Source organism: Micromonospora sp. WMMA1363, assembly GCF_030345795.1.
In the GTDB taxonomy this organism is placed as follows: domain Bacteria; phylum Actinomycetota; class Actinomycetes; order Mycobacteriales; family Micromonosporaceae; genus Micromonospora.
Window position 1 is genome coordinate 284,824 of the sequence record NZ_JAUALB010000001.1, and the last position, 113,464, is coordinate 398,287.

The window sequence follows — 113,464 nt, forward strand, 5'->3', positions numbered from 1 at the left end:
CTGACGATTGGGGGCCCGGGTGCGCATCCTGCTGGTCGAGGACGACCGCCGGGTGGCTGCCGCGCTCTCCGCCGCGCTCACCCGGCGGGGGTACGAGGTGGAACACGCCGCGACGGTCGCTGCCGCGCTCTCCGCCGCCCCGTGCGACCTGGTTCTGCTCGATCTCACCCTGCCCGACGGCGACGGCACCGACCTCTGCCGAAAGCTGCGCCACCGCAGCAGTCAGCTCGGGATCATCGCCGTGACCGCCCGGGGCGAGGAGCGGGACCGGGTGCTCGGGCTGCGGCTCGGCGCCGACGACTACGTGGTCAAGCCGTTCTCGATGGTGGAGCTCCAGGCCCGGATCGAGGCCGTGCTGCGCCGCGCCGCGCATGCCGCGCCAAAGCGAAACCTGATCGAGGTGGGGTCGGTCCGGATCGACGTGGCGGCCCGGACGGTGCACGTCGACGACCGCGACGTGGCGCTGACCCGCAAGGAGTTCGACGTGCTGCTCTCCCTGGCCCGGCAGCCCGGCGTGGCGGTGCCCCGCGACCGGATCCTGCTCGACGCCTGGGGCACCACCTGGGCCGACCGGCACACGGTCGAGGTGCACGTGGGGTCGCTGCGCGGCAAGCTCGGCGATCCCCGCCTGGTGGAGACCGTGCGCGGGGTCGGCTACCGGCTGCGCGGCGGGTGAGCGACGGTGCGACGCCGGCTGGTCATCAGCTACCTGCTGCTCATGGTGCTGGTCCTGATCGCGTTGGAGACGCCACTGGCGGCGACCCTGGCCAGCCGGGAGACCGAGCGGGTCCGCGCCGACCGGCTCGCCGACGCCACCCGCTTCGCCTCGCTGGCCGGTCCGGCGCTGCGCGGCGGCATCCCCGGCCCGCTCGACAACGAGCTGGACAGCTACGACGAGTTGTACGGGATCGGCGCGGCCGTCGTCGACCGGGACCGCCGTACCATCGTGGCGTCGGCCAGCTGGCGGCCCGCACCGGGCACCCGGGCGGCCCTCGACGTGGCGCTTTCCGGACAACAGGCCAGCGGGCCGGATTCGGTGTGGCCGTGGGTGGACGGGCCGATCGTGGTCGCGGTGCCGATCAACGACGGCGGTGAGGTGCTCGGCGCGGTGGTCACCACCACCTCCGCCGCGTCGGTCCGGCGGGTCGTCACCGCCTGGTGGCTGCTGCTCGCCAGCACCGGCCTGCTCGCGGTGCTGGCCTGCGTGCTCACCGCGTTCGGGCTGGCCGGGTGGGTCCTGCGCCCGGTCACCGAGCTGGACGCGGTGACCCACGAGATCGCCGAGGGGGATCGGGGCGCCCGGGTGCAGCACCGGCCCGGCCCGCCGGAGCTGCGCCGGCTCGCGACGAGCTTCAACCACATGGCCGACGCGGTCTCGGACGTGATGGACCGGCAACGGGCGTTCGTCGCGCACGCCAGCCACCAACTCCGCAACCCGTTGACGGCGCTACGGCTGCGGGTGGAGGAGCTGGGACCCACCCTCACGGACGCGCAGGGGCAGGCCGAGCACCAGCTCGCGCTGGAGGAGACCGACCGGCTGGCCCTCGTCCTGGACGCGTTGCTCACCCTGGCCCGCGCCGAGCGGACGGAGAACCTGCGGGTCACCGTCGACGCGGCGGCGATCGCCGCCAGCCGGGTCGCGGCGTGGGCGCCACTTGCCCGCCGCCGGTCGGTCACCCTGCGCCTCGCCACCGGCGACGCCCCGGCGTACGCCCGGACCGTGCCGACCGCCGTCGACCAGGCACTCGACGCGCTCGTCGACAACGCGGTGAAGTTCAGTGGTGCCGGGAGCGAGGTCACGGTGGCGGTCCGGACCCATGAGGGCGGGACAACCCTGGAGGTACGCGACACCGGTCCGGGCATGACGGCCAGCCAGCTCGGCCAGGCGACCGAGCGGTTCTGGCGGGCACCAGAGGTGCAGAACGTCGACGGTGCGGGGCTCGGGCTGACCATCGTCGCGGTTCTCGTCGACGCCTCCGGCGGACGGCTCACCATGCGCCCGAACTCGCCGTGCGGCCTGACCGCCACCCTGTGGTTCCCGGCGCCCGCCGAGCTGCCCGCCGAATCCGACCAGCCTGGTCAGCCCACTGGCTCCGTCGCCACCGGCGAAGGACGGTGAGCGGGTCCTCCGCTGCCCGCAGGCGTCTGCGGGATCTCGCTCACGGCTTCGCGGCGCGGTACCAGGTGATGGCGCCCGGATGCAGGGGCAGGGGCGCGGTGGTGATGGCCGAGCGGGGGCTCATCCGGCCGGCCGCCGGGTGGGCCGCGGCCAGTTCCTTCCGCCGCTCCATGAGCAGCCGGGTCACCTCCCGGACCAGCCGCTCCGGCAGGTCCGCGCGGACGATCAGGAAGTTCGGGTTGGCCACCGTGGCGACCGGGTCCACCCCGTACACCGAGCGCGGGATGTCCCGGGAGACGTAGACCTCGGGGTGCTGCGCGCGCAGCGGCTCGGTCCAGGTGCCCAGGTCGACGACCCGGATGTGCCGGTCCCTAGCCAGCTCGGTGACCGCGCGGACCGGTAGGCCACCGGAGAAGAAGAACGCGTCGATGCGGCCCTCGCGTAGTGCGGCGACGGAGTCGTCCAGGCCCAGCCGGTTTCGGCGGACGCCGTCGCCGCCGAGTCGCGCCACGTCGAGCAGGCGGGACGCGGTGATCTCGGTCCCGGAGCCCGGGGCGCCCACCGACACCCGCTTTCCTCGCAGGTCGGCCAGGGTGTGAACCTCCCCGGCCGCGGTGCTGACGAGGTGCAGCAGGTCGTCGTAGACGCGGGCGACCGCGGCCACCGACGGGTCCACGCCCGGGGCGGCGGGCAGCACGTCGGCCTGGGTGAAGCCCAGCTCGGCCGCGCCGGCGCCGACGAGCCGTACGTTCTCCGCCGACGCGGCGGTCACCACGACGCTGGCCTGCACGTTTGGCAGCTCCCGGTTGAGGACGGCGGCCAGCGACTGCCCGAAGGCGTGGTAGACCGCGGTGGGGCTGCCGGTGGCGATGCGGATCTGTACCGGCGCGCGGATGTCCTCCCGGCACGCGGTGAGGCTCGGCAGCACCGTGAGGAGCAGGGCGACGAGTACCGCTGGTGTGGGACGCGAGCCCCACGCGGGCCGGACAGGTTTCACAGGTTGCACTCTGCGGCCCGAGGGCCGCTGGCCGCAACTGTCACCCGGCGGCGGTGGGATCCTGCCGGCGGTCAGGCCCAGCCGGCCGCGGTACGTCGTCGTTCCGGGGCGTCGCGGCGATCACGCCTCCCGTGGCGCGACCGCGGGGCCCAGCTCGGCGGCCGCCAGGATGCGCTCGCGATCCGGGCCGTACGCGACGCTGACAAGGAAGCAGCCGGTGCCGGGGCGGAGCAGCGCCGGCACGTCCAGCAGGGCGGCTCCCCGGATCAGAACCGCGGCCAGTTCCCGGTCGGTGAGCCGGACCCCGAGGATGTGCCGGCGTACGTGCCGGCCGCCGGCCAGCAGCGCGGCCCGCCAGGCCGCCGCGGCGAGGCGGGATCGCCACATCCGCCGGGCGGCCGAGGCGCCGGGCGCCGGACCACCGAGCAGCTCGCGCCGCCCCTGCCGCCAGCCGGCTGCCAGCGCGGTGGCGTACGCGTGTCGGTGTGCGGCCGGCACGGTGAGGCGGTGCAGCTCGTAGCGGCGGCGTAGCCCCCCGACGGCGCGTTCGTGAGTGACCGGGATACCGAGCCGGTCGAGCAGTTGCCGCATCCGCTGGGCGGCGTCCTCCCGGTTGAATTCGACGATTCCGGGCCGGTACGCGGGTGTGGTATGCCGGGGCCCGACCGCTGCCGGCGGGGTCACACAGCGCAGCAGGCAGGCGGACTCGAACGCGTCGGCCAGGGTCAGCCAGTCCAGTGGTGGCGGAGTCGACGGCGGTTGGGGCCGGTCGAGCAGGATGGGTTCCACCTCGGGGACTCCTTCGCGACGTCGGGTTCTCCTACCGTCGTCGCTGCACCCCGCCGGTGGAACACATCCGGCCCAGGCTTGAGGAAATCTTGCGCGTCGCCACCCCTACAACTCGGTGACAACGATATCGACCTGGCGCGGCCGACCGGCCTTGGTCGGGTGTTCCACCACCGGATACTTGAGGTCCCGTAGCGTGGTCAGCAGGCCGTCGGCGGTGCGTGGCCGGGCTCCGGCGGTCAGCAGGTCCCGGACGAGCCGTCCCTTGGTCGCCTTGTTGAAGTGGCTGACCACCGACCGGACGGGCACTCCGTCGACCTCCCGTTCGTGCAGCACCCGGACGGTGACCGTGCGGGCCGCGGTCGCGTCGCGTGGGGCCCAGGTGGCCGCGTACCCGCCGGAGCGCAGGTCCAGCACCGGCCCGTTCCCGGCCGCCGCGGCCATCGCGGGGGCCAGGGCGCGTCGCCAGTACGCGGACAGCGCCCCCACCCCGGGCAGTCGCGCGCCGATCGGGCAGCGGTAGGGCGGGATCCGGTCGGTGAGCCGGACCGCGCCCCAGAGACCGGAGCTGATCAGGATCGTGCGGCGGGCGGCGCGCAGCGCCGCCGGGGGCAGGGAGGCGAGGTCGAGGGCCTCGTACAGCACCCCCGTGTAGCGGCGCTCGGCCGGTGCGGTGGCGGCCTCCCGCAGCCGGGCGTTGCGTCGTAGCTCACCGCGTTGTCCCGGGCTCAGGCCCAGCGCGGTCAGGGCGTCCTCCTCGTCGCCGGCGGCGCAGAGCGCGACCAGCGCCGTCAGCACCTCCTCGCGGGCCGGGGTCAGGTCCGGCAGCGTGAGGCGGGCGAGGTCCAGCCGCCGGCCGCTGCCGGTGTCGGCCTTCCCCTCGGAGGGCGGCAGCAGGATGAGCATCGGCGACTCCTCGATCGGCCTCGGCGCCCGTCGCGCCGGCGGCCGCCAGCCTACGTCCCGGCGCTACCGCCAGGGCCGCACCGGCGTCTCCGGGTGGTAAACGCGATATCCGCCGACCTCGACGACGAGTGCGGCGTCGGCCCGGTCCCCCAGCAGCCGGCGCAGCCGCCGCTCCAGCGACGAGCCGGACTCCACCACGTACCCCGGGCGGTCGGCTGCCGCGACCCGGTCCCAGTACGGCGGGTAGCGGTTCTGGCCAGGGGTGAAACCCTCGTCGAGCACCCCGCAGACCACCTCCTCGCGGGTGTTGAAGATCAGGCGGTTGCAGGTCCAGTAGTGGCCGTACACCTCCCGGGGGCCGTTCGCGCGCATCGCGTCGGCCAGGTCCCGGGCGGCCCGTTCCTCGGTTCGGGTGGCCCCGGTGCCGACGGCCGCGAACAGCACCGTGACCACTAGTGCGGCCGCGGCGAGGGCGGCGAGGGCAGCCGTCGCGACGGCACCGGTGAGCCGGCGGAGCGCACCGGCGCTGCCCCGCCAGGCGGGCACCGCCGCCCGCCACACCGGCCACAGCACCGCCGGCAGGGACAGCTGCAGCACCGACAGGTAGCGGACGTTGGCCAGCGGGTCGATGGCGGCGAGCGGGCTGCGGGCGTACGCCACCAGGGTCAGTGCCGCCCCGACGACCAGCGCGAGGTGTACGACCGGCGCGATCCGCCCGGCCCGGCCGGCGGCCCGGCGGTACGCGACCACGGCGACCACGGCGGCGGCCGCCAGCAGCACCGGGTAGAGCAACCCGAACAACGCCTGCCAGCGGCCGCAGCCGGAGACCGGGCAGAGTCCCGTGGCCAGTGGTATCCCCTCCAGCACCGCCCCGGAGACTCGCTGCGACCAAGGCGGGGCCGGCTCGGGCCGGGCGCCGATCTCGCGGAACACCGACAGCGAGTTCTCGCCGGGTGGCGCGAGCAGGTTGTCCCGGATGATCGGGGCGATACCGACCGCGAACCCGGCCACCAGCAGCGTGCCCGCCCAGCCGAGCAGCTCGCGGCGCGCCGCCCAGAGCAGCGTGAGGGTGGCGGCACCGACGTAGGGCAGGATCAGCCAGTCGGACCAGACGGCGACCCCGGCCAGCAGGCCGAACAGGCCCACGGCGAACCAGCGGTGCCGGATGGTGCCCCGGGCCAACCCCACGGCGACCAGCAGCATCACCAGCACCGCCACCTTGACCTCGGGGCGGCCGCCCACCACGGTCAGCTGGTCCCGCACCACCCGTTCGGAGCCCAGCGCCAGCAGCCCCACGACCAGCGTGGCGAACCAGGGCGAGCCGATCCGGCGGGTCAGCCGGTGGATCAGCCAGAGGAACAGCCCGTACAGCACGAGCAGCGGCAGCCGCAGCACCGGCCAGCTCGGTCCGGCGAGCGCGACCAGGGGCGCCGCCAGGTAGGACTCCAACATCCCCATGTAGCGCTGCCCGTAGAGGAAGACCGGGTGTTCCCGGCCCTCGGAGATGTGCAGGGCAGCCAGGCCGAACGTCGCCTCGTCGCTGTTCGCTCCCGGTACGGTGTGCAGCGTGAGGACGAACCGGTACCCGACGCCGGCCGCCCCGAGCACGAGCGCGACGAGCGCAGGCCGATCCAGCTGCGGGCGCCACCGCCCGCCCAGTGGCTGATGTAGCGACACGACCAACGCCCCCGTCGTCGTCCCGACCCCGAGTCTGGCACGCAGTTGCGGCGCAGCGGGCCGGTTCGGCCCGGACGGGCGGTGGCACCCTGGTGCGGGCCCGGCGTCACGCGTGGCCGACGCGCGCCGGTTGTGGCAGGGTGGCAGCGTGCCACCCACTCCCGCCGGCCAGTTGGCCGTTCCCCACCTGCATCGGGCCGCGCGGATCGAGGACGCCGTTCACCACCTGGTCGAACGCCGGTTGCGGCGGACCGGCTGGCGTACCAACATCATCGCCTACGCCGGCTACGGCGCCCCCGGCTGGGTACGCGTGATGTGCCGGGTGCTGCTGGGGCGTCCGGACAACCGGCAGCGGGGCCGGCTGGAGAAGGTCCGGGGCTGGCGCAGCTTCACCACGCTGCCGGCGAAGTACGTGACGGTGGCGATCGAGTCCGGCGGGGTGCGGCACGAGACGCGGACCGACCGCAGCGGCTTCGTCGACACGGTCGTGCCGGCGGACCTGCCGCCCGGCTGGGGTGCGGTGCGGATCAGCGGGGCGGAGGCGGAGCCGGTGGAGGCGCCGGTGCGCATCGTCGACCCGCAGGTGCGCTTCGGCATCCTCTCCGACATCGACGACACGGTGATGGTCACCGCGCTGCCCCGGCCGTTGCTCGCCGCCTGGAACACGTTCGTCCTCGACGAGCACGCCCGCGCGGCCGTGCCCGGGATGGCGGTGCTCTATGAGCGGCTGGTGACCGCCCACCCTGGCGCTCCGGTGTTCTACCTGTCCACCGGGGCGTGGAACGTCGCGCCGACCCTTACCCGCTTCCTGTCCCGGCACCTCTACCCGGCCGGGCCGTTGCTGCTCACCGACTGGGGCCCGACGGCGGACCGGTGGTTCCGCAGCGGCCGTGAGCACAAGCGGGCCACCCTGGCCCGGCTGGCCCGGGAGTTTCCCCGGGTGAAGTGGCTGCTGGTCGGTGACGACGGGCAGCACGACCAGGAGATCTACCGGGAGTTCGCCGCCGCCCACCCGGAGAATGTGGCCGGGGTGGCGATCCGCCGGCTGTCACCCACCCAGGCGGTGCTCGCCGGTAGCCTGCCCCACCCGGCCGGCAACAGCTCGTCGGCCGGCCCGGTGGGGCAGAAGTGGCTCTCCGCACCGGACGGCGCCGGCCTGTGGAGACTGCTGCGGGACGCGGGCCTGGTCTGACGTCGGACCGGCCCGACGCCGGTGGTCACCGCGCGAAGCTGACCGCGTCTCGACCATGACTGACCTGACAGGGTATTCCTGGCCGTCATAATATGTCGGTCAGGAATACCGAGGAACTCCGTTAGGCGGGGCGGAGCCACAGCACGCCGAGCGGGGGCACCCGGAGCGCCGCCGACGCCGGCATCCCGTGCCAGGGCACGTCCTCGGCGCGGACCTGTCCGAGGTTGCCCACCCCCGACCCGCCGTAGTGGTGGGCGTCGGTGTTGAGCACCTCCGCCCACGTCCCGCCGGCGGGCAGCCCGATCCGGTACCCCTCCAGCGGAAGCGCCGAGAAGTTCGCCACGCAGACCAGCGTCGCGCCGTCCGGGGCGATGCGAACGAACGAGACGGTGTTGTTGGCGACGTCGTCCCCGGCAATCCAGCGGAACCCGGCGGGCTCGGTGTCCTGCGCCCACAGTGCGGGGGTGCCCCGGTACTCGGTGTTGAGGTCGCGGACCAGCCGCTGCACCCCGGCCCGGCCGGGGTCGTGCAGCAGGCACCAGTCGAGGCCGCGTTCCTCGCTCCACTCCCGGTCGTCCGCCAGTTCGCAGCCCATGAAGAGCAGCTGCTTACCCGGGTGCGCCCACATGTACGCCAGCAACGCCCGCACGTTCGCCAGCCGCTGCCATGTGTCGCCGGGCATCTTGCCCGCGAGCGAACCCTTGCCGTGCACCACCTCGTCGTGGCTGATCGGCAGCACGTAGTTCTCGCTCCAGGCGTACGCGAGGGAGAACGTGAGCTGGTGGTGGTGATGCTGCCGGTAGATCGGGTCCTTCGACGTGTACAGCAGGGTGTCGTGCATCCACCCCATGTTCCACTTGAATCCGTAGCCGAGCCCGCCGGTGTCCGTTGACCGGGTCACTCCCGGCCACGCCGTGGACTCCTCGGCGATCATCACCACTCCGGGGTGCTGCCGGTACACCGTCGCGTTCGTCTCCTGCATGAACGCGATCGCGTCCAGGTTCTCCCGGCCGCCGAACCGGTTGGGGACCCACTGGCCCTCGCCGCGGGAGTAGTCCAGATAGAGCATCGAGGCCACCGCGTCCACCCGCAGCCCGTCGACGTGGAACTCCGCGCACCAGTACAGCGCGTTGGCCACCAGGAAGTTGCGTACCTCGCGGCGGCCGAAGTCGAAGACGTACGTGCCCCAGTCGGGGTGCTCGCCGCGGCGCGGGTCGGGGTGCTCGTACAGCGGGCGGCCGTCGAACCGGGCGAGCGCCCACTCGTCGCGGGGGAAGTGCGCCGGTACCCAGTCGAGGATCACGCCGATCCCGGCGCCGTGCAGGGTGTCGACAAGGTACCGGAAGTCGTCCGGGCTGCCGAAGCGTGCGGTGGGGGCGTAGTAGCCGGTGACCTGGTATCCCCAGGAGCCGCCGAACGGGTGCTCCATCACCGGCAGGAACTCCACGTGGGTGAAGCCCAGCTCGGTCACGTACGCCGTCAGCTGTTCGGCCAGCTCCCGGTAGCCGAGGCCCGGCCGCCAGGAGCCGAGGTGCACCTCGTACACACTCATCGGGTGGCGGTGCGGCTCGCGCCTCACCCGCCGTTCCAGCCAGGCCGCGTCGCGCCACTCGTACGTCGACCGATAGACCACCGACGCGGTGGCCGGCGGCACCTCCGCGGATGCCGCGAGGGGGTCCGCCTTGTCCCGCCAGCTTCCGTCGGCACCGAGGATCCGGAACTTGTAGCGGGCGCCCACGACCGCGCCGGGCACGAAGACCTCCCACACACCGTTCGACCCGAGCGACCGCATCGGCCAGCCGTCGTCCGGCGCCCAGCCGGTGAAGTCACCGACGACGCGGACCCCGCGCGCGTTGGGTGCCCAGACACTGAAGGCGACGCCCTCGTCGAAGACCCGGGCGCCGAGCACCTCCCAGAGCCGCTCGTGCCGGCCCTCACCGATGAGGTGCAGGTCCAGCTCGCCCAGCGTCGGCGGGTGGCGGTACGGGTCGTCGTGCACCTGCCCGTCGACGTCCACCCGGTAGTCGAGCACCTCGCCCGGGACGACCGTCTCGAAGATCCCGGCGTCGTGTACCCGCTTCATCGGGTGCCGCTCTCCGTCGACGAGCACCCCGACGTCACCGGCGCCACGCCGCAGCGTCCGGATCGTGGTACGCCCGCCGGCCGGGTGCGCCCCGAGTACCGCGTGCGGGTCGTGGGTATGGCCGGCGATCAGCTGGTCCATCGGGAATCGTCCTTACGCGTGGGTGCGGTGCCGGCGGAGAGCTCGCCAGGGCGGGGGCGACGGTGAGGTCGGCGGACGCGGCGGCCGGCGGTACCGGCGCGGGCGGGGCCGAATGGCGCACGGTGAGCACGTGCGCGGGTTGCAGGTACGGGTCGAGCCGGACGGCGTTGCGCTGCCCCCAGTCGTAGCCGGCGCCGGTCAGCTCGTCGTGGACGGCGAACCGCTCGTGCCAGTCGAAGCCCAGCGCCGGCATGTCCAGCGTGGTGTTGCCCCATTGCACGCCCCGCGGATCGAAGGAGCACACCACGATCACCGTGTCGCCGGTGTCCGCGTCACGCTTGGACCAGCAGAGCAGCGCCGGGTTGTCGATCTCGTGGAAGACCAGGTTGCGTAGCTGGTGCAGGGCGGGGTTGTCGCGCCGGATCCGGTTCAGGGCGGCGATGAACGGCGCGAGGGAACGCCCCTGTGCCTGGGCGCCCGCCCAGTCCCGGGGCGCAGCTCGTACTTCTCGTTGTCCAGGTACTCCTCGGCGCCGGGGCGGGCCACGTGCTCGAACAGCTCGTAGCCCGCGTACATGCCCCAGGAGGGGGAGAGCAGCGCGGCCAGCACCGCCCGGATCTTGAACATCGGCGGGCCGCCGTGCTGTAACGACTCGTGCAGGATGTCGGGTGTGTTCGGCCAGAAGTTCGGTCGCATGTAGTCGACCGCCGCGACCAGTTCCGCGCAGTACTCCCGCATCTGCGCGGCGGACGTGCGCCAGGTGAAGTACGTGTACGACTGGGTGAAGCCGACCTTGCCGAGCCCGTGCATCATCGCCGGTCGGGTGAACGCCTCGGCGAGGAAGAGCACGTCCGGGTCGACCTGCTTCACCTCGGCGATCAGCCGATGCCAGAAGTCCACCGGCTTGGTGTGCGGGTTGTCGACCCGGAAGATCTTCACGCCCTCGCCGACCCAGTGCAGCACCACCCGTAGGATTTCCGCGCGGATGCCCTCCGGATCGTTGTCGAAGTTCAGCGGGTAGATGTCCTGGTACTTCTTCGGCGGGTTCTCCGCGTACGCGATCGTGCCGTCGGCGCGGGTGGTGAACCACTCCGGGTGTTCGGTGACCCACGGATGGTCCGGAGCGCACTGCAACGCGAGGTCCATCGCCACCTCCAGGCCCTGCTCGGCGGCGGCGGCGACGAAGTTCCGGAAGTCCTCCGGCGTGCCCAGGTCGGGGTGCACGGCGTCGTGGCCCCCTTCGGCGGCGCCGATCGCCCAGGGCGAGCCCACGTCGTCCGGCCCGGCGACGAGCGTGTTGTTGCGGCCCTTGCGGTTGACCCGGCCGATCGGGTGGATCGGCGGAAGGTAGAGCACGTCGAAGCCCATCGCCGCCACGCCGGGTAGCCGTCGCGCGGCGGTGGCGAAGGTGCCGGAGCGGGCCGGTGTGTCGAAGGTGGCGGATCTCGCCCCCTCCGAGCGGGGGAAGAACTCATACCAGGCGGAGAAGAGCGCACGTTTCCGGTCGACCCACAGGCGGTTTTCGTCACCGGTGGTGACCAACTCCCGGACCGGATGCTCCCAGAGCAGGTCGGCCAGGTCCAGGGCGGGGCTGACCCGTCGGTCCAGCGGCAACGCCGGGTCGGCCAGCGTGGCGATCGCGGCGGCCACCTGCCTTCGGTCGGCGGCGGGCACCAACTCGGCGGCGCCGGTCAGCACCCGAACCCCCTCGGCCAGGTCGTTGGCCAGATCCGCCGGGCCCTGGCCGGCGGCGATCTTCTTGGTCACCGCGTTCTGCCAGGTCCGGTACGGGTCGGCGAACGCCTCGACGGTGAACGCCCACTCGCCGACCGCGTCCGGCCGGATGGCGGCGTGCCAACGGTCGTGGCCCGGCTCGCCGGGGCGCATCCGGGTGAACGGGCGTGCCCGCCCGTCCGGGCCGAGCCAGACCACATTGCAGCCCAACGCGTCGTGCCCCTCGCGGTAGGCGCGGGCCGACACCGGGATCAGCTCGCCGACGACCGCTTTGGCCGGGTAGCGACCACAGGAGACGACGGGAGAGACGTCTTCGATCGGGAACCGTCCAGTCACCGGTTCAACCTACTGCGCGAGATCGCGGCGCGCTCGGGGGTCAGCCGGCCCCGCCCACCGACCGGTACACCTCCAGCGTCCGCTGGGCGATCCTGTCCCAGGAAAAGTGCTCCACCGCGCGCCGCCGCCCGGCCCGCCCGAACTCCGCGGCCCGCCCGGGGTCGGCCAGCACCTCGTTGATCCGGGCTGCCAGGTCGGCCACGAACCGCTCCGGGTGCAGCGGCCGACCGGTGCCGTCGCCGGCCTGCTCGATCGACACCAACAGCCCGGTCTCGCCGTCCGCCACGACCTCGGGGATACCACCGGTGGCGGTGGCCACCACCGCGGTCTCACAGGCCATCGCCTCCAGGTTGACGATGCCCATCGGCTCGTAGACCGACGGGCAGACGAAGACGGTGGCGTGGGTGAGTACCTGGATCACCTCGTGCTTGGGGAGCATCTCGGCCACCCACACCACCCCCGACCGGGTGGCCCGTAGCTCGGCGACCAACCCCGCTACCTCGGCCGCGATCTCCGGTGTGTCGGGCGCCCCGGCCAGCAGCACGAGCTGCGTGTCGGCGGGCAGCTTCCGGGCGGCCCGCAGCAGGTAGGGCAGGCCCTTCTGCCGGGTGATCCGGCCGACGTACACCACGCTGGGGCGGGCCGGGTCGATGTCGAGCCGGTCGACCACGTCGGTGCCGCGGTCCGGAGCGTACTGCTCGGTGTCGATGCCGTTGTACACCACCTGCACCCGGTCCGGGTGCACCGCCGGGTAGGCGGTGAGCACGTCCTGCCGCATCCCCGCGCTGACCGCGATCACCGCGTCGGCCGCCTCCACCGCCGTCCGCTCGCACCAGGACGACAGCGCGTACCCGCCGCCGAGCTGCTCGGCCTTCCACGGGCGCAGCGGCTCCAGGCTGTGCGCGGTAACCACGTGTGGCACCCCGTACAGCAGCTTCGCGGTGTGTCCGGCGAGGTTCGCGTACCAGGTGTGGCTGTGCACCACGTCGGTGCCGGCGCACCCGGCGGCCATCGCCAGGTCCACCCCCATCGTCCGCAGCGCGGCGTTCGCGCCGGCCAGGCCGGCCGGATCGGCGTACGCGGTGACCCCGGGCTCGTTTCGCGGCGCACCGAAACAGTGGACCCGTACGTCGGCGAGGCGGCGTAGCTCCCGGGCGAGGTACTCGACGTGCACCCCGGCGCCGCCGTACACCTCGGGCGGGTACTCGCGGGTGAGCAGGTCGACGCGGAGCCCGGCGGAGTCGGTCATGCTCGGCACCCTAGTGCAGAAATCCACGCCGCACCGGCTGCGGAATCATGCCCGTACGAGTGGTGAAGTGGCGGCAGGGTAGATAGCGTCGGGACATGGCTGCCAAGGTGCTCGCGATCGTTCTGGCGGGTGGGGAGGGCAAGCGCCTGATGCCGCTCACCACGGACCGGGCGAAGCCGGCCGTCCCGTTCGGTGGGATGTACCGCATGGTCGACTTCGTTCTCTCCAATCTGGCCAATGCCGGCTACCGTAAGATCGTCGTGCTGACCCAGTACAAGTCCCACTCGCTGGACCGGCACATCACCAAGACCTGGCGGATGTCGACTCTGCTCGGTAACTACGTGACACCGGTGCCCGCCCAGCAGCGTCGTGGCCCGTGGTGGTTCGCCGGCTCGGCCGACGCGATCTACCAGAGCTTCAACCTGATCTACGACGAGCAGCCCGACTACGTGATCGTCTTCGGCGCCGACCACATCTACCGGATGGACCCGCGGCAGATGGTGGAGGAGCACATCGACTCCGGCGCGGACGTGACCGTGGCTGGCATCCGACAGCCGCTGTCCAGCGCCGACCAGTTCGGGGTGATCGAGGTCGGCGAGGACGGCCGGCGGATCCGGGCCTTCCGGGAGAAGCCCACCGACGCGATCGGCCTGCCGGACTCGCCCGACGAGGTCTACGCCTCGATGGGTAACTACGTCTTCACCACGAAGGCGCTCTGCGACGCCGTGGAGCGTGACGCGGAGGACAAGGCCAGCAAGCACGACATGGGCGGCAGCATCATCCCGATGCTGGTCGAGCGCGGCGAGGCGAACGTCTACGACTTCCGGGACAACGAGGTGCCCGGCGACACCGATCGCGACCGCGGCTACTGGCGGGACGTCGGGACGCTCGACTCCTTCTACGTCGCCCACATGGACCTGATCAACGTCCATCCGGTGTTCAATCTCTACAATTTCGACTGGCCGATCTACACCGAGCAGCCGCCGTTCCCGCCGGCGAAGTTCGTCCACCAGTGGGGCGAGCGGGTCGGCCGGGCGGTGGCGTCGATGGTCTCGCCGGGAGCGGTGATCTCCGGTTCACTGGTGGAGAATTCCGTTATCTCGCCCAAGGTGAAGGTGCACTCCTGGGCGCACGTCGACAGCGCCGTGCTCATGGAGGGCGTCGAGATCGGCCGGCACGCGGTGGTCCGCCGGGCCATCCTGGACAAGAACGTGTGCGTACCCGAGGGCGTCGAGATCGGCGTGGACCTGGAACGGGACCGACAGCGCTACACCGTCTCCGACAACGGCATCGTCGTCATCGGCAAAGGTCAGAAGGTGGAACCGTGAGCACGAGGAGTGAGCTTGCGAGCCCCGCAGTCGTGAACGAAAGGCAGGCACCGTGAGCACCCGTCCCCGCGCGGGCCAGCCCGCCCAGGCGGCCGATCTGGTCGACGTGCCGATGCTGGTCACGGCGTACTACGCGGAACACCCCGACCCGACCGACCCGGCCCAGCAGGTCTCCTTCGGTACCTCCGGCCACCGGGGCTCGTCGCTGCGCAACGCCTTCAACTCCGACCACATCCTCGCGGTCACCCAGGCGCTCTGCGACTACCGGCGGGAGCGTGGCCCGGACGGCCCACTCTTCCTCGGCCGGGACACCCACGCGCTCTCCGCCCCGGCCGCGGTCGACGCGCTGGAGGTGCTCGCCGCCAACGAGGTGACCGTCCTGCTGGACAGCCGCGACGGGTACACGCCGACCCCGGCGGTGTCGCACGCGATCCTGGCCCACAACCGGGGCCGGACCAGCGGCCTCGCCGACGGCATCGTGATCACCCCGTCGCACAACCCGCCGGACGACGGCGGCTTCAAGTACAACCCCACGCACGGCGGCCCGGCCGACACGGACGCCACCAGGTGGATCCAGGACCGTGCGAACGCGATCCTCGCCGCCGGGCTCAAGGAGGTGCGCCGGATGCCGTACGCCCGGGCGCGGGTCGCCGACACCACCGGGTCGTACGACTTCCTCACCCGCTACGTGGACGACCTGCCGGCTGCGCTCGACCTGGACGCGGTGCGCGCCGCCGGGGTGCGGATCGGGGCGGACCCGCTCGGCGGCGCGAGCGTCGGCTACTGGAGCGAGATCGCCGAGCGGCACCGGATCGACCTGACCGTGGTGAACCCGACGGTCGACCCGACCTGGCGGTTCATGACCCTCGACGGGGACGGCAAGATCCGGATGGACTGCTCGTCGCCGAACGCGATGGCGTCGCTGATCGCCGCCCGCGCGGACTACCAGGTGTCGACCGGTAACGATGCCGACGCCGACCGGCACGGCATCGTCACCCCCGACGGCGGCCTGATGAACCCCAACCAGTACCTCGCCGTGGCGATCGCGCACCTGTTCCGCACCCGTACCGACTGGGGTCCGGCCGCCGCGGTCGGCAAGACCCTCGTCTCCTCGTCCATGATCGATCGGGTGGCCGCCGACCTCGGGCGTCCGTTGTTGGAGGTGCCGGTCGGTTTCAAGTGGTTCGTGCCCGGGCTGCTCGACGGCTCGGTCGGCTTCGGCGGTGAGGAGAGCGCCGGCGCTTCGTTCCTGCGTAGGGACGGTGGCACCTGGACCACCGACAAGGACGGCATTCTGCTGTGCCTCCTCGCCGCCGAGATCATCGCCACCACCGGCCGCACCCCCAGCGAGCACTGGGCGGAGTTGGCCGGGCGGTTCGGTGCACCCTCGTACGCGCGGATCGACGCGCCGGCGAGCCGCGCGGAGAAGACGGTGCTCGGCAAGCTCTCGCCGGAGCAGGTCACGGCAACCGAGCTGGCCGGGGAGCCGATCACGGCCACGCTCACCACGGCGCCCGGCAACGGCTCCCCGATCGGCGGCCTGAAGCTCGTCACGGCGAGTGGCTGGTTCGCCGCCCGCCCCTCCGGCACGGAGGACGTTTACAAGATCTATGCCGAGTCCTTCCAGGGGCCCGAACACCTCACCCGGATCCAGCAGGAGGCGAAGGACCTGGTGTCCTCGGTGCTCGCCAAGGGGTGAGCGGGTCGCCGCACCGACCGGAGCCACGCGTCGGCGGCCCACCCCGGTCCTGCCCCGCCGGCCGCTGCGCCGGGACGCGGCAGTGGTGACCGCGTCAAAGCCGTGCCCCGCGTCGGCCTTGCCGCTCGTGACGTCCGGGCGAGATGCCGGTGGTGCTGCGGTCAGCGGGGCGGGGGAAGCTCGCGGCGGCTCAGCTGCTCGCGCAGGCTCTCCGGGAGCAGCTCGCGGAGCTGGTCGGGCAGCAGGGGCAGGTCCAGCAGGCTCAGCTTGAGCTGGTTGCGCTGCTGGTAGCGGCGTGGATCGAGGCGGACCACCAGACCCGCGTCGCGGCGGTAGGTCACCTCCATCGCGCCCTCGGTGGCCGCGTCCCGGATCACCAGGCCGTCCATCTCCACCGCCACCGGCGCGGAATCCGGTGCCAGCTCCAGCCGGATCCGCTCGTCGGGGGAGAGGATCACCGAACGGGAGATCCCGGCCATCGGCGCGGACGGCGTCACCACCACCACGTCACTCGCCGGCGAGACCAGCGGCCCGCCCGCCGCGTAGCTGTAGGCGGTCGACCCGGTCGGCGTGCTCACCACCAGCGCATCGCAGCGGTAGTAGCCGTACCGCTGCCCGTCCACTCCGAGCGTGGCGTTGACGAAGCCCGCGCCCGGCTGCCGGACCAGCGCGACGTCGTTGAAGGCCACGATGTCGTCGCCGCACACGTCGCAGACCAGGCAGCTGTGTCGCTCCACCGTGAAGTTCTTGTTCGCCAGCCGCTCCAGCGCGGCCGGAAGGTCCGGCGGCTCCACCTCGACCAGGAAACCGAGCCGGCCCAGGTGCACGCCGAGCACCGGCTTCGGGTCGCGGACCGCGGAGCGCAGCGCGCCGAGCATCGTACCGTCCCCACCGATGCTGATCAGCGCGTCGCAGGTGGTGGGCACCTCGTCGGCGGGGAGCGGTTCCACCGTGGCGGGTACCCGGTGCCGGTCCTCGGCCCGGACCGCCAGGGTCATCCGGTGCCGGGCTACCCAGTCGACGATGATGCCGACCACCTCGGTGACGTCCCGGGTCGGGTGCAGCACCAGCCCGAGCCGGATCCGATCCATGTTCCCAGCTCACCACATCGGGGGCCGGCCCGGCGGGCGGAAACGGCAGGTGTGCCGGCGGTCCACCCGGACCGCCGGCACACCCGGTGGGGAACCGTCAGTGGCGGGCGGCCCCGGTCAGGTGGGTCAGTGCCCGCTCGACCAGGTCGTCCCGGGCCGCCGGGGCCAGCCCCTCCAGGCCGAAGCCGAGGTAGATGGTGTCCGTGGTGACCACCGCCGACCCCTCCTCGAACGCCTGTCGGCTCCGCGACCAGTCGGTGGCGTTGCCCGCCGAGCCCGGCGGTGGGCCGGCCACCGTCCAGCCGTCCAGGTCGGTCTCGAACGAGGTCTCGCCGACCGTCGCGCCGTCGGCGACCACGCGGGCGTCGTCGAGGAAGACGCCGAGGCCCTGGGTGGCCCAGTCCGACACGTACGAGATCGACACCTCGACCTGTTTGCCGCCGTATCCGGACAGGTCGACCACGAACTCCTGCCAGCCGTTGGAGGCGCTGGTCGCGGCGTGCCAGCTGCCGGTGGTGCCGGTTGGCGAGCAGTCCGCATCCTGGTACCGGGCGAGCCACGGGTGCAACTGCTCGACCCAGCCGGAGGTGCAACTGCTCCCGGTGTCCGTGCCGGTCTTGCCGTTGACGTCCGGCAACGTCGTCCACGCGTCGCTGCCCACCTCGTGTGCCTCGACGAACAGGTAGTCCCAGTTCGGTTCGATGTCGTACGAGGCGAAGAAGCGCAGTTCGGCGTTGGTGGCGCCGGTGAGGTCGACGGTGCGGGTGAGCCGCTTGTACGACTCGTCGGCCTGCCCGCTCCACAGGTACCAGGCGCCGGTGCGCGGGTCGAACGGCGCCGCGCCCGGGCGGGCCCAGCCGACCGGTGCCGAGCTGGCAAACTGCGGGAACTGATCCGGCGGCAGGAAGCTCGACGTGGTGAGGAACGACGCCGTGTGGTCCTGGTTTGCCGCCGAACCGGGCGCGTTCAGGGTGCCGGCGAAGCCGGCGAAGGGTCCGTCCTCGCCCGCCACCGGGTACGGGCCGTCGGCGCCCGAGCCCCCGTCGCTGACGTACGTGTACGCCCCCAGCCAGTACTGCTGGAAGTCGTTCAGCAACGGCAGGCAGGTGTCGTCGTCCGGGTCGGTGCACTCCGCCGGACCGTTCGGCTGGTACCCGTACGAACCGTTGGCGGCCTGCGCGAACAGCGCGTACTTGCCGCTGAGCAACAGCTTGCCGCCCTCGTTCAGATAGTCCCGGACGGCCAGTTCGGTGTCCAGTGCCGCCCGTGCGGTGGTGCCGGGCACCTGCCCCGGCGCCCGGAGGATGACGTCGTCACCGGTTTCCCAGAGCACCGTCCGGTAGTGCGACAGCACGCCCAGCGGGTGCGGGGCCTTCCGGCCCATCGCGTCGAAGTCGTACACGTCGCTGGTGCGGCCGGCCGCGGTCAGCGCGGCGGTCATCTCCTCGGCGTATTTCGCGCTGGTGCCGCCCTGGGCCGGGCTGAGGCCGGTGACGTCCTCCATCGCGAGCACCAGGACATCGCCGCCGACGTCGTCGTGCACCCGGTAGGTGAAGTGCTCGCTGGTGACCGTCCCGGCCCCCGGTTTGCGTCCGGAGAACCAGACCTCGACCGTGTCGCCCGGCCGGGTCCCGGTCACCTTGCCGCGCAGCTCGGCGTAGTAGTCGTCATGGGTGTTGCCGTACCGCTCGCCGCCGTGCCACTCCGTGACCTTGACGGTCTTCGGCCGGCCGCCGTTGACCGTCCAGTGCATCCGGACGTTCTTCAGCGCCCGTCGGACGATCGAGGCGACCTGTTGGTCCCGCCCGTACGAGGTGTCGAAGCTGTCGACCACGAAGTCCGGGGTGCGGCGACCCACCACCGACACCGGGTCGTCCGGGTCGTGCGTGGACCTGGCCACGGCGAGCGCGAACGGCAGGTTCTTCGCCACCTCGGCCGAGATCAGATCCTCGTCGTCCGGGAAGATGAAGCCGCTGACGCAGTCCTCCGGGACCCACTCGTCGTCCGGGTCGGAGGCCGCCGCCGCCTGGCAGGTCGACATCTCCGGGGTGAAGCCGAGCGTGCCGTAGCGGACCGTGGCGTGCGTGTCGGTGTCGCCGTTGGTGGTGTACAGCTCAGCGGAGATGTCCGGGTCGTAGCCGGGCACCGCCGGGTTGGCGTCGTCACCGACCATCGCCTCGTAGATCACGTCGTCCGGTGTGGGAGTGCTGACCTGCCAGCCCACGCCGTAGAGGAGCAGTTGGGCGGCGGAGTGGTAGTTGACGAAGAACTCGAAGCCGACCCGCCGGAACAGCCGGTCCAGCGCCGTGGTCTCCGGCTCCGAGTTCGGGCGGGGGCCGCGGTAGGTGTCGCTGTTCGGGTCGGGGGAGGAGCCCTCGTTGTCGTAGCCCCACTTGTAGCCGAAGTTGCGGTTGAGGTCGACGCCGTCGGCGGTGGTCACCTGCCCGTCGCCGTCGTTGTCCCGCAGGTTCTTGCGCCACAGCCGGTTTCCCGGCGTGAAGGTGTGGTCGTAGCCGTCCGGGTTGGCGACCGGCACGAACCACAGCTCCGTGGTGTCCACCAGTCGGGTGATCTCCGGGTCGGTGCCGTAGTTGTCGAGCACGTGGTGCATCAGCCGCCGGGTCATTTCCGGCGTGATCCACTCTCGGGCGTGCTGGGCGCTGGCGTAGAGTACCGCCGGCCGCTTGCCGTCGCGGACCTTCCTCGCGTTCTTGGTGACCTTGACCGCGAGAATCGGCTTGCCCTGCACCGTCCGGCCGATGGTCTCCACCTTGGTCAGCCTCGGGTACCGTGCCGCGGTGGCGGTGATCTCGTCCCGGATGCCACCGGGCTCGCTGTAGGAACGGAACGCCGACCAGCCGGTGGCCGCCTGCTCGCGCAGCGCCTGGGAGGCGTTCTTGCCGCGTACCTTCTTGACCTCCAGCTGCACGCCCTGGCTCGCCAGCCGGGCCGCCTGCCGTCTGCTGAGCACCGTCTCGATCCGGGTGTCACCGGTGCGGTCGGTCTCGGTGTGCCCGTGGTCGAGGTCGACCCCGGCGTGGCGCAGCTTCTCCAGTTGTTTGGGGCTGACCGTGCCGACGTACACCTCCAGACCATCGCGGCCGACCGGATCGGACGGTGGCCGTGCGCTTGCCGGTGCGGTCAGCGCCAGCGCGCCGACCAGAGTGAACACGCCGGCGATGGCCAGCCGTGTGCGCCTCATCGCGCCTCCTGGGGTGGAAGGACCTGTCCCGCGAGCCTGTCGAATGATTGGAATGCATGTCAATCAATGGACGGCGTCGATTGCTGCCTGAACGGGGGATGTGGGCTTGGTGCGCCGGGGTCCCGGCAGAGTGCGCCGAACGTGAATGAGGGTGATCTGAGATCAATTGCGGCATATTGCCGATATGCTGAGATTGCTGCTGGTAAAAGTGCTTTCACGGCATTTTCTCGATGCGTGACCTGCCAGGTGACCTGTCGTTGACCGTGTTGTGCGCCGCGGTGCGGGCGGCCGCACCGCAGGCGCGAGCACGGTGGACGGACCGACGACGATCGGACTCAGCAACCAATGATGTGGCTCTTCGTTCCGCTGCTCCTGCTCGCCGTCCTGCACTACGGCGTCGCGGTCCGCACCTACGGGGTGCTCACACCGGACGGGCTCTTCGTCGTCTTCCAGCTGCTGATGGCGTTCGGGACGCTCCACCTCGTCGACCCGGGCTCGTCCACCGAGTCGTTCTACGGCCAACTGGTGGTCGGTGCGGTGGCGACGTACCTGGTGGTCAGTCTGCTCACCTTCCTGTGCCTGCGTACCGGCCGGCGGTCGGCGCCCCGGCGGGTGGGCGACCGCACGCCGTACACCGTCCGACTGATCCGGCCCACCCCGACCGTCGTTTCGGTGGCCGTGGTGTCGATCCTCGCCACGGTCACGTACTTCGTCGCCGTCGGCCACAGCGCCTTCGTGGTCGGCCTCAACGGCCTGATCAACGGCCAACCCGAGGATGTGCGGACGCTGCGGCTGGAGTCGTACGCGGGGGAGAACTACGTCTATCCCGGGTACGCCAACCAGTTCCGCAACATCCTGCTGCCCTCCCTCGCCGTCGTTCTCGCCCTCTGGTTCTTCAGCCGCCCCGGCCCGTTGGGGCGCCTCTTCGCCCTGCTTCCGCTGGGCCTGGCGGTGCTGGGGCTCGTCGGCACCGGCCAACGCGGCGCGTTCTTTCTCTTCCTGCTGACCCTGGTCGTCTACTCGTTCCTCGCCGCCGGCCGCGCGATGTCCCGATGGGTGCTGTTGGTGCCTTTGCTCGGAACGCCGGTGGTGGTCCTGGCGACGCAGGTGCTGGGTCGCAGCGCCGGTGCCGAGAACGCCCTCGCCGCGACGGGGTCGGAGCTGTACCGGCGCTTCCTGGAGGACAACCAACTCACCGGGGTGGCCGCGTTCAACTACACGTCCCAGCTGCCGGTTCGCAACGGCGGTGAGTGGCTCCGATCGTTGTCCGGTGTACTCCCGGGCGACCGGGGGAGCACCCTGGCCAACGAGGTGTTCGCGACCCTCTACGGTTCGGCGGCGGGCACCGCTCCGCCGTCGCTGTGGGGCTCGGTCCACCACAACTTCGGTACGGTCGGGGTGTTCGTCGTGGCCGCGGTTCTCGCCTTCATCCTCCAGGCCATGTCCTTCCACGGGCTGCGCCGCCGCAGCTACAACTCCCTCGAACTGATCGGCTACGCCGGCATGACGGTCGTCCTCGGGACCTGGGTCGCCGGCGGCCCGGATACCCTGCTGAACACCGGGCTGGTGGCCTATTTCGCGCTCTGGTACTGGGGCGGCCGGATCAGGCAGACGGACACGGCGGTGCCGTTCCACGTCCAACCCGCGTCGACCCGTGCGGTCGGCCCGGCGGCACAGCCGAATCGACTGGTCGGTAGACATCGTCCGTCGCCAGCAAGATCAGTGGGACACGGTGTGCCGTTGACCGCCGGCCGATAGCCGCCGATGCGGAGGATGCGGCTGCGGGCGGCGCTGCGATCCCGGCTGACCGTCGGCCGGCGGGGGGTGCTGAGCATCGCCTCGGGAACGGTCGGTGGTCAGCTGCTCCTGCTGGCCGCGGCCCCGGCCCTGGCGCGCCTGTACGGTCCGGCAGACTTCGGTGTATTCACGGTGATCGCCACACTGGTGGCGACCCTGGGGACGGTCGCGGCATTCCGCTTCGAGCTCGCCGTTCCGCTCCCCGAAGAGGACCGGCACGCCTACGGGCTGGTCGCCCTCGGGCTCACCTGTGCCCTGCTGACGGCAGTCGGGGGCACGGTCGTGGTGGCCTTAGCCGGCGGCGCCGTCGCCGTCGCCTTCGGTCAGCCCGCCCTGCGTACCTGGCTGTGGTTGGTTCCGTTGGCGTCGGCGGCGATGGGCTGCCTCCTGGTGCTCAACCAGTTGGCGGTACGGCACCGCCGGTACGGCTCGATCGGCCGGCGGAACCTCCTCCAGTCCGTTTCGATGCTGCTCACGCAGCTCCTCGCGGGTGTTGCCGGATTCCGCTCCGGCGGATTGGCCCTGGGACTCGGCGTCGGTCAGGCGGCTGGGGCGCTCATGCTGCTGCCCAACGCCCACCTTCGTGGGGCGCAGGCGAGGGCGGCGTGGCGCCCTCGGGAGCTGTGGCGGACCGCACGGCGCTACCGCCGTTTCCCGCTCGTCCTGGCACCGTCGGGACTGATCAACGTGTTGGGACTCCAGCTGCCGGTGCTGCTGATCGCGTACTGGTACGGCAGCACAGCGGCGGGATGGCTCGGCCTGACCCAGCGGGTCCTCGCGGCGCCCGCCGCGCTGCTCGGCGTCGCCGTGGCCCAGGTCTACCTCGGTGAGCTCTCCCGGGCGGCACGGGAAACGCCCGAGCAAGCCCGGCTGATCTTCTTCGGGGCGAGCCGGCGGCTCGCCCTCATCGCGCTGCCGGGTGCGGTTGCCGTCGTGGTGGGCGCCCCCGCGCTCTTCCGGCTTCTCTTCGGCGACGGGTGGGCCGGCAGCGGGGCGTACGCTCAGGCGCTCGCCATCGGTACGGCGGCGCACTTCGTCGCGTCCCCGCTGTCGCAGACGCTGATCGTCTTCGGCCGGCAGGGACTACAGCTGACGTGGGACGTGGGCCGAGTCCTGGTTGTCACGGGTGCGGTCGGTCTCACCGTGCTCACCGGTGGCTCGGCGTTGACCGCGGTGTGGGCGTTCGGGCTCTCGGCCGCGGTCACCTACGGCGCATCCTGGCTCTTGGCACTTCGGACAGTCGTCGGTGCCGGCCGTGCGGCGCGATCGGCCGGTGTCGCCGAGTCACGTGAGTTGGCGCGACAGGCGTGAGCACCACCGGCCGATGTTCTCCGGCGGGCCCCGCCGGCCGGCGGACGCCCATAACTGCCTCGCAGCATGGGTCGTTTCATCAATAGCGACGACCTGGGCGCGCTGGTCGGTGTGGCGAAATCAGCCGCCCACCCGAGGCCTTCGCGTCGTCCCCGTCCAACGAGGAACGAGTCCGTCATGCGACCCCGACTGCTGATCATTGCCTACGTCTTCCCGCCTTCGGAATCGGTCGGTGCCCGGCGGCCCGGCGAGTTGGCTCGATTCGCCGTCGAGCGCCAGTGGGACGTGCGGGTGCTGACCGCGACGTCGGCGGCTCCAGACGCGCTGGGCGCCGGGATCCCGGAGGGCGGGATCTTCCGGATCGCTCCGGTGCCCCGAACGGCCCAACTCGTCTCGTCGGTGCGTCGGGCGGAGGCGCAGTCACGGGTGGGCCGGCGTCATCTGCTCACCACGCTCGGGACGATCGGGCGAGAGATCTTGATCCCGGATGCCTGCGTCAACTGGGTCGTGCCCGCTGTCCGGCAGTTCATGCGGACCCGGGACGGCTGGCGTCCGGACGTCATCGTGGTGACCGGTCCGCCCGCGTCGGCATATCTGGTGGCGGCGAGGGTGGCCCGCCGCTTGGACGTGCCGTGGGTCGCCGACTACCGGGACCTGTGGACGGTCGGCAACGACTACTGGCCATACGGGCGTTCGTGGTGGCGCCGCGGCATCGACCACGGCTTGGAACGTCGCCTGCTCCGCTCGGCGGCCTGTTGCGTCACGATCTCCGAGCCGCTGGCCGAGATCATGCGCACCACGTTCGGCATCGACACCAAGACCGTGATGAACGGCATCGACCGGCAGCCGATGCCGACTGTCGACGTGCCGGGCCCCACCTGGCCGGCGGGACCCGGATCCTCGACGCTGACGTTGGCGCACACCGGCCGGTTGAACCCGGGCAAGCGGGACCCCTCGCCGTTGCTGGACGCTGTCTCGCTGCTTGGTCCGGAGGCCCGTCGCGTCACCGTGGTCTTCGCCGGGGAGGACAACGGGGTGGCCCGGGCGGCCACGGAACGCGCCGGTGTCGCCGAGTCGGTGACGAACCTGGGCGAGGTGTCGGCCGAGAAGTCCTGGCGCGTCCAGGTCGAGGCCGACGTGCTGGTGTTGGTGATGTGGAACGATCCACGGGACGCCGGAACCGTTCCCGGGAAGTTCTTCGACTACCTGCGTGCCCGGCGTCCGATCCTGATGATCGGCCATCCGAACGGGATCGTGGCGGACATCATCCGATCCCGTGACGCGGGTGCCGTCCTCGACGACCCGCGTGAGATCGCGGATCAGTTGCGGAGGTGGCTCGCGGAGAAGGACCGTGTCGGCCGGATCCCGGACCTTCCGGCGTCCGCTCTGGACGGTCTCTACCGGGATGACCAGCTCGAGGCGTTTCTCGAGATCCTCTCCGACGCCGCCGCCGCGCACCGGTCACGTCGCCGACCCGTCCGCTGAGTGGTCTGTCGCCCTGTCGCCCGTGCGTGTCCGCACGACACGGGCGACAGGCACAGACCGTGGGGGGCGGTCGGGCGAGCGGGCTCAGGACGACCCGCGGTACCCCCCCGTGGCCGCTGGTGTACCCAGCTGCCAGCGGAGGCGCGCCTCGCGTAGCCGGGCGATCATCTCCGGCCAGCCCGGCGGGCGGTAGCCGGTGGCCGCGGCAAGAGCGTCGGCCGACAGCGACCGGTCGCAGACGAAGCCGTCGAACGGAACGATCTCGCCGGTCCAGGCGTACTCCGCCGCGATGAGGCGGAGCAGGTCGAACTTTGGTATCGGGCTCGCCGCCACGTGGTACAGGCCGGCGAGGTCCGTGCGCGGCAGTACCACGGTGCGCAGCAGCCAGGCGATCTCGACCGTCGTCACCCCGCTGTAGATCGCCTTGGTGTAGCCCCGCACCACCGCCGACTGCGTGAGGAACCAGTCGACCAGGGACCGGTTCGACGTGAGTTCGTGACCGATGATGGACGTCCTGAGCGTCAGCGCTCCGCCGTAGGTGGCCTCGCCCAGCAACTTCGACCGACCGTACAGGTCCGTTGGGTCGGCCGGGTCGGTCTCCTGGTAGTTGCCGCGGTCACCGGAGAACACACAGTCCGTGCTGACCTGGATCAGACGGGCACCGACCTGGTCGCATTCGCGGAGGAGCACGTGGGGGAACAGGGCGTTCAGCGACACCGTCTGGACGGCGTCCTGGACCTCCGGGCGCTGCTTGACGACCCCCACGCAGTTGACCACCGCGTCCGGCCGGACGCGGTGCAGCAGACGCCGGATCCCGTCCGCGTCCAGCGCGTCCACGCCGGTGGTTATCCGGCCGGCCAGGTCGGCCGGGAAGAGTGTGGCCACATTCGGTACCCGCGCCGCCCCGCGGACGTCGACCGCGAGGTCGCGGGCGAGCTCCCGGATCAGGGTGTGGCCCAGCATCCCGGTGGCACCGAGGACGAGAACGCGGATCATCCTGTCTCCTTGTCTCGGCGGGTGGGCGCGCCAGGTCGCCGTCCGGCCCTGGCCAGCAGGTCGGCGAGAACCTGTGCGTTGATCGCCTCGCTCATGTGCAGCAGGTAGTGGTGCCGGCCGGCGTCGCCCATGGTCCGCAGTCCGTCCGCCGGCGTCGCCCGTGCCCGCCGGACGACCGCCGCCAGGCCGGCGGGATCGCCCGGCGGAGCGGCGAGGCCGGCCCCGGCGCTCGTCACGATCCGGGCCGCGTCGCCGGGTGCGCAGACGAGGGCGGGTCGGCCGCAGGCGAGGATCGCCTGGACCTTGCCCGGCAGGGTGATGTGGAACAGCGGTTCGTCGGCCAGACAGACCAGTTGGAGGTCCGCCGCCGCCATGGCGGCCGCGATGCGGTCCGGGCCGATCTGGTCGACGAAGTGCACGGTCGGCAGCCGTCGAGTGAGCGCCCGCTCCCGCAGCAAGGGCCGCTGGACTCCGTCGCCGACCAGCACCAGATGCACGTCCGGCAGGTCCCGCAGGTGCTCCATGGCCTCGACGGCGACGTCCAGTCGCTGCGCGACGCCGAGGTTGCCGGCGTACATGACGACGAAGTCGTCCCGGCTGAGGCCGAGCCGCGCGCGGAACACCGGGTCCGGCTCGGTCGGCTGCATCATCTTCTCGTCGGCCCAGTTGTAGACCACCGACACCTTTTCCGCGGGTACCCCCCGCGCCACCAGCGTCTCCCGCAGCCCGGGGAGGGGACGGTGACGTGGTCGGCCCACCGGTACGCCTGGTCGGTGAACCGTCCCAGGGTCCCCTGGGCGAGGCGACGGCCCGGCCGGCCGGTGAGGAAGCCCGTGGCGAAGACCGAGTCGGGCCACAAATCCATCGCCATGAGCACGTACGGGGTGCCCCAGCGGATTCGTGCGGCCATCGCCGCGGTGGCGGCGGTGACGGGGGAGCCGTAGACCAGTGCCACGTCGGCGGCGCGCAGCAGCGGGCGGCCGAGAGCGGTGGACGAGGCGGCCCAGGTCAGGTAGTTGGCGGCGCGGCGGAGCGCTGAACGATCGTGGCTCGGGTACAACGGGGACCGCAACACCCGGAGGCCGTCCTGACTCTCCACGTACCTGCGGTGCGCCCGGTAGCCGGGGTGGACGATGCCGGTCGGGTAGTTGGGCACCCCCGTCAACACGTCCACGTCGAAGCCGTATCCCCGCAGGCAACGGGCGATGCCCAGGGGTATTCCGGTGGGCTCCGGGGGGAACCACTGGCTGACCAGTGCCACCCGTCGGCCGCTCACGGGTGCCCGGCGGCCCGGACGCGCCACGGCGCTCACGCGGGCGTGGCGACGGTCGGCGCGGCAAACCCGTCGAGGTGCGCGCGCACCTCGGGCAGGGTCCGCAGCAACTCCATGACCTCGGCGACGTCCAGGCGCCGGGCGTTGTGCGAGTGGTAGTCGACCCGGTGGTCGCGGTTGGTGTCCCCCTCCTCGAAGTAGAGGGCGTAGTTCAGGTCACGGCTGTCGACGGGTACCCGCAGGAAGTCGCCGAGGTCCTCGGCCCGGGCCAGGTCCTCCCGGCTGGCCAGGGTCTCGTAGAGCTTCTCGCCGTGTCGGATCCCCAACACGTCGAACTTCGCCGGCACCCCGAACAGGTTGCACAGCGCCGTGGCCAGGTCCCCGATCGTGCAGGCGTCCGCCTTGCGGATGAACACGTCGCCCGGCTGGCCGTGATGGAAGGCGTGCTCGACCAGTTCGACCGACTGCTCCAGGGACATCAGGAAGCGGGTCATGGTCGGCTCGGTCACGGTGAGCGGCACTCCGTGACCGATCTGTTCGATGAACAGCGGGATGACGGATCCCCGGGAGTACATGACGTTGCCGTAGCGGACGCAGCAGACCCGGGTCCGGGCACCCGGGTTGTTGCGAGCGTGCGCCTGGGCGACCTTTTCCATCAGGGCCTTGGTCATCCCCATCGCGTTCACCGGGTAGACCGCCTTGTCGGTGCTGAGTAGCACCAGGGCCTCGACACCGTTGCGCTCGCAGGCGTCCACCACGTTGGCGCTGCCCAGCACGTTGGTCCGGACCGCCTCGAGGGGAAAGAACTCGCACGAGGGTACCTGTTTGAGCGCGGCGGCGTGGAACACGTATTCGACGCCGCGGCACGCCTTCACGGTGCTGTCGTGGTCGCGGACGTCACCGACGTAGTACCGGACCCGATCGTCCCGCAGCCGGTGGCGCATCGTGTCCTGTTTGGACTCGTCCCGGCTGAGGACGCGTACCTCGGCGGCTCCGGCGTCGAGCAGGCGGGAAACCATCGTCTGGCCGAACGAGCCGGTCCCGCCGGTGATCATGAAGCGTCGGCCCGATAGCGAGGACGTCACATCTCCTCCAGTAATCCCCCGTACCGGTCACGGGAGTCGCGGTCGCGTTGTAAAGGACACTACTGCCAAAGAACGAAGCAACAGCAATAAAAGAGTCAAAGAGAACTAACCTCGTAAAACCGGAAGGTTGTCGCTTTGGGGTGGCCACGACCAGCGTGTACCCGAGGTCGTTTGGTTCAACGATCGACAGTTGCCGGCGGAAGCGGAGTCGGCTCGACGGAAGGCACACCCTCATGACCCGCGTGATGACGGTGGTGGGCACCCGGCCGGAGATCATCCGGCTCTCCCGGGTGATCGCCCGGCTGGACGAGGCGGTGGACCACGTGTTGGTTCACACAGGACAGAACTGGGACAGCTCGCTGTCCGACATCTTCTTCACGCAGCTGCGGATCCGCGAGCCAGACCGGTTCCTCCGCGTCGATACCTCGTCCCTCGGCCGGGTGCTGGGTGGCGTGCTGGTGGGAGTGGAGAACGCGATCGCCGAGCTTCGGCCGGACGCCCTGCTCGTCCTCGGCGACACCAACAGCTGCATCGCGGCGCTGATGGCCCGGCGGATGCGGGTGCCCGTCTACCACATGGAGGCGGGTAACCGCTGCTTCGACCTCAACGTCCCGGAGGAGACGAATCGTCGGCTGGTCGACCACGTCGCCGACTTCAACCTGGTCTACACCGAGCACGCCCGGCGCAACCTGCTGGCCGAGGGGCTGCACCCGCGGCGGATCCTGCACACCGGCTCGCCGATGCGCGAGGTGCTGGAACACTACCGGGCGGGCATCGCCGCCTCGACTGTCCTCCGTCAGCTGGAACTCAGGCCCGGCCACTACTTCCTGGTCAGTGCGCACCGGGAGGAGAACGTGGACCGCCCGGACCGGCTTGCGCGGCTGCTGGACTGCCTGCAGGCGGTCCGCGATCGCTGGGGGTTCCCAGTGCTCGTCTCGACGCACCCGCGGACCCGTAAGCGGCTGGAGGCGCTGGCTCCGAACACTACGGTGCTCGACGGCATCGCCTTCCACGAACCGTTCGGCCTGCTCGACTACGTGCACCTTCAGACACGGGCATACTGCACGCTCTCGGACAGCGGCACGATCAGCGAGGAGGCGGCGATCCTGGGCTTCGCCGCCGTGACGCTACGCGAGTCGATCGAGCGGCCGGAGGCGTTGGACGCGGGCGGCATCGTCATGACCGGCCTCGACCCGCAGGGTGTGGTGGAGGCGGTCCAGGTAACCGTCGACCAGGTCGCTGCCCACGGGGTGCCGTGCCCGGCCGACTACCGGGTCCCGGACACCTCCCGGCGGGTGCTCGACTTCATCCTGTCCACCGTGCGGCGACATCACGACTGGGCAGGCGTCCGCCGCTGATTCCGGTGACCGGAGCGGGCCGGCGACCCACGGAGGTCGCCGGCCCGCTCCGTGCTGACGTCACCGGGAGAGTGGCACCTGGACCACGGGTCGCACCGACGGGGCGCACAGCTGCGCGAGCTGGGCCACGATCTTGTCCGGATCGGCGTACGGGTCCAGACCACTGACCTCCAGTGGATCCAGTACCGGCACCGTGACGTGGGAGATCAGTGGATGCAGCGGGCGGTCGTCCACCTCGCCGGCGCCGAACAGGTCCTCGTGCAGCTTCTCACCGGGCCGTAGTCCGGTGTAGACGACCGGCACTGTGCTGGCCGCCTGCTCGGCCAGTTGGCGGGCCAGGTCGGCGATGCGTACCGGCTCACCCATGTCGAGCACCAGCGCCTCCCCGTCCCGGCCGATCTCAGCGGCCTGGAGCACCAGGTGCACCGCCTCCTGGACGGTCATCAGATAGCGGGTGACCTCGGGGTGCGTGACGGTCAGCGGGCGACCGGCCTCGATCTGCCGCTGGAACGCGGTGACCACCGAGCCGCGGCTGCTCAGGACGTTGCCGAACCGGACGCTGAGGAAGGTGCCGGGGAAGCGGTGCGCGGCGTGCGCGGTGAGCCGCTCGGTGATCCGCTTCGAGTAGCCGAGGACGCTGACCGGGGCAGCGGCCTTGTCGGTGGAGATGTTGACGAACTTGGCGACGTCCCGGCACGCGTCCAGCACGCTGAGAGTGCCCCACACATTCGTCAGCACGGCCTCGCCCGGATGGCGCTGCAGGAGCGTGAGGTGCTTCAGGGCCGCGGCGTGGAAGATGACGTCCGGTCGGCGCTCCCGGACGATCCGCCGGATGCGCTCGTCGTCGCGGAGGTCGGCGAGGATCAGCTCGGGCCCGTCGAGCAGGGCCCGCCCGTTCAGTGACATCTGGAGGGCGTGCAGGGCCGACTCGTCACGGTCGAGCATCATCAGCTCGCCCGGGTCGGCCTTCATGACCTGCCGGCACAGCTCCGACCCGATGGACCCGCCCGCGCCGGTGACCAGCACCCGCCGGCCGGTCAGGCCGTTGCCGCTCAGCGGTAGCTCGCCGACCACCTGGCGGCGGCCGAGCAGGTCGCTGATCTGCACGTCCCGCACGTCGGTCACGGTGATCCGGTGATCGACCAGGTCCCGGACCGGTGGCAGTATCTTGAACGCGGCGCCGGTCCGCAGGGTGGCCTCACGGATCTGCCGGATCAGCTTGGCGTCGGCGTTGGCGACCGAGAAGATCAGCGTGGTGGCGCCGGTACGGCGGACCGCCTCGGCAATGTCCCGCCGGCTGCCGAGCACGCGCACTCCGCCGACGCGCAGGTTGCGCTTGTCGGGATCGTCGTCGAGCGCGCCGACCGGCAGGTACCGGCTACGGGGGTCGCCGAGCATCGCCCGCAGCAGGCCCTGGCCGGCGTCGCCGAGGCCGAACAGCAGCACCGGCGTCGAGGAGCGGACGTCGGGACGCATCGCGAGGTCGCGACGGTGCCGGTAGGCGAACCGGGCCGCGAGCATGAACAGCAGGGCCAGCGCGCCACCGACCAGCGGGGTGCTGACCGGGACCGGCCGGTCGGGCGAGGGCAGCAGGGCGACCAGCAGGACGCCCGACGTGGTGGTGGCGGTGCCGGCCAGCCCCTGCACCTCCTGGAGAGTCCCGAGCGGGTGCCGGCCCGAGTGGAGCCGGCGGACCGCGGCCACGACCACGTACATCAGCGCGGCGATGCCACCGGCGGTGGCCGCCCGGCCCAGCTGACCCGGAGGCGGGTGGAACTCGTACCGCGCCCAGACGGCGGCGACGAAGCCGCCGATCCAGGCGGCGGTGTCGGTCGCGAGGAATCCCAGGGCGCGGCGGCGAGCCCGGGCCCGGCGGGATCTCTGGGCGACGCGTTCAGCGGTTCCGGTGTCCAGCGGCATATCTGACTCCCGTTTCCGACCGCTTCCACCCGAGGGGTAGAAGGAGTGCGACATTTGTCGTTGTTACAGCGTCGAGCGCGACGTTCGGACGTTCTGCCGTCAGACGCGCTCCGTTCAGCCGCGCAGGCCGCCGGCGGGGACCGGTCAGCGTGCGGGGACCCCCTTGACCACCACGCCGTCCGGCACGTCGCGCACCACGCAGGCGCCTGCCCCGACGGTGCTGTCCCGCCCGATTCGGCGACCCTGCAACACCGCCGCCGTGGTGCCCACCAGCACGCCCTCCGCCAGGTGGCAGTCGCCGGAGACCGCGGCCAGCGGGTTGACCGAGACGAAGTCGGCGAGCACGCAGTCGTGGCCGACGGTGGCATTCTGGTTGAGGTGAACGTGCCGACCCAGCGTGACGTTGGTGGTGACCCGGGAGCCCGGGAACGCAACGAATCCTGGTCCGTACCGGGTGTCCGGGTCGACCGTGGCGTCCGGGTGGATCAGGCTCGCGGCGGGCGTACGGTACGGCTCGACCCGCTCGGCGACCGCGCGGCGCACCCGTGGGTCCCCGATCCCGACGACGTGGTGGGTGTCCGGCGGTGCGTCGCGCAGCCAGGCGAGCCCTCCCAGATACGGCACGTCCAGACGGTGCGCCCGCTTGAGGTTCTCCTCGGTGGGGCGGTCGTCGACGAACCCGGCCAGGTGCCAGCGGGGTCCGCCGGCGGTGACCACCGCGCGGGCGATGGTCAGCACCTCCCGGCCATGGCCGCCACAGCCCACGATCACCAGCGGTGTCACGCGGAGGACGCTCCGGTCCGGATGGTCAGGAACTCGTCGATCGCACCGAGTACGGCACCGAACTGGCGCTCGGTGAGCGCGCTGCCGCTGGGCAGCGTCAGCCCCCGGGCGAACAGGTCGTCGGCGGCGCCGCTGAGCAGGCTCTCCGAGCCGGTGTACGCGGGCTGCCGGTGCATCGGCTGCCACACCGGACGCGTCTCGATGTGCCGGGCGGTGAGGTGGGCGGCCAGGTCTGCTGCCCGCCAGCCGGAGCGCTCCGGGTGGACCCGGATGACGGTGAGCCAGCAGTTCGACGTGGGGTCGTCCGCGCCGAGCAGGTCGACGCCGGGCACCGGGGCGAAGAGTTTCGCGTACCGGTCCCGTAGTTGGCGACGTCGGCTGATCATTCCGTCCAGCCGAACCAGCTGGGCCCGGCCGAGTGCGGCCAACAGGTTGCTGAGCCGGTAGTTGAAACCGGTCTCCCGGTGCTCGTAGTGCACCGTGGGCTCGCGCGCCTGGGCGGCCAGGTGCCGGGCCCGGTCCAGCAGTGCCAGGTCGTCGGAGACGAGCATCCCGCCGCCCGAGGTGGTCATGATCTTGTTGCCGTTGAAGGACAGCGCGCCGACCCGGCCGAACGAACCCGCGGCCCGACCGCGGTGTGCGGCGCCGAGCGCCTCGGCGGCGTCCTCCACCACGGGGACGTCGGCGTCCGCGCAGAGGGGCAGCAGAGCCGTGTAGTCCACACAGCTGCCGAACATGTCCACCGGGACCACCGCGCCCACCCGGTCACCCCGGCGTGCAGCCGGTGCAGCAGCTCGCCGACGAGGGCGACGTCGACGTTGCCGGTACGCGGATCGCAGTCCACGAAGACCGGGCGGGCGCCCGTGTAGCGGACCGCGTTCGCGGTCGCCACGAAGGTCAGCGTGGGGACGATCACCACGTCCTCGGGACCGACGCCCACTCCGAGCAGGGCCAGGTGCAGCGCCGCGGTGCCCGAGCTGACCGCCACCGCCCCGTCCGTGCCGACGCGGGCGGCGACCTCGCGTTCGAAGGCCTCCAGATCCGGACCGGCGGGCGCGACCCAGCCGGAGCGCAGGGCGGCGACGAGGTACGACTCCTCCAGCGGCCCGACGTCGGGCGGGGAGAGGTGCACGGTGCGCGTCATCGCCGTCCGCCCTGCCGTACCGTCACACGTGGGGTGGTCGCCCCGGCGATCCGGGTCTGCGGCAGCGGTCCCTCGCTGGGGTCGACCGGCAGCGCCACGCCGTCGACGACCAGTGCGGTCTGTGTCGCCGCTTCAGTCGGCGGCATCGGACCGGGTGGCGTACCGAGAAATGCCGGAGCGGTGGCGACACCGGCAGCCGAGATCCCCTCCCGGTGCAGCACGGTACGAACCGTCGCGGCGAGGATCGACACGTCCATCCGGAGGGTGCGGGTATCGACGTACTCCACGTCCAGGTCGAACTTCTCCTTCCAGCTCAGCTGGTTGCGACCGTGGACCTGGGCGAGACCGGTGACCCCCGGCCGTACCTCGTGCCGACGGGCCTGCCGCGTCGAGTAGCGGGGCAGGTATTCGGGCAGCAACGGCCGGGGGCCGACGAGACTCATGTCGCCGCGTAGCACGTTCCAGAGCGTGGGCAGCTCGTCCAGGCTGGTGGAGCGCAACCAGCGGCCCAGGGGTGTCAGCCGGTCGGCGTCGCTGACCAGGCCGCGGCGGAGGTCCGGCGGGCGCATGGTCCGGAACTTGACCAGCTCGAACGGCTCGCCGTGACGACCGGAGCGGCACTGGCGGAACAGCGCGGGGCGGCCCAGGCCCGCGGCGACGAGCAGCGCGACGGCCACCATCACCGGCGCCAGCAGCACGATCAGGAGAAGCGCCACGACGAGGTCGAGCACTCGCTTCCCCCGATCCGGACGTGTCGACCGGGGTGGCCTCTCCGGTGTCACCACAGCATGGACCGGCACCGTTCCAACCTCCCAGCTAAGCGGTCATACAGCCCAAAGGGGTTGTATCAGGCATGGGCGTGAGGGATGACGCAAACAGGCACACTCACCCCGTCGGAACAACCGCCCGGCTGGACGAGAGGACACGGGTGCCGATCGCATCCCCGCAGGTCGATCCCACGGAGGAGGTGGTTTGCCGGAGCGCGGCGTCCGTCCCGGCGCGTACGCCGGGCCCGGCCGGGCCGGGATCAGCGGGGCCTGTTCGGGCCCGGCGCGGTCGAACGGCCGGCGGAATCGAACAGCCGGCGGGGTTGAACAGCCCGGCGGGGTCGAACAGCCCGGCGGGGTCGAACAGGTGGCCGACCGGGGCGCTTCGGTCGGCTCAGGTCGGCGGTGCGGCGGACCCGGTGCCGGTACCCGGGGCGCCCTCGGTCAGCCGCCGGTCCAGCAGCGTCCGCAACGGCACGGACTGGCCGTCGCGCCCACCGGCGCCGACCACCAGGGGCGCAGGGCTGGGCTGCGGGGCGGCCCCGAACAGCCGGGCCCGCAGGCCGCCAGGCACGGTCAGCAGGTGAAACCGGCCGTCGGCGTCGACCGCCCGGGTCCGTGCCCGGTCCACGTACCAGCCGCGTAGCCGCGTCCGGTAGCTTGCCCGCCCGTCGTACGAGCGCGCGGTCAGGCGCTCGGTCGGCAGCCCGCGCCGCCGAGCCTCGGCGACGAACCGGACCACCAGCTCCGCCGCCTCCGCCTGCTCGGCCGCCCGCCGCCGCTCCTCGGCCGCCGCGTGCGCGGCCACCGCGTGCCGTCGTCGTTCCCGCCAGTCCAGGCCGTCCTCCGCACCCACGACAGCGACGGTACGCCCGACGCCATCCCGCCCCGGAGCCGTTCGCCCGCAGCGGCCCGAACCCGAGCCGGTGGCGAAGCCGGCCAGGGTACCCGGCGCGGATCGCTCGACCGCCTGCGCGGCCCTACCCCGCGACCAGGCCCCGGGACCAGCCGGGCGGAGATGCGGTCGACACGGTCACGATGGCTGTGGTGGCGTCCAGCGCGCCGGTCAGGCCAGGCCGGCTCGGCGCAGCGCGTCCGCCATCGCGCTGTTGGCCGGGGCCGCGCCGCCGCGCCCCTGTCGCGGCTGCCGTTCCTGTCGCGGCTGCCGTCCCTGCCGTTCCTGTCGCGGCTGCCCGCCGCGGCCACCCGGCCCGCCGCGTTCGCGGTGGCTGCCGTCCGCGCCGCCCCGGCGCGCCGCGTCGGCGTCGTCGTCCAGCCGTAGGGTCAGCGAGATTCGCTTGCGGGGCACGTCGACGTCGAGCACCTTCACCGTCACCACGTCACCGGACTTGACCACCTCGCGCGGGTCCCGGACGAAGGTGCGCGACATCGCCGACACGTGCACCAGGCCATCCTGGTGCACACCGACGTCCACGAACGCGCCGAACGCCGCCACGTTGGTGACGACGCCCTCCAGGACCATGCCGGGCGTCAGGTCGGCGATGGTCTCCACGCCCTCGACGAACGTCGCGGTGCGAAACTCCGGGCGGGGATCCCGTCCGGGCTTCTCCAACTCGGCGAGGATGTCGGTGACGGTCGGCAGGCCGAACGTGTCGTCGACGAAGTCGGTGGCCCGCAGGCCGCGTAGGATCGCGCTCCGCCCGATGACGGACTGCAGGTCCTGACCGGTGGCGGCGAGGATCCGCCGCACCACCGGGTACGCCTCCGGGTGCACGCTGGACGAGTCCAGCGGATCCTCCCCGCCGGGGATGCGCAGGAAGCCCGCGCACTGCTCGAATGCCTTCGGCCCGAGCCGGGCCACCTTCCGCAGATCGGCGCGGGTGTGGAACGGCCCGTTGGCGTCCCGGTGCAGCACGATGTTCTCCGCCAGCCCGGCGCCGATTCCGGAGACCCGGGTCAGCAATGGCGCGGAGGCGGTGTTCACGTCGACACCGACGGCGTTGACGCAGTCCTCGACGACCGCGTCGAGCGACCGGGAGAGCTTCACCTCGGACAGGTCGTGCTGGTACTGCCCGACACCGATCGACCGCGGGTCGATCTTGACCAGCTCGGCAAGTGGGTCCTGCAGACGGCGGGCGATGGAGACCGCGCCGCGCAGCGACACGTCCAGGCCGGGCAGCTCCTGCGCCGCGTACGCGGACGCGGAGTAGACGGAGGCGCCGGCCTCGGAGACGACGATCTTGGTGAGGTTCAGCTGCGGATGACGCTTGATCAGGTCACCGGCGAGTCGGTCGGTCTCCCGGCTCGCGGTGCCGTTACCGATCGCCACCAGCTCCACCCGGTGCGCGGCGGCCAGCCTCGCCAGGGTCTCGACCGACGCGTCCCACTGCCGGCGCGGCTCGTGCGGGTAGATGGTGTCGGTGGCGACCACCTTGCCGGTGGCGTCGGCGACGGCGACCTTCACCCCGGTGCGTAGGCCCGGGTCCAGACCCATGGTGGGCCGGGCACCGGCCGGGGCGGCGAGGAGCAGGTCGCGCAGGTTGGTGGCGAAGACCCGGACGGCCTCCTCCTCGGCGGTCTGCCACAGTCGCATCCGCAGGTCCGCGCCGAGGTGGATGAGGATCCGGGTGCGCCAGGCCCAGCGGACCGTGTCGGCCAGCCACCGGTCGGCCGGGCGGCCCTGGTCGGCGATCCCGAAGCGGCCGGCGACCATCGCCTCGTACCGGGTCGGCCCGGTGACTGTCGCGTCGGGATCAGCCTCCGGCTCCGGGTCCATCGCCAGGTCGAGCACACCTTCCTTCTCGCCCCGGAACATGGCGAGGATCCGGTGCGACGGCAGCTTCGGGTACGGCTCGGCGACGTCGAAGTAGTCGGCGAACTTGGCGCCGGCGGTCTCCTGACCCTCGCGTACCCGGGACACGAGCCGGCCCCGCGACCACATCTGCTCGCGCAGCGTGCCGATCAGGTCGGCGTCCTCGGCGAACCGCTCGATGAGGATGGCTCGCGCGCCGTCCAGCGCGGCAGCCGCGTCGGCGACCCCTCGGTCCGGGTCGACGAACCCGGCGGCCGTCTCGCGCGGGTCGCGCGTCGGGTCGCCGAACAGCGCGTCGGCGAGCGGTTCCAGACCGGCCTCACGGGCGATCTGTGCCCGGGTCCGCCGCTTCGGCTTGTACGGCAGGTAGATGTCCTCCAGGCGGGACTTCGAGTCCGCCGCCATGACCTGCGCTTCCAGAGCCTCGTCGAGCTTGCCCTGGCCGCGAATCGACTCCAGCACGGCCGCTCGCCGCTCGTCCAGCTCGCGCAGGTAGCGCAGCCGCTCCTCGAGCGTGCGCAGCTGGGTGTCGTCGAGCAGGCCAGTGGCCTCCTTGCGGTAGCGGGCGATGAACGGCACGGTGGCGCCACCGTCGAGCAGCTCCACGGCCGCGCGTACCTGGCGCTCGGCGACGCCGAGTTCCTCGGCGATCCGCTGATGAACAGAGAGGGTCACGATCTCGATCCGCCTTCGGGAGTGGTTTCCGTCGTGCATTCTGCCGCGCTAGCGTGGCGATCATGGAACCAGCTGCGGAGCCCCGGGCGCGGCGGCTCTTCGGCGGCAGCGCACGGGCGTTGGGTGACCTGGCGGCGAGCCCGTTCCGGGCCGACCGGGACCGCATCGTCGGCTCGCCCTTCTTCGCCCGTCTGAACGGGGTGACCCAGGTGGTCAGCCCCGGTGGCTCGGGGCTGCTGGTACACAACCGGCTCACCCACAGCCTCAAGGTAGCGCAGGTGGCCCGGGCGATCGCCGAACGGCTCACCGCCGACGATCGGCACCGCGACCTGCTGGCGGAACTGGGCGGCTGCGACCCGGACGTGGTCGAGGCCGCGGCGCTCGCCCACGACCTCGGCCATCCGCCGTTCGGGCACCTCGGGGAGCGGGTGCTGGACCGGCTGGCGCGCCAGCGGCTCGGGCTCGCCGACGGGTTCGAGGGCAACGCCCAGTCGTACCGGATCGTCACCTCCACCGAGATCCGCGGCGCGGCGACCACCGGCCTGGACCTCACCGCGGCGGTGCGGGCGGCCATGCTCAAGTACCCGTGGACCCGGCTGGACGATCCCGACCCGCACCCGCGGTTGCTCGACCCGGCCCCGCGCGGCGCCGCCCCGCCGCCGGACGACCTGGCCAGCGGGTCGACGAAGTTCGGGGCGTACCGCACGGAGGTGGACGACCTGCGCCAGGCGCGGGAGCCGTTCGCCGGGCGGATCGCCGACTGGCAGCAGACCGTCGAGGCGTCCGTGATGGACACCGCCGACGACATCGCATACGCGATCCACGACGTGGAGGACTTCTATCGGGTCGGGGTGCTCCAGCAGGGTACGGTCGCCGCCGAGCTGACCGCGTGGCAGCGGGAGAGCGGTCACCTGCGGGCGATCACCGACGCGGCCCTGGCCACGGCGGCCCGCCGGCCCGGCGCCGCGATCGAGCGACTACGCCGCCAGCTGCACCGCAAGGACGCGTGGATCGCCGCCGACGACGCGTTCGCCGCCGCCGTGGAGCACGTCCGCGAGGAACTGGTGGACGGCCTGCTCGCCGTGCCGTTCGACGGATCCATCGAGGCAGAGCAGTACGTGGCCCGGTTCTCCGCCCGCTGGACCACCCGTCTGGTCGACGCGATCACCGTGGTGGGGACGCCGTCGGTGCGCTCCGGGCACGTGCTGCTCGCCCCGGCACAGTGGCACGAGGTACAGGTACTCAAGTTCGTCCACCACCGGTTCGTGCTGGCCCGACCCGACCTGGCGCTGCACCAGCGCGGCCAGGCACGACTGCTCGGCACCCTGGTCGAGGCGCTGCTGGACTGGCTGCTCGATCCGGAGGAGGAGTCACGGCTGCCGCGTCGCCTGCATGACCTGGTCGAACTGGCCGAGGCGGAGCTGCACCCGCGGACGCCGGACCGGCTCGGCCAGGCCCGGGGCCGCGCGATCATCGACTTTGTCGCGCAGCTCACCGACGGACAGGCGGTCGCGATGCTCGACTCGCTCTCCGGCCGCTCCGGCGCGCTCTGGACCGATGCCTTCGTCCTCTGAGGTGGCCCACGCGGCGGCCCTTCCGTGACGAGGCCGTGCGGGTCGGAGCGCGTCGGGTAGCTGTTACCAGTCGGGTCAGGCGATGGCCTGCCACCAGCCGTCCACCGGTGGCGGCTCGTCGACCACCACCCGCTCGCCCGGCCGCGGGACCGCCAGCCGCACGTCCCGGGACTTCGCCTCGGCCCAGAGCCGGTCGACCGGCTCGGACCAGTCGTGCAGGGCGAGGTTGAAGGTCGCCCAGTGCACCGGGATCAGCAGGCCGCCCCGCAGGTCCAGGTGGGCGGCGACGGCCTCCTCCGGGAACATGTGGATGCTCGGCCAGGCCCGGTCGTACGCGCCGATCTGCATCAGCGTCACGTCGAACGGCCCGTACCCTGCACCGATCGCCGCATACCCGGTGAAGTAGCCGGAGTCGCCGGTGTAGAAGACGCTGCGGTGTGCGCCAGCGATCACCCAGGAACTCCAGAGCGTCCCGTCGCGGCGCAGACCACGGCCGGAGAAGTGCTGTGCCGGCGTGGCGGTGAGTGTCAGGTCACCCAGGTGGTGGCTCTCCGACCAATCCAGCTCAATGATCCGGTCGGCCGGCACGCCCCAGCGGTCCAGGTGGGCACCGACACCCAGCGGGACGACGAACGGGACGTTCTGCCGGTCAGTCAGTTCACGTACGGTTGCCAGGTCGAGGTGGTCGTAGTGGTCGTGGGAGATCAGGATCGCGTCGAGCGGCGGTAGTTCGTCGAGGCGGATCGGCGGCTCGTGTAGCCGCTTCGGGCCGACCCGGGCCGACGGGGAGCACCGCTGACTCCACACCGGGTCGAGCAGCACGCGCTGCCCCTCGATCTCGATCAGCGCGGACGCGTGGCCGTACCAGACGATGCTCAGCTCCCGGGCCGTGTCGACGGCGGGCGGGTCGGCTGGCCGTAGGAGCGGCACCGCCATCGTGGGGTGGCGCTTCTGCTTGCCGAAGAACAGCTCGCGGACGAGGTCGCGGTCCATGTTTCCGGTCGGCAAACGGCTGCTCGCCGGGTTGTGGAAGGAGCCGTCACGAAACTGTGGCGAGCGCGCGGCGCGTTCGGCCCGGGTGCTGGTCAACCGGCCGCCAAGGGCCAGCGGCACGTCCCGGACCGCCCCGGCCAGTCCCGCGAGCGCGGCCAGCCCGACCGCCGTGCCCGTCCGCCGTCCGGGGGACCGGTCCCCACGTCTTGCTGGTGCCACCGCCGCCGTCCCTCCGCCGATCTTCGACGCACAGGTTACCCCCGGGGAAGGCCGGTCCTTCCGCTCATGTCCGCCAGTTTGCCCCGCCTCGGTCAGGGAAACACGCGGTGCCAGTCATCCACGACTCGAGGGGCGCCAGATGGCGAGTAGGAAGAGCGCGCCGGTCCGCGAGCGCGCGTTCCGGCGGTCCGGTGACGGCTACGTCACGACGGCACGCGGTGACGCGATCTTGCAGACGCCGTTCCTCAACAAGGGGACGGCGTTCCCGCTCGCCGAGCGGGTGGCGCTGGGGCTCGAGGGGCTGCTGCCCGCGGCGGTTTCGAGCCTGGAGAGTCAGGCCGACCGTGAGTACCGGCACCTGTGCGAGCAGCCGACCGACCTGCACAAGAACCGCTACCTGCAATCGCTGAGCGACCGCAACGCGGTGCTGTACCACCGCGTGCTCGCCGACCATCTGACCGAGTTGCTCCCGATCGTGTACGACCCGACCGTGGGGTTGGCGATCAAGGGGTACAGCCACCAGTACCGTCGGCAACTCGGGTTGCACCTGTCGATCGACGCGCCGGAGCGGATCGAGCAGGCGGTCGACAACCTGGGGCTCGGACCGGACGACGTCGACCTGATCGTGGCCTCCGATGCCGAGCAGATCCTCGGCATCGGCGACTGGGGAGCCGGCGGCAGCGCCATCGCCGCGGGCAAGCTCTCCGTCTACACCGCGGCGGCCGGCATCGACCCGGCCCGGGTGATCCCGGTGTCGCTCGATGTCGGCACGGACAACGAATGGCTGCTGAACGATCCGGCGTATCTGGGCAACCGGCACAGCCGGGCCCGAGGAGATCGCTATGACCACTTCATCGACGCCTATGTCACCACCATGACCAGGCTCTTTCCCCACGCGGTGCTGCACTGGGAGGACTTCGGCCCCAGCAACGCCCGGCGGATCCTGGAGCGCTACCGTGACCGCGCCTGTTCCTTCAACGACGACATGCAGGGCACCGGCGCGATCGTGCTGGCGACCGTGCTCAACGCCGTGCGGGTGACCGACACGCCGATGCGGGAGCAGCGGGTGGTGATCTTCGGGGCTGGCACGGCGGGAATCGGGATCGCTGACCAGCTTCGCGAGGCAATGGTCCGCGACGGAGTCGACCGGGACGTCGCGACGCGGCGATTCTGGTGCGTGGACAAGCAGGGCCTGCTCACCGATGACATGCGCGATCTACGGGACTTCCAGGTCCCCTACGCCCGACCGACGGCGGAGGTCGCCAACTGGCGGCGGGACCCGGCCGGAATCGGCCTGGAGGAGGTTGTCGCCCAGGTCCGGCCGACCATACTGGTGGGCACCTCCACCGCGCCCGGCGCCTTCACCGAGAGGATCGTCCGGGTGATGGCCGCGCACGTGGCACGGCCGGTCATCCTGCCGTTGTCCAATCCGACCGAGCGGATCGAGGCCATGCCCGACCAGCTCGTCCGCTGGACCGACGGCCGGGCGCTGGTCGCGTCCGGGATCCCGGTACCCGCGGTGACCTACGACGGCGTCCTGCACACCATCGGAGAGGCCAACAACGCGCTGCTGTACCCCGGTCTGGGGCTCGGCGTGATCGTCGCGAGGGCCCGCCGGATCAGCGACGGGATCTTCGAGGCCGCCGCCACGGCGGTCGCCGGCATGGTCGACGTCGGCGACCGCGGCACGCCGCTGCTCCCGCCGGTGCAGAACCTGCGCGCCACGTCGGCCGCGGTCGCGGTCGCCGTGGCCAGACGCGCCGAGGAAGAGGGGCTGGCGCAGGTGGCGCTGACGGACCCCGTCCAGCAGGTGCAGGACGCCATGTGGCAGCCCACCTACCGGCCGGTCAGAGCCGCTGCCCCGTGACAGCCGGCCGGAGCCCATGGAGCATCCGACGCCGACGTCCAGGCACCCCCAGGCCGCCCGGCCCGCCGTGCCGGCGCGGCGGGCCGGGCGTCACGAACCGGGGATGGTGTCGCCGTGCCTCGTCGTGGCGGTGAGGTAGTCGCGGTTGAGGCGGCCGATGGTGTTCAGCGGGATGCCCTTCGGGCAGACCACCGTGCACTCGCCGGTGTTGGTGCAGCCGCCGAAGCCGGCCTCGTCGTGCGCGTCCACCATGCCGACCACCCGGGTGTGCCGCTCCGGCTGGCCCTGCGGCAGCAGCGAGAGCTGGGTGACCTTGGCGGCGGTGAAGAGCATGCCGGAGCCGTTCGGGCAGGCCGCTACGCAGGCGCCGCAGCCGATACAGGCGGCGGCCTCGAAGGCGGCGTCCGCGTCGGCCTTGGCGACCGGTACGGAGTGCGCCTCCGGGGCGCTGCCGGTCGGTGCGGTGATGAAGCCGCCCGCAGCGATGATCCGGTCGAACGCGTTCCGGCTGACCACCAGGTCCTTGACGACCGGGAAGGCCCGGGCCCGCCACGGCTCGATGTCGATGGTGTCACCGTCGGAGAACTGCCGCATGTGCAACTGGCAGGCGGTGGTGCCGCGCTGCGGGCCGTGCGCGTTGCCGTTGATCATCATGCCGCAGGCGCCGCAGATGCCCTCCCGGCAGTCGTGGTCGAACGCCACCGGCTCCTCGCCGGCGAGGATCAGCCGCTCGTTGAGCACGTCGAGCATCTCCAGGAACGACATGTCCGGGGAGACGTCGTCGACCTGGTAGGTCACCATGCGACCCTTGTCCTGAGGGCCCTTCTGGCGCCAGATGCGCAGGGTCAGGTTCACTTGTAGCTCCGCTGCGTGGGGTGGACGTATTCGAAGGTCAGGTCTTCCTTGTGCAGCACCGACGGCGCGCCGGTGGCGGTGAACTCCCACGCCGCGACGTACGCGAAGTTCTCGTCGTCGCGCTGGGCCTCGCCGTCCGGGGTCTGGTGCTCGGCTCGGAAGTGGCCGCCGCAGGACTCCTCGCGGTGCAGGGCGTCGATGCACATCAGCTCGGCGAGCTCGAAGAAGTCGGCCACCCGACCGGCCTTCTCCAGCGACTGGTTCAGCCCCTCACCGTCGCCCGGCACGCGCACCCGCCGCCAGAACTGCTCGCGCAGGGCCCGGATCTCCTCGATCGCCTTACGTAGACCGGCCTCGGAGCGGTCCATGCCGCAGTGGTCCCACATGATCTGGCCCAGCTCCCGGTGGAACGAGTCCACCGTCCGGTCACCGTTGACCGCGAGCAGCCGCTGGATCCGGTCCTCGACGTCGCGCCGTGCCTCGACCGCCGCCGGGTGGCTCGGGTCGACCGGCTCGAACGGGCCGGCCGCCAGGTAGTTGGCGATGGTGTTCGGCAGCACGAAGTAGCCGTCGGCCAGGCCCTGCATGAGCGCGGAGGCGCCCAGCCGGTTCGCGCCGTGGTCGGAGAAGTTCGCCTCGCCGATCACGAACAGTCCGGGGATGGTCGACTGGAGGTCGTAGTCGACCCACAGGCCGCCCATCGTGTAGTGCACGGCGGGGTAGATCCGCATCGGGGACTCGTACGGGTCCTCGCCGGTGATCCGCTCGTACATCTCGAAGAGGTTGCCGTACTTCGCCTCGATCGCCCCGCGACCGAGCCGGTTGATGGCGTCGGCGAAGTCGAGGTAGACGCCGAGCTTGGTTGGGCCGACCCCGCGTCCCTCGTCGCAGACGTTCTTGGCGGCCCGGGAGGCGATGTCCCGGGGCACCAGGTTGCCGAACGAGGGGTAGATCCGCTCCAGGTAGTAGTCCCGCTCCTCCTCGGGGATGTCCCGGGGAGCGCGGTCGTCGTCCTTGGCCTTCGGCACCCACACCCGGCCGTCGTTGCGTAGCGACTCGCTCATCAGGGTCAGCTTCGACTGGTGGTCGCCGGAGACCGGGATGCAGGTCGGGTGGATCTGCGTGTAGCAGGGGTTGGCGAAGTACGCGCCCTTGCGGTGCGCCCGCCAGGTGGCGGTCACGTTGCAGCCCTTGGCGTTGGTGGAGAGGTAGAAGACGTTGCCGTAGCCGCCGGAGGCGAGCACGACCGCGTCCGCGAACTCCGTGGTGATCTCGCCGGTGACCAGGTCCCGGACGATGATGCCCCGGGCCTTGCCGTCGACGACGACCAGCTCCAGCATCTCGTGCCGGGCGTTCATCTCCACGGTGCCCAGGCCGATCTGCCGCTCCAGCGCCTGGTACGCCCCGAGCAGCAGCTGCTGGCCTGTCTGGCCCCGGGCGTAGAAGGTGCGCTGCACCTGCGCGCCACCGAACGAGCGGGTGTCCAGCAGGCCGCCGTACTCGCGGGCGAACGGCACGCCCTGGGAAACGCACTGGTCGATGATGTTGGCCGAGACCTCGGCGAGCCGGTGCACGTTCGACTCGCGGGAGCGGAAGTCGCCGCCCTTGACGGTGTCGTAGAACAGCCGGTGCACCGAGTCGCCGTCGTTGCGGTAGTTCTTCGCGGCGTTGATGCCACCCTGCGCCGCGATCGAGTGTGCCCGGCGCGGGCTGTCCTGGTAGCAGTACGACTTGACCCGGTAGCCCTGCTCGGCCAGGGTCGCCGCGGCCGAGCCGCCGGCCAGGCCGGTACCGACCACGATCACCGTCATCTTGCGGCGGTTGGCCGGGTTGACCAGCTTGGCCTCGAACCGGCGGCGTTCCCAGCGGGTCTCGACCGGGCCGTCGGGAGCCCTGGTGTCGGCGATCGGGTCGCTCTCGGTGTAGAGATCCATGGTCAGGACACCAATCCGGTGAGTACGGCGAACGGGACCACGAGATAGCCAGCGCTGAGGACGACAGCGCAGACCAGTGCGACGTTCCGTGCCCGGCGCTCACCCCGCGGGGTCTGCTGGCCGAGGCTGCGTAGCGCGCTGAAGACGCCGTGCCGCAGGTGAAAGCCGACGGTGACGACGGCCAGGGTGTAGAAGAGCGTGACGTACCAGCGTTCGGGCGCGAAGTCGGCGACCACGTTGGCGTACGGGCGGTGCGGGTCACCGACCGGGTTCAGGGTGCCGGTGGTCAGGTCCAGGATGTGGTAGATCACGAAGAGTAGGATGATCACTCCACCCCAGCGCATCGTGCGGGCGGCGTAGCTGCCCTGGATCTTGTTGCGGTGTGCGTACCGGACGGGACGGGCCGCCCGGGCGCGCAGGGCGAGCGTGGTGGCGGCCCAGATGTGGGCGACCACGGACACCAGCAGCGCCGTGCGCATGATCCACAGGAACCAGGCGCCGGGTAGCAGCGGGTCGCCGATCTCCCGCAGCCACTCCGCGTAGTGGTTGAACGACGACGCGCCCGTGAAGACCTTGAGGTTGCCGAGCATGTGCGCGACGAGGAACAGCACCAGGGTGATGCCCGTCACCGCCATGACGACCTTGAGGCCGACGCTGGAGCGGATGGGCGACCGAGTTCTCGTGACTACCACAGGCCCGACGCTATGAGTAGTTTGATCAGTCGTCCAATGCATCAAACCCGCAGTCTTGATAGCCATAAGCTATTTAGATGCAACTCCATCAGCTCCGGTACTTCGTCGCGGTCGCGGAACTACGACATTTCACCCAAGCGGCCGATGTGGTCGGCATTTCCCAGCCCTCGTTGAGTAAGCAAATTCACGCCCTGGAGGCCGGCCTGGGGGCGCCGCTCTTCGAGCGGGTAAGGGGAAAGATCGGGCTCACCGCGGCGGGCGAGGTGCTGTTGCCGTTGGCCAAGCGGATTCTCGCCGACGTGGACACCGCCAGCCGCGAGGTGCAGGAGTTGGTGGGACTGCGGCGGGGACGGGTCCGCCTCGGTGCCACCCCCAGCCTGGCCACCTCGCTCGCCCCGCCGGTGCTGCGTCGCTTCCGCGACGCCCACCCCACCGTCGACCTGCGGGTGGAGGAGGGCGGCTCCCAGGACCTGGTACGTGACCTGCTCCGGGGCGACCTCGACCTGGCGTTGATCATCGCGCCGGGACAGGGTGTCGACCCGACGCTGCGCGTCGACGCGATCCTGACCGAGAGCCTGGTCGTCGCCAGCGTCGATCCGCTGCCCGACGCGTCCCCGACCGACCAGGTCCGCGTCACGGACCTGCGCGACCAGCCGCTGGTGATGTTCCGCGAGGGCTACGACCTGCGCGACGCCACCCTCCAGGCGTGCCGGGACGCCGGTTTCGAGCCCCGGATCTCCGTTGACGGCGGCGAGATGGACGCCGTGCTGAGCTTCGTCGAGGCCGGGCTGGGCGTCGCCCTGGTGCCTGGCAGCGTCGTCACCCGCCGGCCCGGCATCCACGTCACCCGCCTCGCCCCGCCCGGCGTCCGCCGCACGATCGCGGTCGCCCGCCGCCGCGACGTGGTCCCCACCCACGCCGGCCGCGAACTCCGCCGTATCCTCCTCGAGTTCGTCCAGGAGGCGACCATTACCGCGGACCTCCCACCCGGCGTGGAACCGCTGACCTGACAGCCCACGCGAGTCGGACGTCCGATTGGGTCGACCGGCAGGGCGGGTCGACCGGATCTCGCCGGCCTGCGACGGGCCTGACGACGACCGGCGGCGTTGGCGGTTCGCTCGCTGCCCGCCGCCGTTCCGTCCAGCACCGCTCCCGGTAGCTCGAGCGCTCGTAGGCGATCGCGCGTCGTCGTAGAGCGACGGTCAGCCCGCCTCGGCATCGTCCATCGCCCGGTAGATGCGCTGTTCGCTCACCGGGTAGGGGGTGCCGAGCGCCTGGGCGAAGACGTTCACCCGTAGCTCCTCGACCATCCAGCGAATCTGCCGGACGGCCGGCGACCGCCGCTTCGCCGGCGGCAGGGCGGCCAACAGGTCGTCGTACTCCTTGCGCACGACGGCGATCCGATCCTGCTGCTGCTTGTCCCGGGCGGGATTGCCGGGCAGCCGGTCCAGCCGACGCTCGATCGCGGTCAGGTAGCGCAGCAGGTCGGGTAGGCGGGCGTAGCCGGTCTCGGTGATGAAGCCGGCGTGCACGAGCCCGGTGAGCTGCCCCCGGACGTCGGCCAGGGCGGCCACCACCGCGAGATTCCGGGTCGCGCCCAGCCGCTGCTCGATGGCGTACGCGGCGGAGAGCACCTTTCGGACCCGGTCCATCACCTCGACGACGGTGTCCACCAGCCCGGCGCGGACGCTTTCCCGCAGTGCCGCGAAGCCCTCGGCGTCCCAGGCCGGGCCACCCGCCTCGGCGACGAGCCGGTCGATGGCGGCGCCGGCAGCGTCCTCGATCAGCGCCGGCACCCCGCCGTGCGGGTTGCGGCTGAGCGCCAGCTTCGCCTCGTTGCTCAGCCGCCCCTGCAGGAACTTCGCCGGGGACGCCCCGGTGAGCCGGAGCAGCCGGCGGGTGCCCGCCCAGTGGGCGGCCTCCTGTTCGGCGGGGGAGTCGAACACCTTCACCCCGACGGTGGCGCCCTCGTCCACCAGCGCCGGGTACGCGGTCACCGCGTACCCGGCACGCACCTGCTCGATGGTGCGGGAGAGGGCGCCGATGGTCCACTCCCGCAGCCCGGTGCGTGCCACGTCCGGGGCGGCGGCGGCCACCACCTGGCGTACCTCCGCCGTGAGGCGGTGTTGCAGGGCCGGCAGGTCCTTGCCCTCGGCGACCGGCTTGTCGTCGTCGCCGAGCACCCGGAAGGTGACCCGCAGGTGCGGCGGCAGCTTCGCGACGTCCCAGGCGTCCCGGGGTACGGTCACCCCGGTCATCCGGCGCAGCTGCCGGGTGAGCGCGTCCAGCAACGGCTCCTCGCCGGCGGGCATCGCCGCGAGCGCGGCCCGCGCGTAGTCCGGCACCGGCACGAAGTTGCGCCGGATCGCCTTGGGCAGCGAGCGGATGAGCGCGACGACGAGATCCTCCCGCAGTCCCGGCACCTGCCAGTCGAAGCTCTCCGCCGGCACCTGGTTGAGCAGTGGCAGTGGAATGTCCACCGTCACGCCGTCGGTGGGTGTCCCCGGGTCGAACGCGTAGGTCAGCGGCAGACTCACCCCGTCGGCCCGCCACTCGTCCGGGTAGTCGGTCCCGTCCACCGCTCCCCGGCCGGCGTTGACCAGCAGCTCGCGGGTGAAGGTCAGCAGGTCAGGCCGTTGCCGGCGTTCCTTCTTCCACCACGCGTCGAAGTGTCGCCCGGAGACCACGTCGGCCGGGATCCGCTCGTCGTAGAACTGGAAGATCGTCTCGTCGTCGACCAGGATGTCCCGCCGCCGTGCCCGGTTCTCCAGCTCCGCGACGTCGGCGAGCAGCCGCTGGTTGCCTGTCCAGAACTGGTGGTGGGTCTGCCAGTCGCCCTCGACCAGGGCGTGCCGGATGAACAGCTCCCGGCTCAACGCCGGATCGATCCGACCGAAGTTGACCTTGCGAGAGGTGACGATCGGGATGCCGTAGAGCGTCACCTTCTCGTATGCCATGACCGCCGCCTGCCGCTTCTCCCAGTGCGGCTCGCTGTAGCTGCGCTTCACCAGGTGCTGGGCGAGTGGCTCGACCCACTCCGGCTCGATCCGGCCGTTGACCCGCCCCCAGAGCCGGGTGGTCTCCACCAGCTCGGCGGCCATCACCCAGCGCGGCGGCTTCCTGAACAGCGCCGACCCGGGAAAGAGCCCGAACTTGGCCCCCCGCGCCCCCAGGTACTCGTGCTTCTGCGGGTCCTTCAGCCCGACGTGGGACAGCAGCCCGGCCAGCAGGGACTGGTGCACCTTCGGGACGTCGACCTCCTCCGGCAGGTCTCCGCCGGCGCCGCGCGGACCGCCGCTGTCCGGCGCGGTCTCCGCCGGCCCACGCCGGCCGTCGCCCGCCTCCCGGGTGCGTAGCACCTGGCGGAGTTGACTCACGATGTCCTGCCACTCGCGAACGCGCAGGTAGTTCAGGTACTCGGCCTTGCACATCCGCCGGAACGCGCTCGACGACAGGGTGCGCTGCTGCTCCCGCAGAAACCGCCACAGGTTGAGGTAGGCGGCGAAGTCCGACTCCTTGTCGGCGAAGCGGGCATGCGCCTGGTCGGCCTGGGCCTGCTTGTCGGCGGGCCGCTCGCGCGGATCCTGGATCGACAGCGCCGCCGCGATCACGACCACCTCGGTGGCGCACCCGTTGTGCTCGCCTTCGAGCACCATCCGGGCCAGCCGCGGGTCCACCGGTAGCTGGGCCAGCCGCCGGCCGAGCGGGGTCAGCCGCTTCGCCGGATCGGTCTCGCTCGGGTCCAGGGCACCCAACTCGTGCAACAGGTGCACGCCGTCGGTGACGGTGCGCCGGTCGGGCGGGTCGATGAACGGGAACGCGGCGATGTCCCCGAGCCCGATCGCGGTCATCTGGAGGATGACCGACGCGAGGTTGGTACGCAGGATCTCCGGGTCGGTGAACTCCGGCCGGGACAGGAAGTCCGGCTCGTCGTAGAGCCGGATACAGATGCCGTCCGAGGTGCGCCCGCAGCGTCCCGTGCGCTGGTTGGCCGACGCCTGGGAGACCGGCTCGATGGGCAGCCGCTGCACCTTGAGTCGGTTCGAGTAGCGGGAGATGCGAGCGGTGCCGGGGTCCACCACGTACGCGATCCCCGGCACGGTGAGCGAGGTCTCCGCGACGTTGGTGGCGAGCACCACCCGGCGCCCGGCGTGCGGGGCGAAGACGCGGTGCTGCTCGGCGGTGGAGAGCCGGGCGTACAGCGGGAGGATCTCGGTGCCCTGCAGGCCGCGCTTCTGCTGCACCAGCTTGCCGAGCGCCTCGGCGGTGTCCCGGATCTCCCGCTCGCCGGAGAGGAAGACCAGGACGTCGCCGGGCCCCTCGGCGGCCAGTTCCTCCACCGCGTCGCCGATCGCCTGGATCTGGTCGCGGACGTTCTCCTCGTCCGTCTCGTCCGCTGCCTCGGACTCGGTCACCTCGACCAGCGGCCGGTACCGTACCTGCACCGGGTAGGTCCGGCCGGACACCTCGACGACCGGGGCGGGGTTGCCCTCGGCGTCGGCGAAGTGCTTCGCGAACCGGTCGGTCTCGATGGTCGCCGAGGTGATGACGACCTTGAGGTCGGGGCGGCGGGGCAGGAGCTGCTTGAGGTAGCCGAGGATGAAGTCGATGTTGAGGCTGCGCTCGTGCGCCTCGTCGACGATGATCGTGTCGTACTGGCGCAGCATCCGGTCGTTCTGCAACTCGGCGAGCAGAATGCCGTCGGTCATCAGCTTGACCAGGCTCCGGTCGCTCACCTGGTCGGTGAAGCGCACCTTGTAGCCGACCACGTCGCCCAGCGCGGTGCCCAGCTCCTCGGCGATCCGGTCGGCGACGGTCCGCGCGGCCAGCCGGCGGGGCTGGGTGTGCCCGATCAGGCCGTTGACGCCGCGGCCCAGCTCCAGGCAGATCTTGGGTAGCTGGGTGGTCTTGCCGGAGCCGGTCTCGCCGGCGACGATCACCACCTGGTGGTCGCGGATGGCCGCGGCGATGTCCTCCCGACGTTCGCTGACCGGCAGGACAGCCGGGTAGGTGATCGTCGGTACGGCTGCCTTCCGGCTCGCCAGCCGCGCCTCGGCCCGGGCCACGTCCGCGGCGATCTCGGTCAGCGCCGACTCCCGGCGCTGCGGGTCGCGCAGTCTCCGGATGCCGTCCAACCGCCGCTGGAGGCGGCGCTGGTCGCGGAACATCAGCGGCCGTAGGCGGCGGTACAGCTCGCGAGTGGGATCGGGTGCGGCGGAGGCGGCTTCGTTCTGCATGTCGCCGCCAAGGATAGGCAGACGGACGGTCGTGTGCCCCCGGAGTTACCGCCCGCCTGGATGTCGACCCTAGCGCCCGCGCCGGGAGCAGGTAGGGCTCCCTGTGAGCTGTCGCACTGTCATTTTGCGTCCAGAACGTCAGTCTGTATGGTGGTCGTCGAGGCGGGCTGATGGGGCCCGCAGTGTATGGAGGTTTGGTCAATGTCCAAGGTTCTCTTCGTGGTGACCGGCGCCGAGTACTGGGAGCTGGCCGACGGCACCAAGCACCCCACCGGTGTGTGGGCCGAGGAGGTTGTGGTCCCCCACGAGACGTTCACCAGTGCGGGTCACGAGGTCGTCGTCGCCACCCCGGGCGGCGTCGTCCCGCAGGTGGACAAGCGCAGCCTGCTGCCCGAGTACACCGGCGGGCAGGAGGGGGCGGCCCGGATGGTCGAGGCTGTCGCCGGCGTCGAGGAGCTTCGCAAGCCGATCCGGCTGGAGGATGTCGACCTCGACGACTACGCGGCCGTCTACTACCCGGGTGGCCACGGGCCGATGGAGGACCTGGCGGTCGACCAGAACTCGGGCCGGCTGCTCGTGACCGCCATGCGGACGGACAAGCCGCTCGGCATCGTCTGCCACGGCCCGGCGGCGATGCTCGCCGCGGTGACCGAGGGCGGCGTCAACGTGTTCGCCGGGCGCCGGGTCACCGGTTTCACCAACGTGGAAGAGGCCCAGGCCGGCTTCGGCGACAAGGCCAGATGGTTGCTCCAGGACCGCCTGGTCGAACTCGGTGCGCAGTTCCAGGAGGGCACGGCGTGGGCGCCGAACGTGGTCGTCGACGGCAACCTGGTCACCGGGCAGAACCCGGCCTCCTCCGCGCAGGCCGCCGTGGAGTTGCTGCGTAAACTGGCCTGACATGTCCAACGACCGGCTCTCCGACGTCCTCGACGCCACCTACACCTGCCTGACCAGGTACGGCGTGCGGCGGACGACGATGGACGACATCGCCGCCGCGATGGGCGTGTCCCGGTCGGCTGTCTACCAGTACGTCCGCAGCAAGGACGACGCGTTCCGGCAACTCGCCGGGCGCCTGCACACCCGGGCGTTGGCCCGCGCCCGGGAGGCTGCCGGCCAGGACGTCCCCTATGCCGTGCGCATTCGGGGTGTCCTGGCCGCCAAGCTCGAGCTGTCACTCCAACTGATCGGCGACTCGCCGCACACCGCCGAGCTCATGGACAGCAAGGCCCGTCTGTTCGGTGAGATCTGCACCGAATTCACCAACGAACTGCGGACGCTGCTCGCAGACCTGTTCGCCGAGGCCGGTGCAGCGGATGCGGCCGAGGCGGCCGAGATCTGCATCGCCCTGGTATCCGGCCTGGAAACGGCGCCCGACAGCCGGCACCTGCTGGAACGCGCCGCTGACGCGCTCGTCCCCGGCCTGCTGCGCTGATCCCCTCCTGATCTCCGGGACCCGGGGCGGGGCTGACGCCCGGGCGGGCGGCGCCCGCAACCGCCCGGGCGGGCGGCGCCCGCAACCGCCCGGGCGGGTGGCGCCCGCACGCCGTTGCTGGACAAATCCGCCGCGCCCCCGCGCACGTTCCGACCGGCAGCACGCGTGCCAGGCCGGCCGTACCGCCGCGGGCGAAAGGAGATATGCCATGACCACGACCGTTCCACCCGCACCGGCTGCCGGCGTCGGCGTAGCCCAACCGGTGCGGCGCCGGTTCGGGTTGCCAGCGGGCGCGGCGCTCCTCTTCCTCGCCTCGATCATCGTGTCGTTCCTGGCGGCCTCCAGCGCGCCGACACCGCTGTACGACGTCTACGCGTCCAGTTGGGGCTTCTCCGCGTTGACCACGACGATCGTCTTCGGCGGGTACGCCTTGGCCGTCCTGGCGGCGCTGCTCGTCTTCGGCCGAGTCTCCGACCATCTCGGCCGGCGGCCGGTCCTCCTGGCAGCGCTGGCGGGACAGGCGGTCGCGATGTTGATATTCGCCACCGCCGGTGGCGTTGCCGCGCTGCTGACCGCCCGCATCGTTCAGGGCCTCTCGGCGGGCGCCGCGTTGGGTGCCGTCGGCGCTGGCATGGTCGACATCGATCGGGCCCGCGGAGCCACCGCCAACGCGGTCGCCCCCGCCGCCGGCACGGCCACCGGTGCCCTGGCCTCAGCCCTGACCGTCCAGTACCTGCCGGCGCCCACCCAACTGGTCTACTACCTGCTGCTGGCACTCTTCGTCCTCCAGGCGGGCGGTGTGGTCCTGCTCGCGGAAACCGCACGGCCCACGCCGGGAGCGCTGGCCAGCCTGGTTCCGCACCTGGCCCTGCCGCGCCGGCTGCGTCGCCCCGTCGCGATCGTCACACCCGCGCTGCTCGCGGTGTGGGCGTTCGCCGGATTTCACGGCTCGCTCGGCCCCGCCCTCACCAAGAGCCTGGTTCGTTCGACCTCGGCCGGCTACGGCGGACTCAGCCTGTTCCTGTTCATGGCGGTCGCGGCGGCATCGGTCTTCCTCCTGCGTGCCGTACCTGCCCGCACCGTGCTCCACGTGTCGCTGCTCGCGTTGATCGCCGCAGTCGGCGTCTCCCTCGTGTCGATCGGCACCGGCGCGGTCGCGGGTTTCCTCCTCGGCAGCGCGGTGGCCGGCGTCGGGTTCGGTGGCGGGCTGAACGGCAGCGTCCGGCTGGTCGTGCCACTCGCCGGGCCGCACGAGCGGGCCGGGATCCTCTCGCTGCTGTACGCCGTGTCGTACCTCGGCATGGGCGTACCCGTCGTGGTCGGCGGACTACTCGTCGAGCACGGCGGCGGCCTGCTCGCCACGAGCCTGGGGTACGGGATCGCCGTCATCGTCCTCGCCGCCGCAGCGCTGGCCGGACTCGTGGCCGCACCGGCCCGGCCAGCGCCGGCCCGGTGCGGCGTCGCCCCTGGCGCCACACATCGATCACGATCGATGAGCGGCTAGTCGCCGGCCGCCGCCTCGAGCATCGAGCGGGGGACTGGGACGCTCTCGAACCGGATGATCCCCTCCGGAACCATCCAGCTCATCACCTGGACGGCCAGCCGACCGGCCCGGACCGCCGGGTCGTTGGCGTACAGCTCACGGGCCTCGACCGGCGAGATGGAGAGCACCACGAAGCCGCGCAGGCGCTCGTCGTCGGCGTCCACGAACGGCCCGGCCGCGAGGACGAGGCCTTGCTCCACCAGCCCGGCCTGGTGCGCCAGGTGGGCGTCCTGCAGCCGGTCGAGCGCGTCCTGCGGCAGCTCCGGCGCGTCCGGCGGACGGACCAGAAGCACGACCGTGTGCTGGTCGAATTGCATCCTCTGAGGTTACGGCGTGCCGGCCCGCGGTTCAGCCGCTACCGTCGGCCGTCGGCCAGGCGCCCTCCGCTGGATCTGCTGCTGTTTCCCGGAAGGAACTGGATCTGTTGTGTCACAGAAGGAGTGGCCATCGAGCCTCGATGGCCACTCCTTCCGGGAACCGTGCACGCTCGCTGATGGCGGTGGGTGTTAGGCGGCGGTGGTCCAGAGGGACTGGAAGGCTGCGGCCTCGCCAGCCAGCCAGCGTTCGATCTCCTCCGGTTTCGCGCCGACCGGCATCTGGTGGGCCCGACCGCGCCGCACGTCGACCAGGACCGGCTCGGCGTGCGGCAGGACCGCCGGGCCATCAGGTGCAGGGTGGCCAGCACCGCCTCGTCGCTGGGCGGCGCCTCGTCGAAGTGCAGGCGGACCGCCTCGGCGCGGCCGTCGGAGTGGCGCACGCCGAAGTGGGGGTTGATCTTCACCGGTAGGTCGCCCAGCACAGCGAGCGCGTCGCGTGTCTGGGCCAGGTCGACCGACCGCGGCTCGCCGAGGGCGCGCAGCCAGGCCGTGGCTCCCGGCGCGAGCGCCTGGTACAGCGGGCGCCAGCGGGGCTTGACCGTGTTGACCACCTGTTCGAGGTGGGTGCCCTCGGTGTGGAAGGCGATGTCGGCCTTGAGCGCCCTGACGAACTGGCCGTGCGGGTTGAAACCGGAGCGGCTGGCCCGCTGCCGGCGCAGGCCGCCGACGAAGGTGGCCTTGGTCGGTCCGGTGCGGGCCACGTACCGGGTGAAGCCGAGAAGCGTGGCGTAGGGGGCGAGTGGGGTGGCGGAGGTGGGCGTGCTCACGGACATCCTCCCAGGTCAACTGCTCTATTAGTACATACATTCTAATCGACGGTGCTGACATTTCCAGGTGCTTGGTGCCCCCACCGCCGTCACCGGCCCAGCTGTCCGGGATGTCCCGGTGGGCTGTCGACGGTGACCGCCATGACCATGCCTCGTCCCTCGACCGGTCGATCGGCCGTTATTTGTATGGCTCTGTCTTCTTCGTGCACCATCTTCGGTTTCATGTCGTGATGGGTGGGGTACCCGCTTAACCCGCGGTGTGGCTGCTACCGCCTGCCTGGTAGCCGAGGAGCGGCCACCTGCGTCTCTGCCCGGGGTTGGTTGGTTCCTCGTCCGTGACGGGGTTGAGGACACCGAGACCACGATGACGACCCATCAGGAACACATTCACGAGCCGGACCGCCCCATCGCGGTCCGCACGAAGCCGCAGCGGCGGTGGTGGTGGGCCGCCGGGGTGGCTGGGGTGACCGGCCTGGCCCTCACCGGCGCCGGCGTCGCCTACGCCGCGCTTGGCGCCAGCCCCCGGACCGGCTGGCCCGCCCGCACCGCCGCCCTGCTCGCCGGCGACCAGCCCGGCGAACCCACCCGGGCCGACGCCCCCAGCGACCGCCGCGACGACCGCACAGGCGCCGGCAACGCGGAGACGAGCACAACAACAAGAAGGGGAAAGGGAAGAAGGAGAAGCGGAAGGGCAAGCCGGTCCCGTGCGACCCGGACAAGCTGATCGCCGCGATCACCCTCGCCAACGCCCGCGGCGGCGCCGACCTCGACCTCGCCGGGGACTGCACCTACACCCACCTCACCCCGCAGAACGGCGCCGGCCTCCCCGCGATCACCACCCCCGTCACCCTCAACGGCAAGAACACCACCATCACCCGCGCCGCCGCAGCCCCCTCTTCCGCATCATCGCCGTCGACACCGGCGGCCGACTCACCCGTGACCGTGACCGTGGCCGTGGTGGACAGCACCATCAGGAACAACACTGCCGGCGGCGTCGGCGGCGGCCTCTCGAACTCGGGCGAGACGGTGCTGCAACGCACGAAGGTCACCGGCAACCAGGCGGGGAGCCAGGGCGGCGGCATCCACAATGCCGCCGCCGGCACGCTCACCCTCTTCTCCACCGCGATCGTCAAGAACACCGCCGTCGCCGCCAACGGCGGTGGGGGCATCTTCAACGTGGCGGGCGGCACGGTGAACCTGAACACCGCCACCGGCACCACCGTCATCAAGAACCGCCCCAACAACTGCGTCAACGTCCCCGCTGCACCGGATAGCAACCCGAACGCAGCACCCACAACGACGAGGGGTTCCGCCCCGCCACCCACCGGCGACGGGGCGGAACCCCTCCACCCGTCCCCCGACATCCGCCGGGCCGGACACCAAGCTGTCGCGCGAGGACGGGCCTTGACCCCCTGATCCTGCACACGGGCTCTATGCGGCCCGGGTGCGCCGGGTATCTTGCGGATCAGTCGTCCCTGTCGACGGTGAGGCTGGCGGCGGTCAGCGACAGGTGTCGTTCGAGCAGTGCGGACGCCGTGTCCGCGTCCCGGGCCAGCGCCGCCTCCTCCAGTTGGCGGTGTTCGCCGATGAAGTCACGATCGGGAGCGCGATCAGCCGCCCAGTTCCGGGCGAGCTCGCTGGCGAGCCACAGCCGGTCGAACGTCGCCAGCAGCACCGCGTTCCCGCTGCCCTCCAGCAGTGCGCGGTGGAAGTCGCGGTGCGCGCGTGACCACTCCGGGTTGACGCGCCGGCCGTCGCCGGGTTCGTACCCGGGCGTGCGCGCGAGTCGGTGATGGGCGGCGCGTACGCGTGCCTCCCAGTCCAGGTCGCCGTGTGCGATCGCCAGCCGCAGGGTCGCCGGTTCGATTGTGCGGCGGGCCTCGGCGAGGTCCTGCCAGCGCTGGTCGGACCGGGTGGGTACGGCGAAGCCGCGGTTGGCGAGCCGGTCGGCGAGCCCGTCGCCGACCAGGCGCACCAGCGCCTCCCGCACCACCGCGAGGCTCACGCCGTGTGCTCCGGCCAGTTCCTGCGGCTTGAGCGGTTCGCCGGGTGCGTAGTCGCCGCGCAGGATCGCCTCCCGCAGGGTGGTGTAGATCCGCCCGGAGAGCATCTGTTTCGCCTCAGCCATGACCAGCATCGTAGACCATTTGACAGATAATCGATTTTCAGTGCTAAAATCGATAACGTCAGCTCGTCTGGAAGGATCACCTCTCGTGAACGACCCGTTCGCCCGCCTGCCCGAGGCGGAAACCTTCACGGTCACCAGCAGCACCGTCACGGACGGCGCCTCGTTCGGCGCCGCGCAGATGTCCGGGATCTTCGGCGTGCCCGGCGGCAAGGACATCTCGCCGCAGCTGTCCTGGGCCGGCGCCCCCGAGGGCACCAAGAGCTACGCCGTCACCGTCTACGACCCGGACGCCCCCACCGGCTCCGGCTTCTGGCACTGGGCGGTCGCCGACATCCCCGCCGCCGTCACCAGCCTCCCGGAGGGTGCGGGCGACGACACCGGCACCGGCCTCCCCGACGGAGCGTTTCAGCTGCCCAACGACGCCCGCGTCGCCCGCTTCATCGGCGCCGCCCCACCCGCCGGTCACGGCCCGCACCGGTACGTGATGGTCGTCCACGCGCTCGACGTCGAGTCCATCGGTGTGGCGGCGGACGCGACACCGGCGGTCCTCGGCTTCACCATCGCCAGCCACATCCTGGCCCGTGCGGTCCTGACCGCCATCGCCGAGAACCCGGCCTGACCCAGCGTCGCTGGGACAAACCGCGGAGTAGGTCCGGACGACCCGCCTTGGCGGCGTCCGGACCTACTCCGCGAGTCACCGGCCAGCCGCTTGGCGCCTCGCAATCCCGCTCCGGAGGTGGCAGCCGGACACCTCGGACGGTCCTGTCGGCGGATGTCAGAGCTGGCCCACGCCGGTGATCCGGACGGCTGCGGCGCCCGCCTCGTCGGAGGCGGCGAGGTCGACCTCGCCGCTGATGCCCCAGTCGTGGTCGCCTTCGGGGTCGTCCAGAATCTGCCGGACGGCCCACCGCTCCCGACCCTGGTCGATCATGAGTAGTGCGGGCCCGCGGGCGTCCGGGCCGGTGCCGATCGAGTCGTACGAGTCGAAGTACGGCTCCAACGCGTCCGCCCACGCGTCCGCGTCCCAGCCGGTCCCGGCGTCGAGTTCCCCGAGTAGATCCCAGCGGCGCAGGGCCGCCAGCTCGACCCGGCGGAACAGGGCGTTGCGCACCAGCACCCGGAACGCCCGCGTGTTGCGGGTGACCGCCGCCGGCCGGTCGTCCAGCGACGCGGCGACCTCCTCGACGTCGGACGGGTTGCGCAGCCGCTCCCATTCGTCGATGAGGCTGGAGTCGACCTGGCGGACCAGCTCACCCAGCCATTCGATGAGATCGACAAGTTCCTCGGTCTTGGCGTCCTCGGGGACGGTCTGCCGCAGCGTCTTGTACGCGTCGGCGAGATATCGCAGCACCAGCCCCTCGGACCGAGACAGCCCGTAGAACTGCACGTACTCGGTGAAGGTCATCGCCCGCTCGTACATGTCCCGGACCACGGACTTGGGGGAGAGCTGGTGGTCGGCGACCCACGGGTGGCCCTGCCGGTACATCTCGTACGCGCTCTCCAGCAGTTCGGCCAGCGGCCGGGGCCAGGTCACCTCGTCGAGCAGTTCGAGCCGGGCCTCGTACTCGATACCCTCGGCCTTCATCGCGGCGACCGCCTCGCCACGGGCCTTGAACTGCTGTGCGGAGAGCACCTGGCGGGGGTCGTCGAGGATCGACTCGATCACGCTGAGCACGTCGAGGGCGTATGCCGGCGACTCCCGGTCCAGCAGCTCGATCGCGGCCAGGGCGAGCGGTGACAGCGGCTGGTTGAGCGCGAAGTCGAGCTGGAGGTCGACGGTGAGCCGGACCCGCCGCCCGGTCTCGTCCGGCTCGGGCAGTTCCTCGACCACACCACCCGCCCGCAGCGCGCGGTAGATCGCGATGGCCCGGCGGATGTGCCGGCGCTGGGCGGCGAGGTCCTCGTGGTTGTCGGTGAGCAGGTGACGCATCGCCGCGAACGCGTCGCCGGGGCGCCCGATGACGTTGAGCAGCATCGAGTGACTGACCTGGAAGCTGGAGGTCAACGGCTCGGGCTCGGCCTCGACCAGGCGCTGGAAGGTCGGCTCGCCCCAGCCGATCGACCCCTCCGGTGGCTTCTTCTTGACCACCTTGCGGCGCTTCTTCGGGTCGTCGCCCGCCTTGGCGAGGGCCTTGGTGTTCTCGATGACGTGCTCGGGGGCCTGCACGACGACCCGGCCGAGGGTGTCGAAACCGGCCCGCCCGGCCCGCCCGGCGATCTGGTGGAACTCGCGGGCCTTGAGCAGCCGGGTCCGGGTGCCGTCGTACTTCGACAGGCCGGTGAAGAGGACGGTGCGGATCGGCACGTTGATGCCGACACCGAGGGTGTCCGTACCGCAGATGACCTTGAGGAGTCCGGCCTGGGCGAGCGTCTCCACCAGGCGGCGGTACTTGGGCAGCATCCCGGCGTGGTGCACGCCGATGCCGTGCCGGACCAGCCGGGACAGGGTCTTGCCGAAGCCGGAGGTGAACCGGAAGCTCCCGATCGCGGTCGCGATCATGTCCTTCTCCGCGCGCGTACAGACGTTCACGCTCATCAGCGCCTGGGCGCGTTCCAGCGCGGCGGCCTGGGTGAAGTGCACGACGTAGACCGGCGCCTGCTTGGTCTCCAGCAACTCCTCCAGTGTCTCGTGTAGCGGCGTCATCGCGTACGAGAAGAGCAGCGGGACGGGTCGTTCGGCCGAGCGGACGACGGCGGTCGGCCGGCCGGTACGCCGGGTCAGGTCGTCGACGAAGCGGGTGGTGTCGCCCAGCGTGGCGGACATCAGGACGAACTGGGCCTGCGGCAGCTCGATCAGTGGTACCTGCCAGGCCCAACCCCGGTCCGGCTCGGCGTAGAAGTGGAACTCGTCCATGACCACCTGGCCGACGTCGGCGCGGGCGCCCTCCCGCAGCGAGAGGTTGGCCAGGATCTCCGCGGTGCAGCAGATGATCGGGGCATCCGGGTTGACGCTGGCGTCGCCGGTGAGCATGCCGACGTTCTCGGCGCCGAAGACCTCGCACAGCGCGAAGAACTTCTCCGACACCAGGGCCTTGATCGGCGCGGTGTAGAAGGTTGTCCGGTCGTCGGCCAGGGCGGCGAAGTGGGCCGCGATCGCCACCAGGCTCTTGCCGGATCCGGTCGGCGTATTCATGATCAAATTCGCGCCGGATACGATCTCGATGACCGCCTCTTCCTGGTGGGGGTAGAGGTCGAGGTCGCGCGCGGACGCCCAGCCGGCGAACGCGTCGAAGAGGGTGTCGGGGTTGGCGCTGGCCGGCAGCGCGGCGGTGAGTGTCATGGCGCGTCCATGGTGCCTGGACCCTGGCCCGGTGCGCCAACCGGGGCGGCGCCGGCGTTGCCCGCCCCCTCACCTCGCCGGCGTCAGGGCGGAGTCTCCCGGATCGTCACCGGCCTGCGACGGGCCAGGAGACACCCTGGGCGGAACCTCTCCGCTCACCGGCGGTGGTAGATCAGGTCGGCGATCGGGCGGCCGGCTGTCAACGCGCGGCGCTCGAACTTCGTCACCGGGCGGTGCGCGGGGCGTGGCGCGAAGCCGGAGTGGGCGTTCACCAGTCCCGGATCGGCGTCCAGGGTCTGCCGCATCGCCTCGGCGTACTCGGCCCAGTCGGTCGCGCAGTGCAGTCTGCCGCCGGGCCCCAGCCGGGAGCGCAGCAGAGCCACGTGGGGCGGCTGGATGATCCGCCGCTTGTGGTGCCGTGCCTTCGGCCACGGATCGGGGAAGAACACGTGCACCGCGTCCAGCGAACCTTCGGGCAGGCCGGCGACCAGGTCCAACGCGTCCCCTCGGGCCACCCGGACGTTCTCCAACCCGTGCTGGGAGATCAGGTCGAGGAGGTTCGCGATTCCAGGCGTGTGCACCTCGACCGCCAGATAGTCTCGACCCGGGTCGGCGGCTGCCATCGCCGCGGTGGTGTCGCCCATCCCGGAACCGATCTCCAGCACCAGCGGGGCCCGGCGCGGGAACAAGACGACCGGGTCCACCGGCGTGCCGGGCACGTCCGGGACGGTCAGGCCGTGCACCGGCCAGAGCCGCTCCAGCGCCGTGGTCTGCCGCGCGGTCATCCGGCCGCGACGCGGGTGGAAGGTCCGGATGCCGCGCACGGGAACGGTGGTGGGGAAGTCGGTGGTGGTCACAACGGTCCGAGCGTACGCGAGGACCGCCGCGGATCGGATGTGATGTACGACGGGGACGGGTGGATCGACTCGACCCGTACCGCAGACCGGGCGTCGGTAGACGCCCGGCTCGACGCGCCGGGAGGGGGCAGTGGTGGCGACGATCCGCGGTGGCCTGGCACTGTCGATCGCGGCGGCGATCGCCGGCCCGCTGCTCGCCGCCGCGCCGGCGACGGCTGTGGGTCTCCCGCCCACCGCCCTGGCCCGCGCCGCGCCGCCGGCGGCCCGCCCGCTCGCGGGCTCGCCGGCCGTCCAGACGGCACCCGAGCGCGTGGTGCCGGTCGCGGCGCCTGTGCCGTCCGGCCCACCCCAACCGCAGCCACCGAGCGTCTTCGTCGAGGTGAGCCCCAGCACGGTGGAACCCGGCTTCCTGGTCGGCATCCGGGCGAGCTGCCGGGACAACTCGATCGCCGCGGTGGTCTGGTCCGACGCGTTCGGACGCGTGCAGGTGGAGCCGCAGCGCGGGTTGCTGACCGCGACTCCGCAGGTGCGGGAGCGCACCCTGCCCGGCAACTACCGGGTCAAGCTGGAGTGCCGGGATGGCGCCACCGCCTCGACGATGCTCCAGGTGGTGCGGTCGGTCCGACCCAGTCGCGGCCCGGCCACCGGGTTCGGCGGCGCCGCCGGTGAGGTCGCCGGCGGCTTGCTTCTGCCGGGCGGGGTCGCGCTGGTCGTGACCGGCCTGGTGGTGTGGACCGTGTCCGCCCGTCGCCCGCGCCGTGCCGCCCGACGCTGAGCCGCCCCCATGGCCACGTCACGCGCCTCCCGGCCGGCCGCCCGCGCGGCTCGCCGCTCACCGTGGTCGGTCCCGCTGGCCGTGGTGCTGGTGCTGGTCGGGGTGTTCGCGACCGGAGCCGGGCTCGGGCGCACCGTCGGCCCGCTGGACTGGACCCCGACGGCCACCGCCGACCGGCCGGCCCGGAGCGCGCGGGGTGGCCTGGTCGCCAGCCGCCCGGTGCGCCTCGCGGTGCCCGCCATCGAGGTGTCGGCACCGGTCGAGCCGGTGGGCCAGGCCCGGGACGGTTCGATCGCCGTACCGCCGCTGGAACGCGTCGAGGAGACCGGCTGGTACGACCACGGCCCCACCCCGGGGGAGCCGGGTTTCGCCGTCATCGTCGGTCACGTCGACACCAAGAGCGGCCCGTCGGTGTTCTACGACCTGCACAGGCTGCGTCCGGGAGACACCATCGAGGTGACCCGCGCCGACCACACGGTGGTGGTGTTCCAGGTGGACTCGGTGGAGCGCTTTCCGAAGGACCAGCTCCCCGCCGACCGGGTCTACGGTGCCGATGGGCCGCCGCGACTGCGCCTGATCACCTGCGGCGGCGACTGGGTGGGCGGGCGCACCGGTTACGCCGACAACGTGATCGCCTTCGCCACGATGACCACCTCCCATATTCCGTGAAATTGCCGCCCGAGAATGTGGGGCAGGCGGGACGGACTGGACCCGAACCCGGCAAGTCAACACCACGATTTGTTAGGCTGGGACAGCGCCAACAAGGTCACTTTGTTCGCACTGGGTGACCGGCGCCGAAGGCATATTTCCCGAGCGGTGCAAGAAGCGGTCAGATGCGACCGAGTCATGGCTCGGTCGGCCGCGATAACCGGGATGGCACAGCGAAGTCGGTGCGGTTCTCGTCGGCGAGTGTCGCCCGGCCGCGTCGCCGACGGCAAGTCAGGTCCGCACGGTTCTCGTCATGTCCGATTGGAGCCCTGCATGGTGCGCGAGCCTCCGCCGACCGCCGGCGCAACCGCCGATTGCTGGCCGGAGGTGCTCAGTGGGGATGACTACGCGGTCGCGGATCTGTCGCTTGCGGAGTTCGGGCGTAAGGAGATCCGGCTTGCCGAGCACGAGATGCCGGGGCTGATGGCGATTCGCGTCGAGCATGGGCGGGCTCGGCCGTTGGCCGGTGCGCGGATCACCGGGTCGTTGCACATGACGGTGCAGGCGGCGGTGCTCGTCGAGACGTTGGTGGCGTTGGGCGCGCGGGTCCGCTGGGCGTCTGCCAACGTGCTGTCCACGCAGGATCACGCGGCCGCGGCGGTGGTGGTGGGTCCGCGGGGCACGCCGGAGGAGCCGGCGGGTGTGCCGGTGTTCGCGTGGAAGGGCGAGTCGCTGGAAGACTACTGGTGGTGCATGGGCAGGGCCCTCTCCTCGCCGGATGGGCAGGGCCCGAACATGATCGTGGACGATGGCGGTGAGGCGACCCTGCTGGTACACAAGGGGGCTGAATTCGAAAGAGCGGGCATGGTGCCTCCGGCGGAGTCCGCTGATTCCGAGGATTATCGCGTGCTCCTCGAGCTGCTGCGACGTTCGCTCGCGGCGGACGCTACGAAGTGGACGCGGGTGGCGGCGGGAATTCGGGGTGTGACGGAGCAGACGACAATTTCCGCCCAGCGTTTGTACGAAATGCACCGCGCGGGCGAGTTGCTGTTCCCGGCGATCAACATCAGTGATTCGGTGACGATGGGGCACGTGGACCGCAGATACGGCACTCGACACTCGTTGATCGACGGCCTCAACCGGGCCACCGATACGCTTGTCGGCGGCAAGACGGCGGTGGTCCTTGGTTATGGCGATGTGGGTAAGGGCTGTGTAGCGGCGCTGCGGGGGCAGGGCGCGCGGATTGTGGTGACGGAGGTGGATCCGATCTGCGCGTTACAGGCGGCAATGGACGGATATCAGGTGACTACCCTTGACGACGTGATAGACCAGGCCGACCTCTTCATCACCGCAACCGGCAGTCGCGGTGTGATAACGGTCGACCACTTGGCGCGGATGAAGCATCAGGCCATCGTGGGCAATATCGGCGACTTCGACGTCGAGATCGATGTGGCCGGTCTGGCGAGACGTGCCGACGTACGGCGGAGAAACATCAAGCCGCAGGTGGACCTGTGGTGTTTCGACGACGGGCACGCGGTCATCGTGTTGTCGGCGGGGCGCCTGTTGAATCTCGGTAACGCCACCGGGCATCCCAGCTTCGTGATGTCGGTCGCCTTCGTCAACCAGGTGCTCGCACAGGTGGAGTTGTTCGCCAGAATCGATCGGTACCAGGTCGGCGTGTACCGGCTACCCAAGCGCCTCGACGAGAATGCGGCCCGGCTACACCTCGACGCGCTCGGCGCCGCGCTCACGACCCTTACCCGCGACCAGGCCGAATACCTCGGCGTTCCCCGGGAGGGTCCGTTCAAGCCCGACCACTACCGCTACTGACCGCTACTACGTGATCTCCGCGAGGGCGCGGGCTGCGTACCTCTCGCCGGTACCTGCAGCCGCGTCCGCCAACGGGGACCACGGGCGGGCTCGGCGCGATGGCGTCGGTCTTCACGACCGCCTCACCAGCCGGGCCGGTCGACCCTGCCGCAGGCGCTGGCACCTGCTCAGAACGATTCCACGGCCGGGACCAGATCGGCGTCGACGACGATCGGGGCGTGGTCGGAGGGTCCCTTGCCCTTGCGGGCCTCCCGGTCCACGTACGCCGAGCGGACCGTACGGGCGAACGGTGCCGAGGCGTACACCAGGTCGATCCGCATGCCCTTGTTCTGGTGGAACATCCCGGCGCGGTAGTCCCAGTAGGTGAACGGGTGGGGGCCCTTCATCGGAGTCGGCACCACGTCGGCCAGGCCCAGGTCGCGCAGCGCCGCGAGGGCGGCCCGCTCGGCCGGGGTGACGTGCGTGGATTGGGTGAACAGCGCCGGATCCCACACGTCGGCGTCGGTGGGGGCGACGTTGAAGTCGCCGCAGACCGCCACCGGCAGCCCGCCGGTCAGCTCGACCTCCAGCGCGTCCCGTAGCGCGGCGAGCCAGGCCAGCTTGTACGCGTAGTGCGGGTCGTCCGGCGTCCGACCGTTCGGCACGTACACCGACCAGACCCGCAGCCGGCCGCAGGTGGCGGCGAGAGCACGGGCCTCCGGGTCGGGGAAGCCCGGCTCGGCGGGAAAACCGACGGTGACGTCGGCCAGGCCGACGCGGGACAGGATGGCGACCCCGTTCCACCGGCCGTCGCTGTGGCTGGCCACCGTGTAGCCCAGTTCGCCGACCTCGGTGACCGGGAACGCGCCGTCCGGGCACTTGGTCTCCTGCAGGCAGACGACGTCAGGCTTCGTGCCGTCCAGCCAGTCGAGCAGCCGGGGCAGGCGGGCCTTCACGGAATTGACGTTCCACGTCGCCAGGCGCATGCCTCCAGCCTGCCTGATCCGTCGCCGGTCCGCCGCCCGGCCAGGCGCGTGTCGCACCGGGCCAGGCCGGTGCTGACGGGGTCCGTCGCCCCTACGCGAGGCGTCGACCGGGGCCGTACCTCGTGCCTCAGCTGCCGGGCGTGTCGTTGGGTCGGGTCTGTTCGGCGAGGAAGCGCTCCAACTCGGCTCCGAGTTCCTCGGCGGTGGGCAGTGCGCCGGTCTCGGGGGCGAGTAGGCTCTTCTCGCCGCGCCCACGGGCGAACGCGTCGTACTGTTCCTCGAGGGACTGGACCAGCGCGGACGCGTCGTCGGTCTGGGCGACCTGCCGGTCGATCTCGACGCGGACCACCTCGGCGGCGGACCGCAGGCTGTCGCGGGGCAGGAGTAGCCCGGTGCTGCGGCTGACCGAGGTGAGCAGCACCTCGGCCGCCGCCGGGTACTCGGTCTGTGCCACGTAGTGCGGCACGTGTGCGGCGAAGCCCAGCGCGTCCCGGCGCTGCTCGCCGAGGCGGTACTCGAGCAGGTGGCCCACGCTGCCCGGCACCTGTACACGCTGCAGCCAGGGCTCGTATCCGACGATGAGGTCGTGCCGGGTGGCGTGCGCGGTGACGCCGGTGGGTCGGGTGTGCGGCACCGCCATCGGGATGGCGTTCAGCCCGACGGTGAGCCGGACGTCCAACCGCGCGGCGAGGCCGGCCACGGCCGCCACGAAACGCTCCCACTGCAAGTCCGGCTCCGGGCCGGTGAGCAGCAGGAACGGGGTCTCATCGTCGTCGTGGAGCAGGTGCAGCTCCAGGGCCGGCGCGTCGTACGACTCCCAGTGGTCCTCGACGAAGGTCATCACCGGTCGGCGCGACCGGTAGTCGAAGAGCTGGTCGAGGTCGAACCGGGCGATTGGCCGCGCCTCGAGCGACGTGAGCAGCTGCTCCCGGGCCAGCCGGGTGGCGTTGCCGGCGTCGACGAAGCCGGACAGCGCCTGGATCAGGACAGGCTGACCGAGGTCGGGCAGATCGTCGGTGAGTTCGTAGAGCTCGTGTGGATCGAGCACCGGTGCGGACCTCCCTGGGGCGTGCCGACGGGGCGCCGTTCGAGGACGGTACCCGGTTGCTGGAACGTACCCGCCATCCCGATCCATTCCTGCGCGACCCTCCCCGGGGCCCGGCCGGCGGATTCCACCGCCCGGCGGACTGAGCGGCCAGCGGATGCGGGTGTCCGCCCAGCGGACGAGGCGGTGAGCATGGCGGACCTCGGCGGGTGCGCCGGCGGCCACGGTGGACGTTGCTCGCCGCGTCCGCTGGGCGCAGACGTTGCCGCTGCAAGGTACACATGAAGACAGGTAGCCCGACAGGAGGACGAGATGTCTCTCACGCACCGGATCGGCGCGTTTCTGCGCTCGCCCAGGGGACAGCGGTTGGTCGAGCGGGGGCGCCGGGAGCTGGCCAAGACGTCCACCCAGCGAAAGCTGAAGGGTTTGGCGACCAGGCTCCAGCATCGTCGCTAACCTTCGTCGTCGCACCTCAGGCCAGGCCACCCCGGAGGCCTTTGTGACAGATGCCACCCCCGCTGACGGCCAGCCCGTCGTCCCACCGCCGCAGTCACCGGCCCCGCCGTCCGGCGCCGCCGGAGCGCCGACCGGTGTTCCGGAGGCCCCGCCGGCCGGGCTCTGGGACCGGATGCGGGAGGACCCGCAGTACGCTCCGGAGCACCTCGCCCTGGAGGCGGTGCGCCGGCTCGGTCCGGAGGCGGCGCAGTGGGCGGAGCAGGTCCGGGCCCAACAGCCCGAGGTGTCCGCCGAGGTCCTGGCCGAGCGGGCCGTCCGCACGTTTGTCAACCACGCGCGACTCTCTGGTGCGGTCTCCGGTGCGGCGGGCCTGCCCGGCGCCGTGATCGACGTGGGCGTGCTGGCCTGGACGCAGGCCCGGATGGTGCTGCACATCGCCGCCGCCCACGGGGTGGACGCCACGCACGTCGACCGCGCGACCGACCTGCTGGTCCTGCAGAAGGTGCACAAGGCGGCCCAGAGCGCTCGGCTCGCGCTCGGCGTGGCCGCCGGTCGGGAACGCGCTGGAGCGCTCTTCGGCCACGGCGGGCAGGCCCCGCGCGGCCGCGCGATGGTGCAACTGGGCGTTCGGCTGGCTCGGATGGCCGGTGTGCGGGCCGCGAAGCGGATGTTCGCCAAGGTGATCCCCGGGGCGGCCGTCATCCTCGGCACCTGGGCAAACTCCTCGGCCACCAAGGATCTCGCGGCGCGGTCCCGGGCGCTGTACCGCCAGCACGGCGGGGGCGGGCTGCCGGCGCAGCGGCCCGGGTGAGCCGGGCCGTCAGGTAGCCCGACCCCATGCCCGCCAGGTCACCTCGGCCAGCTTGTCCTGCCCGGCGGCGTTGGGGTGGAACGAGTCGAGCGGGTTCACCAGGTCGAGCGTGAAGCGCACCCGGTGGGCGGCGCCCCCGTCGTAGCGGCAACGGGAGCCGTAGGCCCGGCACGCGGCGGCGAGCTGGCCGTTGTAGGCGTCGATTCGCTTCCGCACGGTGTCCCGGCGGGCCTGGTCCAGTGGGTCGGTCGAGGTCGGGTTGGCCAGCAGGGCGGGGCAGACGCCCCGACGCCACGCCCGCACCGCCCGCTCGTTGGTGTGCCCGACCTCCCACAGCCGGTACAAGTCCGGGATGCTGACCACGAGTACGCGGGCTTTCGGGCGCTTCGTCCGGAGGACTCGCAGCCCGCGGTCGACGTCGGTGCGGAACTGCTTCACCGGTGTCATCGCCTCCACGCCGCCCCGGCAGGCGTCGTTGGCGCCGATGAGCACGGTCACCCGCTCCGGCTTGTCGCGGACCGCCCGCTCGGCCTGCCCGGCGAGCGCCTCCGCGCGGGCCCCCGGCCGGGCGTGGTTGTACGCCCGACCGCGCACCGCGGAGTCCTGGTCGAGCAACCGCCGGTAGTGGCTGTCCACCCGCAGGCTGTTGCCGGTGGACCAGGAGTTGCGCTGGCACGAGGTGAGTACCAGGCAGGAACCGAAGCCGGTGGTGATCGAGTCGCCCAGGGCGGCGATCCCGCCCGCCCCGGCCGCCGCGGACCGGGTGGGTCGTGGTGTCGCGTCGTCCCCGCTCTCGCAGGCGAGCGCTACCAGCGCGAGCAGGCAGGCGGCGGTGGCGACCCAGCGTCGAGGCATGACTTCCCCAGTCGACCGAGCGGAGAGCGACAGCTCAGTAACTCTATGCGTGGGGCGCTAAGCTCCCCCGGTGCTGTCGAGTATGTGGCACAGTTTTGCCGCTGCCCGACTCAACGTGGTAGACGGCGGGGTGCTCGCTGGCCATGCAGCCACCAGCCGAGCGCCCGGGTGATCCGGGGCAGCACCAGGTACGTCATCAGCGGTGTCAGCGCCAGCGTCATGATCAGTACGCGGGCCGCCAGCGGAACACCCGGGATGAATCGACTGGTCAGCAGCGTCGCGGTGAGGCTGAGCGGGAAGAACGCCACCCAGATCGTCACGGCCTGCTTCCACCGTGGCGGCGACGGCGGCGGGATCGTGGGCTCCGTGCTGACCGGCTCGACGGTCTGCTCCCGCGGCGGGTCGAACCAGCCCTCGATCCCCGTCCGCCGCTCGATTCGGGTGTGCTCGACGATGCCCTGCGCGGACGCCAGCCACCAGTGCCGCTGCGGCGACTCCTCCCAGCGGCGCAGGGTCTCGTGGTCGGAGAACCGGTAGAGCATGTGCCACTCGCCGGAGTCCGGTGCGCTGCGGACCCACCCGGCCCCGAGGAACCCGGGAAAGACCTCGGCGAGTGCGGTACCGGCGCGCATCCACGCCACCATCTCGGCGGTCCGGGCGGGGTCTGCGCGCCGCGCGATCGCGACGGTCACCGGCATGGTGTTGGTCATGGTCATGCCCTCCATGCTCCCCGCCCGAGCCGGGATCGGCCGGCTCACGAGAGGTGGGTGTAACGCAACCCACCGGATGGTGACGCGACCCGTCGGATTACCCCGGGCAGGGCGGGATACCCGACGGACCGCCGCCGGGTTAACCGCTCCGTGGGGCGGGTAGGTCGGGGTAATGACGAGATCGCAGCCTAGGCGTGCCCGCGGCACCGTCGGCCACGCCTACAGCGCGCTCAATCTCCGCCTCGTACTCGCTGCCTTCGGCCTGGTCACCATGACCGTCTTCGCCGTGCTGGCGTTCCGGGCCGACGTGGTCTGGCTGGGCGTGTTCTGCACGATCTTCGTGGTGGTCGCCGTGGTCGATATCGTGATCATCCAGCGCCGTCGCGCCGCGCGTCGCCGGGAGGAGCCGGGTGCGCGGCACTCGCTGTTCGAGTGACAGGAGTACGACATGCCCATCGCCACCATCAATCCCGCCACCGGGCAGACGCTCAAGTCCTACGACGCGCTGTCGGTCGAGCAGGTCGACGCCGCGATCGAGCGGGCGGACCACGCGTACCGGCAGCTGCGCGACACCACCGTCGCGCAGCGCGGCCGCTGGCTCGTCGCGACCGCCGACCTGCTGGAGGCCGAGCGCGACGAGACCGCCCGCCTGATGACCACCGAGATGGGCAAGACGTACGCCGCCGCGCGGGCCGAGGTGACCAAGTGCGCCACCGCCTGCCGCTTCTACGCGGCGAAGGCGCCCGAGTTCCTCGCCGACGAGCCCGCCGACGCGGCAGCCGTCAAGGCCGCCCGGGCGTTCGTCCGATACCAGCCGATCGGTCCGGTGCTCGCGGTGATGCCCTGGAACTTCCCGCTCTGGCAGGTGTTCCGCTTCGCCGCGCCGGCGCTGATGGCCGGCAACACCGGCCTGCTCAAGCATGCCTCCAACGTGCCGCAAACCGCCCTGCGGCTGGCGGACCTGTTCCGTCGCGCCGGCTTCCCCGACGCAGCGTTCACCACGCTGCTGGTCGGCTCCGACGCGGTGGACGGGATCCTCAGCGACCCCCGGGTGCGGGCCGCCACGCTGACCGGCAGCGAGCGGGCCGGGCGATCGATCGCCCAGATCGCCGGCCGAGAGCTGAAGAAGACCGTGCTGGAACTCGGCGGCAGCGACCCGTTCGTGGTGATGCCCTCGGCCGACCTGGACCGGGCCGCCGCGGTGGCCACCACCGCCCGCTGCCAGAACAACGGCCAGTCCTGCATCGCCGCGAAACGCTTCATCGTGCATACCGAGGTGTTCGACGCCTTCGCCGAGCGGTTCGCGGCGCGCATGTCCGCGCTGCGACTGGGTGATCCGATGGACGAGGCCACCGACGTGGGACCGCTGGCCAGCGAGGGCGGCCGGGGCGAGATCGACGCCCAGGTCCGGGACGCGGTCGACCAGGGCGCCACGATTCTGTGTGGCGGTGAGCAGCCGGCCGGGGAGGGCTGGTACTACCCGCCCACCGTCGTCACCGACCTCACGCCGGAGATGCGGATGTGGACCGAGGAGGTCTTCGGCCCGGTCGCCGGGCTGTACCGCGTGTCGTCGTACGACGAGGCGATCGAGGTGGCCAACGGCACCGCGTTCGGGCTCGGCTCCAACGCGTGGACCCGGGAACCGCAGGAGCAGGAGCGCTTCGCCACCGACCTGGACGCGGGAAACGTCTTCGTCAACGGCATGACCACATCCTTCCCGGAGCTGCCGTTCGGCGGCGTGAAGAACTCCGGGTACGGGCGGGAGCTGTCCGCCCTGGGCATGCGGGAGTTCTGCAACACCAAGACCGTGTGGGTCGGCGGTGACGGCGGCGGCGCCGCGTCGGCCGGCGCGCACGCCGAGTGAGCTGTCCGAGGAGCGGGCCGGTCGCGCGCCGTGAGATCGCCGCGTCGCGCATGGCGTCCTGACCCGCTAGAGACAACCGCACCCTCGGCCTGGCAGGCTGCCTCCCATGACCCTGAAGCTGCGTTCGTTCGGCACGAGCGACCGTGGGCTGATCCGCAGCGGGAATCAGGACGCCCGCTACGCCGGCACCTGGCTCGTGGCTGTCGCCGACGGCATGGGCGGAATGGCCGCCGGTGACGTGGCCAGCTCCATCGCGATCGACTCCATCGCCCCGCTGGATGTGGCGACCCCGGAGGACGCGCTGGTCGCCGCGTTACAGGGCGGCATCCAGGTGACCACCACCCGGATCCGGCAGGCCGTCCGCGAGGACTCGGAGCGGCAGGGCATGGGGACGACGCTGACCGCGCTGCTCTTCGCCCGGACGGGGAGCTGCCTGGCGCTGGCTCACGTCGGCGACTCGCGGGCGTACCTGTTCCGCGAGGGCGTGCTCAAACAGATCACCCGGGACGACACCTTCGTGCAGATGCTCGTCGACCAGGGGGTCATCACGCCCGACCAGGCGAGCAGCCATCCCCGCCGCGCCGTCGTCACCCAGGCGTTGCAGGGCGCGGAGGTTTCCCCCTCCTATGCCACGATGCTGCCCTGGGCCGGTGACCGCTGGCTGCTCTGCAGCGACGGCCTGTCCAACGTGGTCCGCCCGGAAACCCTCGCCGAGGTGCTCGCCGAGTACCGCGACCGGGCCGACTGCGCCCGGAAGTTGATCGACCTGGCACTGCGCGCGGGCGGCCCGGACAACGTCACCGTGATTGTCGCCGACGTGGTGGAGGAGTAGCCGTTCAGCGGCGGCGGCGGCGCGGCGTGGCGCGTCGGGTTGGCTCGGCCGTGGTCGGGTCCTCCGGCCAGGGGTGCCGCGGGTAGCGTCCCCGCAGCTCCGCCCGGACCTGCGGGTAACCCGACCGCCAGAACGAATCCAGGTCGCCGGTGACCGCGACCGGCCGCCCAGCCGGGGAGAGCAGATGCAGAAGGACGGGCACCCGGCCGCCGGCGATCCGTGGTGTCGCCCGCCAGCCGAACGTCTCCTGGAGCTTCACCGCGAGCACCGGCGTGGTCGGATCCGCGTAGTCGACCCGAATCCGTGATCCGCTCGGCACGGCGATGCGCTCGGGCACCAACTCGTCGACGCGGGCGGCGAGCGGTCCCGGCAGAAGCCGGCGCAGCGCGGCGGCGACGTCGGTGCGGGCGAGGTCGGTGCGGCGGCGGGCGGCGGCCAGCTCCGGCCCGAGCCAGGCTGGCGCCGCGGCGAGCAGCGCCTCGTCACCCACGTCGGGCCAGTCGTCGCCGAGCGCGGCGCGGCAGAACGCCAGCCGCTCCCGCAGTGATCGCGCCGCCGGGGTCCAGGTCAGCAGGTCCAAACCGGTCCGGCGCAGCCCGTCCAGCAGAGCGGCCGCCAGCTCCGCCGGGTCGGGACGGGCCAGTGGACGCCCGACCAGATCCAGGGCGCCCAACCGGACCACCTCGCGGGCCACCACGTCCGTTCCGGACCACGCCACCTCACGCGTCGTGGCGAGTAGCGGCCCGGCCGCCTCCCGGGCGGTCGTCTCGTCCACCGGGGTGGCCAGTCGGATCCGTGCGGCGGGGGCTCCGGGGGAGCGGTCAGCCACCGCGACCGCCAGCCACGCCGACCCGGCCAGCGCCGACCCGGGCGCCAGCTCCGCGGCCGTCCCGCCGGTCATCAGATACGCCGAGCCGCCCGGCCGCCGCGCTCGGGCCAGCCGTTCCGGGTACGCGAGACCGGCCACCAGCCCGGCCGCGAGGTCATCCGGCAGGTGGTCCTCGGGGCGCCCTGCGGCCCCCGTTGCGTCGCTGTCCCGCCCGACGGGCTTGCGGACCGTGCCGGTCACCACACCGTGCGTGTGGGTGGTCGGGCCCGGGTCCCCCGGTGGCAGGGCGGTGCGCAACCGGCGTACCTCGGCCCGCCAGCGGGCGCTGGCGGCGGGATCGGTGTCGGCGCGGAGCCGCCGCCAGACAGCGCTCAGGTCGTCGTCGGGACCGGCGACGCCTTCCTCGGCGAGCAACGCCACGATCTCGGCTGCCCGGTCCCGGCCCACCCGGGCCGCGCCGTCCAGCAGGGCACGGGCCAGTCGCGGGTGGGCGCCGGCGGCGGCGATCGCCCGGCCCCGGTCGGTGACGTGGCCGTCCGCGTCGAGCGCGCCGAGCGTGGCGAGGGTGTCGCGGGCCACCGCGAGAGCGGCCGCCGGCGGGGGGTCGGGCAACGCGAGCCCCCGGCCGTCCGGTGCGCCCCAGGCGGCGAGGTCGAGGGCGAACCCGGTCAGGTCGGCCGTGGCGATCTCCGGCTCCGGCTGCGCGGCCAGCCGTTCGTGGGCCGCCGCCGACCAGCAGCGGTACACGTGGCCGGGGGCCTCCCGTCCCGCGCGTCCGGCGCGCTGGGTGGCGGCGGCCCGGGACACCGGCACGGTGACCAGCGCGCCCAGCCCGCGGGCCAGGTCCAGCCGGGCGACCCGGGCCAGCCCGGCGTCGACCACCACCCGCACGCCCGGCACGGTGAGGCTGCTCTCCGCGATCGCGGTGGCCAGCACCACCCGCCGCCGCGTGGCGGCTGCTGCGGGTCCGGGCGCGGCCACTTCGGGCCGAGACGGTCGGGGCCGCAGCACGGTGTCCTGGTCGGCCGCCCGCTGTCGGCCGTGCAGTGTCCGGATGGCCACCTCGGTGTGCAGATCGGCGAGGCGGCGCGCCACGGTGGCGATCTCACCCGCCCCGGGCAGGAAGACCAGCAGATCGCCGTCGCGCTCGCGTAACGCCCGGCGGACCGTGGCCGCGACGTGATCGAGTAGCGCCGGGTCGACCCGGCCGGCGCCGGGTGGGGCAACCGGCCGGGGCGGCGGCGCCCAGACCCGGGTCACCGGGTGCAGGGCCGAGTCGGCCCGCACGACCGGTGCGGGTGTGTCGCCACCGAGCAACGCGGCGACCCGATCCGCGTCAGGGGTCGCCGACATGCCGAGCAGCCACAGGTCGGGACGGAGCGCGGCCCGCGACTCCACCGCGAAGGCGAGTGCCAGGTCACCGTCGAGCTGCCGCTCGTGGATCTCGTCGAGGAGGACGGCACCGGTGCCGGGCAGCTCCGGGTCGCGCTGCAGCCGGCGGACCAGCAGGCCGGTCGTGACCACCTCCACCCGCGTGCGCGGACCGGCGCGCCGGTCGCCGCGGACCGCGTACCCGATCCGTTCGCCCACCCGTTCGCCCAGCAACGCTGCCATCCGGTGGGCGGCGGCGCGTGCCGCGACCCGGCGCGGCTGTGCCACCAGCACCCGCCCGGCCACGTCGTCGGCCACGGCGAGCGGCACCAGGGTGGTCTTGCCGGTGCCGGGCGGGGCCACCAGCACCCCGGTGCCGGTGGACCGCAGCGCCGCGACGAGCGCCGGCAGCGCCGACCGGACCGGCAGGTCGAGGTGAACGTCGGAGAGCACGCCGGAGAGTCTTCCACCGTCGGTGGCGGGCGATCGGGCCGGTTCCCGGCAGCCGCGCCCGATGGAACCGGTGCTAGTCGGCGCGTACCCCGTCGATCCCGGACACGAAGGTCCGCCAGGCCGGCAGCGGAAACGCCAGCACCGGCCCCCGCCGGTCCTTGCTGTCCCGGACCGCGATCCGACCGTCCACCCTGGCCACCTCGACGCAGTTGCCGTTGCCCACACTGCGGCTGCTGATGCGCCAGTTCCCCCCGTTGTGCGCGGTCATCGCGGTACCTCTCGTCTGTCCCGGCGCGCCGCGTCAGACGGTCACGCAAAGTTACGAGAAGCCTCCGTCAAGCGTGCGTGAGACGCCTCCGGACCGAGCGCCAACCGGCGCAGCTCCTCGTGCACCAGGCTATACCCGGTGACGTGTCCCGCCTCCTCCAGCGCCAGCCCTGTCGTGAGGTTTTCCAGGTAGACGACGGCGGCGTCGGCCACATCGGCGAACGTCAGAATCACGTACGGCACGTTCATCGCGGGGTGTCCGCCGGCCGGGAACGGCAGTACCTGAATCGTTACGTTCGGTAGTTGAGCTGCCTTGGCGATGTGCGCCAACTGATCGGCCATCACCGCGCGACCGCCGACCGGTCGGCAGAGCACCGCCTCGTTGAGAACCACTGACAGCTCCACCGGGCCGTCGCGGTGCAGCACCTCCTGCCGGCGCAGGCGCGCGGCGACCTTGCGTTCGATACCCTCCTCGCCGGCGGTGCGCCGGAAGACCTCCCGCGCGTACGCCTCGGTCTGGAGCAGGCCGGGTACCGCCTCCGCCTCGTACGTGCGCAGGGTCGCCGCCTCCGCCTCCAGTCCGACGTAGAACTCGAACCACTCCGGTAGCACGTCGCTGTAGTTCTGCCACCAGCCGCGCTGCTGGGCGTCGCGGGCGATGTCGATCAGCGCCTCGGCGTCCACGCCGGTCACCTGGTAGAGGGCCAGCGCGGCGCGTACGTCCCGCGGCTTGATGCCGATCTGTGCGTTCTCGATGCGGGACAGGTTGCTCTTGGACATGTCCAACTGCCGGGCGGCGACATCCAGGGTCATCCCCGCTCGCTCCCGTAGGTGGCGGAGTTCCCGGGCGATACGGCGGCGGCGGACGGTCGGGCTCGCGGTCACCCTCCGAGTCTGTCATGACGAGAATCCGCAGGTCGCATGGATACGGAGTGCAACCGCTGAAAGTGGGAGTTGCGTTGCAGATTCGCTCGGTGCATCCTTGCCCGGTCGCGATCACTGTGGACGACGTGTTCGGGAGGCCGGTTGCTCATCGCCGACGAGTTCTTCCTGATCGCCCACAACGACATCCGGGGCAAGGCGAAGCTGCATCCGGCGGCGACCGGCCTCGGGCTCGCCGGTGGCCTCCTCGGCGAACTCGTCCTGTATGGACATGTCACCGTCTCCGACGGCCTGGTCACGATCGTCGATCGTCGACCACCGGTGGATGCGCTCGCCCACACGGTGCTCGACCAACTGATCGGCGAGCCCCGGCACCAGTCGGCCCGGACCTGGCTGAGCTTCCTCGCCCAGACCGCGACGGCCGCCGTGGGGGAGCGGTTGGCCCGGGCGGGGGTCCTGCGGCGTCAGGAGGGTCGCCGCCTGCTGCGCACCACCGTGAGCTACGTCCCGATCGACCCGAACACGGCCGCCTGGCCGGCCACCCGAATGCGGGTGCTCCTGGAGCGGTCGGAACCCCCGCCGACCCTCTCCGACGCGCTGCTGCTCGGCCTCATCGCCGCGGCCGGGCTGAGCCGGGAGGTGCTCTGGACGGCCGCCCCCGGCGCCCACCACCGGCTCGCCGGTCTGGTGGCCGCCCTGCCCCCGCCGCTGAAGGAACTGGTCGTGCACACCGAGGCCGCCGTCGGGGCCGCGGTGCTGCGCGGCGCCCCGTGACCCCGGCACCCCCCCCGCATCCCCTCGCTGAACCGGAGCGCGCATGTCCTCGACAGCAACGATCGAACGACCGAGCAACGTCTCCGAAGCGCTGGCCCGTGGCCGGCTCGGCGTACCATCGGTGATCTTCTTTGTCCTCTCCGCCGCCGCTCCGCTGACCGTCGTGGCGGGCGTGGTGACCACCGGCTACGGCGTCGTCGGCGTCCTCGGCATCCCGCTGGCGTTCCTGGCGGTGGCCGCGGTGCTCGCTCTCTTCTCCGTCGGCTACGTGGCGATGGCCCGCCGGTTGGCCAACGCCGGCGCCTTCTACGCCTACGTGTCCCGCGGGCTGGGCCGGCCGGCCGGCGTCGGTGCCGCCTGGGTGGCACTGATCGCGTACAACGCCCTCCAGGTGGGGTTGTACGGTGCCATCGGCGCGGCCGCGGCGCCGGTGCTGGACCGGCTCTTCGGTGTGGCCGTGCACTGGTGGTTGGTGGCGCTGGTCGCCTGGGTGATCGTCGCCGTGCTCGGACTGCTGCGGGTCGACATCAACGGTCTGGTCCTCGCCGCGCTGCTGGTCGCCGAGATCGCGGTGATCCTCGTGTTCGACCTCGGCCAGCTCGGCAACCCCGCCGACGGGCAGGTCAGCCTCGCCGCGTTCGCGCCCGACAACCTCTTCGTCCCGGGAGTCGGCGCGGTACTGGTCCTGGCGATCCTCGGTTTCGTCGGCTTCGAGTCCAGTGTCGTATTCAGCGAGGAGAGCAAGGACCCGCGGCGGACGGTGCCGCTGGCTACCTACCTCTCCATCGCGATCATCGCCGTCGTCTACGCGCTCTCCTCCTGGACCATGACCGTGGCGGTCGGGCCGGACCGGATCGTCGAGCAGGCCGGTGAGCAGAGCGTCGGGCTGATCTTCAGCCTGGCGGGCGAGCATCTCGGCAGCACCGTTGTCGCCATCGGCGAGGCGCTGTTCCTGACCTCCGTACTGGCCGCGATGATCTCGTTCCACAACACCACCGCCCGGTACACGTTCGCCCTCGGCCGGGAGCGGGTGCTGCCGGCGGTCTTCGGGCGGACGTCGCCGCTCACCGGCGCGCCGCGGGCGGCGTCGATCGCGCAGAGCACGCTCGGCCTGGTGGTGATCCTGCTCTACGCGGTCAACGGTTGGGACCCGATCGTCCAGCTCTTCTATTGGTGCGGTACCAGTGGCGGCTTCGGCGTGCTGCTGCTGATCGCCACCACGGCGGTAGCGGTGATCGCCTATTTCGCCCGCAGCGGCACCGAGGAGACGCTGTGGCGCCGTACGGTCGCGCCGGGCCTCGCGGCGCTGGCGTTGGTCGGTATCGTCACCCTGGCGGTGGTCAACTTCGCCGATCTGCTCGGCGTGGCGCCGGACTCCACCCTGCGCTGGGCGATCCCGGTTGCCTATCCGGTGGCCGCGCTGGTGGGTGTGGTCTGGGCGCTGGTGCTGCGGGCGAGCCGGCCCGACACGTACGCCCGGATCGGCCTCGGCGCGCAGAGCGCGGCGGTGGGCGTGGTCCCCGAGTTCTCGTTGGCCGCCGAGCGGGCGGAGACGCGCCGGTGAGCGACGTCGCGGTCGAGCGCCTGGGTCCGGCGGAGACCCGGCTGGTCGCCGAGCGGATCGCCCAGGCGTTCCTGGTGCTCGACGCACCGCGCTGGCTCGTGCCGGACGAGGGTGGCCGGGAGACGGTGCTGGCGGGACAGTTCGAGATCCTGGTCGACCACGCGATGCGGCATGGCCTGGTGCTCGGCACCGCAGAGCGGGCCGGCGTCGCCGTCTGGTTTCCCTCGGTCGGTGATTCGGTGCCGTCCCCGAAGGACTACGACCGCCGGCTCGCCGCGGCGTGCGGCGAGTGGACCGAGCGGTTCGCCCACCTTGACGAGCTGTTCGCCAAGAACCATCCGCACCCGGACCACCACCATCTGGCATTTCTCGCCGTCCGGCCGGACCGGCAGGGCCAGGGGGTGGGCAGCACACTGCTGCGGCACCACCACGACTGGCTGGATGCCAACGGGATGCCGGGCTACCTGGAGGCCGCGAGCGAAACCGGCCGCGATCTGTACGCGCGGCACGGCTACCAGGTCCACGAGCCGTTCCGGCTGCCCGACGGCACCCCGTTCTGGCCGATGTGGCGCGATCCCCGCTGAGGAGCAGGGAAAGACCCTTCCGCCACCGTTCCTTGGGTGGTGGAAGGGTCTTTCCACAATCGGTGGGTCCGGACTCCACGGTGGCCAGGGCTCCCCGCCCCAGGCCGTTGTCACCGCCGACTCAGTACGTGCCGGCCAGTTGCCCGCGCAGCTTGGCCAGCGCCCGGGACAGCAGTCGGGACACGTGCATCTGGGAGACACCGATCTGCTCGGCGATCTGCGACTGGGTCAGGCTGCCAGAGAAGCGCAGCGTGAGGATTTTCTGCTCGCGCTCGTCCAGGGTGGCGAGCGCGGGGCCGAGCGCGACCCGCAGCTCCGCCAGCTCGTACTCGTCGTCCTCGCGGCCGAGCAGGTCGCCCAGTTCGGTGGCCCGGTCGCCGTCGCCGGCGGGGGTGGACAGCGACACCGCGTTGTAGGCGCGGGCACCTTCGAGCCCCTCCAGGACCTCTTCCTCGGTGATGTCGAGGTGGGCGGCGATGTCGTTGACCGTCGGCGACCGGCCGAGGGTCTGCACCAGTGAGCTGTTGGCGTCGGAGATGGCCAGCCGTAGCTCCTGGAGGCGGCGGGGGACCCGGATGTCCCAGGTGCGGTCGCGGAAGTGCCGCTTGAGCTCACCGATGATCGTGGGGATCGCGTATCGGGCGAAGTCGACGCCGCGGGACGGGTCGAACTTGTCGATTGCCTTGATCAGCCCGACGGCGGCGGTCTGGCTCAGGTCGTCGGTGGGCTCCCCGCGACCGCTGTAGCGCTGCGCGAGGTGGTTGGCGAGCGGCAGCCAGGCCTCGATGGCCCGGTCGCGCAGCGCGGCGCGGGATGGGTGGTTGGCCGGCAGGGCGGCCATCGCGTCGAGCACCTCGGCGGAGCTGTCGGTGAGTGCCCGCGGGGCGAGCGTCTCGGTGGTGGCCGGCGCGGCCTTCGTCGCGTGGTCGCTGATCGCTGGCGCGGTCATGGATGGTCCTCCCTGCACCTCGTCCGCGGATTAGTACGTGACGCCGTTGGTTTAGCTTCAGATGTCCGTTCGGAAGTCACCCTAGCCTGATCGTCTCCTCGGAATCTAGCTGAACGGCTGATGTACTTAACGGACTCTAAACGTTAAAACGCCCTACAAGTTACATGACGGGCTCCTGCTGTGGGCTTACTCGTCGTTCCGGGCATCCGGTGCTCGCCACCCATGCGTCGACGCCGGCCGGCTGATCGGGTGCCGGGAACCGTCAGGCGGTCGTCCGCAGCTCAGGCGACCGACCACCGGTGTCGACTTTCCGTCGTTGTCCCGTCGACGGGACCAGCCTTAGCGTCGCGGATGACAACAGTCGCACCGGAGGCATCGTGCTGGACCCATCCGCTCCCCAGCTCGTGGTGAACAGCCGCACGCTCTACTTCAGCTGGCTCCCGGCGGATCCCGACGCGGTGTCGGCGCTGGTCCCCGCCGGGCTGCGGCCCCGCCCGGACCGGCAGGTCTTCATGAACCAGTACGTCGTCGACGACGCGAGCCAGACCTCCGGCTTCGGGGCATACTCACTGACCTACCTCGGGGTCTCGCTGGTCGGGGTGGACGCGCCCGGTGGGGAGAGCCCGGGCGGCTGGTGGACCCACTACGTCGCCTCCAGCGACCGAGTCCGGGAGTACGCGGCGGCCCGGGGTGCGCCAGCCGGACGCGGGCGGACCACCATCGGCAGCGACGGCGGGTTCCTGGTGGCCGAGACCGAGATCGACGGCGTTCCGGTGATCCGGGCGCGCTGCGAGGTCGGCGACGCCGGCCGGACGGTCAGTAGCGGGCACCACCGCTACTTCACCGCCCGCGGCGGGCGGCTCCTCAACGCCGTCTACCCGTACGTCGCCGAGCCGGTCACCCCGTTCGTCATCGAGTCGGTGGAGTTCTTGGCGCCGGCACATCCGATCTACGCGCTGCGCCCGGAGAATCCGCTCACCATCGCGTTCGGCTTCTACGCGCCACGCGCTTCGTTCGCCTACCCCGGTGGGTTGACCGAACACCGCGCCGACGCCGAGCTGGTCGGAGCGGGCGCAGCTCACCAGGTACCGGCGCGTCGGGCCGCCAGCGGCCTGCCGTCCGGGTCGTAGGCCAGCCGGTACAACGGCAGCGCCCAGGCCCGGGTGTACCACGGCAGCAGCGGCCCGGGCCGGTACGGCCGGAGCCGCCCCGGCGGACGGGGACCGGCTTGACCCCCGTCGTACCACCGCTGTAGCGCGTCCGCGGCGGCCGTGACGGCGTTGACGGCGTCCGTGGGATCGAGCAGATCGGCGTCCTCGCCACCGTCCGGGTCCCGGTCGAGGTGCTCCCGGAGCAGCCGCAGGCGTAGTTCCCGGGCGAAGACCCGGGCCCCGTCGCCGATGCCGGCCGGGTCCACCGGGTCCCGCCGGTCGCGGGTGTCGTCGACCACCGCGCAGGACAGCTCGCTGTCGTAGGTCCAGGAGCGGAGGTTGAGGTTGTCGCTGCCGACGGTGGCCCAGACGTCGTCCACGACGCAGATCTTGGCGTGGACGTACACCGGGATCCCGGCGTGGTTCTCCACGTCGAAGACGTGGAGCCGGCCCGGCGCGGTCCGGGTCAACAGCGACAGGGCCCTTTCCTGGCCGATCAGGTTGGGCGGCAGCGACAGCCGGCTGTCGTTGCCGGGATGGCGGGGCATCACGGCGATCATGTGCAGGCGCGGGTTCGCGCGCAGGGACCGTGCGAAGACGTCCGCCACCTCGGACGACCAGAGGAACGGGTTCTCCAGGTAGATGAGCCGGCGGGCCCTTCGCAGCGCCTTCAGGTAGCCCCGGGCCACCGTACGCTCGCCGGCCGGGGCGAACGGGTAGCGGGGTCGCCTCCTGGGATAGGTCCGCAGGACCTGGATGTGATGGGGACCGCAGGCCGGCGGGGGCGGAGGCTGGTCGGGCAGCGGGTTCGGGCGTAGGTCCGCGTGGAAAAGCCGGTCGCGCAGATACGCGAGGGGTCTCGCCGAGTCCAACGGCGCCCGGTCGGCCCACCGCTCCCGGAACACGCCGTCGAGTACCCCGACCACCGGCCCGCGGAGCGCCAGCTGCGAGTCGTGCCAGGGCGGGCGCTCGCCGTACCGCCTGGACATGCGTACCGCCTGCGGATCGCCGTGATGCTCGGCGCCGTCCCGACGGCTGTGGCACAGGTCGATGCCGCCGGCGAACGCGATGTCGCGTTCCGGGCAACGGGGGTGCCGCAGCACCACGAGCTTCTGGTGGTGTGAGCCACCGCGGCGGACCCGCTGGTCGAGCAGCACCTGGCCGCCGGCGTCGTCGACCTCCTCGCTGAGGTTGCGGTTCTCCTCCTCGCTGAAGGTGAGTACGTCGAGGTGCGAGCGCCAGATCAGCCCCTTGACCACCGCGCCGCGCCGGGCGGCCCGGGCGAACAACCGGCACACCGGCGGGCCGTCGGGCCGCATCCGTTCGTCGGGATCGCCCCGCCAGTCGAAGAAGAAGAGGTGGTCACCGGGCTCCAGGGCCTCCACCTCCCGTGCCAGCCGGTCGAAGTAGGCCGCACCGTGAATCAGGGGCTCGGCGAGGTTTCCGCTGGTCCAGACGGGTAATTCTGACCTCGGATTGCCGCGTTCGGCTGCGGAGAGAAGCCACTCGTGGGGTACCACATTCCCACCCCTTCCGAGTCGAACGAGTCGGTGGACCCCGCCGAGGGCACGGCCAACCGGCACCACCGGCGGGTCGACCCACGGCATACCCAAACGATCCTGTACCGAACACCGAGGAGGCCACAGCATGCACGGCGAGACGACGAACTCCGTGACCGAGTACCGCGAGCAGGCGGTGGAGGGGGAACGGGGAGCGCTGGTGGCCGTGCTGGTGATGGTGATCCTCGGAGTGGCCGGCATCTTCGTCGTGTCCTGACGGCCGACGTGGCGGTGGGCACCGGAATCGGCCCGGCGCGCCCACCGCGGTCTCATCGGCTGGGCGGTGCGTCTCGTCGCATCCGGGGCCAGGCAGGCGTCGCTCACACCCAGGGTCGGGCGAGGCGTTGAAGCCGGCACGCCGGCAGGGCCAGCAGGAGACGACACGGCCCCGCTCTCCCGGGGCGGGAGAGCGGGGCCACGTGCTGTTACGTCGTGGGCTGGCCGGAGCCGGGGCAGGTTCCCCGGCTGCCTATCGCCTGATGCGGCGGGCAGGAACCGCCGGGGCTTACACCGACGCGGACTCCGCAGGCGGAGCACTGAGATTGAGGTGCCATGACTGGACTCCCTGCGGGATCTGGTAGTCCGGATAGGGGTCTGTCTCGGGCTCGGGCCTATCCCCGGACGCCGCCGTGCCTCGCAGGTAGATCACCGAGCCATCGCGGGCCGTGAGCCGGATCGCGGCAGCGACCGGCACCTCCACGCCAGGCTGACGGCACAGCTCCCACGAGGTGAAGACCTCGGGTTGGGCGGTGTCAAGGAGTTGCTGCGCGAGCACGAGGATTCGAGCAGCCCGCCACTTCGGGGGCAGCGGCTCGGTGGGCAGCGGCGCCGGCGTGGCGTCCCGCGGCGGCACGGCGGCCCACAGCATGGCGAATGACCCGACCTGATGGCCAACCTTGATCCCTGTGGGCGACTGGCCGCCCGGCTGGGTGTCCGAACCATACCGCGACACCGACACGATGTCGGGGTGCTCGGCCACCCGGAGGATCGCCTCCATCACGTCCAGTGCCTGGGATACCTGCACGGCGCTCTCCTGACCTGTTGAGGGATCGTGGCAGCTCACGAGCCGGGCCAGTCTACCGGCGGATCGGCGGGGCGCGGCGGTGACGCATCGTTGCTTCCTTTCGTTGGCCGGCCGTCGGGTGCGGCCGGTCGCCACCACCGGTCGACCGTCACCGGCCCCGGCCGCCCGTCCGTCACCGCACAACCCGGATCACGATGGCGGCAACAACGATCACCACCACGACCGTCGCCAGCACCTTCTGCTTGGCCGTGACGGGTAGGGGCTGCGGGGATGTGTCTGCGGGCAGTGCGGCTGGGCGCACCCGGTCACCGTCCGGCACCGGGGGTGCGCCATGCGGATCGGGGTAGGCGCGCACATCGGCGGGGTCAAGGTCATCGGCGGGACTCAGGTCATCGGCCATCACAGCGCCCGCAGTCCCGCTACCAGAGCCGCCAGGACGGCATCGTCGAGCTGCGGCGGACAGACCACGCGGGCCCGGCCGACAGCACGCCCGCCGGCCAGCAACCGCTCCAACGCCCCTTCGGACACCCGAGAGTTCGCCGCCCGGCGACAAGGATCGATCAAGGTAACCAACGCCACCCGGCGCTGTCGTTGCGGTAGCCGCACTACGGCTGTCGGCATGGCTGCACTCCCAATTGGTGGACGTGGAGGGGGCCGCCCCCGTTCGCACCCCTGGACGGGGGCGGCCCCGACAGCGCGACCGGCGGGGTTCGGGTCCCTCGGCCGACTCACGCCGTCCTATGGGGATCAGTTTGGTATGCCCTGCTGGACACTCAAACCGCGTAGAAATATGGTCGACAGACGTATAGAACGTCTAATGGAGGACTCGTGAACGATGCGCTTCGGCAGGCACTGAGCGAGACCGGCTACACGACCGAATCCCTGGCAGAGGAAGTAGGGGTCGACCCGAAGACAGTTGCCCGCTGGCTCGGTGAAGGGCGAATCCCGCACCCCCGCCACCGAGCGGCAGCGGCGGCCGCCCTCGGCCGGGACGTGGCGGACATATGGGCGGACACTTCGAGACGTCGTGATCCCGTCTGGTTCCGCCCGTGGCAGGAGATCGAGCGTGACGCCGTGTCGCTGCGGTCCTATGAGTCCGTCGTATTGCCGGGTTTGTTGCAGACCGAGGCGTACGCTCGCGCGGTGCTGTCCGGTGGCGGCCTGCGCGGAGATGCGGACGTCGACCGGCTGCTGGCTGCTCGACTCGCCCGCCAGGGCATCCTCACCAGCGATGATCCGCCTCAGCTCACCGCCGTGGTGGACGAGTCTGCGCTACGCCGACCGGTCGGCGGCCGGGAGACCATGCGGGAGCAGTTGCACGCCCTGACGGCGGCCTGCAAGGCTCCGCACGTCCGGGTGCACGTCGTGCCCTCCACGGTCGGCGCGTACGCCGGGCTGAACGGACCGTTCGTCATAGCGACCAGTGACGACCACCGGGTGGCCGGCTACCTGGACAATCAATTACAAGGGCAGGTGGTTAGCGACCCGGCCGACCTGGCGGCGATACTGGCAGCGTGGGAGAACGTGCGAGGCGAGGCGCTGTCCCACTGGCAATCAGTCGACCTCCTCACGGAAGTAGCAGAATCATGGACCTGACCGGCGCACGGTGGCGCAAGAGCACACGCAGTAGCGGCAACGGCGGCAACTGCGTCGAAGTCGCCGACAACCTCCCCGGCGTCGTGGGCCTCCGGGACTCGAAGGACCCGACCGGTCCGGCGTTGGTGTTCGGCCCGGCGGCATGGCAGGCGTTCGTCGCCCAGGTCGCCGGGCGCGGCTGACCTACCGACCCCGGAGAGCGCCCCGAACCCCTGCGGCTCGGGGCGCTCTGCTGCGAACAGCGGGGAAACCGTTCAGTAGTCGTCCGGGGACGACAGGGGTAGGACGAGCACAGTGTCGACGGTGATAGCGGGTATCGCAGGCTCCCTACCGGTCGCTGGGAGTCCGCGTCGTTCCCGCTTTCCGGCAAAGGACCGCCGGTAGTGCAGATTTAATCGGTAGGCGGTCGGCGGACGGGATGCCAGACTGGCCCGTCGTGGAGACCTTGGAACTGACCGCCCGAGGGCTGGTGCTGCGCCCGTGGTGCTCGCAGGATGCGCCCGCGGTGTTCGACGCCCTCCGGGAGCCTGAGATTGCTCGCTGGAACCCGCAGGGGGACATCCCCGACCTCGCTGCCGCCCGGGAGTGGATCCGGCGGCGGGCGGACCCGTCCACCGGTGTGTCGTACGCGGTGACCGACGGGACCGGACTGCTCGGTTCGGTGTCGCTGCGCCGGATGGGCGCCGACTATGCCACGATCGGCTACTGGACGGTGGCGGCGGCGCGGGGCCGGGGCGTGGCGACCCGCGCGGTGGCGCGGCTGGCGGAGTGGGGCTTCGCCGAGGACGGGTTGCACCGAATCGAGCTGTGTCATGCGGTGGCCAATGCCGCCTCCTGCCGGGTTGCCCAGCGTGCCGGGTTCACGCTGGAGGGCACGTTGCGGGAGTCGTACCGGTTCGGGGACGGCCACCGCCACGACGAGCACCTGCACGCCCGCCTCGCCACCGACCCGCGACCCGCCTGAGAGCGCCCGGACGCGCATCCGGCCGCCGCGGCGGCCGGATGCGCGTCCTCGTGCCGCGCGGGTCGTCAGCCGCGCTGGTGCTCGGGTGCCTGCAGGTGCAGGCGGCCCAGGAGCTGACGGGCCTGCTCGGCGTACTGCTGGTCGACGATGACCGCGTACTGGCCGGCGCGCAGGGAGCTGGCGGAGGTGAAGTCCCGCCGACCACCGGTCATCCCGTGCGCGACCGCGCCGAACACGGCGCCCCAGATGGCGCCGATCACCAGACCGGCGAGGACCACGGCGAACCAGTTGCCGGCCGTGAAGATGGCGAAGAGCAATCCGATGAACAGACCGAACCAGGCACCAGAACCGGCGCCGACCAGGGCCGCCCGCCCGGTCGTCATCCGGCCGAGGACCGTCTCGACCAGGGTGAGGTTCGTGCCGACGATAGCGGTGTGTTCCACCGGGAACCGGTTGTCGGCCAGGTAGTCGACGACGCGCTGCGCGGACGGATAGTCCGGGTACGACCCGATGGTCACGGTGGGCGGACCCATCCCCGGCGCGTTGCCGTCGCCGCTCGGTGGCGAGGGGTGACCCGCAGGGCCGGACGGAAGGGTGTCGCGGCCGGGCATCCCGGGGCGCCAGGCCGAGGTCGGACTCGACGGTGTGGTCATGAGCCTCCTCCTTCGTCAATCACACACGTTCCCGTTCGGCCCGGTCCCGTAACACAGGCGGCGTCGGGCGTTGCGAGACGCTGGGCGCCGGGGCCCGGTGCTGCCACCCGGATGTTGAGAAGGGGCGTTCCGCTACCCGCCGCGGGCCGGCTCGGCGCCGCCCGTCACCGACCGGGGAGAAGGATCTCGAACCACACCGTCGAGCCGCGGAGGGTCGGGTCGGTGCCCCACGCGTCGGTCAGCTCCTCGATCAGCCCGAGCCCTCGGCCCCGGCTGCTCAACGTGTCGGTCTGTGCCCGGGTGACGGTGCCCCGGGTGCCCGAGTCGGCGACGGACACGAGCAGCCGTTCCGCGCTGAGGTCGATCTCGATCCGGGCGGCGGTGCCGGCGTGCAGCAGCGCGTTGGTGGTCAGCTCGCTCGTGCAGAGCACCGCCGCACCGATGATCGACTCCGTCACCCGCCACTCGGTGAGCTGCGCCGTCAGCCAGTGACGTACGCGGCTCGGCGCGGTCGGTTCCGCCGGTACTTCCATGCACGCCGACCGGCTGGGCCGCAGCGCGTGCTCCACGGCCAGCACGGCGACGTCGTCCTCGGTAGCGCCGGGCACCGCGGCGGTCGCCACCGCGCAGAGTGCGCGTGGATCACCGCTGCCGGCCCCGGCCACCGCTGTGGCCAGCCTCGCCAGGCCAGCGCCCAGCCCCTGCCGGCGCCGCTCCACCACGCCGTCGCTGAACAGCAGCAGCGTTTCGCCGGGCGAGAACCGGACGGTGGTGGACGTCGGTCGGCTGCCCAGACCCAGCGGGGCGCCGGCGGTCAGGTCGGCGTACTCGGCGGATGGCTCTCCGCCGGGGCTCCGGCGGATCAGCGGCGCGGGATGGCCGGCGCTGGCGAGGGTGAGCCGATGCCGCTCGGCGTCGATCACCCCCAGGACCACGGTGACGAACAGTTCGTGCGTGTCACCTTCGGCTCCCAGACTGGTGACCAGCCCGTCGAGCCCGGCGAGCACGGCATCCGGACGTGGGTCGGCCAGGGCCAGGGCGCGCAGTGCCGCCCGCACCTGCCCCATCCGGGCAGCCGCCTGCACGTCATGCCCCGCGACATCGCCGAGGACGACGGCCAACTCGCCGGCGGGCAGCTGGAACGCGTCGTAGAAGTCCCCACCGGCGGCGTTCCCGTCCACCCCCGCGTCGTACCGGGCGGCGATCCGCAGCCGAGGCAGATCCGGCAAATGGGCTGGAAGCATGCTGCGCTGGAGAAGCTGGGCGGTGCCGTGCTGGGTCTCGAACCGGCGGGCCCGTTCGGCGGCCTGCCCGACCAGCTCCGCGACGGCGTGCAGCAACGCGTGTTCGGCGGCCGACCAGGCGTGGGCGGCCTGATGCCCGACGGTCAGGCCGCCGCGGACGACGCAGCCGCGCAGCGGTACCGCGGCCAGCGCCCGGATCTTCTGGTCGTGGCGGTCCACCGCCACCTCCCGCAGCGGCTCCCCGTCCTCGACGAAGCGCGATGCCCCGTTGCGGGCCGCCGCCACCACCGGCGTCGCCGAGTCCGCCGGGAAGCGCCGCCACAGCGGCGGTAGCCGTTCGTCGGCCTCGTCGATCAGCTCACCCCGGAGCCGGCGGACCATTCGCCACCCGCCGCCGCCCTCGTCGACAGCGAACGACACCCGGTCCGCGTCGACGGAGGCGAGCACGTGGCGCAGGGCGACCCGTGCCACGTCGTCCAGCGTGAGCGTGCCCGCGAGCGCCGCGGCGAGCTCGCTCAGGTTCTGCAACTGCCGGGTGACGTGGGTGGTCTCGGCGGCGACGGTGAGCACGCCGGCGATCCGGCCCTGGCTGTCTCGGACGGCCGAGCATCCCCGGGTGAACACGGCGTGCTCCACCGCGCCCGAGCGGCGGCGCAGCGGCAGGGTGGTCTCCTTCTCCAGGAACGGCTCACCCGTGCGGTAGGTGCGCTCGAGGGCGTCCCCGACACCAGGCATCCGCCAGATCTCCGGGAACACCTCGGCGGCCGGGCAGCCGATCGCGCCCGGATGCCGGTCACCGATGAGGTCGGCGTAGCCCTCGTTGTACAGCAGCAGGAACTCGTCACCCAGGGCGAGTGCCATCGGCACGGGCGAGGCGAGGACCAGGTCGACCGTCGCGCGGATCCCCGGGTCCCAGCCCGGCCACGGGCCCAGCGCGGTGCCCGCCCAGTCGTGGGCGCGGGCGGTGGCCGCCGCGCCCGATGGAGCGGATCCGCGTGAGACCGGCGCTGGCGGCATGGGCACCCGTCCAACCGTTCCTGGCATGCCCGCAGCCTAGCGGGACCGTCGACCGATTGACCTCGATCATGTCTCCAGCATGTTTCCCGCCACGTTGTTTAGCCTGATCAAGGCGGGTTTCGCGCGGCATGTCAAGAAAATGCAAAGGACCGGTACGGCGTGCTGTCCGAGTGACCGGGTATGCGCACCAGGCAGTCCATGCGACAGGAGGGACGTCATGCCGGAAATCCTCGCGGCCAGGCAGGTCGACATCGGCACCGCCGTGGCCGACATGTGGAGGTCGGTGCTGCTGTTCATACCGAGAGCCGTCGCTTTCATCGCGATTCTCGTGATCGGATGGTTCGTCGCCAGAGCCGTCCTGAAGGTTGTGGACACAGCGTTGGAACGGGTGAGTTTCGACCGGGCCGTGGAGCGGGGCGGCATCAAGCGGGCCTTGGAACGCACCAAGTACGACGCCAGCGACATTCTCGCGCGGCTCGCGTATTACGCGGTACTGCTGTTCACCCTGCAGTTCGCGTTCGGGGTCTGGGGGCCGAACGCGATCAGTGACCTGATCGCCGGTGTGGTGGCCTGGCTGCCACGGGCCTTCGTGGCGATCATCATCGTGGTCGTCGCCGCCGCCATCGCGAACGCGGTCCGCGACCTGGTGAGCGGTGCGCTCGGCGGTCTCGCGTACGGCCGGGTCCTGGCCGATCTGGTCGCCGTGTTCATCCTCGCGCTCGGTGTGATCGCGGCACTGAACCAGGTGGGTATCGCCACCACGGTGACCACTCCGGTGTTGATCGCGGTCCTCGCCACGGTCGCCGGAATCCTGATCGTCGGCGTCGGCGGTGGTCTGGTGCGCCCGATGCAGAGTCGGTGGGACGGCTGGCTGAACCGGATGGCCGAGGAGTCGCGGGCGGTGCAGGAACACCGTCGGGCGCAGGGCGCCGGTCGCGGTGACGTCGAGCGGCAGATGGCCGACCGGACGGGCGCCGAGCGTACCGGGGCGACGTCGCGGGAGGAGTCCCCGAGCATGGCCGGCGGGCCCGGCACGTACCAGTCGGAAAACGTGGGGGACGAGACCCAGCAGTTCCGCCGTTGAGCACGCCGGCACGCACGACGGAGGGTGCCCACGGGTATGGCGGGCACCCTCCGACGGCGGCGTGATCAGACCGGAGGCAGCGGCGCGGGCCGCGGGGCGCCCAGGGACCGTGCCAGCGCGGAGACCGCGAGCAGACGGGTGAGTGGCCAATCCGGCGTGGACCAGTCGACCGGACCGGACGGTGGCTGCCAGTCGTGCTCGAGCGCGGCGGCGCGGACCCCTTCGGCGTAGCCGGCCAGGGCGGCGACGGTCAACGGGCGGCGGTCGCCGTCGAGGCTCTCCCGGATCGCGGCGGCGTGCTGGTCGACCAGTGCGAGCAGCCCCGGCCGGGTGGTGGCCGCGGCCAGCCCGTCGGCGCCCAGGGCATCGGCCAGGGTGGCCAGCGTCGACCGGGCGGAGCCGACGGCGGAACGGGGGGTGGCCTGGTTGAACGGCACGCGCATGGGGAACGAGGCTAACCGGCCGGACCGCGGTCGACCTCGTCCACTCGGCGGGTACCGGATCCTCCACCGGGCCGAGCCTGGTCTGCGCCCGGCGTGCCCGGGGTGGACCGGGTCGGGGGAGGTCGGAAGGCCGGGTGGCTCCCGACCCGCCGACCAGGGTCACATCGTGTCGGACGACCAGGGTCACATCGTGTCGGGACCGGTCCGTCCGGTGGTCGAAGGGCGGTATGCGCGGTCCCGGTCGGTCGGCTCGCGACCCGCGCCGGCCGCCTGGCCGCCGCGGTCGACCGCCTCCGGCCCGTGCCCGAAAGCGGCCTCCTCACCGGCGTCGTTGCCGGTCACGTCGTCGGCCTGGCCGTCCAGCGTCGATCGGGCGACGGCCCGATCCAGCTCCCTGAGCGGAGTCCGGTCCTCGTCGCGCCACACTGCGTTGTCGTCGGTCATACCTCGTGCGGTACCCGACCCCACCCCCGTGAAACCCCACGCCACGGCGACGGCCGCCGGCGGAGCCGGCGGCCGTCCCAAAGCGGTGTCGGGGTCACGGCTGAGGGCGGTCGACCGTGCCCCGCCAGGCGCCGGTCTCCTGACCGCGTTCCTCGATGAACTGCTTGAACCGTTCCAGGTCGGCCTTCGCCCGCCGGTCCACCACGCCGAGCTTGTCGCCGGCCTGCTCGACCGCGCCATGTGGCTCGAACTCGAGCTGGAGAGTGACCCGGCTGGAATTCTCGTCCAGCCGGTGGAAGGTGACCACACCGGCGTGCTGGGTGCCGCCGGTCGAGCGCCAGGCGACCCGCTCGTCGGGGAGCTGCTCGGTGATCTCGGCGTCGAACTCGCGCCGTACCCCGGCGACCTCGACGGTCCAGTGGGTCAGCGTTTCGGAGAGCTGGCGGACCTCCTGCACTCCCGCCATGAAGTGCGGGAACTCCTCGAACTGGGTCCACTGGTCGTACGCGGTGCGCACCGGAACGGACACGTCCACGTGTTCCACGACGCCACCCATCAGTTGTCCTCCTCTCCGCCGGTGATCGGGTCTGGATCGTGGGGAGACCGGTCACCAGCGGATCGTCTCGTTCTTGTGGCCGAGGGCGGCCCAGACCTCCGAGATCGTCTGGTACCGGGTTTCCGCGGGCAGGCGCTCCAGCTCGGCGATGATGTCGGCCGGCGCGTCGTTGTTCCGCGCGTTGGCGACGAGGGCCTCGCGGTCGCCGGGCAGGGCCGACAGCGTGATGAACCGCCCGAGCCGGCTGCGCTCCTCGACGTCGTCGGAGCTCATCCCCTGTGGGTTGCCGCTGCGCAGCGCTCCGGCCGTCACGGTCTTGGGCTCCGGCTGGTCCTCGCCCGCCGGCTCCGGCTGCCGGGACTCCTCGACTCGCGAGCCGCCGGCCCCCGGCCCCTGAACGAGGCCGCTGACCTCCTGGTTCATCTGCTCGTCGACCCTCGGTCCGTGCTTGCTGCTGCCACGTTCCATGCCTTCTGCGCTACCCGATGGGGTTCCTGGTAAACCGGCACACGGTCACGTACGGCCTGGCGAGTCGGGTGGCAGTACCGCCTCCTTCGGGTCGCTCGCGCCGGCCTGCGATGCCGGGCCGCGCCGGCGCCCCCGTCGGTCGTGGTCCGCCCCCGGCGCCCGGTTTGCCGGCCGGTCACCGGGGAACGGTCGAGTGGAGACCACCGACGCGGAGGAGGACGAGATGCCCGGGCGCGAGGACATGCCCAGCACGCTGCGACGCTCCCCGGAGAAGGCACAGCGCACCTGGGAGAAGACGCACGACTCGGCGGTGCAGACGTACGGCGAGGGGGAGCGGTCGCACCGTACCGCGTTCGCAGCGGTCAAGCACGAGTTCGAGAAGGTGGGCGACCACTGGGAGCCGAAGGGCCGGAAGGGTCCGAGCGACCGGCAGGCCGCCGGCGGCGGCCCGCAGCGCCGGGCGGCCACCGCCGGGGGCGTGGACGCCAACGCCAGCAAGGACCACCTGATGGGGGTCGCGCGCGAGCTCGACGTCCAGGGCCGGTCAAAGATGACCAAGCCTGAGCTGGTCGAGGCGATCCAGAAGGCCAACACCCGCGCGACGGTGGCGGCCCGCTCCCGCCGAGGGTAGGCGCCGACCGGGGAGTTGTGGTGGGGGACCTGAAACGAGGTCGGAACCCCACCACAACCACATGCTCGACCGGAGCGGGCTACCAGTGGCCGCCGCCGGGTGCCTCGATGTGGACCACCTTGGTGGCGGTGAACTCGTCGAGGAGTTCCGGGCCGTAGCCGAAGCCCTTGCCGCTGCCGCGGCGGGGGTGCGCGGCACCGCCCGGCGCGCCGCCGAACACCGCGTTGACCTTGACCGTACCGACCGGAAGATCCCGCCAGGCCCGCTGGGCGCGGTTCATCGAGCCGGTCAGCACCGTCGCCGCCAGTCCGTACGGTGAATCCGCGGCGCACCGCAGCGCCTCGGAGAACGAGTCGACCACCACGACCGGGGCGACCGGGCCGAAGGTCTCCTCACGGACGAGGGTCATGTCGTGCCGGCAGTCCGTGACCACGGTCGCCGGGTAGAAGGCGCCCGGGCCGTCGGGGAGTGTACCGCCGGTACGGATCCGGGCACCCTCCGCGACCGCCGCGGTGACCTGCCCGTGCACGTGGTCCCGGTGCCGCCGGTCGACGAGCGGGCCGAGTTCGGTCGCCGGGTCGCCGCCCGGGCCGGTCGGCAACGCCCGCGCCCGCTCCACCAGGGAGTCGACGAAGTCCTCGGCCACGTCCCGGTGCACGTAGATCCGCTCCACCGCGACGCAGATCTGGCCGGCGTTGGCGAACGCGCCGACCGCAGCCTGCCCGGCCGCCCAGACCGGATCCACGTCGCCATCCACGACGAGTGGGTCGCTGCCGCCGTTCTCCAACAAAGCCTTCGCGCCGGTCCGGGCCGTCGCGGCGGCGATGGCCCGGCCGGTGGCGGTCGACCCGACGTGGGCGACCACGTCGACGTGCTGCGCGGCCAGCGCGGCGCCCACCTCGGACCCGCCGGTCAGCAGTGACAGCACCCCCGCCGGCAGTGCCTCATCGAGTGCCCTCGCCAGCAGCCAGCCGGTGGCCGGTGTCCGCTCGCTCGGCTTGTACAGCACCACGTTGCCGGTGACCAGGGCGGCGCCGAGCAGGCCGCAGGAGACGGCAACCGGGTCGTTCCACGGGGTGATCGCGGCGACCACGCCGCGGGGCTGGGGGAGCATGAAGTCCATCGCGTGGTGAGCGCCGTGCAGGGTCCGCCCGCCGCGTACCGGGGCGAGTTCCGCGTAGTGGCGCAGGGTGCCGATTCCCGCGTCGACGCCACCGCGCGCGTCTGCGACAGGCTTGCCCATCTCGGCGGTGGTGGCCCGGGCCAGCTCGTCGGCGACCGCGGCCACCGCGTCCGCCGCCCGGTGCAGCGCGGCGGCGCGCTCCGCCGGGGTGGTCGCCGCCCACTCCGCCGCAGCGCCGCGCGCCGCCTCCACCGCCTTGCCGACCTCGTCCGCCGTCGCCACCGGCACCGAGCTGACCGGAGCGCCGTCGGCCGGGTCGTGGACGACCAACTCGCCCCCCTCGCCGCCGGCACCCCATACTCCACCTATGAGCTGCGCAACCGTGTACATGCGGCGGTGGATGCCCCGGTCCGCACGGAGCAAACTCGTTTCGGCCGGTTCGACGCCGGGTAGCCGGGTCGGATGAGCCAGACCGGCGCGGGAAGCATGGACGCTGTCGTCGTCGGAGCCGGCCACAACGGTCTCGTCGCCGCCAACCTGCTGGCGGACGCGGGTTGGGACGTGCTGGTGCTGGAGGCGACCGAGGTGCCGGGCGGGGCGGTCCGCTCGGCACAGGTCACCGCCCCTGGTTACCTGAGTGACCTCTACAGCTCCTTCTACCCCCTCGGATATGCGTCCCCGGTCCTGCGTGGACTCCGTCTGAACCGGTACGGGCTGCGCTGGCGGCAGGCCCCGGACGTGCTGGCGCACCTGCTGCCGGACGGGCGGGCGGCGGTGCTCAACCGGGATCCGGAGGTCACGGCCGCCTCGCTGGAGGCGTTCGCGCCCGGCGACGGCGGGCGGTGGCTCGCCGCGTACGACGACTGGCGACAGGTTGCCGGAGCGGTGCTGGCTGCCATCACGACGCCCTTTCCACCGGTGCGTGGCAGCCTCGCGTTGCTGCGCCGGGTCCGGGTCGCCGGGTCGCTCCGGCTGGCCCGGCGGCTGGTGGTGCCGGTCCGCCGGCTCGGCGACGAACTCTTCGACGGCCCCGGCGGGCCGGCGCTGCTCGCCGGGTGCGCCCTGCACACCGACCTCTCCCCGGACGACGCCGGCTCCGGGATGTACGGGTGGCTGCTGGCGATGCTCGGCCAGCAGGTCGGCTGGCCGGTCCCGGACGGTGGTGCGCAGCGGATCACCGACGCGCTGGTGGCCCGGTTGGCCGACCGGGGCGGCCGGATCCTCTACGGCGCCCGGGTGGACCGGGTGTTGACCGCCCGGGGCCGGGCGGTGGGTGTCCGGACCGTGGGCGGGTCGCTGTGGCGGGCCCGCCGGGCGGTGCTCGCCGACGTTCCGGCGCCCGTGCTCTACCTGGATCTGGTCGGGGCCGCCGCGTTGCCGCCCCGGCTGGTCGAGGACCTAGCGCACTTCAGGTGGGACGGCTCGACGCTCAAGGTCGACTGGGCGCTCTCCGCTCCGGTGCCGTGGGCCAACCGGGCAGTGGCCACCGCCGGCACGGTCCACCTCGGGGCGGACCTCGACGGACTGACGACCTACGCGGCCGCGCTGGCGCGCGGTGAGGTTCCACGGGACCCGTTCCTGCTGGTCGGCCAGATGACCGTCGCCGACCCGGGTCACTCGCCGCCGGGCACCGAGTCGCTGTGGTCGTACACCCACCTGCCGTTCCGTCGACACTGGCGGGCCGAGGAGATCACCGCGCACGTCGAGCGGATGGAACAGGTGCTGGAGAATGCCGCCCCAGGTTTCCGCAGCCTCGTCGTGGGACGGCACGTCGCCGGCCCGGCCGAGCTGGAGGGGGCCGACCCGAGTCTCGTCGGCGGGGCGCTCGGCGGCGGCACGGCCGCGGCGTACCAGCAGCTGTTCCTCCGCCCGATTCCCGGCCTCGGTCGTGCCGACACGCCCGTGGACCGGCTCTACCTGGCCAGTTCGTCGGCGCACCCCGGCGCCGGTGTGCACGGTGCCCCCGGCGCCAACGCCGCGCGGGCCGCCCTTGCCCGTGACCGGTCGTTGAGCGGCAGCCTGTACGCGGCCACCATCGGCGCGGCCCACCGCGCGGTCTACCACTGACCGTCGGGACACCGGCACGCACCCGCCCGCCCCCGGCGGACCTGTCGGTGCCGGATGCGGCCGGGGTGGGCAGCGGCCGTCAGCGGGTGATGTTTCGGTGCTTGCTGCGCAGCCTGAACGGCATCAACGCGCTTTCGATCTTGGTCGCGGTGGTCATCTTCGAGGCGCCGTCCCGCCGCTCCTCGAACCGGATCGGCACCTCGAGGATCGTGTGCCCCAGCCTGGTGGCCAGGTAGTGCATCTCCACCTGGAAGCTGTAACCGTTGGACTGCACCCGGTCCAGGCCGATGTCGCGCAGCGCGTCCGCCCGCCAGATCTTGAAGCCGGCGGTGAGGTCTCTGATGCGTACCCGCAGCAGGGTGTGGACGTAGAGATTGGCCCAGCCGCTGAGCGCCCGGCGGTACATCGGCCAGTTCTCGTCCAACTCCCCACCGGGCACGTAACGGGAACCGATCACCACGCCCGCGTGGGTGGACAGCAGCGCGCCGAGCATGCCGGGCAGTGCCTCCGGGGGGTGCGACAGGTCCGCGTCCATCTGCGCGACGAACTCGGCACCGCTGGCGAGGGCGCGCCCCATGCCGTCGACGTACGCGCGCCCCAGACCCTCCTTACCGGCGCGGTGGACCACCACGATCCGGTCCGGGTGTTCGATGGCCAGCTTGTCCGCGACCTCGCCGGTGCCGTCCGGCGAGTTGTCGTCCGCCACGAGGATCTTGAGCCCCGGCAGCGGCAGCGCGAGGAGCCGCTCCACCAGCACCGGGAGGTTGCCCGCCTCGTTGTAGGTCGGCACCACCACGGTCAGGCGTGCGTCCCGCCAGGGTGACGGCAACTGCACGGGTTCAGTCATGTCGGACATCCTCGGTTCGCGGACAGGCTCCCTGAGAGGGTAGCCAGTCTCACCGTGCGTGTTGTCATTGCTCCCCTTTCCCGGTGGTTCCGCCGGCCGGCGGTGCGGCCCGTCGCCCGGCACCGTCCAGGCCGGCTCCGGACCACGCCCTTCCGTCAGCACCGTTCGTTGCGCGCGTGCCCTCGCCGCCATCCAGGCTGACGGATGATCTGGTTAACTTCTCGGGGACGGCGGGTAAGGCCACCGCGGGCCGACGTGTCGACACCGCCGCCCGGCGCGGCACGGGTGCCACCGCGAAGATGATGTTTACTCCCCGGGGCGCCGGGAACCCGCCGGCTGTGCGACACGTTGAGCCGGATCAGTGCAGGTCAGCCCGGATCGGTGCCGGTGCTGGCCAGGGGCGCGCCGGCCCGACCCTGTTCGATGCGGTGTTGCTGGATCGGGACGGCACGCTCATCGAGGACGTGCCGTACAACGGAGATCCGGAGAAGGTCCGGCCGGTGGCGGGGGCGCGGGCCGCGCTGGACCGGTTGCGGGCAGCCGGTCTGCGGCTGGCGGTGGTGACGAACCAGTCGGGGTTGGCCAGGGGGCTGGTCACCGAGGCGCAGCTGCGGGCGGTGCACGCCCGAATCGAGCAGTTGCTGGGGGGATTCGACGCCTGGCTGGTGTGCCCGCACGACGACGCGGACGGGTGCGGCTGTCGGAAGCCGGCGCCCGGGTTGGTGCACGCCGCCGCCCGCGTGCTGGGAACGGTGCCGCGGCGGTGCGTGGTGGTGGGCGACATCGGTCGGGATGTCACTGCCGCCCTCGCGGCGGGGGCGCAGGCGGTGCTGGTGCCGACACCGGTGACCCGCCCGGAGGAGGTCGACGCGGCCGGATGGGTGGCTGCGGACCTGCCGGGCGCAATCGAGGAGATCCTGTGCCGGCAGGCCGCGATGGAATCGGGCCGCTACCGGCCGGCGACCCCCGCCACCGTGCTGGCGGCCGGTGCGGGTGGTTCCGCTCGGCGGGCCGGCACCGTGCTGGTGGTGCGCTCCGACTCGGCCGGGGACGTGCTGGTCACCGGACCCGCCATCCGCGCGGTCGCCGCCCACGCCGAGCGGGTGGTGCTGCTGTGCGGGCCCCGCGGTCGCGCCGCCGCCCAGCTGCTTCCCGGCGTCGGTGAGATCATCGAGCACCGCCTGCCGTGGATCGATCCCGCTCCCGCACCGGTCGATCCCGACGACATCGCCGCGCTCGCCCACCGGCTCGCGGCGGTCGCCGCCGACGAGGCGGTCATCTTCACCAGCTACCACCAGAGCCCGCTGCCCCTGGCGCTGCTGCTGCGCACCGTCGGCGTCGGTCGGATCGCCGCGATCAGCGACGACTACCCCGGCAGCCTCCTCGACGTCCGGCACCGGGTTCCCGCCGGGGTACCCGAACCGGAACGCGCTCTGTCCCTGGCCGCCTCGGCCGGGTTCGCCCTACCCGAGCACGACGATCCGACCCTGCGCCTGCGCCCGGTGCGGGCGGCGCCGCCGCGGCTCGGCCCGCCGGGCTACGTGGTCGTGCACCCCGGGTCCGCGGCCCAGGCCCGGGGACTGCCGCCGGAGCTGGCGAGGGCGATCGTCCGGGCGCTGACCGACGCGGGACACCGGGTGGTGGTCACCGGAGGCGCCAACGAGGCGGAGCTGACCGGGCGCGTCGCCGGTGGCGAGGCCGTCGACCTCGGTGGCGCGACCGGACTCGCCGAGCTGGCGGCGACCGTGGCCGGCGCCGCCGCCGTGGTGGTCGGCAACACCGGCCCCGCCCACCTCGCCGCGGCGTACGGCGTCCCGGTGGTCAGCCTCTTCGCACCGACCGTCCCGTTCGGACAGTGGGGGCCGTGGCGGGTGCCGACGGTCCGGCTCGGCGACGCCGGTGCCGCCTGCCGGGACACCCGGGCGGCCCGCTGCCCGGTGCCCGGTCACCCCTGCCTCAGCCGGATCACCCCCCGGGAGGTCATGGACGCGTTGGCGTTGCTGGGCGTACTCCCGGCGCGGCGGGCGTCGGTGGTCCCGACGGTCGGCCGGAGCGGCCGATGAACGTCCTGCTCTGGCACGTGCACGGCTCGTGGACCACGTCGTTCGTGCATGGCAAGCACCGGTACCTGGTGCCGGTCACACCCGACCGTGGCCCGTACGGTCTCGGCCGGGCCCGCACCTACTCCTGGCCGGACAGCGCTGTCGAGGTGACCCCCGATCAGCTGCGCGCCGCCGAGGTCGACCTCGTCATCCTGCAACGTCCGGAGGAGCACGACCTGGCCGCCGAGTGGCTGGGCCGACGGCCGGGCCGCGACCTGCCGGCGATCTTCGTCGAGCACAACACGCCGAAGGACGGCGACGTCCCCACCAGCCGACACCCGATGGCCGACCGCGGCGACCTGCTGATTGTCCACGTGACGGCGTTCAACCAGCTCTTCTGGGACACCGGGTCCACCCGGACCACCGTGGTCGACCACGGCGTCGTGCCGCCGACGGTCGAGTACACCGGCGAACTGGACCGGCTCGCCGTGGTGATCAACGAGCCGGTACGCCGCTGGCGGGTCACCGGCACGGACCTGCTGCCGCGGTTCGCCGAGGTCGCTCCGCTGGACGTCTTCGGCATGAAGGTGGCCGGGCTCGCCGACCACCTGGGCCTGCCGGCCGACCGGCTGACCAGCCACGACGACCTGCCGCAGGCTCGGATGCACGCCGAGTTGGGGCGGCGGCGGGCGTACCTGCACCTGTGCCGGTGGACCTCGCTCGGGCTGAGCCTGATCGAGGCGATGACGATCGGGATGCCGGTCGTCGCGCTGGCCACCACGGAGGCGGTGATGGCGGTGCCACCCGGGGCCGGAACCCTCTCCACCCGGGTCGAGGACCTGCTGGACGCGGCCCGACGGCTGATGGCGGACCCGGCGCAGGCACGCCGGGCCGGCGTCGCCGCCCGCGCCGTCGCGCGGGACCGGTACGGGCTCGATCGTTTCCTCGCCGACTGGGACCGGCTGCTGGAGGAGGAAGTATGCGCATCGCGATGATCTCGGAGCATGCCAGCCCGCTCGCCGTCCTCGGCGGCGAGGACGCCGGTGGCCAGAACACGCATGTCGCCGAGCTCTCCGCCGCCCTCGTGGCAGCCGGGCACGATGTGCGGGTCTACACCCGCCAGGACGCCGTCGACCTGCCGGCGACGGTGCACAGCCCGGACGGTTACGAGGTGGTGCATGTCCCGGCGGGCCCGGCCGAGCCGGTCGCGAAGGACGCGCTACTGCCGCACATGCGGCAGTTCAGCCGATGGCTGGCCGACCGCTGGCGCGGCGGGGAGTGGCTGCCGGAGGTGATCCACGCGCACTTCTGGATGAGCGGTCTCGCCGCGCTCGCGGCGGGCCGGCGGACCGGAGTGCCCGTGGTGCAGACCTACCACGCGCTCGGGGTGGTGAAGCGGCGGCACCAGGGCGTGCAGGACACCAGCCCGGCCCGCCGGATCGGCTACGAGCGGGAACTCGGCCGGTCGGTGGACCGGGTCATCGCCCAGTGCCAGGACGAGGTGGGGGAGCTGGTTCGGATGGGGGTGCCCCGGTCCCGGATGACGGTCGTCCCGTCCGGGGTCAACCTCGGTACCTTCGCCCCGCTCGGCCCGGCCGCCGATCGGGAGGACGGACGTCCCCGCATCCTCACCGTCGGCCGCCTGGTCGAACGGAAGGGCTTCCAGACCGTCATCCGGGCGATGGCCCACGTGCCGACAGCCGAGTGTGTCGTGGTCGGCGGGCCACCGGCTGGCCTGCTGGAGAGCGACCCGTACGCGCGCCGGCTGCGCGCGCTGGCGCACTCCTGCGGGGTGGCCGACCGGGTGAAGCTGGTCGGCGCGGTGCCCAAGGAGGAGATGGGGCGCTGGTACCGGTCGGCCGACCTGCTGGTGGCCGCCCCCTGGTACGAGCCGTTCGGGCTGACCCCGCTGGAGGCGATGGCCTGCGGCGTGCCGGTGATCGGGACGGCGGTGGGCGGGATCAAGGACACCGTGGTCGACGGGGTCACCGGGGACCTGGTGCCGGCACGCGACCCCCGCGCCCTGGGCACCGCGATCCAGCGGCTGCTGGACGACCGGATCCGCCGGTTCGCGTACGCGGCGACCGCCCGCGAGCGGGCTCGGGAGCGGTACTCGTGGGCGGCCACGGCCGAGCGACTGGCCGAGGTCTACGGCGAGGTGGCTGCCATCGGGCGCGCCACGCGGGTGGTGGCCGGATGACGGGTCGCTCCCTGCTCGACGTCCATCTGGCGAACCTGGCCGCGGCCCTGCTGCCGTACCGGCGGTGCGAGGAACTGCTGGCCCGGTGGGGGGAAACCCTCGCGCGCCGGCTCGTCGCGGGCGGCCGGCTGCTGGTGGCCGGCAACGGCGGCAGCGCGGCCGAGGCCCAGCACCTCACGGCCGAGCTCGTCGGCAAACTCCGCGACGACCGCCGACCCCTGTCCGCCATCGCCCTGCACGCCGAAACCTCCGCCGTCACCGCCATCGGCAACGACTACGGCTACGACGAGGTGTTCGCCCGCCAGGTCCGGGCCCACGGCCGACCCGGCGACATTCTTCTGCTCCTGTCCACCAGCGGTGCCAGCACCAACCTGCGCCACGCCGCCCACGCCGCCCGGCGGAGCGGACTGCGTTGCTGGGCCTTCACCGGGCCCACCCCCAACCCGCTCGCCGAGCTGTGCGACGAGACGCTCGCCGTCGACTCCCCGGACAGCCAGGTGGTCCAGGAGCTGCACCTGGTCTCCAGCCACCTGCTGTGCGAGTACGTCGAGCGGGCGCTTCCGGCAGCCCCCGGCGCGCCGCCCGACCCACCGGTCGCCGAGCCAGCGGAAGGCGGGGCCGTCGCGCCGGCGGCCGGTTCCGTGCAGGCCGGGGTCGAGGTCGTGCTGGACCGCGGGCGGCAGGTCGAGGCGCGATGAGGAGGGAAGCGTGACGGGACCCGTGGTGGTGGTCGGCGACACCCTGCTCGACCGCGACGTGGAAGGGGCGGTCAACCGGCTCTGCCCGGACTCGCCGGTGCCGGTTTTGGACGAGACCTCGAACGCCGATCGGCCCGGCGGTGCCGGTCTGGCCGCGACGTTCGCGGCGGCGGCGCCGGACATCGAGGTGGTCCTGGTGACCGCCCTGGCCGACGACGCCGGCGGGGCCCGGCTCAGCTCGCTGCTCACCGCCGCCGGGGTTCAGGTCTATGCGCTCGGACTGCCCGGCGCCACGCCGGAGAAGATTCGGCTGCGAGCCCGGGGCCGGGTGCTGCTGCGCCACGACCGGGGCGGTGTCGCCGGTGAGCCGGGTGCGCCGTCCGAGGCCGTGCTGCGGTTACTCGCCAAGGCGTCGGCGGTGTTGGTCAGTGACTACGGCCGAGGGGTGGCCCGGCAACCCTCCCTGCGGGCGGCGTTGGCCGCGACGCGGGCGCCGGTGGTCTGGGATCCGCACCCGCGGGGACCGGCGGCCGTGCCCGGAGTGCACCTGGTCACGCCGAACGAGTCCGAGGTGCGCGAGTTGGCGAGCGTCCCGCCGGGTGGAACACGGCTGGCCGCCGCCTCTCGGGGGGCCCAGGGCCTGCGTCGCCGCTGGCGGGCGGGGGCGGTCGCGGTGACCCTGGGCGCGGACGGGGCGGTGCTCTGCCACGCCGGGTCGACTCCGCTGGTGGTGGCGGCGCCGGCGACGGCGGACGGGGACACCTGCGGCGCCGGGGACCGGTTCGCGGCCGAGGCCAGCGTCGCCCTGGCCCGCGGCGCGCTGGTCTCCGAGGCGGTGCAGGAGGCGGTGGCCGAGGCGTCGGCGTACGTGGCCGGTGGGGGAGTGGCGACCGCGCTCCCGCCGCCGATCCGGCCCCCGGGACCGGCGGTGTCGGGCGTCGCGGGGGAGCGGATCGGCGTGGCGGCGGCCTCGGCGGTGGTGTCCGAGATACGCGCGGGAGGCGGCACCGTGGTGGCCACCGGCGGCTGCTTCGATCTCCTGCACGCGGGACACGTGGCGACGTTGCAGGCTGCCCGGCAGCTCGGCGACTGTCTGGTGGTCTGCCTGAACTCCGACGCGAGTGTGTCCGCGTTGAAGGGCCCGGACCGGCCGGTGCTGTCGGAGGAAGACCGCGCGCGGCTGCTCGCGGCGCTGAGCTGTGTGGACGCAGTCGTGATCTTCGACGAGTCGACCCCGCTCGCGGCGCTGACCTGGCTCCGGCCGGACGTCTGGGTCAAGGGTGGTGACTACACCACCGGCGGTGGCGAGCCGGCGTTGCCGGAGGCGGATCTGCTGCGCCGCTGGGGCGGGCACACCGTTGTGGTGCCGTACCTGGATGGGCGATCCACGACCGCGATGATCGCCGCCGCGCGCGAGCGGGGCGCCCGGTACGGCGGATCGCGGCTCGCCGACACGGTGCCGGCGACCAACACGCTGGGGAGCGCGCCGGCCGGGTCCCGCCGCCCGGCGGAGGGAACGCGATGAGGGCCGGGTCGACGGTGCTGGTCACGGGCGGGGCGAGCGGGCTCGGGGCCGCCGTCGTCGCCGCCGTCGCCCGGGCCGGCGGACGCCCCCTGGTGCTGGACCGGCGGTCCCCGGCGGACGGGGTGCCGTGGATGGAGTGCGACCTGGCCGACACCCGGGCCGCCGAGACGGCCACCCGGCGGCTCGCCGAGCGCGCCGGTGGGCTGGACGCGGTGGTCACCGCGGCCGGTATCGACGTGCCGGGCCGGCTGGCCGAGGTGCCGGGGGAGACGTGGGACCGGATCGTGGCGGTGGACCTGCTCGCCACCGCTGCCGTCATCCGGGCGGCCCTGCCCCTTCTCGAGGCGTCCCGAGGGCGGGTCGTCACGGTCGCCTCGACGCTGGGGGTGAAGGCGGTCGGTGACGCCACGGCGTACTGCGCCGCGAAGTTCGGCGTGGTCGGGTTCACCCGCGCCCTGGCCGCCGAACTCGCCGGCCGGGTCGGGGTGACCCTGCTGGTGCCCGGCGGGATGCGCACCGCCTTCTTCGACGACCGCGACGAACGGTACAAGCCGGGTCCCGACGCCAACCTCAACGATCCCGCCGACACCGCCGCGGCGATCATGTTCGTCCTCAGTCAACCCGCCGGCTGCGCCGTCCGTGAACTGGTCGTCTGCGCCGAACAGGAGTCCTCGTACCCGTGATCCTCGTCCTGCGGGCCCTCGGCGTCGGCGACCTGGCAACCGCCGTGCCGGCGCTACGCGCCCTGCGCGGCGCCTACCCCCACCGGGAGCTCGTCCTCGCCGCGCCGGCCTGGCTGGCTCCCCTGGTCGACCTGGTGGGGGTGGTCGACCGGCTGGTGCCCGCCGACGGGCTCGGGCAACTCGACCGGTCGGTCGGGCGGCCGCGGGTCGCGGTGAACCTGCACGGGCGCGGCCCGCAGTCGCACCGTGTGCTCGCCGCCACCCGTCCCGGCCGGCTGCTCGCCTTCGCCAACGCCGACGCCGGCCACCACGATGGCCCGGACTGGGCGCAGGACGCGCACGAGGTGCGCCGCTGGTGCGGATTGCTCGAGGCGTACGGGGTGTCCGCCGATCCGGGGGACCTGGCCCTACGGCGGCCGGCCGCGGGATCGACGCCGACCGGGGTGAGCGTGGTACACCCCGGCTCGAAGGTCCCCGCGAAGCGCTGGCCGCCCGTGCGGTTCGCCGCCGTCGCCCGCCACCTCACCGCCACCGGCCATCGGGTCGTCGTCACCGGTAGCGCCGCCGAAGCCCCCCTGGCCCGGCAGGTCACCCGCTTCGCCGGGCTCCCCGACCACGCCAACCTCGCCGGCCGCACCGATCTGCACGACCTCGCCGCCCTGGTCGCCCACGCCCGACTACTGGTCAGCGGCGACACCGGCATCGCCCACCTCGCCACCGCCTACCACACCCCGTCGGTCCTGCTCTTCGGCCCGGTCGCCCCCGCCCGCTGGGGGCCGCCAGCCGACCGGCCGTACCACCGGGCGCTGTGCGTCGACGGGCGGGACTGGCCGGGCTGGACGGGGGTGGGACCGCATCCGTCGCTGGCCTCCGTGGCGGTCGACGAGGTGCTGGCCGCCTTGGACGAGGTGGAACAGTCGGCGCGGACGATCCGTGCGGTTGCGGCGTAGCGACCCGGGCCGGCCGGGGTACCGGCGTCGCCAGCGCGGCGCGGGCTGGATGTTCCTCGACCCGGCTGGCGGGCTGGTCCGCGAGCCGGACCAGCTGGTGCGGCTGCGGGAACTGGTGATCCCGCCGGCCTGGCAGGACGTGTGGATCTCGCCGTACCCGAACGGGCACATCCAGGCCACCGGCATCGATGCCGCCGGCCGCAAGCAGTACCTGTACCACCCGGAGTGGCGGCGCCGGCGCGACGCGGCGAAGTTCGACCACGTGTTGGAGGTCGCCCACCGGCTGCCCCGGCTGCGCGAGCGCATCGCGCAGGACCTCGACGGCCGGGGCCTGAACCGGGACCGGGTTCTCGCCACCGTGGCCCGGCTGCTCGACATGGGCATGTTCCGGGTCGGCAGCGACCAGTATGCCGCCGGGGACGATCCCACCTTCGGGGTGTCCACCCTGCGCCCGGAGCACGCCCGCTCCCGCCGCGGCTGCGTGGTTTTCGAGTTCCCGGCCAAGGGCGGTGTCGATTTCGTCCGCCGGATCGAGGATCCGGAGCTCTGCCAGGTGCTGGTCAACCTGCGGCGTCGGCGCCGTGCCGCCGACCGTCTCTTCGGATACTGGGACGGTCGGGACTGGCGCGACGTGCGTAGCGACGAGGTGAACGAGTACCTGCGCGCCGCCAGCGGTGGCGAGATGACGGCGAAGGACTTCCGTACCTGGCACGCCACGGTGCTGGCGGCCATCGAACTGGCCACCGTCGGTCGGCAGCGGTCGGTCACCGCGCGCCGGAGAGCGGTCGCCGCGGTCATGCGGGCGGTGGCGGAGCTGCTCGGCAACACCCCGACCGTGGCCCGGACGTCCTACGTTGATCCTCGGGTGGTGGATCTCTACCACGACGGCGTGGTGGTGCCGCTCGGCGGCGACCGGACCCGGCGCGAGGACGCCGAGCGGGCCGTTCTGGAGCTGCTGGAGAAGGACTGACCGGCGCCGGCGCCCGGTAACCGGTTCTGTCGGCAGCCCTGGTGAGGCAGCGGCGGAGCCGGGATCGCGAGGCGACCGGGACCACCGCCGCCGGTCGTGCCCGGTCAGTCGTCGAGTATCTGGGCCAGCCGGTCCCGGAACCGCCGCTCCGAATCGCTGACCACGCCGCCGAGGCCGAGGATGCCGCCGCTCGACACGGCGCTCACCACGTGTTCGGCGATCTCGACCAACCAGTGTCGGTACGCCCCGGCCTCGCCCTCGTCCACCTTGGCGGCGAGTAGCGTCACCGCAGCCTTGGCCCGGCCCAGCACGTCCTCCAGCAGCGCCCGCGGGTCCGCCGGAGCGATCACCGGCAGCTCCGCGCCGGTCTCGGGATCCCCAACCCGGGTGACAACCTCGCCGGCCACCGCGGCCACCAGCGGGCTGGCTGACTCACGCCCGGCGGAGATGGTGTCCAGGCCGGCCGCGTTCTCGGCCATCGTGCGCCGGGTCCCGTCGGACTCCGCGGCGCTCGCCGCCGTCAGCACCGCCTGCGGCAGGCCGACCAGCAATCCCCACTCCTCGTCGGTGAAACCGAACCCGGTGTACGCCGGCTGCTCGACCACGGCACCGCTCCCTCTCTCGCTCCTGCGCCGCCGCGACCGCTCTCGCCGCGGCGTTCCCAACCGCCCGCCGGGACGGCCGCCTCAGGCTAGTCCAGCGTCAGCAGGCCCTGTTCGGACGCCACGCTGACCGACCAACCCTCGCAGCTGGTCGCGGCCGGCCCGGGCCGCGAGTTCCGGGGCGGGTCGGCGCCGGGCTGCACCTCGTCGTCGGCGGCGGCGCACCGACCGTTGCTGCTGGCGCCGGCCGGCGCTGGTGCGCCGACCACCCGGTTCCGGGCGCGCGGCTACCGGCACGCGCGACGGGCACCGCGGGTGACCGCCCGGCCGTCACCGGCGGAAGACCGCCCGGATCGCGGCCAGCAGCAGCAGGCCGCCCACCACCACGCCGAGCAGGCGTACGCCGGGGACGTCAGCGGGGCTCGTCGCCTCGGCGAGCAGTACGGAGTTCATCTCCGCACTGTCCCGGCCGCCGGCCGTCCCAGCAACTGTAAAGTTTATTGACTATTCGCTCGCGCGGTGTGAGCATGGCAGCACCGCCGCTGGTGGCGGTGCTGCCATGGTGCGGGAGGGACGGGGGCGGCGACTGCATGAGTGACCGAATCGAGGAGCAGGCCGGGGTGGAGGCGTGACCATTCCCGAGCGGAGTCTCACCTCGCTGGCCGCCGCCGTGTTGCAACCCGGCTTCGTCGGCACCACCCCACCACCCTGGATCTGCCGCTGGCTCGGCGACGGGCTCGGCTCGGTGGTCCTCTTCGCCCGCAACGTGGTCGACCCGGGGCAGGTCACCGCGCTCACCGCGGCCCTGCGCGCGGAGCGCCCCGACGTCCTCGTCGCCATCGACGAGGAGGCCGGCGACGTGACCCGGATCGAATCCGGCCGAGGGAGCTCCCGACCCGGCAATCTCGCGCTGGGTGCCGTGGACGACCCGGCGCTGACCGAGGAGGTGGCCCGGGACCTCGGCGCGGATCTCGCCGCCCTCGGTGTCACCCTCGACTATGCGCCGGACGCCGACGTCAACTCAGACCCGAACAACCCGGTGATCGGCGTGCGCTCGTTCGGTGCCGAACCGGCCCTGGTCGCCCGGCACACTGCCGCCTGGGTGCGCGGGCTCCAGTCCGGCGGCGTCGCGGCCTGCGCCAAACACTTTCCCGGGCACGGCGACACCCGGATCGACTCGCACCACGACCTGCCCCGGATCGTCGGCGACCGGCCCCGGCTGGACGCCGTGGAGCTGGCCCCGTTCCGCGCGGCCGTGGCCGCCGGGGTGCAGGCGGTGATGACCGGCCACCTGCTGGTACCCGCCCTGGACCCGGAGCTGCCGGCTACCCTGAGCGGCCGGATCCTCACCGGTCTTCTCCGAGACGAGCTGGGGTTCTCCGGCGTGATCGTCACCGACGCGATGGAGATGCGGGCGGTCACCGACCGGTACGGCTTCGCGGGCGCGGCGGTGCGGGCCCTGGCCGCCGGCGCCGACGCGATCTGCGTCGGCGGCGAGCGGGCCGACGAGGACGCGGCCCAGCAACTGCGGGACGCGATCGTGGCCGCGGTCGTCGCCGGGACGCTGCCGGAGGAACGGCTCACCGAGGCGGCGAAGCGGGTCGGCCAGCTCGCCGCCTGGGCCGTCGCCGCGCGGACCGACCGCCCGCCCCGGGCGAGCTCCGGCGTCGGGCTCGCCGCCGCCCGCCGTGCCGTGCGTGTCACCACGACCCGGGCAGGTCAGGGCGCGTTGCCGTTGGTCGGGCCCGCGCACGTGGTCGAGTTCGAGCCGCCGCGAAACATCGCGATCGGCCCGGAGACGCCGTGGGGTCTCGCCGGCCCGTTGACCGACCTGCTGCCGGGGACCACCGCGGTCCGGTACGCCGAGGTCGACGTGCCCGGTGACCCGACCGCCGGCGCTGTCGGTCGCCGCGTCGTGCTGGTGGTGCGCGACCTGCACCGGCACCCGTGGATGCGGGCCGCCGTCGACCGTGCGCTGGCAGTCCGCCCGGACGCGGTCGTCGTCGAGCTGGGCGTGCCCGAGCTGGTCGCCGGCCGGGTGCACATCGCCACCCACGGCGCCACCCGGGCTGCCGGCGTCGCCGCCGCCGAGATGCTCACCGGCGCGCCGTGACCTTCGCCACGCGGCTCCGGTTCGGGCAGCAGCCGGTCGGTGAACCGAGAACCCCCCTCCGCGCCAATGATCACCTCGGGCGGATGTCGTCGCCGCCGTCTCGTACCCTTGGGCCGTGACGAGCCGACGCGTTGACCTTCCGCCGAACTTCATCCGTCGGGCCGCCGGCCTGCTCGCCGGCCTTGCGCTCGGTGTGCTCGTGCTGGCCGGTTGCAGCTCCGAGGGCGCCTCGACCGACTGTGGCCTGAACGGCTGCGCGGTCACCTTCGACCGGGGCGTCGACGCCCGGACCAGCGTCCTCGGTGTTGACGTCAAGCTGGTCGGCGCGCAGGACGATCAGGTGACCGTCGAGGTCGCCGGCGAGCAGCTGACGCTGACCACCGGTCAGCAGGCGGTCGAGGTGGGTGGCGTCTCGGTCACCCTGGACACCGTGACCGACCGGCAGGTCACCGTCCGGATCTCGGCGAATCCGGGCGGTTGAGCCGGCCGTCGGCAGTGAGCGGGATCGGTCCCACGGACCGATCCCGCTCGTGCTCGTCGCTCGGCATCGCCGCCTTCGGCGGGTACTTGCTTCCTTCGGTCCGCTACCGCAAGGTCTGAAACTGGTCGATTCCACCGATCGCCGGCACCATTGGGCCTTTGCCTGAACCGCCGCGTCCGGTTGAAGAGGAGAGTGCCTTGCAGAGCTACCTCGGGACGGTCATCGCCGCGCTCGCCGCGGCGGTGACCGCCGTGTTCGTGGTGGAGGTCGTGCACCGGGTGATCCGGCGGCTCGGCCGCCGATCGTCGCTGATGATCGAGCTGGCCGAGCACGCGCACCGCGCGTTCCAGGTGGCGACCACCGTCCTCGCCGTCCAGTTCGCCGTCCGGTTCACCACCGAGTACGCGATCGGCACCGGCTGGCGGAAGGCTCTGCTGCACCTGCTGGTGCTCGCGGTGATAGCGACCACGGCCTGGCTGGTCGCGGCGCTGCTGCTGGTGGCCGAGGACACCGCGCTGGTGCGGTTCCGACTGGACGTGCCCGACAACCGGCACGCCCGGCGGGTACGCACCCAGGTGGTCATGCTCCGCCGGCTGACGGTCGCGGTGATCGTGATCCTCGCCCTCGGCGTGATGCTGATGACCTTCCCCGCCGTCCGCAGCATCGGCGCCGGTGTGCTGACCAGCGCCGGTGTGGTCGGTGTCGTGGCCGCGTTGGCCGCCCAGAGCCTGCTCGGCAACGTCTTCGCCGGACTCCAGCTCGCGTTCAGCGACGCCGTCCGACTCGGCGACGTCGTGGTGGTCGAGGGGGAGTGGGGCCGGATCGAGGAGCTGACCCTCAGCTACGTGGTGGTGCACATCTGGGACGACCGACGGCTGATCCTGCCCACGTCGTACTTCACCAGCCAGCCCTTCCAGAACTGGACCCGCAGCGACTCGGCGGTGCTGGGCACCGCCGAGTTCGACGTCGACTGGTCGATTCCCGTGCAGGCGATGCGGGAGGAGCTGCGCCGCCTGGTGAACGGCAGCGAGTTGTGGGACGGCCGGGTGTGTGTGCTCCAGGTCACCGATGCCACCGGCGGGATGATCAAGGTCCGCGCGTTGGTCAGCGCGGCGAACGCCGGGAGCCTGTGGGACCTGCGCTGCCTGGTTCGCGAGCAGTTGGTCGCCTGGGTGCGGGACCAGCTGCCGACCGCCATGCCCCGGACGCGTGCCGAGGTGGGTGACGCCGGCAGCAACCTGTCCTGGCAGTGGGTGCAGTCCGGGCGCCCGGTGCGCCGCCCGCGGGCCGACGGCGGGATGCACGATGACGCGCGGCTCTTCGGGGGCAGCGACGACGGTGCCGCCCGCAGCGGGGCGTTCCTCGGTCCCGACGACGGCGCCACCCGCGACGAGGTCCTCGGCGACGCCGACGAACCCGTCGAGGCCCGACGCTGACCCGTCCCACTCTCCCGTGAGCCCGCGTCGTCCTCCGGTGCCCGTGCTCGCCGCCTTCGCGGGCAAGCACGCGGTCCACGCTGCCCGCGGCCCGGGCTCCGGTACGGTGCGGCCCACCGCGCTGGCATGGTCGGCGGAAGGTTGCCGTGACCTCCTACCGTGGACGCCGTTGGGCGGCATGGGGCCGGACAGGTTTGGCCCGGCGAATTGGGGGGACTGCTGCCCGACACCCCGCGGCTTCCGGTTGGTCGCGGGGACACGGCGGTCGGACGGCCGGCGCAGGATTGACGGGCGCCGGCTCCGGGCATACAGCGCGGTGATGATGAAAGGAGGGCAGTATGGCTGACGTGGCGAATGCCCGCACGACCCGGGCCGGGAGCGACCCGTCCACCGCCGAGCTTGTGCAGCGGGCCACGGAGCAGGTCTCCCGCCTGGTCCGTGACGAGCTTGCCCTGGCCCGGGCGGAGCTGACCCAGAAGGGCAGGCACGCCGGGATCGGCATCGGCCTCTTCGGTGGCGGTGGTGCGCTGGCGCTCTACGGCCTCGGTGCCCTGGTCGCGACCGCGATCCTGCTGCTGGACCTGGTGCTGCCCGCGTGGGCGGCTGCCCTGCTCGTCGCGGTGGCGCTGTTCGCGGGCGCGGGCATCCTTGCCCTGGTCGGCAAGAGGCAGGTCAGCCAGGCGGTCCCGCCGGTGCCCGCGGCCACGGTACGCAGCGTTCGCGCGGACGTCGACACCGTCACCGCCGCGGTCAAGGACGGGAGGCGGGCATGACCGGCAACGGGCGGGGCAGCGGAGACACCGAGGCACTGCGGGAGGAGATCCGGCGGACCCGGGTCGAGCTCGGCGAGACGATGGAGGCGTTGGCCGCCAAAGCCGACGTGAAGAAGCGCCTGAGGTCCTCCACCGAGCAGGCGAGGGAACGGATGCGGGAGCAGGCAACGATGACGGTGGCCCGGATGCGTGGGCAGGCCCGGGACCGGGGCGAGCGGGTGCGGGGCAACGCGGCGCCGTTCGTCGCGCTGGCGGCGGGCGCGCTGGCCGCGGCCGTCGTGCTGATGATCGTCCGAGGGAGGCGGCGGTGAGCCGGGGGATCGGAAAGGCGGCGTACAAGCCGGTCGGCGTGTTGATGGGCATCGCCGCCGGGGTGGTCGCGGGGGCCGTCTTCCGCCAAGTGTGGAGAGTGACGGCGGGCGACGGTGAGGCGCCGAACGCGACCGATGAGGACCGTGGCTGGGGCGAGATCCTCGCGGCGGCGGCGTTGCAGGGGGCCATCTTCGCGGTGGTCCGGGCGGCCGTGGATCGCGGCGGCGCGGTTGGCGTCCGCCGGCTGACTGGCCGCTGGCCGGACTGAGACCACCTGACCTGGGCCCCCTCGCCGACGCTCGAACGGTGCGGGGGCCTTTCGCGTGGCGCGGGGGACGCCGCCGAGCGGATCTTCGGCGTCCGGCAGGTCACATGTCGGAGAATTTCGTCCGGTAGGCTGTGCAGAGTTTTTGCGTACGTGGTTTGCTGTTCCACGCTGTTGTCGAGATGGCGTGGGTTGAGAGAAGTCTCCTTCACCGGGGGCCGCCTCAGGCGCCGCTGCTCGAAAACGGCCAACCGGCCGCACGGCGTGCTCGGCCGCCAGTTTTAGAAGGAGATACACATGGCGCAGGGAACCGTGAAGTGGTTCAACGCTGACAAGGGCTTCGGCTTCATCACCGTCGACGGCGGGGGTGCTGACGTGTTCGTCCACTTCTCGGCCATCCAGACCAGCGGCTACCGCACGCTGGAGGAGAACCAGCGGGTGGAGTTCGAGATCGCCCAAGGCCAGAAGGGCCCGCAGGCCGAGCAGGTCCGCCCCCTCTGAGTGCTGCTGGCCGGCAACGTCGGCCAGTGGGTGATCCGGCCTCGGATCCGATGCGAAACCCCGTGTCCCACCCCCGGGACGCGGGGTTTCCCTCTGCCGGGCGGTCGACGAGCCAGCCGGGTGCGCGCCCGGTCAGCGCCGGTTGCGGGCGCGCAGCCCGAGCCAGAGCACGACCAGCCCGGCGAGCGCGACGACCGGGCCGACGAAGGCCCAGAGCCGTACGCCGCTCATCACGCTACTTTCGACGTACCCGAGCCCCTGAACCGTCCAGAGTGCACCGAACACCACGGCCAGCAGACCGAGGGTGAGTGGCAGCCAGCCCTTCATCGTGTTGCCCTCCTCGTTTCTCCCCGCCCGCCTCACCATCGGTCGTGCACCTGCAGCCGGACCAGTTCGTCGTACACCTCGGCGATGACGGTCCGGTCCTGGTCGGACAGTGGCGGCTGGCCGGCTACGGCGGTGTTGGCCCGGGCCTGGGCCGCGTCGCGGGCACCAGGGATCACCACGGTGACGCCCGGCTGATCGACGACCCAGCGCAGCGCGAACTGTGCCATCGTGCGGCCCGGGCCGACCAGCGGCGCGAGCCGCCGGACGGCCGCCAGGCCGAGGGCGAAGTCGACACCGGAGAAGGTCTCGCCCACGTCGAACGCCTCGCCGTGCCGGTTGTAGCTGCGATGGTCGTCGGGGGCGAAGGTGGTGCGCTCGTCGTACCGGCCGGAGAGCAGCCCGCTGGCGAGCGGCACCCGGGCGATGATTCCGACCCCGGCGGCGGTGGCCGCCGGCAGCACCCGCTCCAGCGGCTTGTGTCGCAGCGCGTTGAGGATGATCTGTACGCTCGCCACGCCGGGGCGCGCGATCGCGGTGAGCGCCTCGTCGCAGGTCTCCACGCTCACCCCGTAACCGGTGATCCGTTCCT

Annotated in this window: 101 protein-coding genes and 5 pseudogenes (1 of these 106 cut by a window edge); 51 read left to right on the top strand and 55 right to left on the bottom strand. The window is 72.2% G+C overall.

Going from position 1 to position 113,464, the window contains the following annotated elements; translation table 11 throughout:
• The first annotated feature begins 19 nt into the window (after positions 1-19).
• Both QTQ03_RS01360 and QTQ03_RS01365 read left to right on the top strand, forming a co-directional pair.
• Complete coding sequence (locus QTQ03_RS01360; RefSeq protein ID WP_289276329.1) at positions 20-676, top strand: response regulator transcription factor; 657 nt, start codon at positions 20-22, stop codon at positions 674-676.
• Between the two features lie 6 nt (positions 677-682).
• On the top strand, positions 683-2,119 hold the full coding sequence (locus QTQ03_RS01365; protein WP_289276330.1) for a sensor histidine kinase: 1,437 nt from the start codon (positions 683-685) through the stop codon (positions 2,117-2,119).
• A gap of 40 nt (positions 2,120-2,159) precedes the next feature.
• On the opposite strand, the gene QTQ03_RS01370 is transcribed toward QTQ03_RS01365, so the two are convergent.
• From QTQ03_RS01370 to QTQ03_RS01385, 4 genes are all read right to left on the bottom strand, one after another.
• The gene (locus QTQ03_RS01370; protein ID WP_289276331.1) at positions 2,160-3,116 is read right to left on the bottom strand and encodes a TAXI family TRAP transporter solute-binding subunit; all 957 of its coding nucleotides are present in this window, start codon (positions 3,114-3,116) and stop codon (positions 2,160-2,162) included.
• 120 nt (positions 3,117-3,236) lie between these two features.
• Positions 3,237-3,905 (bottom strand): hypothetical protein, encoded by a 669-nt coding sequence (locus tag QTQ03_RS01375; RefSeq protein WP_289276332.1) that lies wholly within the window; start codon positions 3,903-3,905, stop codon positions 3,237-3,239.
• Positions 3,906-4,010: 105 nt separating this feature from the next.
• Entirely contained in the window at positions 4,011-4,808 is a 798-nt protein-coding gene (gene yaaA, locus QTQ03_RS01380; protein WP_289276333.1) for a peroxide stress protein YaaA, read from the bottom strand.
• Positions 4,809-4,871: 63 nt separating this feature from the next.
• Entirely contained in the window at positions 4,872-6,485 is a 1,614-nt protein-coding gene (locus QTQ03_RS01385; RefSeq protein WP_289276334.1) for a hypothetical protein, read from the bottom strand.
• Between the two features lie 148 nt (positions 6,486-6,633).
• Here QTQ03_RS01385 and QTQ03_RS01390 point away from each other — a divergent pair, with 148 nt between their 5' ends.
• Positions 6,634-7,677 (top strand): App1 family protein phosphatidate phosphatase, encoded by a 1,044-nt coding sequence (locus QTQ03_RS01390; protein ID WP_289276335.1) that lies wholly within the window; start codon positions 6,634-6,636, stop codon positions 7,675-7,677.
• Between the two features lie 121 nt (positions 7,678-7,798).
• Here QTQ03_RS01390 and glgB read toward each other — a convergent pair whose 3' ends face one another.
• From glgB to glgA, 3 genes and pseudogenes are all read right to left on the bottom strand, one after another.
• Positions 7,799-9,901: a 1,4-alpha-glucan branching protein GlgB gene (gene glgB / locus QTQ03_RS01395; protein ID WP_289276336.1), complete on the bottom strand. Its 2,103-nt coding sequence runs from the start codon at positions 9,899-9,901 to the stop codon at positions 7,799-7,801.
• A pseudogene (locus tag QTQ03_RS01405) lies at positions 9,889-11,971 on the bottom strand (alpha-1,4-glucan--maltose-1-phosphate maltosyltransferase). Before QTQ03_RS01405 ends, glgB begins: the two are co-directional and overlap by 13 nt.
• Positions 11,972-12,011: 40 nt before the next feature.
• Positions 12,012-13,247 carry a glycogen synthase gene (gene glgA, locus QTQ03_RS01410; protein WP_353890551.1) on the bottom strand — a complete coding sequence of 412 codons (1,236 nt, stop codon included), beginning with the start codon at positions 13,245-13,247 and terminating at the stop codon, positions 12,012-12,014.
• A gap of 68 nt (positions 13,248-13,315) precedes the next feature.
• Here glgA and glgC point away from each other — a divergent pair, with 68 nt between their 5' ends.
• Positions 13,316-14,548, top strand: coding sequence for a glucose-1-phosphate adenylyltransferase (gene glgC / locus QTQ03_RS01415; protein WP_289276339.1), 1,233 nt, complete (start codon positions 13,316-13,318; stop codon positions 14,546-14,548).
• Positions 14,549-14,600: 52 nt separating this feature from the next.
• Positions 14,601-16,247 (top strand): phosphoglucomutase (alpha-D-glucose-1,6-bisphosphate-dependent), encoded by a 1,647-nt coding sequence (gene pgm / locus QTQ03_RS01420; protein WP_289276340.1) that lies wholly within the window; start codon positions 14,601-14,603, stop codon positions 16,245-16,247.
• 161 nt (positions 16,248-16,408) lie between these two features.
• Here the strand turns inward: pgm and QTQ03_RS01425 are convergent, their stop codons facing one another.
• Together QTQ03_RS01425 and QTQ03_RS01430 are read right to left on the bottom strand one after the other, a co-directional pair.
• The gene (locus QTQ03_RS01425) at positions 16,409-17,338 is read right to left on the bottom strand and encodes an NAD(+)/NADH kinase (RefSeq protein ID WP_289276341.1); all 930 of its coding nucleotides are present in this window, start codon (positions 17,336-17,338) and stop codon (positions 16,409-16,411) included.
• A gap of 97 nt (positions 17,339-17,435) precedes the next feature.
• Positions 17,436-20,540, bottom strand: coding sequence for a M14 family metallopeptidase (locus QTQ03_RS01430; RefSeq protein ID WP_289276342.1), 3,105 nt, complete (start codon positions 20,538-20,540; stop codon positions 17,436-17,438).
• A 348-nt stretch (positions 20,541-20,888) separates the two neighbouring features.
• Between QTQ03_RS01430 and QTQ03_RS01435 the strand changes: the two genes are divergently transcribed.
• The 3 genes from QTQ03_RS01435 to QTQ03_RS01445 all read left to right on the top strand — a co-directional run bounded on the left by QTQ03_RS01435 (position 20,889) and on the right by QTQ03_RS01445 (position 25,133).
• Positions 20,889-22,298, top strand: coding sequence for an O-antigen polymerase (locus tag QTQ03_RS01435; RefSeq protein WP_289276343.1), 1,410 nt, complete (start codon positions 20,889-20,891; stop codon positions 22,296-22,298).
• 6 nt (positions 22,299-22,304) lie between these two features.
• On the top strand, positions 22,305-23,648 hold the full coding sequence (locus tag QTQ03_RS01440) for a lipopolysaccharide biosynthesis protein (protein WP_289276344.1): 1,344 nt from the start codon (positions 22,305-22,307) through the stop codon (positions 23,646-23,648).
• 177 nt (positions 23,649-23,825) lie between these two features.
• Positions 23,826-25,133, top strand: a complete 1,308-nt coding sequence (locus QTQ03_RS01445) for a glycosyltransferase (protein ID WP_289276345.1) — start codon at positions 23,826-23,828, stop codon at positions 25,131-25,133.
• Positions 25,134-25,217: 84 nt separating this feature from the next.
• Here the strand turns inward: QTQ03_RS01445 and QTQ03_RS01450 are convergent, their stop codons facing one another.
• Genes QTQ03_RS01450 through QTQ03_RS01465 form a run of 4 tightly spaced genes read right to left on the bottom strand, consistent with a single transcriptional unit; the run spans position 25,218 to position 28,487 of the window.
• Positions 25,218-26,129: a dTDP-4-dehydrorhamnose reductase family protein gene (locus tag QTQ03_RS01450; RefSeq protein ID WP_289276346.1), complete on the bottom strand. Its 912-nt coding sequence runs from the start codon at positions 26,127-26,129 to the stop codon at positions 25,218-25,220.
• Positions 26,126-26,839, bottom strand: a complete 714-nt coding sequence (locus QTQ03_RS01455) for a glycosyltransferase family 4 protein (RefSeq protein ID WP_289276347.1) — start codon at positions 26,837-26,839, stop codon at positions 26,126-26,128. The genes QTQ03_RS01450 and QTQ03_RS01455 overlap by 4 nt, the downstream gene beginning before the upstream one ends.
• Positions 26,776-27,405 carry a glycosyltransferase gene (locus QTQ03_RS01460; protein WP_289276348.1) on the bottom strand — a complete coding sequence of 210 codons (630 nt, stop codon included), beginning with the start codon at positions 27,403-27,405 and terminating at the stop codon, positions 26,776-26,778. The genes QTQ03_RS01455 and QTQ03_RS01460 overlap by 64 nt, the downstream gene beginning before the upstream one ends.
• 32 nt (positions 27,406-27,437) lie before the next feature.
• A complete protein-coding gene (locus QTQ03_RS01465) occupies positions 27,438-28,487 on the bottom strand; it encodes a polysaccharide biosynthesis protein (protein WP_289276349.1) in 1,050 nt (349 codons plus the stop codon).
• Positions 28,488-28,720: 233 nt separating this feature from the next.
• Here QTQ03_RS01465 and wecB point away from each other — a divergent pair, with 233 nt between their 5' ends.
• Positions 28,721-29,845, top strand: coding sequence for a non-hydrolyzing UDP-N-acetylglucosamine 2-epimerase (wecB, locus tag QTQ03_RS01470; protein WP_289276350.1), 1,125 nt, complete (start codon positions 28,721-28,723; stop codon positions 29,843-29,845).
• 60 nt (positions 29,846-29,905) lie between these two features.
• Here the strand turns inward: wecB and QTQ03_RS01475 are convergent, their stop codons facing one another.
• The 7 genes and pseudogenes from QTQ03_RS01475 to QTQ03_RS01505 form a co-directional block, all read right to left on the bottom strand.
• Positions 29,906-31,765, bottom strand: a complete 1,860-nt coding sequence (locus QTQ03_RS01475) for a nucleoside-diphosphate sugar epimerase/dehydratase (RefSeq protein ID WP_289276351.1) — start codon at positions 31,763-31,765, stop codon at positions 29,906-29,908.
• A 144-nt stretch (positions 31,766-31,909) separates the two neighbouring features.
• Positions 31,910-32,548, bottom strand: a complete 639-nt coding sequence (locus QTQ03_RS01480) for an acetyltransferase (protein ID WP_289276352.1) — start codon at positions 32,546-32,548, stop codon at positions 31,910-31,912.
• On the bottom strand, positions 32,545-33,285 hold the full coding sequence (locus tag QTQ03_RS01485; protein ID WP_289280627.1) for a DegT/DnrJ/EryC1/StrS family aminotransferase: 741 nt from the start codon (positions 33,283-33,285) through the stop codon (positions 32,545-32,547). The genes QTQ03_RS01480 and QTQ03_RS01485 overlap by 4 nt, the downstream gene beginning before the upstream one ends.
• Before the next feature lie 98 nt (positions 33,286-33,383).
• Positions 33,384-33,692, bottom strand: a pseudogene (locus QTQ03_RS01490) (aminotransferase class I/II-fold pyridoxal phosphate-dependent enzyme); the annotation flags it as partial.
• Positions 33,689-34,423, bottom strand: coding sequence for a sugar transferase (locus QTQ03_RS01495; protein WP_289276353.1), 735 nt, complete (start codon positions 34,421-34,423; stop codon positions 33,689-33,691). The pseudogene QTQ03_RS01490 and the gene QTQ03_RS01495, both read right to left, overlap by 4 nt.
• A gap of 430 nt (positions 34,424-34,853) precedes the next feature.
• Positions 34,854-35,315 (bottom strand): hypothetical protein, encoded by a 462-nt coding sequence (locus QTQ03_RS01500; protein WP_289276354.1) that lies wholly within the window; start codon positions 35,313-35,315, stop codon positions 34,854-34,856.
• A 210-nt stretch (positions 35,316-35,525) separates the two neighbouring features.
• Positions 35,526-37,971: pseudogene (locus QTQ03_RS01505) on the bottom strand (Tex family protein).
• On the opposite strand from QTQ03_RS01505, the gene QTQ03_RS01510 reads away from it, so the two are divergent.
• Positions 37,970-39,481, top strand: coding sequence for a deoxyguanosinetriphosphate triphosphohydrolase family protein (locus QTQ03_RS01510; RefSeq protein WP_289276356.1), 1,512 nt, complete (start codon positions 37,970-37,972; stop codon positions 39,479-39,481). The pseudogene QTQ03_RS01505 and the gene QTQ03_RS01510 sit on opposite strands and share 2 nt — an antisense overlap.
• Positions 39,482-39,556: 75 nt before the next feature.
• On the opposite strand, the gene QTQ03_RS01515 is transcribed toward QTQ03_RS01510, so the two are convergent.
• Positions 39,557-40,693, bottom strand: a complete 1,137-nt coding sequence (locus QTQ03_RS01515; RefSeq protein ID WP_289276357.1) for an MBL fold metallo-hydrolase — start codon at positions 40,691-40,693, stop codon at positions 39,557-39,559.
• A gap of 139 nt (positions 40,694-40,832) precedes the next feature.
• On the opposite strand from QTQ03_RS01515, the gene QTQ03_RS01520 reads away from it, so the two are divergent.
• A complete protein-coding gene (locus QTQ03_RS01520) occupies positions 40,833-42,560 on the top strand; it encodes an NAD-dependent malic enzyme (RefSeq protein ID WP_289276358.1) in 1,728 nt (575 codons plus the stop codon).
• Between the two features lie 90 nt (positions 42,561-42,650).
• Here QTQ03_RS01520 and QTQ03_RS01525 read toward each other — a convergent pair whose 3' ends face one another.
• Genes QTQ03_RS01525 through QTQ03_RS01535 form a run of 3 tightly spaced genes read right to left on the bottom strand, consistent with a single transcriptional unit; the run spans position 42,651 to position 46,083 of the window.
• Complete coding sequence (locus QTQ03_RS01525) at positions 42,651-43,415, bottom strand: succinate dehydrogenase/fumarate reductase iron-sulfur subunit (protein WP_289276359.1); 765 nt, start codon at positions 43,413-43,415, stop codon at positions 42,651-42,653.
• On the bottom strand, positions 43,412-45,349 hold the full coding sequence (locus QTQ03_RS01530; protein ID WP_289276360.1) for a fumarate reductase/succinate dehydrogenase flavoprotein subunit: 1,938 nt from the start codon (positions 45,347-45,349) through the stop codon (positions 43,412-43,414). The genes QTQ03_RS01525 and QTQ03_RS01530 overlap by 4 nt, the downstream gene beginning before the upstream one ends.
• Positions 45,350-45,351: 2 nt before the next feature.
• Positions 45,352-46,083 carry a succinate dehydrogenase cytochrome b subunit gene (locus QTQ03_RS01535; protein WP_289276361.1) on the bottom strand — a complete coding sequence of 244 codons (732 nt, stop codon included), beginning with the start codon at positions 46,081-46,083 and terminating at the stop codon, positions 45,352-45,354.
• Between the two features lie 35 nt (positions 46,084-46,118).
• Here QTQ03_RS01535 and QTQ03_RS01540 point away from each other — a divergent pair, with 35 nt between their 5' ends.
• Positions 46,119-47,051: a LysR family transcriptional regulator gene (locus tag QTQ03_RS01540; RefSeq protein WP_289276362.1), complete on the top strand. Its 933-nt coding sequence runs from the start codon at positions 46,119-46,121 to the stop codon at positions 47,049-47,051.
• A 192-nt stretch (positions 47,052-47,243) separates the two neighbouring features.
• Here QTQ03_RS01540 and hrpA read toward each other — a convergent pair whose 3' ends face one another.
• Positions 47,244-51,278 carry an ATP-dependent RNA helicase HrpA gene (gene hrpA, locus QTQ03_RS01545; protein WP_289276363.1) on the bottom strand — a complete coding sequence of 1,345 codons (4,035 nt, stop codon included), beginning with the start codon at positions 51,276-51,278 and terminating at the stop codon, positions 47,244-47,246.
• Positions 51,279-51,479: 201 nt separating this feature from the next.
• Between hrpA and QTQ03_RS01550 the strand changes: the two genes are divergently transcribed.
• The 3 genes from QTQ03_RS01550 (at position 51,480) to QTQ03_RS01560 (ending at position 54,214) form a co-directional block, all read left to right on the top strand.
• Positions 51,480-52,175, top strand: a complete 696-nt coding sequence (locus QTQ03_RS01550; protein ID WP_289276364.1) for a type 1 glutamine amidotransferase domain-containing protein — start codon at positions 51,480-51,482, stop codon at positions 52,173-52,175.
• A gap of 1 nt (position 52,176) precedes the next feature.
• Positions 52,177-52,710, top strand: a complete 534-nt coding sequence (locus QTQ03_RS01555; RefSeq protein ID WP_289276365.1) for a TetR/AcrR family transcriptional regulator — start codon at positions 52,177-52,179, stop codon at positions 52,708-52,710.
• Positions 52,711-52,918: 208 nt separating this feature from the next.
• Complete coding sequence (locus tag QTQ03_RS01560; protein ID WP_353890552.1) at positions 52,919-54,214, top strand: MFS transporter; 1,296 nt, start codon at positions 52,919-52,921, stop codon at positions 54,212-54,214.
• Here QTQ03_RS01560 and QTQ03_RS01565 read toward each other — a convergent pair.
• Complete coding sequence (locus QTQ03_RS01565) at positions 54,211-54,570, bottom strand: YciI family protein (protein ID WP_289276366.1); 360 nt, start codon at positions 54,568-54,570, stop codon at positions 54,211-54,213. The two genes, QTQ03_RS01560 and QTQ03_RS01565, sit on opposite strands and share 4 nt — an antisense overlap.
• Before the next feature lie 189 nt (positions 54,571-54,759).
• Positions 54,760-55,397 (bottom strand): annotated as a pseudogene (locus tag QTQ03_RS01570) (hypothetical protein).
• Between the two features lie 364 nt (positions 55,398-55,761).
• Here QTQ03_RS01570 and QTQ03_RS01575 point away from each other — a divergent pair.
• Positions 55,762-56,669: pseudogene (locus QTQ03_RS01575) on the top strand (hypothetical protein); the annotation flags it as partial.
• 193 nt (positions 56,670-56,862) lie between these two features.
• Here QTQ03_RS01575 and QTQ03_RS01580 read toward each other — a convergent pair.
• On the bottom strand, positions 56,863-57,525 hold the full coding sequence (locus QTQ03_RS01580) for a GntR family transcriptional regulator (RefSeq protein WP_289276367.1): 663 nt from the start codon (positions 57,523-57,525) through the stop codon (positions 56,863-56,865).
• An 85-nt stretch (positions 57,526-57,610) separates the two neighbouring features.
• On the opposite strand from QTQ03_RS01580, the gene QTQ03_RS01585 reads away from it, so the two are divergent.
• Positions 57,611-58,144, top strand: coding sequence for a YbhB/YbcL family Raf kinase inhibitor-like protein (locus tag QTQ03_RS01585; RefSeq protein WP_289276368.1), 534 nt, complete (start codon positions 57,611-57,613; stop codon positions 58,142-58,144).
• Between the two features lie 156 nt (positions 58,145-58,300).
• On the opposite strand, the gene QTQ03_RS01590 is transcribed toward QTQ03_RS01585, so the two are convergent.
• Positions 58,301-60,805 (bottom strand): DEAD/DEAH box helicase, encoded by a 2,505-nt coding sequence (locus QTQ03_RS01590; protein WP_289276369.1) that lies wholly within the window; start codon positions 60,803-60,805, stop codon positions 58,301-58,303.
• Between the two features lie 155 nt (positions 60,806-60,960).
• The gene (gene trmB / locus QTQ03_RS01595) at positions 60,961-61,662 is read right to left on the bottom strand and encodes a tRNA (guanosine(46)-N7)-methyltransferase TrmB (protein ID WP_289276370.1); all 702 of its coding nucleotides are present in this window, start codon (positions 61,660-61,662) and stop codon (positions 60,961-60,963) included.
• A gap of 130 nt (positions 61,663-61,792) precedes the next feature.
• Between trmB and QTQ03_RS01600 the strand changes: the two genes are divergently transcribed.
• The 3 genes from QTQ03_RS01600 (at position 61,793) to ahcY (ending at position 64,915) form a co-directional block, all read left to right on the top strand.
• Entirely contained in the window at positions 61,793-62,437 is a 645-nt protein-coding gene (locus tag QTQ03_RS01600; protein WP_289276371.1) for a hypothetical protein, read from the top strand.
• 9 nt (positions 62,438-62,446) lie between these two features.
• The gene (locus tag QTQ03_RS01605; protein WP_289276372.1) at positions 62,447-63,106 is read left to right on the top strand and encodes a class F sortase; all 660 of its coding nucleotides are present in this window, start codon (positions 62,447-62,449) and stop codon (positions 63,104-63,106) included.
• Between the two features lie 312 nt (positions 63,107-63,418).
• Positions 63,419-64,915 (top strand): adenosylhomocysteinase, encoded by a 1,497-nt coding sequence (ahcY, locus tag QTQ03_RS01610; protein ID WP_289276373.1) that lies wholly within the window; start codon positions 63,419-63,421, stop codon positions 64,913-64,915.
• Between the two features lie 167 nt (positions 64,916-65,082).
• Here the strand turns inward: ahcY and QTQ03_RS01615 are convergent, their stop codons facing one another.
• Positions 65,083-65,880 (bottom strand): exodeoxyribonuclease III, encoded by a 798-nt coding sequence (locus tag QTQ03_RS01615; protein ID WP_289276374.1) that lies wholly within the window; start codon positions 65,878-65,880, stop codon positions 65,083-65,085.
• 127 nt (positions 65,881-66,007) lie between these two features.
• A complete protein-coding gene (locus QTQ03_RS01620) occupies positions 66,008-66,928 on the bottom strand; it encodes a proteasome assembly chaperone family protein (RefSeq protein ID WP_289276375.1) in 921 nt (306 codons plus the stop codon).
• A gap of 309 nt (positions 66,929-67,237) precedes the next feature.
• On the opposite strand from QTQ03_RS01620, the gene QTQ03_RS01625 reads away from it, so the two are divergent.
• The gene (locus tag QTQ03_RS01625) at positions 67,238-67,381 is read left to right on the top strand and encodes a hypothetical protein (RefSeq protein ID WP_289276376.1); all 144 of its coding nucleotides are present in this window, start codon (positions 67,238-67,240) and stop codon (positions 67,379-67,381) included.
• Between the two features lie 43 nt (positions 67,382-67,424).
• Positions 67,425-68,192 carry an EcsC family protein gene (locus tag QTQ03_RS01630; RefSeq protein ID WP_289276377.1) on the top strand — a complete coding sequence of 256 codons (768 nt, stop codon included), beginning with the start codon at positions 67,425-67,427 and terminating at the stop codon, positions 68,190-68,192.
• Positions 68,193-68,201: 9 nt separating this feature from the next.
• Here the strand turns inward: QTQ03_RS01630 and QTQ03_RS01635 are convergent, their stop codons facing one another.
• Positions 68,202-69,047, bottom strand: a complete 846-nt coding sequence (locus QTQ03_RS01635) for a GDSL-type esterase/lipase family protein (protein WP_289276378.1) — start codon at positions 69,045-69,047, stop codon at positions 68,202-68,204.
• Positions 69,048-69,157: 110 nt separating this feature from the next.
• Complete coding sequence (locus QTQ03_RS01640; protein ID WP_289276379.1) at positions 69,158-69,763, bottom strand: antibiotic biosynthesis monooxygenase; 606 nt, start codon at positions 69,761-69,763, stop codon at positions 69,158-69,160.
• 166 nt (positions 69,764-69,929) lie between these two features.
• On the opposite strand from QTQ03_RS01640, the gene QTQ03_RS01645 reads away from it, so the two are divergent.
• From QTQ03_RS01645 to QTQ03_RS01655, 3 genes are all read left to right on the top strand, one after another.
• A complete protein-coding gene (locus QTQ03_RS01645) occupies positions 69,930-70,193 on the top strand; it encodes a DUF6343 family protein (RefSeq protein WP_289276380.1) in 264 nt (87 codons plus the stop codon).
• A gap of 12 nt (positions 70,194-70,205) precedes the next feature.
• Entirely contained in the window at positions 70,206-71,621 is a 1,416-nt protein-coding gene (locus QTQ03_RS01650; protein ID WP_289276381.1) for an NADP-dependent succinic semialdehyde dehydrogenase, read from the top strand.
• Positions 71,622-71,727: 106 nt separating this feature from the next.
• Positions 71,728-72,453 (top strand): PP2C family protein-serine/threonine phosphatase, encoded by a 726-nt coding sequence (locus QTQ03_RS01655; RefSeq protein ID WP_289276382.1) that lies wholly within the window; start codon positions 71,728-71,730, stop codon positions 72,451-72,453.
• A 4-nt stretch (positions 72,454-72,457) separates the two neighbouring features.
• Here QTQ03_RS01655 and hrpB read toward each other — a convergent pair whose 3' ends face one another.
• The 3 genes from hrpB to QTQ03_RS01670 form a co-directional block, all read right to left on the bottom strand.
• On the bottom strand, positions 72,458-75,106 hold the full coding sequence (gene hrpB / locus QTQ03_RS01660) for an ATP-dependent helicase HrpB (protein ID WP_289276383.1): 2,649 nt from the start codon (positions 75,104-75,106) through the stop codon (positions 72,458-72,460).
• Positions 75,107-75,179: 73 nt separating this feature from the next.
• Positions 75,180-75,374: a DUF397 domain-containing protein gene (locus QTQ03_RS01665; RefSeq protein WP_289276384.1), complete on the bottom strand. Its 195-nt coding sequence runs from the start codon at positions 75,372-75,374 to the stop codon at positions 75,180-75,182.
• A gap of 41 nt (positions 75,375-75,415) precedes the next feature.
• On the bottom strand, positions 75,416-76,258 hold the full coding sequence (locus QTQ03_RS01670; protein WP_289276385.1) for a helix-turn-helix domain-containing protein: 843 nt from the start codon (positions 76,256-76,258) through the stop codon (positions 75,416-75,418).
• Between the two features lie 141 nt (positions 76,259-76,399).
• On the opposite strand from QTQ03_RS01670, the gene QTQ03_RS01675 reads away from it, so the two are divergent.
• Genes QTQ03_RS01675 through QTQ03_RS01685 form a run of 3 tightly spaced genes read left to right on the top strand, consistent with a single transcriptional unit; the run spans position 76,400 to position 79,177 of the window.
• On the top strand, positions 76,400-77,029 hold the full coding sequence (locus QTQ03_RS01675; RefSeq protein WP_289276386.1) for a GOLPH3/VPS74 family protein: 630 nt from the start codon (positions 76,400-76,402) through the stop codon (positions 77,027-77,029).
• Between the two features lie 43 nt (positions 77,030-77,072).
• On the top strand, positions 77,073-78,593 hold the full coding sequence (locus QTQ03_RS01680; RefSeq protein ID WP_289276387.1) for an APC family permease: 1,521 nt from the start codon (positions 77,073-77,075) through the stop codon (positions 78,591-78,593).
• Positions 78,590-79,177 (top strand): GNAT family N-acetyltransferase, encoded by a 588-nt coding sequence (locus QTQ03_RS01685; RefSeq protein ID WP_289276388.1) that lies wholly within the window; start codon positions 78,590-78,592, stop codon positions 79,175-79,177. The genes QTQ03_RS01680 and QTQ03_RS01685 overlap by 4 nt, the downstream gene beginning before the upstream one ends.
• A 121-nt stretch (positions 79,178-79,298) precedes the next feature.
• On the opposite strand, the gene QTQ03_RS01690 is transcribed toward QTQ03_RS01685, so the two are convergent.
• Positions 79,299-80,126 (bottom strand): SigB/SigF/SigG family RNA polymerase sigma factor, encoded by an 828-nt coding sequence (locus QTQ03_RS01690; RefSeq protein WP_289276389.1) that lies wholly within the window; start codon positions 80,124-80,126, stop codon positions 79,299-79,301.
• A 377-nt stretch (positions 80,127-80,503) separates the two neighbouring features.
• On the opposite strand from QTQ03_RS01690, the gene QTQ03_RS01695 reads away from it, so the two are divergent.
• A complete protein-coding gene (locus tag QTQ03_RS01695) occupies positions 80,504-81,256 on the top strand; it encodes a hypothetical protein (protein WP_289276390.1) in 753 nt (250 codons plus the stop codon).
• On the opposite strand, the gene QTQ03_RS01700 is transcribed toward QTQ03_RS01695, so the two are convergent.
• Positions 81,205-82,797: a phospholipase D family protein gene (locus QTQ03_RS01700; protein WP_289276391.1), complete on the bottom strand. Its 1,593-nt coding sequence runs from the start codon at positions 82,795-82,797 to the stop codon at positions 81,205-81,207. The genes QTQ03_RS01695 and QTQ03_RS01700 overlap by 52 nt on opposite strands.
• Before the next feature lie 127 nt (positions 82,798-82,924).
• Between QTQ03_RS01700 and QTQ03_RS01705 the strand changes: the two genes are divergently transcribed.
• Positions 82,925-83,053 carry a hypothetical protein gene (locus QTQ03_RS01705; protein ID WP_289276392.1) on the top strand — a complete coding sequence of 43 codons (129 nt, stop codon included), beginning with the start codon at positions 82,925-82,927 and terminating at the stop codon, positions 83,051-83,053.
• Positions 83,054-83,341: 288 nt separating this feature from the next.
• On the opposite strand, the gene QTQ03_RS01710 is transcribed toward QTQ03_RS01705, so the two are convergent.
• The 3 genes from QTQ03_RS01710 to QTQ03_RS01720 all read right to left on the bottom strand — a co-directional run bounded on the left by QTQ03_RS01710 (position 83,342) and on the right by QTQ03_RS01720 (position 84,481).
• Positions 83,342-83,860, bottom strand: coding sequence for a hypothetical protein (locus tag QTQ03_RS01710; protein WP_289276393.1), 519 nt, complete (start codon positions 83,858-83,860; stop codon positions 83,342-83,344).
• A 172-nt stretch (positions 83,861-84,032) separates the two neighbouring features.
• Complete coding sequence (locus QTQ03_RS01715; protein WP_289276394.1) at positions 84,033-84,260, bottom strand: hypothetical protein; 228 nt, start codon at positions 84,258-84,260, stop codon at positions 84,033-84,035.
• Positions 84,260-84,481: a hypothetical protein gene (locus tag QTQ03_RS01720; protein ID WP_289276395.1), complete on the bottom strand. Its 222-nt coding sequence runs from the start codon at positions 84,479-84,481 to the stop codon at positions 84,260-84,262. Before QTQ03_RS01720 ends, QTQ03_RS01715 begins: the two co-directional genes overlap by 1 nt.
• A 207-nt stretch (positions 84,482-84,688) precedes the next feature.
• On the opposite strand from QTQ03_RS01720, the gene QTQ03_RS01725 reads away from it, so the two are divergent.
• From QTQ03_RS01725 to QTQ03_RS01735, 3 genes are all read left to right on the top strand, one after another.
• Positions 84,689-85,456 (top strand): DUF5753 domain-containing protein, encoded by a 768-nt coding sequence (locus QTQ03_RS01725; RefSeq protein ID WP_289276396.1) that lies wholly within the window; start codon positions 84,689-84,691, stop codon positions 85,454-85,456.
• Positions 85,447-85,638 (top strand): DUF397 domain-containing protein, encoded by a 192-nt coding sequence (locus tag QTQ03_RS01730; RefSeq protein ID WP_289276397.1) that lies wholly within the window; start codon positions 85,447-85,449, stop codon positions 85,636-85,638. Before QTQ03_RS01725 ends, QTQ03_RS01730 begins: the two co-directional genes overlap by 10 nt.
• A 236-nt stretch (positions 85,639-85,874) precedes the next feature.
• Positions 85,875-86,420: a GNAT family N-acetyltransferase gene (locus QTQ03_RS01735; protein WP_502889678.1), complete on the top strand. Its 546-nt coding sequence runs from the start codon at positions 85,875-85,877 to the stop codon at positions 86,418-86,420.
• A gap of 65 nt (positions 86,421-86,485) precedes the next feature.
• Here QTQ03_RS01735 and QTQ03_RS01740 read toward each other — a convergent pair whose 3' ends face one another.
• Positions 86,486-86,953 carry a general stress protein gene (locus tag QTQ03_RS01740; protein WP_289280628.1) on the bottom strand — a complete coding sequence of 156 codons (468 nt, stop codon included), beginning with the start codon at positions 86,951-86,953 and terminating at the stop codon, positions 86,486-86,488.
• A 284-nt stretch (positions 86,954-87,237) separates the two neighbouring features.
• Positions 87,238-89,361, bottom strand: a complete 2,124-nt coding sequence (locus QTQ03_RS01745; protein WP_289276399.1) for an ATP-binding SpoIIE family protein phosphatase — start codon at positions 89,359-89,361, stop codon at positions 87,238-87,240.
• A 190-nt stretch (positions 89,362-89,551) separates the two neighbouring features.
• On the opposite strand from QTQ03_RS01745, the gene QTQ03_RS01750 reads away from it, so the two are divergent.
• Entirely contained in the window at positions 89,552-90,418 is an 867-nt protein-coding gene (locus tag QTQ03_RS01750) for a mechanosensitive ion channel family protein (protein ID WP_289276400.1), read from the top strand.
• Between the two features lie 65 nt (positions 90,419-90,483).
• Here the strand turns inward: QTQ03_RS01750 and QTQ03_RS01755 are convergent, their stop codons facing one another.
• The 4 genes from QTQ03_RS01755 to QTQ03_RS01770 all read right to left on the bottom strand — a co-directional run bounded on the left by QTQ03_RS01755 (position 90,484) and on the right by QTQ03_RS01770 (position 92,329).
• On the bottom strand, positions 90,484-90,861 hold the full coding sequence (locus QTQ03_RS01755) for a DUF6401 family natural product biosynthesis protein (RefSeq protein WP_289276401.1): 378 nt from the start codon (positions 90,859-90,861) through the stop codon (positions 90,484-90,486).
• A 183-nt stretch (positions 90,862-91,044) separates the two neighbouring features.
• Entirely contained in the window at positions 91,045-91,305 is a 261-nt protein-coding gene (locus QTQ03_RS01760) for a hypothetical protein (protein WP_289276402.1), read from the bottom strand.
• 94 nt (positions 91,306-91,399) lie between these two features.
• Positions 91,400-91,861 (bottom strand): SRPBCC family protein, encoded by a 462-nt coding sequence (locus tag QTQ03_RS01765; RefSeq protein WP_289276403.1) that lies wholly within the window; start codon positions 91,859-91,861, stop codon positions 91,400-91,402.
• A gap of 51 nt (positions 91,862-91,912) precedes the next feature.
• A complete protein-coding gene (locus tag QTQ03_RS01770; protein ID WP_289276404.1) occupies positions 91,913-92,329 on the bottom strand; it encodes a DUF2795 domain-containing protein in 417 nt (138 codons plus the stop codon).
• A 223-nt stretch (positions 92,330-92,552) separates the two neighbouring features.
• On the opposite strand from QTQ03_RS01770, the gene QTQ03_RS01775 reads away from it, so the two are divergent.
• On the top strand, positions 92,553-92,960 hold the full coding sequence (locus tag QTQ03_RS01775; protein ID WP_289280629.1) for a ChaB family protein: 408 nt from the start codon (positions 92,553-92,555) through the stop codon (positions 92,958-92,960).
• Positions 92,961-93,039: 79 nt separating this feature from the next.
• Here the strand turns inward: QTQ03_RS01775 and QTQ03_RS01780 are convergent, their stop codons facing one another.
• Complete coding sequence (locus QTQ03_RS01780) at positions 93,040-94,473, bottom strand: aldehyde dehydrogenase family protein (protein ID WP_289276405.1); 1,434 nt, start codon at positions 94,471-94,473, stop codon at positions 93,040-93,042.
• Positions 94,474-94,545: 72 nt separating this feature from the next.
• Between QTQ03_RS01780 and QTQ03_RS01785 the strand changes: the two genes are divergently transcribed.
• Positions 94,546-96,150, top strand: a complete 1,605-nt coding sequence (locus QTQ03_RS01785; protein WP_289276406.1) for a phytoene desaturase family protein — start codon at positions 94,546-94,548, stop codon at positions 96,148-96,150.
• Between the two features lie 79 nt (positions 96,151-96,229).
• Here the strand turns inward: QTQ03_RS01785 and QTQ03_RS01790 are convergent, their stop codons facing one another.
• The gene (locus QTQ03_RS01790; protein ID WP_289276407.1) at positions 96,230-96,997 is read right to left on the bottom strand and encodes a polyprenol monophosphomannose synthase; all 768 of its coding nucleotides are present in this window, start codon (positions 96,995-96,997) and stop codon (positions 96,230-96,232) included.
• Positions 96,998-97,425: 428 nt separating this feature from the next.
• Between QTQ03_RS01790 and QTQ03_RS01795 the strand changes: the two genes are divergently transcribed.
• Genes QTQ03_RS01795 through QTQ03_RS01830 form a run of 8 tightly spaced genes read left to right on the top strand, consistent with a single transcriptional unit; the run spans position 97,426 to position 106,065 of the window.
• Positions 97,426-99,060: an HAD-IIIA family hydrolase gene (locus QTQ03_RS01795; RefSeq protein WP_502889679.1), complete on the top strand. Its 1,635-nt coding sequence runs from the start codon at positions 97,426-97,428 to the stop codon at positions 99,058-99,060.
• The gene (locus tag QTQ03_RS01800; RefSeq protein WP_289276409.1) at positions 99,057-100,034 is read left to right on the top strand and encodes a glycosyltransferase; all 978 of its coding nucleotides are present in this window, start codon (positions 99,057-99,059) and stop codon (positions 100,032-100,034) included. Before QTQ03_RS01795 ends, QTQ03_RS01800 begins: the two co-directional genes overlap by 4 nt.
• Positions 100,019-101,239 (top strand): glycosyltransferase, encoded by a 1,221-nt coding sequence (locus tag QTQ03_RS01805; protein WP_289276410.1) that lies wholly within the window; start codon positions 100,019-100,021, stop codon positions 101,237-101,239. Before QTQ03_RS01800 ends, QTQ03_RS01805 begins: the two co-directional genes overlap by 16 nt.
• Entirely contained in the window at positions 101,236-101,937 is a 702-nt protein-coding gene (locus QTQ03_RS01810) for a D-sedoheptulose-7-phosphate isomerase (protein WP_289276411.1), read from the top strand. The genes QTQ03_RS01805 and QTQ03_RS01810 overlap by 4 nt, the downstream gene beginning before the upstream one ends.
• A 10-nt stretch (positions 101,938-101,947) precedes the next feature.
• Positions 101,948-103,462: a PfkB family carbohydrate kinase gene (locus QTQ03_RS01815; protein ID WP_289276412.1), complete on the top strand. Its 1,515-nt coding sequence runs from the start codon at positions 101,948-101,950 to the stop codon at positions 103,460-103,462.
• Entirely contained in the window at positions 103,459-104,145 is a 687-nt protein-coding gene (locus QTQ03_RS01820) for an SDR family oxidoreductase (RefSeq protein WP_289276413.1), read from the top strand. The genes QTQ03_RS01815 and QTQ03_RS01820 overlap by 4 nt, the downstream gene beginning before the upstream one ends.
• Positions 104,142-105,095: a glycosyltransferase family 9 protein gene (locus QTQ03_RS01825; protein ID WP_289276414.1), complete on the top strand. Its 954-nt coding sequence runs from the start codon at positions 104,142-104,144 to the stop codon at positions 105,093-105,095. The genes QTQ03_RS01820 and QTQ03_RS01825 overlap by 4 nt, the downstream gene beginning before the upstream one ends.
• A complete protein-coding gene (locus QTQ03_RS01830; RefSeq protein ID WP_289276415.1) occupies positions 105,079-106,065 on the top strand; it encodes a DNA topoisomerase IB in 987 nt (328 codons plus the stop codon). The genes QTQ03_RS01825 and QTQ03_RS01830 overlap by 17 nt, the downstream gene beginning before the upstream one ends.
• 104 nt (positions 106,066-106,169) lie before the next feature.
• Here QTQ03_RS01830 and QTQ03_RS01835 read toward each other — a convergent pair whose 3' ends face one another.
• The 3 genes from QTQ03_RS01835 to QTQ03_RS01845 all read right to left on the bottom strand — a co-directional run bounded on the left by QTQ03_RS01835 (position 106,170) and on the right by QTQ03_RS01845 (position 107,120).
• The gene (locus QTQ03_RS01835; protein WP_289276416.1) at positions 106,170-106,670 is read right to left on the bottom strand and encodes a hypothetical protein; all 501 of its coding nucleotides are present in this window, start codon (positions 106,668-106,670) and stop codon (positions 106,170-106,172) included.
• Between the two features lie 86 nt (positions 106,671-106,756).
• Complete coding sequence (locus tag QTQ03_RS01840) at positions 106,757-106,936, bottom strand: hypothetical protein (protein ID WP_289276417.1); 180 nt, start codon at positions 106,934-106,936, stop codon at positions 106,757-106,759.
• Between the two features lie 61 nt (positions 106,937-106,997).
• Positions 106,998-107,120 (bottom strand): hypothetical protein, encoded by a 123-nt coding sequence (locus QTQ03_RS01845; protein ID WP_289276418.1) that lies wholly within the window; start codon positions 107,118-107,120, stop codon positions 106,998-107,000.
• Between the two features lie 175 nt (positions 107,121-107,295).
• Between QTQ03_RS01845 and QTQ03_RS01850 the strand changes: the two genes are divergently transcribed.
• From QTQ03_RS01850 to QTQ03_RS01880, 7 genes are all read left to right on the top strand, one after another.
• Positions 107,296-108,780, top strand: a complete 1,485-nt coding sequence (locus tag QTQ03_RS01850) for a glycoside hydrolase family 3 protein (protein WP_289276419.1) — start codon at positions 107,296-107,298, stop codon at positions 108,778-108,780.
• 115 nt (positions 108,781-108,895) lie between these two features.
• Positions 108,896-109,261, top strand: a complete 366-nt coding sequence (locus QTQ03_RS01855) for a hypothetical protein (RefSeq protein ID WP_289276420.1) — start codon at positions 108,896-108,898, stop codon at positions 109,259-109,261.
• Positions 109,262-109,458: 197 nt separating this feature from the next.
• Positions 109,459-110,697, top strand: coding sequence for a mechanosensitive ion channel family protein (locus QTQ03_RS01860; RefSeq protein ID WP_289276421.1), 1,239 nt, complete (start codon positions 109,459-109,461; stop codon positions 110,695-110,697).
• A gap of 338 nt (positions 110,698-111,035) precedes the next feature.
• Positions 111,036-111,470 (top strand): phage holin family protein, encoded by a 435-nt coding sequence (locus QTQ03_RS01865; RefSeq protein ID WP_289276422.1) that lies wholly within the window; start codon positions 111,036-111,038, stop codon positions 111,468-111,470.
• On the top strand, positions 111,467-111,781 hold the full coding sequence (locus tag QTQ03_RS01870) for a DUF3618 domain-containing protein (RefSeq protein WP_289276423.1): 315 nt from the start codon (positions 111,467-111,469) through the stop codon (positions 111,779-111,781). The genes QTQ03_RS01865 and QTQ03_RS01870 overlap by 4 nt, the downstream gene beginning before the upstream one ends.
• Positions 111,778-112,050: a DUF4235 domain-containing protein gene (locus QTQ03_RS01875; RefSeq protein ID WP_289276424.1), complete on the top strand. Its 273-nt coding sequence runs from the start codon at positions 111,778-111,780 to the stop codon at positions 112,048-112,050. The genes QTQ03_RS01870 and QTQ03_RS01875 overlap by 4 nt, the downstream gene beginning before the upstream one ends.
• A gap of 294 nt (positions 112,051-112,344) precedes the next feature.
• A complete protein-coding gene (locus QTQ03_RS01880; protein ID WP_011905669.1) occupies positions 112,345-112,548 on the top strand; it encodes a cold-shock protein in 204 nt (67 codons plus the stop codon).
• Positions 112,549-112,680: 132 nt separating this feature from the next.
• On the opposite strand, the gene QTQ03_RS01885 is transcribed toward QTQ03_RS01880, so the two are convergent.
• Both QTQ03_RS01885 and QTQ03_RS01890 read right to left on the bottom strand, forming a co-directional pair.
• Positions 112,681-112,914, bottom strand: a complete 234-nt coding sequence (locus QTQ03_RS01885) for a hypothetical protein (RefSeq protein WP_289276425.1) — start codon at positions 112,912-112,914, stop codon at positions 112,681-112,683.
• Positions 112,908-113,464: the 3' portion of an aldo/keto reductase gene (locus QTQ03_RS01890; protein WP_289276426.1), read on the bottom strand. 427 nt of this gene lie beyond the right edge of the window; 557 of the gene's 984 nt are visible here — the last part of the coding sequence; the start codon falls outside the window, past its right edge; its stop codon occupies positions 112,908-112,910. Before QTQ03_RS01890 ends, QTQ03_RS01885 begins: the two co-directional genes overlap by 7 nt.

Coding starts and splice junctions, on each gene's coding strand:
- QTQ03_RS01805 (WP_289276410.1), top strand. CDS start 100,019: ATGCGCATCGCGATGATCTCGGAGCATGCCAGCCCGCTCGCCGTCCTC.
- QTQ03_RS01790 (WP_289276407.1), bottom strand. CDS start 96,997: ATGACTGAACCCGTGCAGTTGCCGTCACCCTGGCGGGACGCACGCCTG.
- QTQ03_RS01445 (WP_289276345.1), top strand. CDS start 23,826: ATGCGACCCCGACTGCTGATCATTGCCTACGTCTTCCCGCCTTCGGAA.
- QTQ03_RS01765 (WP_289276403.1), bottom strand. CDS start 91,861: ATGGGTGGCGTCGTGGAACACGTGGACGTGTCCGTTCCGGTGCGCACC.
- QTQ03_RS01720 (WP_289276395.1), bottom strand. CDS start 84,481: ATGCCGACAGCCGTAGTGCGGCTACCGCAACGACAGCGCCGGGTGGCG.
- QTQ03_RS01560 (WP_353890552.1), top strand. CDS start 52,919: ATGACCACGACCGTTCCACCCGCACCGGCTGCCGGCGTCGGCGTAGCC.
- QTQ03_RS01550 (WP_289276364.1), top strand. CDS start 51,480: ATGTCCAAGGTTCTCTTCGTGGTGACCGGCGCCGAGTACTGGGAGCTG.
- QTQ03_RS01540 (WP_289276362.1), top strand. CDS start 46,119: ATGCAACTCCATCAGCTCCGGTACTTCGTCGCGGTCGCGGAACTACGA.
- QTQ03_RS01690 (WP_289276389.1), bottom strand. CDS start 80,126: ATGACCGCGCCAGCGATCAGCGACCACGCGACGAAGGCCGCGCCGGCC.
- wecB (WP_289276350.1), top strand. CDS start 28,721: ATGACCCGCGTGATGACGGTGGTGGGCACCCGGCCGGAGATCATCCGG.
- QTQ03_RS01800 (WP_289276409.1), top strand. CDS start 99,057: ATGAACGTCCTGCTCTGGCACGTGCACGGCTCGTGGACCACGTCGTTC.
- QTQ03_RS01435 (WP_289276343.1), top strand. CDS start 20,889: ATGTGGCTCTTCGTTCCGCTGCTCCTGCTCGCCGTCCTGCACTACGGC.
- QTQ03_RS01735 (WP_502889678.1), top strand. CDS start 85,875: ATGCCAGACTGGCCCGTCGTGGAGACCTTGGAACTGACCGCCCGAGGG.
- QTQ03_RS01665 (WP_289276384.1), bottom strand. CDS start 75,374: ATGACCGCGCACAACGGGGGGAACTGGCGCATCAGCAGCCGCAGTGTG.
- QTQ03_RS01870 (WP_289276423.1), top strand. CDS start 111,467: ATGACCGGCAACGGGCGGGGCAGCGGAGACACCGAGGCACTGCGGGAG.
- QTQ03_RS01555 (WP_289276365.1), top strand. CDS start 52,177: ATGTCCAACGACCGGCTCTCCGACGTCCTCGACGCCACCTACACCTGC.
- QTQ03_RS01780 (WP_289276405.1), bottom strand. CDS start 94,473: ATGTACACGGTTGCGCAGCTCATAGGTGGAGTATGGGGTGCCGGCGGC.
- QTQ03_RS01745 (WP_289276399.1), bottom strand. CDS start 89,361: ATGCCAGGAACGGTTGGACGGGTGCCCATGCCGCCAGCGCCGGTCTCA.
- QTQ03_RS01775 (WP_289280629.1), top strand. CDS start 92,553: ATGCCCGGGCGCGAGGACATGCCCAGCACGCTGCGACGCTCCCCGGAG.
- QTQ03_RS01770 (WP_289276404.1), bottom strand. CDS start 92,329: ATGGAACGTGGCAGCAGCAAGCACGGACCGAGGGTCGACGAGCAGATG.
- QTQ03_RS01530 (WP_289276360.1), bottom strand. CDS start 45,349: ATGGATCTCTACACCGAGAGCGACCCGATCGCCGACACCAGGGCTCCC.
- QTQ03_RS01715 (WP_289276394.1), bottom strand. CDS start 84,260: ATGGCCGATGACCTGAGTCCCGCCGATGACCTTGACCCCGCCGATGTG.
- QTQ03_RS01885 (WP_289276425.1), bottom strand. CDS start 112,914: ATGGTGAGGCGGGCGGGGAGAAACGAGGAGGGCAACACGATGAAGGGC.
- QTQ03_RS01450 (WP_289276346.1), bottom strand. CDS start 26,129: ATGATCCGCGTTCTCGTCCTCGGTGCCACCGGGATGCTGGGCCACACC.
- ahcY (WP_289276373.1), top strand. CDS start 63,419: ATGGTGCGCGAGCCTCCGCCGACCGCCGGCGCAACCGCCGATTGCTGG.
- QTQ03_RS01430 (WP_289276342.1), bottom strand. CDS start 20,540: ATGAGGCGCACACGGCTGGCCATCGCCGGCGTGTTCACTCTGGTCGGC.
- QTQ03_RS01635 (WP_289276378.1), bottom strand. CDS start 69,047: ATGCCTCGACGCTGGGTCGCCACCGCCGCCTGCCTGCTCGCGCTGGTA.
- hrpA (WP_289276363.1), bottom strand. CDS start 51,278: ATGCAGAACGAAGCCGCCTCCGCCGCACCCGATCCCACTCGCGAGCTG.
- QTQ03_RS01820 (WP_289276413.1), top strand. CDS start 103,459: ATGAGGGCCGGGTCGACGGTGCTGGTCACGGGCGGGGCGAGCGGGCTC.
- QTQ03_RS01845 (WP_289276418.1), bottom strand. CDS start 107,120: ATGAACTCCGTACTGCTCGCCGAGGCGACGAGCCCCGCTGACGTCCCC.
- QTQ03_RS01605 (WP_289276372.1), top strand. CDS start 62,447: ATGGCCACGTCACGCGCCTCCCGGCCGGCCGCCCGCGCGGCTCGCCGC.
- glgB (WP_289276336.1), bottom strand. CDS start 9,901: ATGGACCAGCTGATCGCCGGCCATACCCACGACCCGCACGCGGTACTC.
- QTQ03_RS01810 (WP_289276411.1), top strand. CDS start 101,236: ATGACGGGTCGCTCCCTGCTCGACGTCCATCTGGCGAACCTGGCCGCG.
- QTQ03_RS01650 (WP_289276381.1), top strand. CDS start 70,206: ATGCCCATCGCCACCATCAATCCCGCCACCGGGCAGACGCTCAAGTCC.
- QTQ03_RS01705 (WP_289276392.1), top strand. CDS start 82,925: ATGCACGGCGAGACGACGAACTCCGTGACCGAGTACCGCGAGCAGGCG.
- QTQ03_RS01615 (WP_289276374.1), bottom strand. CDS start 65,880: ATGCGCCTGGCGACGTGGAACGTCAATTCCGTGAAGGCCCGCCTGCCC.
- QTQ03_RS01535 (WP_289276361.1), bottom strand. CDS start 46,083: ATGCATTGGACGACTGATCAAACTACTCATAGCGTCGGGCCTGTGGTA.
- QTQ03_RS01880 (WP_011905669.1), top strand. CDS start 112,345: ATGGCGCAGGGAACCGTGAAGTGGTTCAACGCTGACAAGGGCTTCGGC.
- glgC (WP_289276339.1), top strand. CDS start 13,316: ATGGCTGCCAAGGTGCTCGCGATCGTTCTGGCGGGTGGGGAGGGCAAG.
- QTQ03_RS01730 (WP_289276397.1), top strand. CDS start 85,447: ATGGACCTGACCGGCGCACGGTGGCGCAAGAGCACACGCAGTAGCGGC.
- QTQ03_RS01520 (WP_289276358.1), top strand. CDS start 40,833: ATGGCGAGTAGGAAGAGCGCGCCGGTCCGCGAGCGCGCGTTCCGGCGG.
- QTQ03_RS01645 (WP_289276380.1), top strand. CDS start 69,930: ATGACGAGATCGCAGCCTAGGCGTGCCCGCGGCACCGTCGGCCACGCC.
- QTQ03_RS01590 (WP_289276369.1), bottom strand. CDS start 60,805: ATGACACTCACCGCCGCGCTGCCGGCCAGCGCCAACCCCGACACCCTC.
- QTQ03_RS01485 (WP_289280627.1), bottom strand. CDS start 33,285: ATGTTCGGCAGCTGTGTGGACTACACGGCTCTGCTGCCCCTCTGCGCG.
- QTQ03_RS01640 (WP_289276379.1), bottom strand. CDS start 69,763: ATGACCATGACCAACACCATGCCGGTGACCGTCGCGATCGCGCGGCGC.
- QTQ03_RS01425 (WP_289276341.1), bottom strand. CDS start 17,338: ATGGATCGGATCCGGCTCGGGCTGGTGCTGCACCCGACCCGGGACGTC.
- QTQ03_RS01655 (WP_289276382.1), top strand. CDS start 71,728: ATGACCCTGAAGCTGCGTTCGTTCGGCACGAGCGACCGTGGGCTGATC.
- QTQ03_RS01755 (WP_289276401.1), bottom strand. CDS start 90,861: ATGCGCGTGCCGTTCAACCAGGCCACCCCCCGTTCCGCCGTCGGCTCC.
- QTQ03_RS01785 (WP_289276406.1), top strand. CDS start 94,546: ATGAGCCAGACCGGCGCGGGAAGCATGGACGCTGTCGTCGTCGGAGCC.
- QTQ03_RS01440 (WP_289276344.1), top strand. CDS start 22,305: ATGCGGAGGATGCGGCTGCGGGCGGCGCTGCGATCCCGGCTGACCGTC.
- QTQ03_RS01680 (WP_289276387.1), top strand. CDS start 77,073: ATGTCCTCGACAGCAACGATCGAACGACCGAGCAACGTCTCCGAAGCG.
- QTQ03_RS01580 (WP_289276367.1), bottom strand. CDS start 57,525: ATGGCTGAGGCGAAACAGATGCTCTCCGGGCGGATCTACACCACCCTG.
- QTQ03_RS01760 (WP_289276402.1), bottom strand. CDS start 91,305: ATGACCGACGACAACGCAGTGTGGCGCGACGAGGACCGGACTCCGCTC.
- yaaA (WP_289276333.1), bottom strand. CDS start 4,808: ATGCTCATCCTGCTGCCGCCCTCCGAGGGGAAGGCCGACACCGGCAGC.
- QTQ03_RS01565 (WP_289276366.1), bottom strand. CDS start 54,570: ATGCAATTCGACCAGCACACGGTCGTGCTTCTGGTCCGTCCGCCGGAC.
- QTQ03_RS01865 (WP_289276422.1), top strand. CDS start 111,036: ATGGCTGACGTGGCGAATGCCCGCACGACCCGGGCCGGGAGCGACCCG.
- QTQ03_RS01750 (WP_289276400.1), top strand. CDS start 89,552: ATGCCGGAAATCCTCGCGGCCAGGCAGGTCGACATCGGCACCGCCGTG.
- QTQ03_RS01740 (WP_289280628.1), bottom strand. CDS start 86,953: ATGGGTCCGCCCACCGTGACCATCGGGTCGTACCCGGACTATCCGTCC.
- QTQ03_RS01475 (WP_289276351.1), bottom strand. CDS start 31,765: ATGCCGCTGGACACCGGAACCGCTGAACGCGTCGCCCAGAGATCCCGC.
- QTQ03_RS01510 (WP_289276356.1), top strand. CDS start 37,970: ATGGAACCAGCTGCGGAGCCCCGGGCGCGGCGGCTCTTCGGCGGCAGC.
- QTQ03_RS01625 (WP_289276376.1), top strand. CDS start 67,238: ATGTCTCTCACGCACCGGATCGGCGCGTTTCTGCGCTCGCCCAGGGGA.